General features: G+C 65.8%; 97 protein-coding genes (1 of these 97 running past the window's edge). 54 read left to right on the forward strand and 43 right to left on the reverse strand.

What is annotated here, in order from left to right; translation table 11 throughout:
* Positions 1–283 precede the first annotated feature (283 nt).
* From EJ903_RS05910 to EJ903_RS05930, 5 genes are all read left to right on the forward strand, one after another.
* Entirely contained in the window at positions 284–484 is a 201-nt protein-coding gene (locus EJ903_RS05910; RefSeq protein WP_126613083.1) for a hypothetical protein, read from the forward strand.
* A gap of 140 nt (positions 485–624) precedes the next feature.
* The gene (locus EJ903_RS05915; RefSeq protein ID WP_126613085.1) at positions 625–1896 is read left to right on the forward strand and encodes a YcaO-like family protein; all 1272 of its coding nucleotides are present in this window, start codon (positions 625–627) and stop codon (positions 1894–1896) included.
* The gene (locus tag EJ903_RS05920) at positions 1893–2639 is read left to right on the forward strand and encodes a TfuA-like protein (RefSeq protein WP_126613087.1); all 747 of its coding nucleotides are present in this window, start codon (positions 1893–1895) and stop codon (positions 2637–2639) included. The genes EJ903_RS05915 and EJ903_RS05920 overlap by 4 nt, the downstream gene beginning before the upstream one ends.
* A 114-nt stretch (positions 2640–2753) precedes the next feature.
* Positions 2754–3464 (forward strand): Crp/Fnr family transcriptional regulator, encoded by a 711-nt coding sequence (locus EJ903_RS05925; protein ID WP_126613089.1) that lies wholly within the window; start codon positions 2754–2756, stop codon positions 3462–3464.
* A gap of 105 nt (positions 3465–3569) precedes the next feature.
* Positions 3570–3968, forward strand: a complete 399-nt coding sequence (locus EJ903_RS05930) for a ribbon-helix-helix domain-containing protein (protein ID WP_126613091.1) — start codon at positions 3570–3572, stop codon at positions 3966–3968.
* 126 nt (positions 3969–4094) lie between these two features.
* Here the strand turns inward: EJ903_RS05930 and EJ903_RS05935 are convergent, their stop codons facing one another.
* Entirely contained in the window at positions 4095–4517 is a 423-nt protein-coding gene (locus EJ903_RS05935; protein WP_246015234.1) for a MarR family winged helix-turn-helix transcriptional regulator, read from the reverse strand.
* Between the two features lie 355 nt (positions 4518–4872).
* Here EJ903_RS05935 and rimO point away from each other — a divergent pair, with 355 nt between their 5' ends.
* The 4 genes from rimO to EJ903_RS05955 all read left to right on the forward strand — a co-directional run bounded on the left by rimO (position 4873) and on the right by EJ903_RS05955 (position 8243).
* A complete protein-coding gene (rimO, locus tag EJ903_RS05940) occupies positions 4873–6213 on the forward strand; it encodes a 30S ribosomal protein S12 methylthiotransferase RimO (protein WP_126613093.1) in 1341 nt (446 codons plus the stop codon).
* Between the two features lie 30 nt (positions 6214–6243).
* The gene (locus tag EJ903_RS05945; RefSeq protein ID WP_126613095.1) at positions 6244–6579 is read left to right on the forward strand and encodes an HNH endonuclease; all 336 of its coding nucleotides are present in this window, start codon (positions 6244–6246) and stop codon (positions 6577–6579) included.
* A gap of 119 nt (positions 6580–6698) precedes the next feature.
* The gene (locus EJ903_RS05950; protein ID WP_246015235.1) at positions 6699–7898 is read left to right on the forward strand and encodes an NAD(P)/FAD-dependent oxidoreductase; all 1200 of its coding nucleotides are present in this window, start codon (positions 6699–6701) and stop codon (positions 7896–7898) included.
* Positions 7899–7991: 93 nt separating this feature from the next.
* Positions 7992–8243 (forward strand): hypothetical protein, encoded by a 252-nt coding sequence (locus EJ903_RS05955; protein ID WP_126613097.1) that lies wholly within the window; start codon positions 7992–7994, stop codon positions 8241–8243.
* Between the two features lie 16 nt (positions 8244–8259).
* On the opposite strand, the gene cueR is transcribed toward EJ903_RS05955, so the two are convergent.
* Together cueR and EJ903_RS05965 are read right to left on the reverse strand one after the other, a co-directional pair.
* Entirely contained in the window at positions 8260–8700 is a 441-nt protein-coding gene (gene cueR, locus EJ903_RS05960) for a Cu(I)-responsive transcriptional regulator (RefSeq protein ID WP_126613099.1), read from the reverse strand.
* Positions 8700–11159 carry a heavy metal translocating P-type ATPase gene (locus tag EJ903_RS05965; protein ID WP_126613101.1) on the reverse strand — a complete coding sequence of 820 codons (2460 nt, stop codon included), beginning with the start codon at positions 11157–11159 and terminating at the stop codon, positions 8700–8702. Before EJ903_RS05965 ends, cueR begins: the two co-directional genes overlap by 1 nt.
* Before the next feature lie 266 nt (positions 11160–11425).
* Here EJ903_RS05965 and EJ903_RS05970 point away from each other — a divergent pair, with 266 nt between their 5' ends.
* Positions 11426–12802: a YcjX family GTP-binding protein gene (locus EJ903_RS05970; protein ID WP_126613103.1), complete on the forward strand. Its 1377-nt coding sequence runs from the start codon at positions 11426–11428 to the stop codon at positions 12800–12802.
* Positions 12799–13878: a TIGR01620 family protein gene (locus EJ903_RS05975; RefSeq protein ID WP_126613105.1), complete on the forward strand. Its 1080-nt coding sequence runs from the start codon at positions 12799–12801 to the stop codon at positions 13876–13878. Before EJ903_RS05970 ends, EJ903_RS05975 begins: the two co-directional genes overlap by 4 nt.
* A 9-nt stretch (positions 13879–13887) precedes the next feature.
* Here EJ903_RS05975 and EJ903_RS05980 read toward each other — a convergent pair whose 3' ends face one another.
* The 4 genes from EJ903_RS05980 to EJ903_RS05995 form a co-directional block, all read right to left on the reverse strand.
* Entirely contained in the window at positions 13888–14412 is a 525-nt protein-coding gene (locus tag EJ903_RS05980) for an arsenate reductase ArsC (RefSeq protein ID WP_126613107.1), read from the reverse strand.
* A gap of 131 nt (positions 14413–14543) precedes the next feature.
* A complete protein-coding gene (locus EJ903_RS05985; RefSeq protein WP_246015236.1) occupies positions 14544–15893 on the reverse strand; it encodes a hypothetical protein in 1350 nt (449 codons plus the stop codon).
* 18 nt (positions 15894–15911) lie between these two features.
* On the reverse strand, positions 15912–16505 hold the full coding sequence (locus tag EJ903_RS05990; RefSeq protein WP_246015237.1) for a BON domain-containing protein: 594 nt from the start codon (positions 16503–16505) through the stop codon (positions 15912–15914).
* A gap of 197 nt (positions 16506–16702) precedes the next feature.
* Positions 16703–17563: an N-acetylmuramoyl-L-alanine amidase family protein gene (locus tag EJ903_RS05995; protein WP_342772057.1), complete on the reverse strand. Its 861-nt coding sequence runs from the start codon at positions 17561–17563 to the stop codon at positions 16703–16705.
* A gap of 178 nt (positions 17564–17741) precedes the next feature.
* On the opposite strand from EJ903_RS05995, the gene EJ903_RS06000 reads away from it, so the two are divergent.
* Complete coding sequence (locus EJ903_RS06000; protein ID WP_126613113.1) at positions 17742–17963, forward strand: hypothetical protein; 222 nt, start codon at positions 17742–17744, stop codon at positions 17961–17963.
* 422 nt (positions 17964–18385) lie between these two features.
* Here EJ903_RS06000 and EJ903_RS06010 read toward each other — a convergent pair whose 3' ends face one another.
* Together EJ903_RS06010 and ilvD are read right to left on the reverse strand one after the other, a co-directional pair.
* Positions 18386–21778: an AAA family ATPase gene (locus EJ903_RS06010; protein ID WP_126613117.1), complete on the reverse strand. Its 3393-nt coding sequence runs from the start codon at positions 21776–21778 to the stop codon at positions 18386–18388.
* Positions 21741–23606, reverse strand: coding sequence for a dihydroxy-acid dehydratase (ilvD, locus tag EJ903_RS06015; RefSeq protein ID WP_126613119.1), 1866 nt, complete (start codon positions 23604–23606; stop codon positions 21741–21743). The genes EJ903_RS06010 and ilvD overlap by 38 nt, the downstream gene beginning before the upstream one ends.
* A gap of 236 nt (positions 23607–23842) precedes the next feature.
* Here ilvD and EJ903_RS06020 point away from each other — a divergent pair, with 236 nt between their 5' ends.
* On the forward strand, positions 23843–25453 hold the full coding sequence (locus tag EJ903_RS06020; RefSeq protein WP_126613121.1) for a glycosyltransferase family 39 protein: 1611 nt from the start codon (positions 23843–23845) through the stop codon (positions 25451–25453).
* 15 nt (positions 25454–25468) lie between these two features.
* On the opposite strand, the gene EJ903_RS06025 is transcribed toward EJ903_RS06020, so the two are convergent.
* From EJ903_RS06025 to EJ903_RS06035, 3 genes are all read right to left on the reverse strand, one after another.
* On the reverse strand, positions 25469–26416 hold the full coding sequence (locus tag EJ903_RS06025; protein ID WP_126613123.1) for a glycosyltransferase family 9 protein: 948 nt from the start codon (positions 26414–26416) through the stop codon (positions 25469–25471).
* Positions 26413–27657 (reverse strand): O-antigen ligase family protein, encoded by a 1245-nt coding sequence (locus EJ903_RS06030; protein WP_126613131.1) that lies wholly within the window; start codon positions 27655–27657, stop codon positions 26413–26415. Before EJ903_RS06030 ends, EJ903_RS06025 begins: the two co-directional genes overlap by 4 nt.
* Positions 27658–27734: 77 nt before the next feature.
* Positions 27735–28436 (reverse strand): RluA family pseudouridine synthase, encoded by a 702-nt coding sequence (locus EJ903_RS06035; protein WP_126613133.1) that lies wholly within the window; start codon positions 28434–28436, stop codon positions 27735–27737.
* 279 nt (positions 28437–28715) lie between these two features.
* Between EJ903_RS06035 and galU the strand changes: the two genes are divergently transcribed.
* The 3 genes from galU to pgmG all read left to right on the forward strand — a co-directional run bounded on the left by galU (position 28716) and on the right by pgmG (position 32502).
* The gene (gene galU, locus EJ903_RS06040; protein WP_126613135.1) at positions 28716–29585 is read left to right on the forward strand and encodes a UTP--glucose-1-phosphate uridylyltransferase GalU; all 870 of its coding nucleotides are present in this window, start codon (positions 28716–28718) and stop codon (positions 29583–29585) included.
* Between the two features lie 131 nt (positions 29586–29716).
* The gene (locus EJ903_RS06045) at positions 29717–31069 is read left to right on the forward strand and encodes a UDP-glucose dehydrogenase family protein (RefSeq protein ID WP_126613137.1); all 1353 of its coding nucleotides are present in this window, start codon (positions 29717–29719) and stop codon (positions 31067–31069) included.
* 29 nt (positions 31070–31098) lie between these two features.
* A complete protein-coding gene (gene pgmG / locus EJ903_RS06050; protein ID WP_126613139.1) occupies positions 31099–32502 on the forward strand; it encodes a phosphoglucomutase/phosphomannomutase PgmG in 1404 nt (467 codons plus the stop codon).
* Positions 32503–32618: 116 nt separating this feature from the next.
* Here pgmG and EJ903_RS06055 read toward each other — a convergent pair whose 3' ends face one another.
* The 10 genes from EJ903_RS06055 to fliF all read right to left on the reverse strand — a co-directional run bounded on the left by EJ903_RS06055 (position 32619) and on the right by fliF (position 44257).
* The gene (locus EJ903_RS06055; RefSeq protein ID WP_126613140.1) at positions 32619–32972 is read right to left on the reverse strand and encodes a hypothetical protein; all 354 of its coding nucleotides are present in this window, start codon (positions 32970–32972) and stop codon (positions 32619–32621) included.
* Complete coding sequence (locus EJ903_RS06060) at positions 32969–34756, reverse strand: hypothetical protein (protein ID WP_126613142.1); 1788 nt, start codon at positions 34754–34756, stop codon at positions 32969–32971. The genes EJ903_RS06055 and EJ903_RS06060 overlap by 4 nt, the downstream gene beginning before the upstream one ends.
* Before the next feature lie 8 nt (positions 34757–34764).
* Positions 34765–35571, reverse strand: coding sequence for a MinD/ParA family protein (locus EJ903_RS06065; RefSeq protein WP_126613144.1), 807 nt, complete (start codon positions 35569–35571; stop codon positions 34765–34767).
* Positions 35568–36659, reverse strand: a complete 1092-nt coding sequence (locus tag EJ903_RS06070; RefSeq protein WP_126613146.1) for a flagellar biosynthesis protein FlhF — start codon at positions 36657–36659, stop codon at positions 35568–35570. The genes EJ903_RS06065 and EJ903_RS06070 overlap by 4 nt, the downstream gene beginning before the upstream one ends.
* 45 nt (positions 36660–36704) lie before the next feature.
* Positions 36705–38888, reverse strand: coding sequence for a flagellar biosynthesis protein FlhA (gene flhA / locus EJ903_RS06075; RefSeq protein ID WP_174237255.1), 2184 nt, complete (start codon positions 38886–38888; stop codon positions 36705–36707).
* A 39-nt stretch (positions 38889–38927) separates the two neighbouring features.
* Entirely contained in the window at positions 38928–40457 is a 1530-nt protein-coding gene (locus EJ903_RS06080) for a sigma-54-dependent transcriptional regulator (RefSeq protein ID WP_126613150.1), read from the reverse strand.
* 4 nt (positions 40458–40461) lie between these two features.
* Positions 40462–41295 (reverse strand): motility protein A, encoded by an 834-nt coding sequence (locus EJ903_RS06085; protein ID WP_126613500.1) that lies wholly within the window; start codon positions 41293–41295, stop codon positions 40462–40464.
* 134 nt (positions 41296–41429) lie between these two features.
* Positions 41430–41744 (reverse strand): flagellar motor switch protein FliN, encoded by a 315-nt coding sequence (gene fliN, locus EJ903_RS06090; protein ID WP_126613152.1) that lies wholly within the window; start codon positions 41742–41744, stop codon positions 41430–41432.
* Positions 41745–41774: 30 nt separating this feature from the next.
* A complete protein-coding gene (locus EJ903_RS06095; RefSeq protein ID WP_126613154.1) occupies positions 41775–42554 on the reverse strand; it encodes a FliH/SctL family protein in 780 nt (259 codons plus the stop codon).
* A 41-nt stretch (positions 42555–42595) separates the two neighbouring features.
* Positions 42596–44257, reverse strand: coding sequence for a flagellar basal-body MS-ring/collar protein FliF (gene fliF, locus EJ903_RS06100; protein WP_126613156.1), 1662 nt, complete (start codon positions 44255–44257; stop codon positions 42596–42598).
* A gap of 497 nt (positions 44258–44754) precedes the next feature.
* On the opposite strand from fliF, the gene EJ903_RS06105 reads away from it, so the two are divergent.
* Positions 44755–45264, forward strand: coding sequence for a helix-turn-helix domain-containing protein (locus EJ903_RS06105; RefSeq protein WP_126613158.1), 510 nt, complete (start codon positions 44755–44757; stop codon positions 45262–45264).
* On the opposite strand, the gene EJ903_RS06110 is transcribed toward EJ903_RS06105, so the two are convergent.
* On the reverse strand, positions 45207–45848 hold the full coding sequence (locus EJ903_RS06110) for a hypothetical protein (RefSeq protein WP_210211387.1): 642 nt from the start codon (positions 45846–45848) through the stop codon (positions 45207–45209). The genes EJ903_RS06105 and EJ903_RS06110 overlap by 58 nt on opposite strands.
* 353 nt (positions 45849–46201) lie before the next feature.
* Here EJ903_RS06110 and EJ903_RS06115 point away from each other — a divergent pair, with 353 nt between their 5' ends.
* From EJ903_RS06115 to EJ903_RS06140, 6 genes are all read left to right on the forward strand, one after another.
* Positions 46202–46900 (forward strand): hypothetical protein, encoded by a 699-nt coding sequence (locus EJ903_RS06115; RefSeq protein ID WP_126613160.1) that lies wholly within the window; start codon positions 46202–46204, stop codon positions 46898–46900.
* A gap of 334 nt (positions 46901–47234) precedes the next feature.
* Positions 47235–47960 carry a nucleotidyltransferase family protein gene (locus EJ903_RS06120; protein WP_126613162.1) on the forward strand — a complete coding sequence of 242 codons (726 nt, stop codon included), beginning with the start codon at positions 47235–47237 and terminating at the stop codon, positions 47958–47960.
* Between the two features lie 176 nt (positions 47961–48136).
* Entirely contained in the window at positions 48137–49204 is a 1068-nt protein-coding gene (gene pseG / locus EJ903_RS06125) for a UDP-2,4-diacetamido-2,4,6-trideoxy-beta-L-altropyranose hydrolase (protein ID WP_126613164.1), read from the forward strand.
* Between the two features lie 156 nt (positions 49205–49360).
* Complete coding sequence (locus EJ903_RS06130; protein WP_126613166.1) at positions 49361–51001, forward strand: acyl-CoA synthetase; 1641 nt, start codon at positions 49361–49363, stop codon at positions 50999–51001.
* Positions 50998–51735 (forward strand): sulfite exporter TauE/SafE family protein, encoded by a 738-nt coding sequence (locus tag EJ903_RS06135; protein ID WP_126613168.1) that lies wholly within the window; start codon positions 50998–51000, stop codon positions 51733–51735. The genes EJ903_RS06130 and EJ903_RS06135 overlap by 4 nt, the downstream gene beginning before the upstream one ends.
* Positions 51736–51835: 100 nt before the next feature.
* Complete coding sequence (locus EJ903_RS06140; protein WP_126613170.1) at positions 51836–52540, forward strand: ABC transporter ATP-binding protein; 705 nt, start codon at positions 51836–51838, stop codon at positions 52538–52540.
* A gap of 48 nt (positions 52541–52588) precedes the next feature.
* On the opposite strand, the gene EJ903_RS06145 is transcribed toward EJ903_RS06140, so the two are convergent.
* Positions 52589–54382 carry a glycosyltransferase gene (locus EJ903_RS06145; RefSeq protein WP_126613172.1) on the reverse strand — a complete coding sequence of 598 codons (1794 nt, stop codon included), beginning with the start codon at positions 54380–54382 and terminating at the stop codon, positions 52589–52591.
* 222 nt (positions 54383–54604) lie between these two features.
* Between EJ903_RS06145 and EJ903_RS06150 the strand changes: the two genes are divergently transcribed.
* Entirely contained in the window at positions 54605–56635 is a 2031-nt protein-coding gene (locus EJ903_RS06150) for a tetratricopeptide repeat protein (RefSeq protein WP_126613174.1), read from the forward strand.
* 11 nt (positions 56636–56646) lie between these two features.
* Positions 56647–61392: a tetratricopeptide repeat protein gene (locus EJ903_RS27585; protein ID WP_246015293.1), complete on the forward strand. Its 4746-nt coding sequence runs from the start codon at positions 56647–56649 to the stop codon at positions 61390–61392.
* A gap of 15 nt (positions 61393–61407) precedes the next feature.
* Here EJ903_RS27585 and EJ903_RS06160 read toward each other — a convergent pair whose 3' ends face one another.
* The gene (locus EJ903_RS06160; protein ID WP_210211388.1) at positions 61408–63507 is read right to left on the reverse strand and encodes a 3-hydroxyacyl-CoA dehydrogenase NAD-binding domain-containing protein; all 2100 of its coding nucleotides are present in this window, start codon (positions 63505–63507) and stop codon (positions 61408–61410) included.
* A gap of 328 nt (positions 63508–63835) precedes the next feature.
* On the opposite strand from EJ903_RS06160, the gene EJ903_RS06165 reads away from it, so the two are divergent.
* From EJ903_RS06165 to EJ903_RS06175, 3 genes are read left to right on the forward strand one after another with little or no spacing between them, the layout of a single operon-like run.
* A complete protein-coding gene (locus EJ903_RS06165; protein ID WP_246015241.1) occupies positions 63836–64372 on the forward strand; it encodes a sigma-70 family RNA polymerase sigma factor in 537 nt (178 codons plus the stop codon).
* On the forward strand, positions 64369–64803 hold the full coding sequence (locus EJ903_RS06170) for a hypothetical protein (protein WP_246015242.1): 435 nt from the start codon (positions 64369–64371) through the stop codon (positions 64801–64803). Before EJ903_RS06165 ends, EJ903_RS06170 begins: the two co-directional genes overlap by 4 nt.
* On the forward strand, positions 64800–65237 hold the full coding sequence (locus EJ903_RS06175; protein ID WP_126613180.1) for a periplasmic heavy metal sensor: 438 nt from the start codon (positions 64800–64802) through the stop codon (positions 65235–65237). Before EJ903_RS06170 ends, EJ903_RS06175 begins: the two co-directional genes overlap by 4 nt.
* 80 nt (positions 65238–65317) lie before the next feature.
* Here EJ903_RS06175 and EJ903_RS06180 read toward each other — a convergent pair whose 3' ends face one another.
* From EJ903_RS06180 to hyfB, 6 genes are read right to left on the reverse strand one after another with little or no spacing between them, the layout of a single operon-like run.
* Positions 65318–65842 (reverse strand): NADH-quinone oxidoreductase subunit B family protein, encoded by a 525-nt coding sequence (locus EJ903_RS06180; protein ID WP_126613182.1) that lies wholly within the window; start codon positions 65840–65842, stop codon positions 65318–65320.
* Between the two features lie 12 nt (positions 65843–65854).
* Positions 65855–67447: a hydrogenase large subunit gene (locus tag EJ903_RS06185; protein ID WP_126613184.1), complete on the reverse strand. Its 1593-nt coding sequence runs from the start codon at positions 67445–67447 to the stop codon at positions 65855–65857.
* Positions 67448–67460: 13 nt separating this feature from the next.
* Complete coding sequence (locus EJ903_RS06190; RefSeq protein WP_281274746.1) at positions 67461–68894, reverse strand: hydrogenase 4 subunit F; 1434 nt, start codon at positions 68892–68894, stop codon at positions 67461–67463.
* Positions 68891–69553, reverse strand: a complete 663-nt coding sequence (locus EJ903_RS06195; RefSeq protein WP_126613186.1) for a hydrogenase-4 component E — start codon at positions 69551–69553, stop codon at positions 68891–68893. The genes EJ903_RS06190 and EJ903_RS06195 overlap by 4 nt, the downstream gene beginning before the upstream one ends.
* A complete protein-coding gene (locus tag EJ903_RS06200; protein WP_174237256.1) occupies positions 69554–70498 on the reverse strand; it encodes a respiratory chain complex I subunit 1 family protein in 945 nt (314 codons plus the stop codon).
* Complete coding sequence (gene hyfB / locus EJ903_RS06205; protein ID WP_126613188.1) at positions 70495–72549, reverse strand: hydrogenase 4 subunit B; 2055 nt, start codon at positions 72547–72549, stop codon at positions 70495–70497. The genes EJ903_RS06200 and hyfB overlap by 4 nt, the downstream gene beginning before the upstream one ends.
* A 258-nt stretch (positions 72550–72807) precedes the next feature.
* Between hyfB and EJ903_RS06210 the strand changes: the two genes are divergently transcribed.
* Positions 72808–75204, forward strand: coding sequence for a Tex family protein (locus tag EJ903_RS06210; protein ID WP_126613190.1), 2397 nt, complete (start codon positions 72808–72810; stop codon positions 75202–75204).
* A gap of 51 nt (positions 75205–75255) precedes the next feature.
* Here EJ903_RS06210 and EJ903_RS06215 read toward each other — a convergent pair whose 3' ends face one another.
* Positions 75256–75891 (reverse strand): LysE family translocator, encoded by a 636-nt coding sequence (locus tag EJ903_RS06215; protein ID WP_126613192.1) that lies wholly within the window; start codon positions 75889–75891, stop codon positions 75256–75258.
* Between the two features lie 152 nt (positions 75892–76043).
* On the opposite strand from EJ903_RS06215, the gene EJ903_RS06220 reads away from it, so the two are divergent.
* Positions 76044–76364: a heavy metal-binding domain-containing protein gene (locus tag EJ903_RS06220; RefSeq protein ID WP_126613194.1), complete on the forward strand. Its 321-nt coding sequence runs from the start codon at positions 76044–76046 to the stop codon at positions 76362–76364.
* Between the two features lie 63 nt (positions 76365–76427).
* Positions 76428–77702, forward strand: coding sequence for an E22 family MetX-like putative esterase (locus EJ903_RS06225; protein ID WP_246015244.1), 1275 nt, complete (start codon positions 76428–76430; stop codon positions 77700–77702).
* Positions 77703–77764: 62 nt separating this feature from the next.
* Here EJ903_RS06225 and EJ903_RS06230 read toward each other — a convergent pair whose 3' ends face one another.
* The 3 genes from EJ903_RS06230 to EJ903_RS06240 form a co-directional block, all read right to left on the reverse strand.
* Positions 77765–78274 carry a hypothetical protein gene (locus tag EJ903_RS06230; RefSeq protein ID WP_126613196.1) on the reverse strand — a complete coding sequence of 170 codons (510 nt, stop codon included), beginning with the start codon at positions 78272–78274 and terminating at the stop codon, positions 77765–77767.
* A gap of 110 nt (positions 78275–78384) precedes the next feature.
* Complete coding sequence (locus EJ903_RS06235; RefSeq protein WP_126613198.1) at positions 78385–79944, reverse strand: DHA2 family efflux MFS transporter permease subunit; 1560 nt, start codon at positions 79942–79944, stop codon at positions 78385–78387.
* 66 nt (positions 79945–80010) lie between these two features.
* The gene (locus EJ903_RS06240; RefSeq protein ID WP_126613200.1) at positions 80011–81120 is read right to left on the reverse strand and encodes an HlyD family secretion protein; all 1110 of its coding nucleotides are present in this window, start codon (positions 81118–81120) and stop codon (positions 80011–80013) included.
* Positions 81121–81335: 215 nt separating this feature from the next.
* Here EJ903_RS06240 and EJ903_RS06245 point away from each other — a divergent pair, with 215 nt between their 5' ends.
* From EJ903_RS06245 to rodA, 3 genes are all read left to right on the forward strand, one after another.
* Positions 81336–81965 (forward strand): TetR/AcrR family transcriptional regulator, encoded by a 630-nt coding sequence (locus tag EJ903_RS06245; RefSeq protein ID WP_126613202.1) that lies wholly within the window; start codon positions 81336–81338, stop codon positions 81963–81965.
* Positions 81966–82065: 100 nt separating this feature from the next.
* Entirely contained in the window at positions 82066–83265 is a 1200-nt protein-coding gene (locus EJ903_RS06250; protein WP_126613204.1) for a GGDEF domain-containing protein, read from the forward strand.
* A gap of 121 nt (positions 83266–83386) precedes the next feature.
* Positions 83387–84559, forward strand: a complete 1173-nt coding sequence (gene rodA, locus EJ903_RS06255; RefSeq protein ID WP_126613205.1) for a rod shape-determining protein RodA — start codon at positions 83387–83389, stop codon at positions 84557–84559.
* A 21-nt stretch (positions 84560–84580) separates the two neighbouring features.
* On the opposite strand, the gene EJ903_RS06260 is transcribed toward rodA, so the two are convergent.
* Genes EJ903_RS06260 through EJ903_RS06270 form a run of 3 tightly spaced genes read right to left on the reverse strand, consistent with a single transcriptional unit; the run spans position 84581 to position 87230 of the window.
* Entirely contained in the window at positions 84581–85309 is a 729-nt protein-coding gene (locus tag EJ903_RS06260) for an ABC transporter ATP-binding protein (protein ID WP_126613207.1), read from the reverse strand.
* Positions 85306–86364: a branched-chain amino acid ABC transporter permease gene (locus tag EJ903_RS06265; protein WP_126613209.1), complete on the reverse strand. Its 1059-nt coding sequence runs from the start codon at positions 86362–86364 to the stop codon at positions 85306–85308. Before EJ903_RS06265 ends, EJ903_RS06260 begins: the two co-directional genes overlap by 4 nt.
* Positions 86361–87230, reverse strand: a complete 870-nt coding sequence (locus EJ903_RS06270) for a branched-chain amino acid ABC transporter permease (protein WP_126613211.1) — start codon at positions 87228–87230, stop codon at positions 86361–86363. Before EJ903_RS06270 ends, EJ903_RS06265 begins: the two co-directional genes overlap by 4 nt.
* 804 nt (positions 87231–88034) lie before the next feature.
* On the opposite strand from EJ903_RS06270, the gene EJ903_RS06275 reads away from it, so the two are divergent.
* The 4 genes from EJ903_RS06275 to EJ903_RS06290 all read left to right on the forward strand — a co-directional run bounded on the left by EJ903_RS06275 (position 88035) and on the right by EJ903_RS06290 (position 90264).
* Entirely contained in the window at positions 88035–88964 is a 930-nt protein-coding gene (locus tag EJ903_RS06275; RefSeq protein ID WP_126613213.1) for a hypothetical protein, read from the forward strand.
* A gap of 107 nt (positions 88965–89071) precedes the next feature.
* A complete protein-coding gene (locus EJ903_RS06280) occupies positions 89072–89392 on the forward strand; it encodes a HigA family addiction module antitoxin (RefSeq protein WP_126613215.1) in 321 nt (106 codons plus the stop codon).
* A 243-nt stretch (positions 89393–89635) separates the two neighbouring features.
* A complete protein-coding gene (locus EJ903_RS06285) occupies positions 89636–89887 on the forward strand; it encodes a type II toxin-antitoxin system RelE family toxin (RefSeq protein ID WP_126613217.1) in 252 nt (83 codons plus the stop codon).
* Entirely contained in the window at positions 89884–90264 is a 381-nt protein-coding gene (locus EJ903_RS06290; protein ID WP_126613219.1) for a helix-turn-helix domain-containing protein, read from the forward strand. Before EJ903_RS06285 ends, EJ903_RS06290 begins: the two co-directional genes overlap by 4 nt.
* Before the next feature lie 125 nt (positions 90265–90389).
* On the opposite strand, the gene EJ903_RS06295 is transcribed toward EJ903_RS06290, so the two are convergent.
* Both EJ903_RS06295 and EJ903_RS06300 read right to left on the reverse strand, forming a co-directional pair.
* Complete coding sequence (locus tag EJ903_RS06295) at positions 90390–92705, reverse strand: NADP-dependent malic enzyme (protein WP_126613221.1); 2316 nt, start codon at positions 92703–92705, stop codon at positions 90390–90392.
* Between the two features lie 243 nt (positions 92706–92948).
* Entirely contained in the window at positions 92949–94259 is a 1311-nt protein-coding gene (locus EJ903_RS06300; RefSeq protein WP_126613223.1) for a dicarboxylate/amino acid:cation symporter, read from the reverse strand.
* 243 nt (positions 94260–94502) lie between these two features.
* Between EJ903_RS06300 and EJ903_RS06305 the strand changes: the two genes are divergently transcribed.
* Both EJ903_RS06305 and EJ903_RS06310 read left to right on the forward strand, forming a co-directional pair.
* Complete coding sequence (locus tag EJ903_RS06305) at positions 94503–96326, forward strand: sensor histidine kinase (protein ID WP_126613225.1); 1824 nt, start codon at positions 94503–94505, stop codon at positions 96324–96326.
* Between the two features lie 2 nt (positions 96327–96328).
* Entirely contained in the window at positions 96329–97699 is a 1371-nt protein-coding gene (locus EJ903_RS06310; RefSeq protein ID WP_126613513.1) for a sigma-54-dependent transcriptional regulator, read from the forward strand.
* A gap of 27 nt (positions 97700–97726) precedes the next feature.
* On the opposite strand, the gene EJ903_RS06315 is transcribed toward EJ903_RS06310, so the two are convergent.
* Positions 97727–98329: an ANTAR domain-containing response regulator gene (locus EJ903_RS06315; protein WP_158627883.1), complete on the reverse strand. Its 603-nt coding sequence runs from the start codon at positions 98327–98329 to the stop codon at positions 97727–97729.
* Positions 98330–98388: 59 nt separating this feature from the next.
* Positions 98389–100392, reverse strand: a complete 2004-nt coding sequence (locus EJ903_RS06320; protein WP_158627884.1) for a methyl-accepting chemotaxis protein — start codon at positions 100390–100392, stop codon at positions 98389–98391.
* Positions 100393–100856: 464 nt separating this feature from the next.
* Here EJ903_RS06320 and paaA point away from each other — a divergent pair, with 464 nt between their 5' ends.
* The 11 genes from paaA (at position 100857) to paaK (ending at position 111917) form a co-directional block, all read left to right on the forward strand.
* A complete protein-coding gene (gene paaA / locus EJ903_RS06325; RefSeq protein WP_126613231.1) occupies positions 100857–101858 on the forward strand; it encodes a 1,2-phenylacetyl-CoA epoxidase subunit PaaA in 1002 nt (333 codons plus the stop codon).
* A 22-nt stretch (positions 101859–101880) separates the two neighbouring features.
* Complete coding sequence (gene paaB / locus EJ903_RS06330; protein ID WP_126613233.1) at positions 101881–102183, forward strand: 1,2-phenylacetyl-CoA epoxidase subunit PaaB; 303 nt, start codon at positions 101881–101883, stop codon at positions 102181–102183.
* A gap of 17 nt (positions 102184–102200) precedes the next feature.
* Positions 102201–102965 carry a 1,2-phenylacetyl-CoA epoxidase subunit PaaC gene (gene paaC, locus EJ903_RS06335; RefSeq protein WP_126613235.1) on the forward strand — a complete coding sequence of 255 codons (765 nt, stop codon included), beginning with the start codon at positions 102201–102203 and terminating at the stop codon, positions 102963–102965.
* 14 nt (positions 102966–102979) lie between these two features.
* On the forward strand, positions 102980–103546 hold the full coding sequence (gene paaD, locus EJ903_RS06340) for a 1,2-phenylacetyl-CoA epoxidase subunit PaaD (protein ID WP_126613237.1): 567 nt from the start codon (positions 102980–102982) through the stop codon (positions 103544–103546).
* 74 nt (positions 103547–103620) lie between these two features.
* Positions 103621–104700, forward strand: a complete 1080-nt coding sequence (gene paaE, locus EJ903_RS06345; protein ID WP_126613239.1) for a 1,2-phenylacetyl-CoA epoxidase subunit PaaE — start codon at positions 103621–103623, stop codon at positions 104698–104700.
* An 80-nt stretch (positions 104701–104780) separates the two neighbouring features.
* Positions 104781–106457, forward strand: a complete 1677-nt coding sequence (gene paaN, locus EJ903_RS06350) for a phenylacetic acid degradation protein PaaN (protein ID WP_126613240.1) — start codon at positions 104781–104783, stop codon at positions 106455–106457.
* A gap of 29 nt (positions 106458–106486) precedes the next feature.
* Positions 106487–107281, forward strand: coding sequence for a 2-(1,2-epoxy-1,2-dihydrophenyl)acetyl-CoA isomerase PaaG (gene paaG, locus EJ903_RS06355; RefSeq protein ID WP_126613515.1), 795 nt, complete (start codon positions 106487–106489; stop codon positions 107279–107281).
* Positions 107282–107284: 3 nt separating this feature from the next.
* On the forward strand, positions 107285–108817 hold the full coding sequence (paaH, locus tag EJ903_RS06360) for a 3-hydroxyacyl-CoA dehydrogenase PaaH (protein WP_126613241.1): 1533 nt from the start codon (positions 107285–107287) through the stop codon (positions 108815–108817).
* Entirely contained in the window at positions 108810–109268 is a 459-nt protein-coding gene (gene paaI / locus EJ903_RS06365; RefSeq protein WP_126613242.1) for a hydroxyphenylacetyl-CoA thioesterase PaaI, read from the forward strand. The genes paaH and paaI overlap by 8 nt, the downstream gene beginning before the upstream one ends.
* 51 nt (positions 109269–109319) lie before the next feature.
* Positions 109320–110528, forward strand: coding sequence for a 3-oxoadipyl-CoA thiolase (pcaF, locus tag EJ903_RS06370; protein ID WP_126613243.1), 1209 nt, complete (start codon positions 109320–109322; stop codon positions 110526–110528).
* A gap of 78 nt (positions 110529–110606) precedes the next feature.
* The gene (gene paaK, locus EJ903_RS06375; RefSeq protein WP_126613244.1) at positions 110607–111917 is read left to right on the forward strand and encodes a phenylacetate--CoA ligase PaaK; all 1311 of its coding nucleotides are present in this window, start codon (positions 110607–110609) and stop codon (positions 111915–111917) included.
* Positions 111918–111949: 32 nt separating this feature from the next.
* Here the strand turns inward: paaK and EJ903_RS06380 are convergent, their stop codons facing one another.
* Entirely contained in the window at positions 111950–112603 is a 654-nt protein-coding gene (locus tag EJ903_RS06380) for a MarC family protein (protein ID WP_126613245.1), read from the reverse strand.
* A 324-nt stretch (positions 112604–112927) separates the two neighbouring features.
* Between EJ903_RS06380 and EJ903_RS06385 the strand changes: the two genes are divergently transcribed.
* The 3 genes from EJ903_RS06385 to EJ903_RS06395 all read left to right on the forward strand — a co-directional run.
* On the forward strand, positions 112928–113350 hold the full coding sequence (locus EJ903_RS06385) for a cupin domain-containing protein (protein ID WP_246015246.1): 423 nt from the start codon (positions 112928–112930) through the stop codon (positions 113348–113350).
* Between the two features lie 207 nt (positions 113351–113557).
* The gene (locus tag EJ903_RS06390; RefSeq protein WP_126613248.1) at positions 113558–114589 is read left to right on the forward strand and encodes an amino acid ABC transporter substrate-binding protein; all 1032 of its coding nucleotides are present in this window, start codon (positions 113558–113560) and stop codon (positions 114587–114589) included.
* Positions 114590–114733: 144 nt separating this feature from the next.
* On the forward strand, positions 114734–115343 hold the 5' portion of the coding sequence (locus EJ903_RS06395) for an amino acid ABC transporter permease (protein WP_126613249.1). The gene runs 548 nt beyond the window's last position; 610 of the gene's 1158 nt are visible here — the first part of the coding sequence; it begins with the start codon at positions 114734–114736; its stop codon lies beyond the right edge, outside the window.

Here is a 115343-nt window from a genome sequence, read left to right on the forward strand (position 1 = left end):
ATCAGCCGCTCCTGCAAGGTGGTTTCTTCAACGACCTCAGCTTGACACCATTCCCCGGTGAAAGGGCCGTCCACCACATCACCTCAGGGAATCCCTCAGAAAATACCCGATTCAACTGGGTCGAGAGCCGTTCTAAGAGACGGGCTGTATGTTCCGTTCTCCACATTTTCAGGGCAACTCCAATCCCGGTTCAGATCGCATAGACTGTGAAAAACCTCACAGATATCGATTGCTTCAGATGCGAAGCTTTCCTGGTCATTGCTCTGGACAAGGATGAACACGAATGACCACCCTCTCCGTTTCCAATCGCTCCACCATTCGTGGCGCTGACGGTCGCCTTTATTCCATTACCGCCAATGGCGTTTCTGAGGTTGTGGAAAATCAAACCGCAAGCGCGCGTTCCGTGATGCGTGCGGGCGAACGTGCGTCCTTTGACACGGCCGACCTGGAATCGGGCCGCATGGTCATCACCTCAGGTCTTTGATCTGGAACGCTGCGCTTGACCGCTGTCCAGGCGTCGTCGCGCCCATAAAGTCCGGATGCCCTCTCGACATCCTGTCTTGACGCGCAAAGACAACCTGGACCGGCAGCCTTCCTGGCACCCTCCTTCGACAGCGAGCGGCGATGCCTTTCGATTTTCTTCCCAATTTCGCAGCGACGGCGACGGATGCGGTGAAGGCCCACACGATGGGCACGCATCGCATTGTTGCACCGGAGCAGACTTTGGCCCGGGTTCGGCCCTTTCTGCCGATCATGGGCATCACGCGGATCGCCAACGTCACCGGCCTGGATACAGTGGGCATTCCGGTGGTCATGGTGACGCGGCCCAACTCCCGCTCCATTTCCGTGTCACAGGGAAAAGGGGTGACGTTGGCCGCTGCCAAGGCGTCCGGTGTGATGGAATCAATAGAAAGCTATCACGCGGAACGCATCACGCTTCCACTGAAGTTCGCGAGCTTTGAAGAGTTGCGCTGGACCCATCCGGTGGTTGATGTGGATCGGCTGCCACGTTTGTCCACCAGCACTTACAGCCCGCACAGCCCAATTCTATGGATTGAGGGCACGGATCTGCTGAGCGGTGGTCCGAAATGGGTGCCGTTCGAAACCGTGCATCTCAATCTCACCACGCCGATGGCTCCCGGCCATGGCAGTTTTCTAACCAGTTCCAATGGTTTGGCGTCTGGCAATCATCTGGTGGAGGCCACCAGCCACGCCATCACTGAATTGATCGAGCGGGATGCCGCCACCCTGTGGCGTCAAACGGGTGAAGCTCGGCAAAGCGCCACCCGGATTGATCTTGCGACGATCAACGATCCGGTCTGCCAGTCGCTGATCGACCGGTTCGATGCCGCTGGTGTTGGTGTTGGTGTTTGGGACATCAGCAGTGATGTCGGACTGCCAGCCTTCCTTTGCCGAATTACGGAGCGCGAGGACAGCCCACAGCACGCCATTCGCCCGGCATCGGGGATGGGCTGCCACACGGCGCGTGACATCGCTCTGTCGCGTGCATTGACCGAGGCTGCCCAAAGCCGTCTGACCTTTATTGCCGGTGCGCGCGACGACATGCCGCGCGCGGAATATGACCGTCACCTTGACATGAGTCAGTACCGCCGCTGGCAGGACCGGATTGTGTCGGGGAGTGGGAATAAGCCCTTTACCGACTGTCCAACTCACACCGCCACAACCATTGATGCGGATTTGGCGCACCAGTTGGAGCGTTTGCGCATGATCGGTGTTGATGAGGTGGTTGCGGTCGATCTGACCAAGCCGGAGTTTGGCATCCCGGTCGTTCGCGTTGTGATCCCTGGACTGGAATCTTTGGACGAATCACCGGATTATCTTTTGGGAGAGCGTGGTCAGCGCGCGCATTCTCTGGTTGAGGATAAGGTAGCATGAGCGATATCTATGTTTTCCTTGGCCCGACTCTCCCCCGTGAACAGGCCGAACGGGAGTTGGATGCAACGTTCCTGCCTCCGGTGGCTCAGGGAGATGTGATCCGTGTGTGCGCTGATCGGCCGAAAGCCATCGGAATCATTGATGGTTATTTTGAAAACATCCCGTCGGTCTGGCACAAAGAGATCCTCTTCGCGATCCAATCCGGGATACCGGTTTTTGGTGCCTCCAGCATGGGGGCGTTGAGGGCTGCGGAACTCCATCCATTTGGCATGATCGGGGTCGGCGCAATTTTCGAAGCGTATCGGGATGGGCGACTGGAGGACGACGACGAGGTGGCGGTGGTCCATGGCCCTGCTGAACTGGGCTATCCCAGCCTGTCGGAAGCAATGGTCAACATCCGCCGCACTTTGGCGGACGCAGTGGCCGCCGATGTCTTAAGCCAATTGACGAGCTTGAAGCTGGAATCCATTGCAAAGGAGCTGCCCTACCGCGAGCGTGGTTATGGCCGTGTGCTTCGGCTTGCCACAGATATCGGCCTGCCTGCCGATGAACTGGCTGTTTTCAAGAGTTGGCTGTCAATCGGTCGCTTCGATCAAAAGCGGGAGGACGCACGCTTGATGCTGGCAACGATGCGCCGCAGCTTGGGGCGTGCAGACGCTGCACCGCTGGCGCGTTTTCATTTCGAACGCACCTCCCTTTGGGATCGAGCCATGCAGGATGTTGCTGCCTCGTGCACCATGTGAGATCAATCTGGGGGGAATGATCTGGCTTGGTTGTTTTCAACCCTTGCAGCACGCCACAAAGTTTGAGAGCGTTTTGCGTGAGGCAAGGGTCAAAGCCCCAGGTTGGAGTGGTGCATGAACACATCAACGGACGTCGCGTTAATTTTGCGGCGCAACCGTCTGCTCGAAGAGCTTGACGCGATTCAAATGGCTGAGTTGCTGACCCTTGGCTATGTTGGTCGCTTTTCTCATGACCAGATGATTTTCGAAAAGGGCGATTCGGGAGACTGTCTTTACGCGGTGCTCAAAGGACAGATCGCAATCCGCACATCGTCGGCTGACGGCAAGACAATGCTGCTGAACATCCTGAACAGTGGTGATGTTCTGGGAGAGATTGGATTGCTTGATGGGCGCGAGCGCACCGCAAGCGCCGTTGCGATTGGCCCAACCGAGCTGTATCGGATTGATCGCAACGATTTCATCCCATTTCTTGAACGTCACCCACGTCTGTGCACACGCATGATGATTGTGCTGTGCGAGCGATTACGGTGGGTGTCTGAAAACATCGAAGACGCTGTGTTTCATGATGTGCCTCGGCGTTTGGCCCGTCGACTTCTTCATCTGGCGGACAGTTATGGCCAGGAAAGCCCTTTGGGGGTGCGAATCACACAACCCATGTCCCAGGAAGCTTTGGCCAACATGCTGGGCGTGACCCGTGAAATGGTGAACAAAAGCTTAGGTGCCCTGCGCAAATCCGGGATCGTGACCTACGCTAAAGGCTTCATTGTCATCAATAATCTTTCGCTGCTGAAGGATATGGCCGGAGACGCGGAACGAGTCCCCTGACCCAACCGTCACCTGCTTGCAGTTTTGTTCCCCAAATCTCGTTCAATCGGGCTATAGTTTTACCGTCGGGGGGCGAGCCAGCGGTCAGGAAGAGGACAAACGGTCATGTCAGGCAAAGATGGTGTAGAACAGCACAGAAAACAACCAAAGGACGTTGCGTCTTTGGTGTCCCGTACGTTGTCGGTGGATGGTCGCATCATCCATGTGCGGTTGGAACCTTCCTATTGGGAAGGGCTAGATGAGATATGTCACCGTGAAGATTTGAGCGTCGATGAGTTGTGCGCCGATGTTCAGGATCGGATGGAGCAGCAATCACGCCGTGTTGGCGGTCAAGGCAGTGTTTCCTTGGCCAATGCGCTGCGTGTTTTTGTCGTCGGCTATTATCGGCAAGCAGCGACCGAACGTGGGCACAACCGGGCTGGTCATGGTCAAGGGGATCCGTTTGCCAGCACTCCATTTGCCGACACGCCCTTTGACCGAAGGGCTTCTCACTACGACGTTTGACTTTCGTTCGTTGCGATCGCACCCGCACGAACGTGCAACGGGGACTCTGACACACAGACAATCCCCGTCATCAGCGTCCGCGATCATTTTGACCGCCGCATCGCTGAATTGTTTTGGTCGGTGCGTTCAGTTTCCCTGACGTTTGGTCAAAAGGCCACTCAGCAGATCGGACAGGGTTTCCCCCAAGCGGGTCTGGTCAGCAACAGAAAGCGTTGAAATCACGCTGGAAAACTCTTGAAGTGGATCAAAGCGCAGAAGATCACGCGCCTTTTCCGTGGGGTGAAGCTGCATGACCCGACGGTCTTCCGGCACCGGAACGCGGACCAACAGTTCTTTGTTCACAAGCACTTCCACCATTTGCGACGCCGCCCCACGCGTGGTTGCGTGAAAGTCGGCAAAGGCGGATACCGTGCGCTGCTGGCTGGCCGCTCCAGCAAAATACCGAAGCGCCGTCCATTGTGACGGCTTCAGCCCATGGGTGTAACCCAGGCTGTCCGCAAGGTGGGCGATGTGCATCACCGTTTCGGCAATGGCTTGGGGTGACGCCATGGCAACCGGCGCACCTGACGCACGCGGAGAGTCTGACGGGGCCAAACGGTCGCTTGCGGGTCTGCGCAATTCCACCACACTCATCATCATCGCTCTGCAAAGTCGAGACACTATACGATGTGGCGTGCGTCAGTCCCAAAGGACCGGGACCACACCCTCCATCGACGGTCCGCACTTTAGTGGGACCACGTCGAAAACAAAACTGTTCTTGTCATCATCCGATGGTTGCATATTGTCGCACCCAAAGCCCGCCCATCGCGAGCGGATGCCCGAGCCCGGCGCTCGGGATCGGCACCGACAAAAACGCATGGCGATTTGGCTGGCGTCCTCCCGCGTTCGCCTGTATACGCGCGAGATGACCGCATCATCCGTTTCCAAGTCCGCCCCGAAGGTCGGCATCGTCAGCCTTGGCTGCCCGAAAGCGCTCGTGGATTCCGAGCGCATCCTCACCCGTCTCCGCGCCGAAGGGTACGAGATTTCGCCGTCCTACGACGGGGCCGATGTCGTGCTCGTCAACACCTGCGGGTTCCTGGACAGCGCCAAGCAGGAATCGCTCGACGCGATTGGCGAGGCGATCAAGGAAAACGGCAAGGTCATCGTCACCGGTTGCCTGGGCGTGGAGCCTGACGTCATCCGCCAGACCCACCCGGACGTGCTCGCCGTCACCGGCCCGCACCAGTATGAACAGGTGGTCAGCGCGGTGCACGCGGCCCTGCCGCCCAAGCATGATCCCTTCACCGATCTGGTTCCGCCCGAAGGGCTGCGGCTGACCCCGCGCCACTACGCCTATCTGAAGATTTCCGAAGGCTGCAACAACCGCTGCACCTTCTGCATCATCCCGTCCATCCGTGGCGATCTGGTCAGCCGCCCGATCACGTCGGTTCTGCGCGAGGCGGAAAAGCTGGCCGTGGCCGGGGTCAAGGAGTTGCTGGTGATCTCGCAGGACACCAGCGCCTATGGCATCGACACAAAATTCAAGGAAGAGATGTGGTACGACCGGACGGTCCGCACCCGCTTCCTCGATCTGTGCACCGAGCTGGCCAATCTGGACCTGTGGGTGCGCCTGCATTACGTCTACCCCTATCCGCATGTGGACGAGGTCATTCCGCTGATGGCGGAGGGCAAGATCCTGCCCTACCTCGACATTCCGTTCCAGCACGCCTCGCCCACCGTCCTGAAGGCGATGCGCCGACCGGCCTCGCAGGAAAAGCAGCTCGACCGCATCCGCAAATGGCGGGAGGACTGCCCCCATCTGGCCCTGCGCTCCACCTTCATCACCGGCTTCCCCGGCGAGACGGAGGAGGATTTCCAATTCATGCTGGATTGGCTGAAGGAAGCCCAACTCGACCGCGTCGGCTGCTTCAAGTATGAGGCGGTGGACGGGGCCAAGGCGAACGAGCTGCCGGGGGCCGTGCCGGAAGAGGTCAAGCAGGAGCGTTGGGAACGCTTCATGGAGACCCAGAAGGCCATCAGCGCCGAACGGCTTCAGCAGAAGGTGGGTTGGACGCTGGGCGTGCTGATCGACGAGGTGGACGAGGATGGGGCGATTGGCCGCTCCTACGCCGAAGCCCCGGAAATCGACGGCAACGTCTTCCTGAACGGCGAAACCACGCTGAAGCCCGGCGATCTGGTCGATGTCACCATCGAACACGCCGATGAATATGACCTGTGGGGCAGCGTCGAACGGGTGATCTGACGCCCCCACCGCTTTTTCGGAGCGCTTGCGATGCCCGTCTCGCCGGACGACGCCAGACTGATGGACGTCCTGCAAGGCGGGCGTTGCTTTTATTGCGGGGAGATGGTCGGAGCCAAGGCCACCTTCGACCATCTGATCCCCCAGGCCTATGGCGGGATCGACGACCCGGCCAACGTGGTGTTGGCGCACCGCCGCTGCAACCAGCGCAAGGGCGACCGCCTGCCCACCATCGATGAGCTTGACCGGTTCTTCCAGGACCGCCGCACCAGCCGCCTGGGCGTCTGGCCGCCGTTGCGCGCCCTGCGCGACGCCGACGAGGGGCTGGAATGGATCGCCGTGGCGCGAGCCATATCGCAAGAAAAGTAAGTTATAATTTATTCGTTATACCAGATTAAATTCTATAATTTTCTCATATTTTCCAAGCCGACGTTCCGTGCATACTTCCCCCAGAGCAATCAGGGGCGGGACCGGACAAGGCCACCCCGATGCAGCCAGCAGGAGGCATGATGAGCGGTCGGTTCGACGTGGTGATCGTCGGTGGTGGCGTGATGGGATGTTCGGTGGCCTATTATTTGGCGTCCGACCCGGCCTTCGGCGGAACCGTGGCGGTGGTGGAGCGTGACCCGACCTACCGCACCGCCTCGTCGGCGCTGTCGGCCAGCTCGATCCGTCAGCAATTCTCCACCCCGGCCAACATCGCCATTTCGCAATACGGCATCGAGTTTCTGCGCACCATCACCGAGCATCTGGCCGTGGACGACGACCCGGTCGATCTGGGTCTGCGCGAGCCGGGCTATCTCTATCTGGCGACGGAGGCCGGGGCCGACATCCTGCGCCAGAACCACGCGATTCAAAAAGCCTGCGACGTCGATGTCGCCCTGCTGACGCCCGAGGAACTGACCGCGCGCTTCCCCTGGATGTCGGTCGATGGGTTGGTCGCCGGGTCGCTGGGTTTGAGCGGCGAGGGCTGGTTTGACGGTTACAGCCTGATGCAGGCCTTCCGCCGCAAGGCCAGGGCGCTGGGCGTCACCTTCATCACCGCCGATGTCGTCGGGCTGGACCGGGACGGCGACCGCATCACCGGCGTCCGCCTGGACAACGGCGACCGGCTGGGCTGCGGGACCGTGGTCAACGCCGCCGGTCCCAAGGCCCGCCGCGTGGCGGAATTCGCCGGGATCCCGCTGCCGGTGTCGGCGCGCAAGCGCTGCGTCTTCGTCTTCGACTGCCGGGAACCGCTGCCCGCCTGCCCGCTGGTCATCGACCCGTCGGGCGTCTGGTTCCGGCCGGAAGGCGCGCAGTTCATCTGCGGCGCGCCGCCGCCCGCCGACCGCGACCCGGACACCGACGATCTGACCGTCGAACACGACCTGTTCGACGACATGATGTGGCCCGCGCTCGCCACCCGCGTCCCGGCCTTCGAGGCGATCAAGGTGACGGCCTCCTGGGCGGGCTTCTACGAATACAACGACGTCGATCAGAACGCGATCCTCGGCCCGCACCCGGAGGTCGCCAACCTGCTGTTCTGCAACGGCTTCAGCGGCCACGGCCTGCAACAGGCCCCGGGCGTCGGCCGGGGGCTGGCCGAACACATCATCCATGGCGGCTACCGCAGCCTGGATCTGTCGCTGTTCGGCTATCAGCGCCTGCTCGACAACCGTCCGCTGCTGGAAACCTGCGTGATCTGACCGGCCGGAAGTCCACCAGGGTTGACGAGGGTTGACAGCGGGGCGTCCGGCCCATGATTTGAGCGGATCGGATCACCAGAGGACGCCCCGCACTTGGCCCCCGCGATGTTCAAGCGCTTCACGCTGCATTTCACCCGCCCGCTGCCGGGCCTGCGCCCGGGACGGCCCGAACGCGACGCCATGGTCGAGCGGGTGAAGCGCTTCGCCAGCGAAAACGGCATGGCGGGCGATCTGCACTCCATCGCCCCCAACGCCGGGTTCGGCATCCTCGACATCCGTTGCACCGACCGGCTGGCCCGCCGCCTGTCCGACCTGTCGGAGGTCGAAACCGTTCAGGAACGCTGACGAACCGACCGCCACCCTATCCGGCCAGATCGTGCAGGATCGGGCAATCCGGGCGGTCGTCGCCGTGGCAGGCTTCGGCCAGACGGCGCAGGCTGTCGCGCATCGCCGTCAGTTCGGCGATTTTCGCTTCCAACTCATCCATATGGGCCTGCGCCACCCGCTTCACCTCGGCGCTGGAGCGGTCCCGGTCGCGCCACAGCCCGACCAGGGTCTGGATTTGCTCGATGCTGAACCACAGCCCACGGGCGCGCCGGACAAAGCGCAGGACATGGACCTCCGCCGGGCTGTAAAGCCGATAGCCGGAGGCGGTGCGCCCGGCCTGCGGGATCAGGCCGATGGATTCGTAATAGCGGATCAGCTTGGCGTTGACGCCCGACGCCTTGGCGGCGTCACCGATGGTCACGCCCCCAGTTGCGGCCCCTCCGTTTCCCGCGCCCTCGTTTCCAGTCTTGTCCATCACGCCCCCTCCTTTGGCAGGGTCCAGCCGCGCAGACTGAGCGCGTTCACCATGACGCTGACCGAGCTGAGCGCCATCGCCGCCCCCGCCAACACCGGGCTGAGATGGCCCGAGGCCGCCAGCGGAATGCCGACCAGATTGTAGGCGAAGGCCCAGAACAGCCCTTGGCGGATTTTGCCGTGGGTCCGCCGGGCGATGTCGATGGCCCCGGCGACCAGACGCGGATCCCCGCGCATCAGCGTCACCCCGGCGCTGTGCATCGCCACGTCGCTGCCGGTCGCCATGGCGATGCCGACATCCGCCGCCGCCAGGGCAGGGGCGTCGTTGATGCCATCGCCCACCATGGCGACGCGCGCACCTTCCCCCTTCAGCGTGGCGATGACGGCGGCCTTGTCGCCCGGCAGAACCTCGGCGAACACGCGCTCGATCCCCAGGGTGGCGGCCACAGCGCGCGCGGCTCCCCAACCGTCGCCCGTCACCATCACCGCCGCCACTCCCTGTCCACGCAGCGCGGCGATGGCGGCGGCGGCGGTCGGCTTCACCGTGTCCCCGAAGGCGATCAGGCCCAGCACTGTCGCGGGTCCATCGGCCCCATCCCGCTCCACCAGCCAGGAGACCGTCCGCCCGGCGCTTTCCAGGGCGGCGGCCCGTGGCCCCAGGGCGTCGTCAGCGCCACCCCACTCCGCCACCGCGCGGGCGTTGCCCAACAGCAGGGCGCGCCCGGCCACCACCCCCGTCACCCCGCGCCCGGCCAGCGCGCGGAAGTCGGTCACCGGTTCCAGTGGAATGGCCTGGGCGGCGGCCTCGCGCACCGCCTGGCCCAACGGGTGCTCGCTGGTCGCCTGCAAGGCGGCGGCCCGCCGCAGCAGATCCGCCGCATTCCCTCCCGCCGCCGGAACCAGATCGGTCACGCGCGGCGTGCCTTCGGTCAGGGTCCCGGTTTTGTCAAACGCCACCAGGGTGACGGCGTGCGCCCGCTCCAACGCCTCGGCATCCTTGATGAGCACCCCCTGACGGGCCGCCGCCCCCATCCCCACCATCAGGGCGGTGGGTGTGGCCAACCCCAGCGCGCAGGGGCAGGCGATCACCAGCACCGACACAGCGGTGACGATGGCCTGTTCCGCGTCGCCGGTCGCCAGCCACCAGGCGACGAGCGTCGCCCCGGCCACCGCCAGGACCGCCGGAACGAACACCGCGCTGACCCGGTCGACCAATCGTTGAATCGGGGCCTTCGACGCCTGGGCGCTGTCCACCAGCCGAACGATGCGGGCCAGCGTGGTGTCGCCCCCCACCGCCGTGACCTCCACCGTCAACGCGCCGTCGCGATTGAGCGATCCGCCGGTGACGCGTGCGCCCGGCTCCTTGTCCACCGGCAGGCTTTCGCCGGTCAGCATGGACTCGTCCACGCCGCCACTGCCCTCCACCACCGTGCCGTCCAGCGGAATCCGCTCCCCCGGACGAACGCGGACGCGGTCGCCCACCCGCACCCGCTCCACCGGAACCTCGCGTTCGCTGCCGTCGCGCCACAGCCGGGCGGTGGCCGGGCGCAGATCCATCAAGGCGCGGATCGCCGCCACCGTCCGTCCCTTGGCCCGCGATTCCAACGCCTTGCCCAGCAGCACAAAGGCGATCAGCACGGCGGAGCTTTCAAAATACAGATGCGGGCTGTGGCCGGGATGGGCGGTGAGCAGGGCGTACAGGCTCAGGCCCCACGCGGCCGAGGTCCCAAGCGCCACCAACAGGTCCATGTTGCCCGCCCCAGCGCGCAGGGCCTTCCACCCCGCCCGGTAGAAACGCGCGCCAAGCCCGAACTGAACCACGCTGGCCAGCGCCAGTTGCGCCCAACCGGGCAGCATCCAGTCGGCCCCGAACAGGTCGCCGACCATGCCCAAGGCCAACGGGGCCGCCAACCCGGCGGCGGCCAGCGCGTGGAACGCCTCCCGCCGGGCGTGGGCGGCGCGCGGGTCGTCCGAACCGGTCCCGCCCGCATCGTCCATCGGCGTGGCGGTGAATCCGGCGCGCTCCACCGCCGCGATCAGCCGGTCGGCGCCGGTGGCGCTGCCGAACACGACGATCTGCGCGCGTTCGCTCGCCAGATTGACGTTGGCCTGCTCCACGCCCGGCACGCGCGCCAGCGCCTTTTCCACCCGACCAGCGCAGGAGGCACAGGTCATGCCGCCAATGGTCAGGGCAATGTCCCGCCGTTCCGCCTGGAACCCGGCCTTTTCGATGGCATCGGCCACCGCCCGGGCGTCGCCCGCACCGGAAAACACCACCCGTGCCCGCTCCGTCGCCAGATTGACGGCGGCCTCCGTCACGTCGGGCAGGCGCGCCAGCGCCTTTTCCACCCGCCGGGCGCAAGAGGCGCAGGTCATGCCCGACACGCCGATGTCGATCACCGCAGCAGGGGCGGGCGCGAGGGCTGGTGAGGGTGGGGTCGCTGTGGTGGCGCTGGTCATGGCCGGTCATCCTTCCGTGTTCACCCCCCGCCCGTTCGTCGCATCGGGTTTGCCGCAGGGGGGGCCGCGCACCGGAGCATCGTGCTTCCAGCGATTGGAAGGTCAAGGGGGAAAAATGCCGCTGGCGGACCGGCTTTCCGACGGGGGAGCGCTGGAGCGGGCGCGCCGCCGATCACGGGCATTGCCGGAGCCGGGCACCCTCTGGGATTGTTGGAAACCATCCCCATATAGGGGGGATTCCCTGTTCCGGCGATTGGGCGGTTTTCGTGCGCTTCCCTGACCTGACCGGCGTGTTCGACGTCGGCACCCTTCTGGAAACCAACGTCCGTCTTGGCGTGACCGGCCTGCGCCGGGCGGGCAAGACCGTGTTCGTCACCGCCCTGGTGGACAATCTGTTGAAGGCCGGGCGGCTGCCCTTCCTGGACGTGGTGTCCAGCGGGCGGTTCCAGGCGTCCCGCCTGCGGCCACAGCCCGATCCCGACGTGCCGCGCTTTGACGTGGAAGGCCATCTGGCCGCCCTGGCGGGACCGGAACCGCGTTGGCCCGACACCACCAAGGGCATCGGGCAGTTGCGCGTGTCGATCCGCTACCAACCCGGTTCGGCCCTGCTGCGCACGGTGCAGCCGGTGGCCACGCTCAACCTCGACATCGTCGATTATCCCGGCGAATGGCTGCTCGATCTGCCGCTGCTGCGCCTGAGCTTTGCCGAATGGAGCGGCCTGACGCTGGATCTCGCCCAGCAGGCTCCGCGCGACGGGCTGTCGGCCCTGTGGCGTCACTGGCTGGCCGACATCGACCCGACCGCCCCGGCGGAGGAAACGGCGGCGCGGCAGGGGGCGGCCCTCTACACCGACTATCTGCACGCCTGCCGCCGGGCCGACACGCTGTTGAGCCTGATCCAGCCGGGACGCTTCGTCGAACCCGGCGACATGAAGGACGCGCCGCTGTTGACCTTCTGCCCGCTGTCCGGCGGCCTCGGCGGGCGCGGCAGCCTGTGGGAGCTGATGGAGAACCGGTACGAGGCCTACAAGACCAACGTCGTCCGCCGGTTCTTCACCGATCATTTCGCCCGGCTCGACCGCCAGATCGTCTTGATCGACGTGCTGGGCGCGCTGAACGCCGGGCCGTACGGCATGGCCGACATGAAACGCGCCCTGGAACTGAGCCTGGAGCCGTTCCGTCATGGGGCCTCGGGCTGGTTCGATTGGCTGTTCGGCAGCAAGATCGACCGCGTGCTGTTCGCCGCGACCAAGGCCGACCACATCGCCGCCCACCAGCACGCCCATTTGCGCGGTTTGCTCGACCAATTGGTCGGCAACGCCCGCTCGGCCATCCGTTTTGACGGCGCGGCGGTGGAAACCATGGCGATCGCCGCCGTGAAATGCACCGAAAGCGTGACCACCGAGCATGAGGGGCGGCAACTGCGCTGCGTGCGCGGGACTCCGGTGGGGCGCGACCGCCCGACCGTGCTGTTTCCCGGCGAAATCCCGGACAACGCCGACGCCTTCCCGCCCGGCCGCGAGCATCCTTACAATTTTCTGCCCTTCCGCCCGCCCGCCGATCTGGGGCGCGACCCGCGCGGCCTGCCGCACATCCGGCTCGATCAGGCGCTGCAATTCCTGCTGGGGGATTATCTGGAATGACCGACCCGGCCCACGATTCCGCCCCCAGCGCCCCGGCCACCACCGTTGCGGCCCCCGCCGCCGCCTGGATTCCCCCCATGGAGTTCGCCGCCGAGGCCGCCCAGCCGCTGGCGGTGGCGGAGGAACAGGCGCTGCTGTCGGCGGGCGCGCTCGTCCCCGCCGCAAGCGAAACGGACACCGTCGCGGATGACCCGATCCACCCCGCGCCGCCGACGCCCCCGCCGCAGCGCCGGGCGCTGCGGTGGCTGGTGGGCGCGATGGCCGGGCTGTTGGTGGTGGGCGTCGGGTTGGACACCGCCGACACCCTGGCGCGCGCCTTCGCCGCCAGCGCGGCGCTGGGCCTTCTGGTCGCGCTGCTGCTGACGGGGGCCGGGCTGGCGTTGGTCGGGTTGCTGGTGGGGGAATGGCGCGCCCTGCGCCGCCTGCGCGCCATCGAATCCCTGCGGCGGGAGGCGGAACGGCTGACCCTCGGCCAACGGCACGGATCCGCCGGGTCCTTTGCCGGGGCGCTGACGGCGCTCTACGCCCCGCGCCCCGAATTGCAGGGGGCGTTGACCCGCCTGCGCGATCACGTCACCGACGCCCACGACGACGGCGAGATCGTGCGCCTGCTGGATCACGAGTTGCTGACCCCCATCGACCGGATGGCGCACCAGCGGGTGTTGCTGGCCGCGCGCGACACGGCGGTGACGACGGCTCTCAGCCCGTCGGCGCTGCTGGATCTGACCGTGGTGCTGTGGCGGAACCTGAAACTGGTCCGCGAGATCGCCGCCCTGTACGGCGCGCAGCCCGGCTACATCGGATCGGTGCGGCTGCTGCGGCGGATGCTGGCCAACCTTGCCGTCGCCGGTTTGACGGAAAGCGCCCATCATCTGGCGGTGGAGGCGCTGGGCGGGACCATCGCCGCCGCCATTTCGACCCGGATGGGGCAGGGTGTCATCAACGGGCTGCTGACGGCGCGCGTCGGGCTGACGGCGATGCATCTGTGCCGACCCATCGCCTTCGGCCCCGGCAACCGCCCCAGCCTGACCCGCATCCGCAAGGAGGTTCTGACCCTGCCCCAACAGCTGCTGTGACGCGCCGGTTCAGGCGCTGGCGGTTTCGCCCTGCGGGTTGCGCACGGTCCCGATCATGTGCAGGGAGCTTTGCAGGGTCAGCTTGTCCAACGCCTCCACCCGCAGGCTGGAGAAGATCTTGATGCGGCTTTCCAGCTCGACATAGGCGCGGCGGAAGGCACGGCGGATCTTCTCCTCCGACCCCTCGGCGGTGGACGGATCCTCAACCCCCCAATGGGCGGTCAGCGGCGCGCCGATGAAGGCCGGGCAGGTTTCGCCCGCTGCCTTGTCGCAGACGGTGAAGACGAAATCCAGCGGCGGGGAGCCGGGCATCGCGAACTCCTCCCAGCTTTTGGAGCGCAGGCCGTCGGTCTTGTAGTTGAACGCTTCGAGCGTGGCCAGCGTGTGCGGGTTGATCTGTCCCGCCGGGTTGCTGCCCGCCGAATGGGCGATGAAGCGCCCGGCCCCCCAGCGGCGCATCAGGCATTCCGCCATGATGCTGCGCGCCGAATTGTGGGTGCAGACGAACAGGACGTTGTAGATTTTGTCGGTCATGGCCCATCCCCAGGATCAGGCCCGCCGCAAGGCACAGGCGGGCGGCCGCATCCTGCCGCGCCCGGCCGTCCCGGCTCAAATCAAGCTTTTGTGTCAGTCGCCGCGCGTGGCCGTCACCGCGCCGCTTGGCCTCAATCCAGCATCGGATAGCCGGTTTCGATGCGGACCAGCGCGGCCAGCAGCGGCGCGCCGATGTCGCGGCGCACGAAGTTGCTGGATTTTTCCGCCGCCCCGACCGCCGCCTGGAAGCTGCGCCGCCACCGGTCATCGCCGTACAGGATCTTTTCCGCCTTGGCCTTTTGCGCCAGCAGACCGGGGCGGCGTCCGCCCGCGTCGTCGGTCAGCTTGCCCAACCGCTTCATCAGTTCGGTTGCCGTCGTGCTGTCGCCGCGTTTCAGCGCCGCTTCGATCAACTCGGCGTAGGCCTCGCCGCGCGTGTCGATGTCGGCCACCTGCTCGGCGTAGGACAGGGCCGGGCCGCCCTCTCCCCGCCGGGCCAGACGGCCCAACACGGTGGGGATGGTCCAGGGGTTTTCATCCTGCACCGTGCGCAGCAGCGACAGCGCCAGGGTGACGTCCCCCATTTCCGCCGCCGCCACCGCCAATTCGGGCGGGCAGCAGTCGCCGCGCGTGTCCTTGAATTTGGAAAACTGGGTTTCGACCGCGTTCAGAAACAGGGTGCGGGCCTGCGCCTCCTTCCCGGCGCGCAGCAGGGTTTGCGCGACCAGCCCCAATTCCCAGGCGCAGCCATGCCCGGTGGCGTAGCTCTTGGCCTCTTCCGCCAGGGCGTTGGTCAGGCCCAGATCGCCGCGCCAGGCGGCGGCCTTGGCGATGTCGGCCAGATTGTAGAGGCGGGTGGAGCAATCGGCGATCTGCCGGGTGATGTCCAACGCCAGTTGGGTTTGCCCCATCAGGGTCAGCGCGCGGGCCACGAACAGATCCTGCCCGGCGCTGTCGGTCACGCCGCCCCGGCGCACCGCGCTGACAAACGGAGCGACGATCTCCTTGGCCCGCCCGGAATCGCCGATCTGGTGGTAGGCGACGGCCAGCGACAGCCAATCCCAACGGGCGGCGGAAATCGGCGTTTCCACCGGTGGCAGCATTTCGCCGATCCGGTGCAGGAAACACAGGCTGGTCAGCGGCTCGTTGCAGACCATGGCGCGGATGCGGGCGCGGAAATCGTAAAAATCGAAATCGCCGACAAACTGATTGGTGACGAGCTGCACCGCCAGCGCGCTGTCCGGGTATTTGGCGACGATGTCGGCGAACAGCTTGTCCGCCTCTTTCAGCAGCCGAGCCTCTTCCGCCACATCCAGGCTGTTGTCCGCCTGCTTGATGAGTTGCAGCGCCTGGATGAACATCCGGTTGGCCGGGCCGGATTCCTGCGCCCACGCGCCACCGGTCGCCGTCAGAACCAGAAGGGCAACGGCGACCAGACAACGCCCCAAACACAGAGGCAGACGGGCAAAGGCTGAAGCCATGACAGTGTGGATTCGATCTTACAGGCTGGAGATGATGCGAACGTAATTGACCACACGTTGAACATTGGGAACAGAGCGTGCGTGTTGAATCACGCGATCCAATTCGGGCTGCCCCGTGGCTGTTCCCATCAGATACACCACGCCGTCAACCGTATCGATGCTGTAATTCTGGCTGCGAATGTCCAGATCTATGGTCAATTTTGTCCGCAGTTGCGTGGTGATCCAGGTGTCTTTGGCGCTGTCGACAACACCGCCACCGGAGTCAACCAACACCTCGTTGATCACCTCCTTGACCCCATCCGCCTGCCAGCACAAGCGGACGAGATCCTGGCGCGTCTGCTCGTTTGGCGACCGACCGGTCAGCAGCACGCGACCGTGGTCCACCGTCAACGTCACTCCAGAGGACAGATCCACCGAGTGCTGAAACCAAAGATGGTTGATGGTGGCGCGGATTTCCGTGTCGGTGGCGAACCCCTTCAGCCCGCGATGCTCCGAGGCGGCCACAGCGGCACCTCCGACCCCGCCGATCAGCAGCGGAGTGCAGGCGCTCGTGGTTCCGGCGCAGACCAGCGCGATTCCGAAAAGCGACACGAAACGGTTCAATCTCGCCACAGCCGACCTCCCCCTGCTCGGTCCATCGCCACCGGTTCCCGCGCTCTGGTTGCGAGGTCGGCGGCGGGAAAAGGTCATGGTGTGGGAGACTTGGCAATGGGGAATCGGAGATGATTTCCGAGACACTGTCGATTTCTCCTCAAGTGATGCACGGATGTTGCACTTGCCGCGCCTGCGAAAGGAACATGGTGGCGCATTCAGGCGAATTGACGGTGGGATAGGACGGCGGCGATTTCCCGCGCCAGCACGCGCGCCACCCGCCGACGGGCGTCGGGCGTGCGCAGCATCTCCTCATCCTGGGGGTTGGACAGGAAGCCGGTTTCCACCAACAGCGATGGCACATCCGGTGCCTTCAGCACCGCGAAGTTGGCTGCGCGCATGGGATTGTCCAGCAGGCGCAAATCCCTTCCCGCCCCCCGAACCAAGGTTTGCCGCGCGACCAACGATGCATTTCGGGTGTGCCTGGCCGTCAGGTCACGCAAAATATCCTTCACAATCTGCCGCCCCGCCTTGCTGTCGCGCCCGCCAAAACGATCCGCCTGGTTTTCCTGTTGGGCCAGACGGGACGCGAAGCTGTCGGATGCCTTGGTGGACAGGGTGTAGGCCGACAAGCCCCGTGCCCCCACATTGGGTGCGCTGTCGGCATGAATGGACACGAACAGATCGGCCTCTGCCTTGCGGGCAATCGCCACGCGATCATCCAACGCCAAAAAACGGTCATCACTGCGGGTCAGTCGGGTGACGACGCGATGCCGGTCGATCAGCAGGCGCGCCACCTCACGCGCGATGTCCAGCGTCACGTCTTTTTCCTGCGTGCCGTGCAACCCAATGGCACCGGGATCCGGACCACCATGGCCGGGATCCAGCATCACCAGTCGGGAACGGGGCGGTCGACCGGGGGAGCGGGGCAGTGGTTTGTTGCTCGATTGTGGGCCTGCCATGCGCTGTTCGGCGGATTGGGCCAACGAGGCGGGGCCCCACAACCGCAACGCCACAGGCACCCCTATGACCAACGCCAGCAGTCGTCTGCGGTCCATTCGTTGAACACCATCTTGCATCAGGTTTGCCGGAATTCCACACAAGCAACATCCATATTTTGTTAACCAATGGGGTTGCCGCAAACTCTTGTCAAGGCTTGCAGGATTGGAACGAGATTGTCGTGGGTGAATATTAACCCTTCATCTGCGACGGTGTTGAAAACACCCTGTTCATCTCCCGATCAGGGAAAACCATTGCTTGAAGGACGTTGCAAAAAAGACTAATATTTATCAATCAGCACAGGAGGTGCCGATGTTAAGGAAAGCCCTGTTCAACATCATCCGCCAGGAACAGCGCGAGGTTGAAGACGAACTCGAACGCGAGGAACGTCGCTCCGTTCCCGATTCCAGTCGTCTTGTCGGGTTGAGGCAAGAGATGACCAGCCTCCGACGCGAGTTGGAACATTATCAAGACGTGTGACGGTCCGCTTGATGATTGGTGGTTGAGAGCAGCGCGTGGTGTTTCATATTGAAAGCGCGCTGCTTTAACCAAATCATTGTGTCTATGCGTTCGGCTGTGGCCTCGCAGGACGCGGAAAAATGGCTGTGGCCTGCCAACCGGTTGTGATTCTCTTTGTTCGAAGAGAATGCGGTCGTTGAGGGGATGATGCGGGGCTCGAACGAACGCAGCGAAGGTCTTTTCAGCTATGTGAACTGCGAGGCTCGGGTGCAGGCTGATCATCGCTTGCTGCCGATTTCGAAGCGCGCTCCAGACGCCGCAGCGCCGACCCGTCGAAATCCTCCCGCAACCTGATCGGACGTCCGATTCTCACGTCCTCCCGAGGCAGGACGTCATCGATTCAGTCTTTCACCAGATTTGGAATCGATGGCGTTAAGTCAATATCACCGAAAACTGGCGTAACTTTCATGTTTTTGGGCTTTTTCTTGAAGTAATGCATTTGCTTTTCTAAGGCGACCCTTCATGTTCAATGAAGTGGCAATTTGGATTGCCTCTTCGATCAAAGCAGTAAAAACATTGGGTGCATCAACCGCGCTGTTGGAAACAGACGCTTGAAGAAGTTTGCAATCGACAACAAGGGCAAGCTGACTCGCTGGCAGTGCGTTTTTTTCTGCTTCGTCTATGAGATTGAGCGCATGATCGGGTTTCCCCATCTTTATGAGAGCTTCTGCATGCCATAATTGAACTTGCGGCAGGCTCAAACGTGGATGAATGGCGGATTTTGACCGACCATGACGAGTGAAACAACGATAGCTTTCCTCGAAAAACATCAGGCTTTCGCTTTCACGATACAGGAAAGCTGAACAATAACCCAAGCCAGCGTTTATCAATGGAAGCCAAAGGGGGGATCTGGCCAGTTTACAAAGCTCTTTTGATTCAAAAAAATATTTGTACGCATGATCATGTTTACCTTCTGACAGGAGTATCCATGCAAAATGCACATAAGAGAATATGCGCGAAAAAATATGTCCAGACTGATCGGCAATATTGATAGCGCACTCAGCGTGCTTCCGAGCCTCTTTGTAATGAACCATCTCACAAAATGAGCGGGAAAGGAGGCTGTTTGATGTTACGGCTGCCGAGGCGGCAAGTCCGAATCGATCAAACAAGTCAGAATCTCCAATGAGAATGTTTGCTTGTTCAAGAGTCTTGCAAGCTTGGTCGAAATGTCCTTTATCAATTAACACGCCACCCAGCCGCACCAAAAGTTGAATTTGTGTGTCTCGCTCTGCGCTGTTTGAAAGGGCGGATAACCCTTCACGACACAAACCAATCGCCTCTTCGAGTCTCCCATCCGCCCACACAAAGGATGCCAGCATAGAGGACGCTTGGGCGCATCCGCGACGGTTGATGTGTTTGTTTGAGAGGGATTTTGCGCGGTTGATGGCCTCCTGAACGTCCGTTGCACCCGATGGCAGCAGAACGCGCGGCAATGCAATGGACAATTGAATCATCCGCAAGACGTTGCGTTTGGTCTCTGGCAAACGCCGCAAGGCTTCTGTGCTGGCTTCGTAATTCTGTCGAGCGCTTTCAAATTTGGACTGTTCTTCCGCGTGCTGCCCGGCCCTGCGGCCATAGGCATAGGCCAACGGCCATTCCTCCGCCTTCAGGGCGTGGTGGGCCATCAGGACCAAGCGGTTGGGCAGATCATGGTCACGGCGCTGGCACAACGCCTGCAGGATCCGTCCGTGGAGTGCTTTCCGTTCGCTGATGGGCAGCGTGTTGTAGGCTGATTCCCGCATCAGAGCGTGATTGAAGCTGTATTCCAGATTGGGCAGCAGGCGGGTCCGGGTGATGAATCCGGCGCGCTCCAAATACCCCAATTGGTCATGCAGATCGGCGCGCGGTGTTGCCTCCATCATCCGCAGCAGCCCGACATCGAAGGTTGGCCCGATGACCGCCGCGTTCAACAGCAGGCGGCGGGGTTCGGGACCCATCAGATCCATGCGGGCGGTGAGAAGGCTTTGCAAAGAGGGCGGCAGGTTTAAGGCCGTGCTGGGATCGGCCAGACAATAGGAACCGGGGGAACCGCAGATGGCCCGCCTCGCCTCGAGAGTCCGCAGCATCTCCTCCAAATACAGCGGCACGCCCCCGCTGTGGTCGGCGACCTGCTGTTTCAGGGGGGCCAGGCTCCAATCGGTGCCAAGCCAATGATCGAGAAACTCCTGAACCTGTTGGCGGTTCAGAACCGTCAGGTCAAGGCTGCGCACCGAAGCGGGAGGGGTCCAGCCCAGCGGTGCCGTGTCCTCCAGGCGCAAGTCCGGCGGCCGGGTGGTGGCGATCAGCAGCAGGCGGCTGTGGCTGCCGGGCAAGGCGGTCAGGAGCGCGTCGAGCAGGCGAACCATGACGGGGCGGGTCCAATGCGCGTCCTCCACCAGAATCAGCATTGGCCGTTGGCTGACCGCTTGCGGCGAGGACAGGTCGAGCACAGCCCCAACCAAGCCGTCGATCGACCATTTCAACCGTTCCATCGGGTCAAGGCCAGCCCACAGGGGGGTGAGCGCCGGGGTGTCCAGCAGTTGCCGTATGGCGTCCCCGGCCAGGACCCCGGCCCGCCGCTCGGCGGCGGCGGCCAGTTCCGCAGCGGCGTTGACGGTTCCGCCAATCGCCTGAATGGCCAGGCTTTGCGCCACCGCTTCCAGATCATCGGGATCGCCCAGGCGGCGGATCGGCATCTGTGACCATTGCAGCACCGTCCATCCTCGGCTGCGCGGCGCGCGCAAAAACTCACCGACCAAGCGGGATTTGCCGATGCCTGCGTCGCCGCGCAGAATCAGGGAGGAGGGGATGCCCGCTTCCGCCCGATCCGCCAGCGCGAAGATGGTTGCCACCTCGTCGCGGCGTCCCAGGAACGGGGCATTGGTGGACCGGAGCAGATCGGTTGCGGTGCGGCGAATCGCCCGCGCGCCCTCCAGGGCAAAAACCGGCACGGGTTGCGCGCCCTTGGCCAGCGTCAGGCTGCCCATCGGTCGCGCCGCGACGCCGACCGGAACCAGATCAAGCGTGTCGCGGCTCAACTGGGCGCTGTTGGGTTCGGCGCGCTGTTGCAGCTTGGCGGCCAGATGCACGCATTCCCCAACCGCGCGGTAATCGGCCCAGACCCCGTTGGTCATGACGTGGGTGATGACATCGCCGGAACTGATGCCGATCCGCACCTGAAAATCGGGCAGGTCCAGCGCCTCGACCGTGGAGCGAACCATGTCCTGCGCGGCCAGACAGGCTCGCAACGCGTGGTCTTCCAACGCGTTCGGCGCGCCGAACACGGCCATGAAGCCATCCCCCAGAAGTTGCGACACCATGCCGTTGTAGCGTGGCACCGCTTCCACCAGACTGTTCAGGATGGTCAGCAGGGTGTGGTCGGCGTCCTCCGGATCCCTTCCGGCGACCAGGGCGGACGAACTGACGATGTCGACGAACACGGTGGTCAGGATCTTGCGCTCAGGAGTCTTGCCCCGCAGGGGGCGCGTTGCTGCAAGAGTTGCCTGATGCCCGATGCCGTCTGTTGTCTTGGTGTTCGCCGCCATGCCCGCCGCCATGTCCGCCCCCTGCGGAATTCGCGTTAACATATTAGAGCATGTATTTTTCGATTTGTGGATATTCCAGCGCCACAGCGCGGATTCTTTTTCACCTCTCGCGATTTCTGCATACCAGCGTATGCAATTCATATAAACAGAAAGCGCCGGAAATACTCCCGGCGCTTTCTGTCTTTGCAACATTGAGAATGTTGCGTGATGACTGTCAACGACGAATGGCAAGTCCTTCCACTTGCGAGACATCGCGCACCGCGCCTCGATCTGCACTGGTCGTCAAGGCTGCGTATGCGCGCAATGCAGGAGAAACAACGCGTTCGCGCGCAACCGGCTTCCAGGCGTCCACACCCTTGGCGTTCATCGCGTCGCGGCGGGTCTGCAAGACCTCGTCGCTCACCGCCAGACGGATGCTGCGGTTGGGGATGTCGATCTCGATCCGGTCGCCTTCCTCCACCAGGGCGATGGCCCCGCCGCTGGCCGCCTCGGGCGAGGCGTGGCCGATGGACAGGCCGGAGGTGCCGCCGGAGAACCGCCCGTCGGTCACGAGCGCGCAGGCCTTGCCCAGCCCCTTCGACTTCAGATAGCTGGTCGGGTACAGCATTTCCTGCATGCCGGGGCCGCCGCGCGGGCCTTCGTAGCGGATGATGACGACATCACCGGCCTTCACGGTGTCGCCGAGAATGCCCGCAACCGCGTCGTCCTGGCTTTCGAACACGCGGGCCGGGCCGGAGAAGACCAGGTTCGACTCATCCACGCCCGCCGTCTTCACGATGCAGCCTTGTTCGGCGATGTTGCCGTACAGCACGGCCAGACCGCCGTCCTTGCTGAAGGCCGACGCCACGCTGCGGATGACACCGGCGTTGCGGTCGAGGTCCAGTTCCGGCCAGCGGCGTTCCTGGCTGAATGGAACAACGGTCGGGATGCCGCCGGGCGCGGCCTTGTAGAGGGTGTGCACGGTCGCGTCGTCGGTGCGGACCACGTCCCATTGATCGATGGCCGCCCCCAGGCTGGGGGCGTGGACGGTCGGCGTGTCGCGGTTCAGCAGACCGGCGCGGTCCAGTTCGCCCAGAATGCCGAAGATACCGCCCGCGCGGTGCACGTCCTCGATGTGGACGTTTGACATGGCCGGGGCGACCTTGCACACGTTCGGCACGCGGCGCGACAGCCGGTCGATGTCGGCCATGGTGAAATCGACCTCGCCTTCCTGCGCGGCGGCCAGAATGTGCAGGACGGTGTTGGTGGACCCGCCCATGGCGATGTCCAGGGTCATTGCGTTTTCAAAGGCTTCCTTGGTGGCGATGCCGCGCGGCAGGGCGCGGGCGTCCTCCTCCTGGTACCAACGGCGGCAGAGATCGACGGCCAGACGGCCGGCCTTGAGGAACAACTCCTTGCGGTCGGCGTGGGTGGCGAGGATGGTCCCGTTGCCGGGCAGCGACAGGCCCAGCGCCTCGGTCAGGCAGTTCATCGAGTTGGCGGTGAACATGCCGGAGCAGGAACCGCAGGTCGGGCAGGAGCCGCGCTCCATCTCCGCCGCTTCCTCGTCCGAGACGGTGGGGTCGGCGGCGGCGACCATGGCGTCGATCAGATCGACCGCCTTCACCTTGCCGCGCCAATTGACCTTCCCGGCCTCCATCGGCCCGCCGGAGACGAAGACCGCCGGGATGTTCAGGCGCATGGCGGCCATCAGCATGCCGGGCGTGATCTTGTCGCAATTGGAAATGCAGACCAGCGCGTCGGCGCAATGGGCGTTGGCCATGTATTCCACGGCGTCGGCGATCAACTCGCGCGAGGGCAGGCTGTAGAGCATGCCGCCATGGCCCATGGCGATGCCGTCATCAACGGCGATGGTGTTGAACTCCTTGGCCACACCACCGGCCTTTTCGATTTCGCGGGCGACGAGCTGGCCCAGATCCTTCAGATGGACGTGGCCCGGAACGAATTGGGTGAAGGAGTTGGCAATCGCGATGATCGGCTTGCCGAAATCGCCGTCCTTCATGCCGGTGGCCCGCCACAATCCGCGTGCGCCCGCCATGTTGCGGCCGTGGGTGGAGGTGCGGGAACGGTAATGCGGCATGGGGTGTGTCCTCAACTGATCGCGTCGGTGCGGTTTCGCGAAAGGAATGGGATGAAACAGGTGGGCACCTTAGCAATCTCCTGTCTGTGATTCCAGAGCGGCAACGCCCTCGGCCCCACCCCGCCCGGCGTAGCCCAGCCATGCGCAAACCAAAAGGCCCATTCGGGCGGGGTTCCAACCGGGGCGGACTCGTGGCACAAGGCGGGAACCCGATCCTTTGCAGGCCGCTCCGCAACATGACACACGCTTCCGCCGTCTCCTCCGCCCTGGACCGGTTGGCGCGCGCGCCCTGGTGGACCCTGTGTCTGGGATTGGGCGTGCTCATGGCCGCGTCGGTTTTGACGGTTGGGTTCCGATTGCCCTACTGGGTTCATGCGGATCAGGATTTGGTGCTGGCCTACCATGGCCTGCTGTTTGCCGATGGTCTGCCGCAGGAGTATTTCGACCATCCCGGCTACGTCTATTTCCTGGTGATCGATGGCTGGTATCGGCTGTTGCACGCGCTTGGCCTGCTGCCGGTCGCCAACCTGTCGGCGTTGCCCCCCATCGCCGATGCGACGGCCAACGCAGCGGCATGGCAATCCTTGATCGAAGCCGGGCGGGCGCTGTCCATCGCGTTGACCGCCCTGTTCGCCGTGACCTACGCCAGTCTGGTGCGTGCGTTGGTCGGGGATCGGCGCATCGCCCTGTTGGCCGGGCTGCTCTTGGCCTTTGGCGTCGGGTTGACCGCGCAGGGACGGCAGATGCGCACCGATCTGCTGTCGGCGGGGTTTGTCGTCACCGCCCTGCTGCTGGTGCTGGTGGCGGTCCGTCAGCCGTCCAACCGCAGCGGGCGGGCGCTTCTTGGGTTGGGATTGGCCGGGCTGCTGGTCGGTTTGGCGATGGCGACCAAGGTGCAGGCGGTGTTTCTGGCGCTGGGGTTGCCGGTCGCGGCGCTGCTGTTTGGGCGTCGATCCGAGACGGCTTACGGAGGTGACGGGGGGTGGTCACGCACGGGGCTGTTGATGGCGGCGGCAGCGGTGGCGGCGGTCCCGGCCGTTCATCTGATCGCGCAGGGCATCGCCGATTGGGGACAGGCGGTTTACCCCTACAAACCGGTCGGCGCGGGGTTGAGCGGGCGCTATCAGGGGGTGGTCGCCGGGTGGGTGGCGTTGGGTGTCCTGCTGCATGGCTGGGTCTGGCGGGTGCCGCTGCGCCGGACGCTGGCAGCCCTGGCGGCGGTGGTTCTGGGGGTGGCGTTGGGGCTGCTGGTTCTGGAAATCCGTTATCACCAGCAGAACGCCATCGCCGTTGCGAATTTCATCGAGCACATGTTTGTCTTCACCTCCTGGCGGCACGCCAGTGCCTTGCAGGAGCAAGGGCAGGTGGTGGGCGAGGGGCTGCTGGCCCTGTTGGCCAACGGCATCGGGAGGACGCTGGCGATCCGTACGATTGTCCTGCACCCCGACAACATCCCGCAAACCATCGTGGTCGAGTGGTTCGCCCTGGTGGGGGCGGCGTTTCTCTGGCGGCGGGGCGAGCGGCTGGTGGCGATTCAGGCGCTGTTCCTGCTGCTGACCGCCTGGGGGTTGGAATCGCTGTTCTCGTTGCGGGGTTTCCAGCGGGCCTACGCCGCCTACACCGATCCCCTCGCGATCCTGTCCGCCGCCTGGGTGTTGGCGCGGATGCCCGGATTGCTGGACTCCCCACGGGCACGGCGCTGGATTCTCGGCACCGTGGCATTGGTCATCGTTGCCGGACACATCTGGCCAATCCGGGAAACGCGCAAGCTCCCCAATCCGACCAGCCACTGCGAATGGATTCCCACCTACATGCCGCGCGTTGAGCCTTTCCCCTTCTGCCGCTGAACCGGCGAGGGACCGTCAGGCGCGGGCCTGATTGATGGCGTCCATCACCCCGGCGCAATCCATGGCGTCGAACTCCGGGCGGTGATGAACGATGACGCGCGGACCAGAGCTGTGGATCGGGTTCGACGCGTCGGAAAAGACGGCGACGGTCGGACAACCGACGGCGGCGATCAGGTGGGTCGGGCCGGTGTCGTTGCCGACCGCTGCCCAGGCCCGCCGCGCCAAACCACCCAACTCCGGCACGCTGGTCTTGTCGGTCAGGTCAACGGTTTGCGGGCAGAGGTCGGCGATGGCGCGCGCGATGTCGGCCTCAATCGCCGTGCCGATCACGACCGGCGTCACCCCCCGCTGAACCAGCGCGTTGGCGACCTCGGCATAGCGCCGCATCGGCCACCGCTTGTCCGGCCGTCCGGAAGAGGAGCCGGGGACCAGCAGAGCGAAGGGGGTGGGGATGGCAAAACGCCCGATGTCGGCGTCCAGCCAACGCAAATCCGGGGCCTCCTCCAGCACGATGCCAAAAGGGGCGAGCTGCCGCGTGTAGCGTTGCAGCACAGACACCTTGCGCCGCCCATCGTAACGGTCGCTGTGTGAGGCACCTTTGGCCGTGCCCGACCATTCCGGCCAGGGACCGGGGAAAAACAGCCGATGGTAAAGGTCGGTGCGGGTTTGCGCCTGCAAATCATACACCCGGTCAAACCGCCCGGCCCGCAGCGTGCGGCGGATGGCCAGATAGGCCGACAGCGACCGTTCGCGAGGGTCCTCCAGAACCTCATCAAACAGGCCGCTCATCCGGGCCAGCGGTGCCAGCGATGGAATGGTCAGCAGGGTGAGGTGATCCCCGGCGTGATGGCGGCGGATCGCGGCGAAGCTGGTCTGGGCGAGGAAGAAGTCGCCAAACGCCCCGAGCTTGATGACGAGGATCCGTCGGGGCGCGACGGGATTGAAGGCAGGGGTGCCGTTCATCGGTTGTCCGCCGGAATCCGGGCCGCCAAACGCAGCGTCAACCCGGCGGCCAGAAAACTGGCCATCCACCAGGGTTGCCACACGCCATAGGCGGTGCTGATCATCGCCAGGCTGGTCGCGAACAGCGCCAGAGCAAAGGGTTGGTCGCCCGGCTCCATCCGCTTGACACCGTTGAGCAGCAATAGGGCCAACGCCAGCGCCAAACCGGCCCCTATGCCACCCAGTTCCAGCCAGACCTGGAGAAAGGCGTTGTGGGGGTGAAGCGGCAGCAAGCTGTCGGTGATGGGGGAGAAGCGCGACACCTCGCCATGCGGCGGCAACGCCCGTGACGCGTCGATGCCTTGGCCCAGCAGCGGCGTGTCGAGCGCACGGGTGGCGGCCATGCCCCAAATTTCGATGCGGTGCTGGGCCGACGTGAAGAGCCAGGGCGCTCGTGTCAGATCCAACCCACGGTCAAACAGCAGAACCAGCGGCAGCACAGCGACAAAGGCCACCACAAGCACGCCCCCCATCAGCCGCCGCGCGATCACCCCCGACCAACGGGCCAACCCGTAAACGGCTAACCCGATGCCAATTCCAAGCGTTGCCGAACGGCTGGTCAAGGGCAGGCAGAACGCGGCATACCCGACCGGCAGCGCCAGCGCCCAGTTGCCTCGGCTCAGCAGCCGGTCGATCACCAGAGCTGCGGGCCAGACCAGCAGGCAGAGCAGGGCGGAACTCCGCTTGGGAACGTTGGTGTAAAGGATGATCGCGGCCTCTTCCGCCGTGCTGCCGTTCCACCAGCGATAGATTGGAAAATTCAGCAGGATCTCGCTGCCGAACACCGCAACGCCCACCAGAAGGCCGATCAGGAACAGGCGGGCCAGCCGCAGCGCCTCGACACCGGGCAGTTGCGACACCCAAGCCCCACCAAGCAGCGCACCAAGGGCAATGTAACCCAGCTCGGCCACGGTGGGAACGGATCGGGGTGACGGACTCCACAAGGTGGACACCAGCGCCAGAACCAGAAAGGCCACGACCAGAACCGCTGGAACCGCAGCCCGCGCGACACGTCCCAACGCCTGCCGCCGGATCAAACCGGCCAACGCAACCACGGCGGTGAGAATGGCCCAGACCGGCAAACCACGCGGTGCCAAGGCGGCCAAGGGGCCAAGGGCCACCGCGATGAACCCGCTGGCCGCCCACAACAGGCGCTCGGGCACGCCATCGGGGGCGGTGTGACGCGACAAAGGGATGGCCATGGACACACGAGCGGGCTGTGGCGGCGGATCGGTCGCGACTTAACAGAACTCCTGCGGAGAAAGCAACCGGCCCAGAGTCATGGGGTTGGCGACCAACCGCAGGCGGTCAGGGCCGCGACCATATGCGCCGGTGGGGAAGCGACCACCGCGACCGCCGGGTGTTGATGGGCCAACTGGAACGCCAACGAGCGGGCGAGAAGGTGCAGATTGCCGAAGGGCAAACGCTCCGGTCCATAAAACGGCTCCCCCACCAATGGGCAACCGATGGCCGCGCAGTGCACGCGGAGCTGGTGGGTCCGACCGGTGCGCGGCGACAGTTCCAGCCATGACCGGCCATTCTGCGCGTCGACACCCAGCACGCGGTAGTCCGTTATGGCCGTTTGACCTTCCGGATCCGTCTGAATGGTCCAGCGGCCGGGTTCGATCACCTTGCGCAGCGGCAGGTCGATCACGCCCTCGGTGTGGTCCGGCACCCCATCGGCCACCGCCCAATAGGTCTTTCTCACATGGCCGGCGGCGAACATCGCGCCCAAGCGCTTCAGCGCCCACGGTGTCCTGCCCAGGATCAGGCAACCCGCCGTGTCGCGGTCCAGCCGGTGCGCGAGTTTTGGTGCGTCGCCGTTGGCGTCCGCCAAAGCGGGGAGATAAAGTTCCAGATGATCGACAATCTTTCCGGCCTTGTGCACCGCCAGCCCGGCGGGCTTGTCGATCACGCAGAGCCAAGCATCATCATACAGCACGCGGGCGCGCAGCGAGTCGGGGGTCAAGGTGGGCATCATCGCCGCACCATGGCGGCAGGCGGTCGTCCGCGCAACCCCACAGCCGATGAAACGCGTGCAATGACGAAGGGTGTCACGGTGTCGCGGCGTGACCGGACGCTGGAATAATCGCGCGTGACCTGTGTTTGTGGTGTCATGGTGGTGGTCACGCTGGTCTTTGGAAGGTTTGTTGCGCCTGATGCCAAGGCGTGGCAGAAAGCCGACAGAGCGGCGGCGCTGGCACCAAGCTGGTCGAAATCCGATCTGTGAAGAAACTGTTTCAACGATAAGAGAAGCTCAATGCGTAAACCCGTGCGCAAGGTGGTGTTTCCCGTCGCTGGTCTGGGCACGCGCTTCCTGCCCGCCACCAAGGCGATCCCTAAGGAAATGCTGCCTCTGGTGGACCGTCCGTTGTTGCAGCACGCCGTGGAAGAGGCGCGGGCGGCTGGCATCGAGGATTTCGTGTTCGTCACCGGCCGGTCCAAGCGCGCCATCGAAGACCATTTCGACGCCGACACCGAACTGAACCGCACCCTGGAAGAGCGTGGCAAGGCCGACGCCCTGGAAGAGGTGCGCGCCAGCGAAATCGCGCCGGGCCGCTGCTTTTACACCCGCCAGCAGGTTCCGTTGGGTCTTGGTCACGCCGTGTGGTGCGCCCGCGCGGTCATCGGCAATGATCCCTTCGCCATCGTGCTGCCCGACGATTTCGTCCAGGGCAACACCCCCTGCCTGAAGCAGATGGTCGAGGCCTATGACGAGGTCGGCGGCAACGTGGTCGCCGTGGTCGATGTTCCGCGCGAACACACCAGCCGCTACGGCATTCTCGATGTTGAGAGGGACGATGGTCGTCTGGCCACCGTGCGCGGCTTGGTCGAAAAACCCAAGCCCGAAGACGCGCCTTCCACCCTGTCGATCATTGGTCGCTACATTCTCCAGCCCGAGATTTTCGAGCATCTGGAGTTGCAGCAGCGTGGAGCGGGCAACGAAATCCAATTGACCGACGCCATGGCCAAGCTGATCGGCAACCAGCCCTTCCACGGGTTGCGGTTCGAAGGCACGCGCTTTGACTGCGGCGACAAGGTTGGCTTCATCGAGGCGACCGTTGCCTACGCGCTCAAGCGGCCCGACATGGCCGACAAGGTGCGCGAGATGCTGCGGAAATATTGCTGATCCTGCGAGAAGAGTGGACAGATGCACCCGCCGCCGTTTCTGAACCGAACGGCGGTGGGCGTCTGTGTTTGGGCGATGCTCCAAACCCGCCCTCAGGGCGACCGACTGATGGTTGAGACAAGAGGCACACGATGCGCATCGCAATGATCGGAACGGGTTATGTCGGCCTCGTGTCCGGCGCCTGTTTTTCGGAATTCGGCGTTCATGTCACCTGCGTCGACAAGGACGCCGACAAGATCGACCGTCTGAAGCGTGGCGAAATTCCGATCTATGAACCGGGCTTGGACGATCTGGTGGCGCGCAACGTCGCGGCGGGCCGCCTGTCCTTCACCCTGGATCTGAAGGAAGCGATGCAAGGCGTTGATGCTGTGTTCATCGCCGTGGGCACGCCGTCGCGCCGGGGCGATGGGCACGCCGATCTCTCTTATGTCTATGGCGCGGCGGAAGAGATCGCGCGCAACCTCGACCACTACACCGTGATCGTGACCAAATCGACCGTGCCGGTCGGCACCGGGCGCGAGGTTGAGGCGATCATCCGCAAAACCGCGCCGAAGGCTGAGTTCGACATCGCGTCCAACCCGGAGTTCCTGCGCGAAGGGTCGGCCATCGGCGATTTCATGCGGCCCGACCGTGTGGTGATCGGGGCCACCTCCGACCGCGCGGCGGACGTGATGCGGCGGCTCTACCGTCCGCTCTACCTGATCGAAACGCCCATCGTCGTCACCTCGCTGGAAACGGCGGAGTTGACGAAGTACGCGGCGAACACCTTCCTGGCCGCCAAGATCACCTTCATCAACGAAATCGCCGACCTGTGCGAAAAGGTCGGGGCCAACGTCCATGACGTGGCGCGCGGGATCGGGCTGGACGGGCGGATCGGCAAGAAGTTTCTCCACCCCGGCCCCGGCTATGGCGGGTCCTGCTTTCCCAAGGACACGCTGGCCCTGGTCCGCACCGCCCAACAGGTGGGCAGCCCGTTGCGCATCATCGAAACGGTCGTGGACATCAACGACAAGCGCAAGAAGCAGATGGCTCAGCGCATCATCGCCGCCTGCGGCGGGGATGTGACCGGCAAGACCATCGCCGTCCTGGGGGTGGCCTTCAAGCCCAACACCGACGACATGCGCGACAGCCCATCGCTCGACATCGTCCCGGCCCTTCTGGCCGCCGGGGCATCCGTGCGCGCCTACGATCCGGCGGCGATGCATGAGGCGGAAAAACTGCTGCCCGGAGTGGCCTGGGCGAAAGACGCCTACGCCGCCATCGACGGGGCCGACTGCGTGGCCATCCTGACGGAATGGAACGAGTTCCGCGCGCTGGACCTCCGCCGCATCAAGGCATTGCTCAAGTCTCCGGTCATGGTGGACCTGCGCAACATTTACAACCCCGCCGACATGGCTCAGGCTGGCTTCGTCTACAGCTCCATCGGTCGCCCCGATGGATCGGCCGAAAAGCCCACCGGCTCCTCGGCCCAGTCCACGCTTTGAACGACAGCGCCCTACGGAGGAAAAACAACATGAGCGCCGCCCATATTTTCCATCCCACCGTGCTGCGTGAATACGACATTCGCGGCATCGTCGGCTCGACCCTGAACCCCGCCGACGCGTTGGCCGTGGGCCGCTCTTTCGGCACCGTGGTCGTGCGCAAGGGTGGCAAGACCGTTTGCGTCGGTTACGACGGCCGTCTCTCCTCGCCCACGCTGGAAGAGGCGCTGGTTGAAGGATTGATGTCCACCGGCCTGCATGTGCTGCGCATCGGCCTCGGCCCGACGCCGATGCTGTATTTCGCCACCCGTGACCGCGAAGCGGCGGCCGGCATCATGATCACCGGCTCCCACAACCCGCCCGACTACAACGGCATCAAAATGATGCTGGGCAAGGGACCGGTCTATGGCCAGCAGATCCAGGAACTGGGCGCGCTCGCCGCCGCCGCCGATTGGGAGGTTGGGGAAGGCTCCTCCGAACAGATCGACGTGCAGGACGAGTATGTCGCCCGCCTGTTGAAGGATTACGACGGTCTGCGTGACCTGACCGTCGCCTGGGACGCGGGCAACGGGGCCAGCGGCGAGATCCTGCGCCGCATGACCGCCAAGCTGCCGGGCAAGCACATCCTGCTGTTCGATGACATCGACGGCACTTTCCCCAACCACCACCCCGATCCGACGGTGGAAAAGAACCTTGTCGATTTGAAAAAGGCGGTGGCGGAGCACGGTTGCGATCTGGGCATCGGCTTTGACGGTGATGGCGACCGCATCGGGGCCATCGATCATCTGGGCCGCGTGGTGTGGGGCGACCAGCTCGTCGCGCTCTACGCCGCCGAGGTGCTGAAGAGCCATCCGGGTGCCACCATCATCGCCGACGTCAAGGCCAGCCAGGCCCTGTTCGACGAGATCGCCAAGCATGGCGGCGTGCCGCTGATGTGGAAGACCGGCCATTCGCTGTTGAAGGCGAAGATGGCGGAAACAGGATCGCCGTTGGCCGGTGAGATGTCAGGCCACATCTTCTTTGCCGACAAATGGTATGGCTTTGACGACGCGCTCTATTGCGGCATCCGTCTGGTCGGGCTGGTCAGCAAGGGCGGCACCACGCTGGCCGCGCTGCGCGATGGCCTGCCCGACATGCTGAACACGCCGGAAACCCGCTTCCAGACCAGCGAAGAGCGCAAGTTCGCGGTGGTGGAGGAGGTCAAGGGCCGGTTGACGGCGGCAGGAGCCAACGTCAACGACATCGACGGCGTCCGCGTCACCACCCCCGATGGCTGGTGGTTGCTGCGCGCGTCCAACACCCAGGACGTGCTGGTCGCCCGCGCCGAAGCCTTCAGTGAAGAGGGCTTGGAACGTCTGAAGGCCGCGCTGATCGAACAGCTTCTGGCTTCGGGCATCGAAGCCCCGTCCTTCGATGGCGGCGGAACGGCGCACTGACGCGGCGTTGCGAACCGACGCTGATCCCGGTGCCTGCATGAAAAAAGCCCGCGTCCGCTTCGGACGCGGGTCTTTTGTTCGTGCGCGACGAGCGGGTCTTCGATCCCCCGGTGGCGTTACGGGCGATGCAGGCGGGCCAGCAGCGCCGGGTTGTCCCAGGTGGGTTGCCGGTCTTCGATCACCACGCGGTGGGGCATGGGATCGTCCCGCTCGACCGTCACCTCGACCCACCGCGGCACAAGCTCGTTGTTCAGATCGTCGAGGATGGCGACCGCCAAAGCCTCCGGGCTGGACAGGCCGTCGAATGGATGCCCCAGATAGGCGGCGAAGCCGGATGCCTCCAGGATCAGGCGATCCGGGACCATGCGGATGAGCAAGCGCGATCCGGGCAATGGCTCGCCGCGCAACTCCACCAGAAAATCATGACGGCTGTCCGGGGATGGGGCCGTCGCCAGCGCCTCCCGTCTCACGCCGACACCCCCAGCGCGCCGCGCCCGGCGCGCGTCAGCTTGACCCAGCTCTTCGCCCCGGATTGGAAGGACAGGCCGCCGGTGTAGCCCACGGCGCGGACGCTGTCGGCGAAGACCTGGATCAGTTGCACCTTGAGGTCTGGTTGCAGGGCGGTGTGGCTGCGCAGGATCAGATCGAAGTGGTTGGGGCGGACCAGCCCGTCCAACTGCATCGGCCCCAGGCGGCTCATCTCCAGATCTATGAGGAAACGGCTGCCCGGTTTGGTCTTGTCCTTGCCTTCGGCCTTCTCGTCATCGCCCTTGAGGGGGTGGACGTAGACCTGGATCGGCTTGACCCCAGAGCTGTCCAGCATCGGCAGGGTGAAGGGCCGCCAATCGCCGGGCAAAGGATCGGCGGCGTTCTGCTTCAGACTCTCAAACTCCTTGTCCAACTGGGCAAGAAGATCACGGCGGCCAGACCGCTCCAGCGCCTGTGCCGCGTCTTCCCCCAACCAAGCACGCGCGCCCCCGCCCTGGATCGCCGCCATGAAGAAGCTCAGCGCGGCGGTCAGCTTGCGGTTGGGCTGGGGCATCGTCGTCTGCAAGGAGCGGGCAAGCGCAGGGTCACTGTTCATCAGCGCGGCCATCACCTGACGCATGGCGGGCCAATCGCGCTCCGTCATCGGGGCCAAGGGATCACCACCCGGTGGGGCCAGCGCCTGACCGGCTTGAGCGCGGTCGGTCAAGGCGGCGGTGACGGTCGTGCCCTGCGGCAGGCTGGCCGGAACGTTCAGCGCCAGCATGCCCTGCTTGGTGGCGAGAATCGGTTGCCCTTGCGGCGTGGAACCGGCGACCGTCCCATGCAGGACCTGGGTGTCCGGGGCTGAATCACCAGGATCGGCCGTTCCCTGACCACCATGGAGCGAGGATTGACCGGACTGCCGCCCGTCAAACGGCGATTCCTGCGGGTTGGTTCCTTGTGAGTGGGGCAGGGTCACGGTCAGAATTTTCAGCGCCACGGTGGCACCGCGCGGCAGGTCTGGGGCTTCCGAACGGGACTCGGCAGGCGGTGGTTTCAACGTCGGTGTTTCCGCCCCCGGATGAGCGGCGTCACCGCCCAACTCGACCGGGGTGTCGAACAGGGGAGTGGATGACGTCGGCGATGAAGCCGATGCCGCTCCCCCTGGGGCTGCCGGAGCCGCGCCATTGGGGGGCGCCGAGGAGCCTCCGACCGTTGTGGCAGCGCTTCCTCCCGTCATGGCTGAGGTGGCTGTGGTTGGTGTGGTGGCTGCCGGGGCCGGGGTTGGCCTGGACGTTGCCGCCGCCAACACAAGCGCCGGAACCACCGTTCCCGCCGTCAACAGCGGCAGGGCCGGAACCGATACGGTCGCTGTCGGGGGTGGCACCAGCACAGCGGGCGTTGCACCGTTGCCGGTTGCCGCCGTTGCTGAGCCGCCGGTTGTGGCGGTTGTCGTGGTCGCTTGCAGAAGGATGAGGGCGGTGGGTTTGGCCGCTTGGCCGACCGCGCTGCCCGGAGTGATTTGCAGCGTGACGGGCTTGTCCACAGGCAGCGGTGTCGGGCTGTCAAGCACCACCTCTCCGGCAGCGGTGCGCACGCGGGTCAACCCGTCCGGGGTTTCTCCGGCCACAGTGCCGGTCAACACCACCGGGCGGGCGATGTCCTGCAGCCGCTCCGGCAGTTTGGCGACCGAAGCCTCGGCCACCGGCGTCTGCGCGGCGGTGGAGGAGGAGGTCCCCGCCGTGGCAGCCGCCGATGACGGCGACGATGGGATCGCCCCGCCCATCGCTCCGGTTACGTCGGTGAACTGGCGAGAAGCCGCTGAACGATGGCTTCCACATCGCGGGCGGCATCACTGCTCGGCGACCGGGTCAGCAGCGGTGTCTGGTTGCGGATGGCGTCGCGCACCTTCAGATCGCGGCGAATGATCCCGGCCAACGCCGGTTTGTATTTCAGGAAGTTTTGGCAGGCCTTCAGAATCGTCCCATAGGTCCGCTCCCCATCCTTCACGCTCTGCGCCATGTTGACGACGATGCGCAGATCCGCCGACGGATTGGTCGTGTGGGTCAGCTTGATGAAGGCGTAGGCATCGGTCAACGAGGTCGGCTCGTCGGTCGTCACCACCAGGGTGACACCGGCCGGACCGGACAGGGTGCGGACGGTGCGATCCACCCCAGCCCCCATATCCATCACCACGCGGTCGTAATCCTTGGCCAGTTCCAACAAATCGTTGCGCAGGCTGGACAGGCGCTGACTGGGCAACTGGGCCAAGGTGCCGGACCCGGATCGACCGGCGATGATGTCAAAACCGGTGTCGGCAAAGCGCTGCGCCGCCTTGGCCAGCGTGACCTCGCCGTTGATGACAGCGCCCAGATCATTCTTTGGCGAGAATCCAAGCTGGATGTCCACGTTGGCGAGACCAAGATCGCCGTCGAACAGCAACGTGTTGAGGCCCGCGCGGGTCAGGGCGTGGCTGAGCGTGATGGAAAACCACGTCTTGCCGACACCGCCCTTTCCACTGGCCACGGCGATGACGTTGACGCCGCGCAGGGGGCGAACGTTCTTGAGAGCGGCAGCGGCCGGGAACACCGGATCGTTCATGGCAGAGTCCTCGACGCAGGCGAACTGACAGCTTTGGCCTTGGTTGCGGGCTTGGTGGGGCGTACGGCGGGCTTGGTGCGGGAGACCGGTTGCGGCTCCCGCTCCTCCGCCTCCGCCGGTTCGGCGGGGGGAATGATCATGCGGGCGAGCGCCATCGGGTTGAGCGAGGTCAACCCCTCCGCCACCTTGGACGACACGCTGGCGTCGCAGAAGGACAAGCGCGCCCGATGGGCGATGGCCAGCAGGCTGCCCAAACGGCGGGCGATGTCCAGACGCGTCACCAGCAGACGGCGCACGCCCACTGATTTGAAGGCCAACGCCATGTCCGACGCTTCCAGCGCGTCCAGACCGGCGGGCAGGACCAGAACAGGCTCAACCTCGCCCGCCGACAGCAGCGCGCGCAGATCGTCCATGTCCTCTTCCGAAAACGGGTTGCGCCCGGCGGTGTCCACCAGAACGAGGTCGGTCTTGCTGTGAACGGCGTAGGCCCCGGTCAGCGCATCGGGATCCTCGACCGTCGCCAGCTTCAGCTTCATCAGGCGGGTGAAGGCGGCGAGCTGATCCACGCCACCGGCCCGCACCGTGTCGGTGGTGATGACGCCAACCGACCGCTTGCGGAACACCGCCCGGGCGGCGAGCTTCGCCGCCACCAGCGTCTTGCCGCTGCCGGGTGGCCCCACCAGAACCAAGGGCTTCACCGCCGTTCGGCCATCAGGCAAAGGGTTGAAGCTGTACATGGAATCGATGGCGGATCCCAGCGCCAGACAGGGATCGTCGGTGTCCAGGTTCGACGCGGCGTCGATCAACTGTTCGGCCAGGGCGGCGGGCACGCCGTGACGGTGCAGGGCGTCGGCAACCGCCTCGCCCACATCAATTTCGGGTTCAACCGGCTTGGCCGGTTTGCTGGGTTGGCGGCTTCGCGATTCCTGCGCAACCGGCAGATCGTCTTCCTCGACAGCGGCGGTCACGCGGACCCCGCCGCCTTCCTCCTCGCGCGTGGCCACGATGATGGCGTCGTCGCCCAGCGACTGGCGCACCATCCGCATGGCCTCGGACATGGTTTTCGCGTGGAAGGACTTCAGCCGCATCGGCGGAGCCTTCGATCAGGCGGAGGAAGAGCGGGTCGCACCATGTCAGATCTGCCCCAGGGTCTTGATCCGCGCCTTGGGGTGAATCTCGTTCTGCGACATGACCACGGTCGTCGGCCGGAACCGCTCGACGATCGAGCGGACGAAGGGCCGAATGAGCGGGCTGGTCAGAAGAACGGGGCTTTCGCCCATCATGGCGTGTCGCTCGAAAGTTTGACGGACGGAGGTGATGAACTGCTGCAGGCGGGAGGGAGCCATCGTCAACTGCCGGTCGTCGCCATCACCCACCAGCGACTCCGCGAACGCCTGCTCCCATTCGGGCGACAGGGTGACGAGGGGAATGAAACCCATCTCGTTCGTGTTCGTGTCGCAGATCTGCCGGGCCAGGCGCGAACGCACATGCTCCGTGATCTGGGTGATGCTGCGCGTCTGACTGGCCGCTTCGGACACTCCTTCCAGGATGGTGGGAAGATCCCGGATCGAGACGCGTTCGGCAAGGAGATTCTGCAACACCCGTTGCAATCCGCCCACAGTGATCTGATTCGGCACCACATCAGCGATCAGCTTCTGGTGTTCCTTGTCGGTTTCGTCCAGCAGCTTCTGCGTTTCGGTGAAGGACAACAGCTCCGGCATGTTGTCCTTGATGAGTTCGGTCAGGTGAGTCGTCACCACCGTGGAGGGATCGACGACGGTGTAGCCCTTGAACAGCGCCTCTTCGCGATAGCCGGGTTCGATCCAGATCGCGGGCAGGCCGAAGGTTGGCTCCACCGTGGTTTCGCCGGGCAGGCTCATCGCGTCGCCGCGCGGATCCATGACCAGCAGCATGGTCGGGCGGATGTCGCCGCGCCCGGCCTCGATCTCCTTGATGCGGATGACGTAGCTGTTGGGCGGCAATTGCAGATTGTCCTGAATGCGGACGGCCGGCATGACGAAACCGACCTCGCCCGCAATCTGCCGCCGCAAGCCCTTGATCTGATCGGTCAGCCGATGGCTGCCCGCTTGAGGCTGGTTGATGAGCGACAGCAAACCATAGCCCAACTCAAGCCGGATGAGGTCGATGGCCAGCGCGGTGGCGATCGGTTCGTCGGCCATCTGCGCGCCGCCCGGCCCCAAACCGCCGCTGGCCGAACTCGCCGCCGCCGCTTCCTCCGCCGCGCGCTCGGCCTCTTCCGCCTCCTTTTTGGCCCGCAGCTTGGGCAGGTAATACGCCGCACCGCCAACCAGGGCGATGATGGGCACGAAGGTCAGCATCGGCATGCCGGGCAGCAGCGCCAAAACCAGGATTGCGCCCGCCGACAGGGCGAGCGCGGAGCTGTGGCCGGTCAACTGGCCGACCACCGCCTTGTCGGTCGATCCGCCGGCACCGGCCTTCGACACCAGGAAGCCCGAGGAAATCGAGATGACCAGCGCCGGGATCTGCGAGACCAGACCGTCGCCGATGGTCAGCTTGGTGAAGGTGTCCAGCGCCTCCATCACCGGCATGCCGTGGCGGATGACCGCGATGGACACGCCGCCGATGATGTTGATGAACATGATCATCAAACCGGCGACGGCGTCGCCCTTCACGAACTTGGACGCGCCATCCATGGAGCCGAAGAAGGCGCTTTCGTCCTCCAACTCCTTGCGGCGGGCGCGGGCGGTGGCCTCGTCGATCATGCCCGCCGACAGATCGGCGTCGATGGCCATCTGCTTGCCGGGCATGGCGTCCAAGGTGAAACGCGCCGCCACTTCGGCGATGCGGCCCGAACCGGCGGTGATGACCTTGAAGTTCACAATCGTCAAAATGCCGTAGACGATCACACCGATGATGAAGTCGCCCGCCATCACGAAATTGGCGAACGCCTCGATCACATGCCCTGCTGCCGCCGTGCCCTCATGCCCATGCGTCAGGATGAGACGGGTCGACGCCATGTTCAGCGACAGCCGCAGCAGCGTCGTGATCAGCAGAATGGTGGGGTAGGAGGACAGATCCAGTGGCCGGGTGATGAACAGCGTCACCATCAGGATCAGGATCGACACGGTGACGCTGATTCCCAGCATCATGTCGAGCAGGATCGACGGCAACGGCATGATCAGGCCAATGACGATCATCATGATGCCCATGGCCATGATGACGTCGCCACGCTTCAACGAGGCCTTGGCAACCTGGAACATTTCGCCGAACGCAGCCATGTTCCCGGATCCACCGGGACCGCCGGATCCACCGGGGTTGTGTTCGGTCAAGGCCATGCTCTAACTCCGCCCTTCAGCCGGTGGACCAGGAACCGGTCACGCCGTCGCCCGCTCGTCGTTGCCCGGAGCCGGAACGGCGCGCCCTTCATCCCCATACTGCTTGAGCTTGTTGCGCAAGGTGCGGATGGAGATCCCCAGGATGTTGGCAGCGTGGGTGCGGTTGCCAAGACAATGGGTGAGCGTTTCCAGAATCAGATCGCGCTCGACATCGGCAACGGTCCGCCCGATCAACGCCTGAAGCGTGGAGTTTCCGTTGCCGTAGCCCGGTCCCTTTGCCCCTTTCGGCCCATAACTGGTTGGCAGCGCCGCCGGCGGAGCAACCACAAGCGGCTGCGTCGGTTGCGCCGGGGCGGCCGGAGCCGTTGGAGCGCTCGCGACCGGAACCGTACCACCCGGCCCGGCAAAGGGGTTGGCCACCGGCGAGTTGGCCGGGATCGACGCCTGTGCGCTGCCTTCCGGGGCCAGCATCTGGCTGGTCAGCATGATCGCTTCCGGTCCGACCTCCTCCCCGCGTGACAGCAGGACGGCGCGGTGCATGGTGTTTTCCAGCTCGCGCACGTTGCCACGCCAATGGTGGGCCTTCAGCATCAGCAGCGCGTCTTCGGTCAGGCGCTTGTCGCCCAGTCCATTGGCCTCGGCGTATTTCTTCAGGAAATGTTCGGCGATCAGAGGGATGTCGGCCGGGCGTTCGCGCAGCGACGGGATGGCGACCGAGAAGACGTTCAGGCGGAAATACAAATCCTCGCGGAAATTCCCGGCCCGGACCTCCGCTTCCAGATTGCGGTTGGAGGTGGCGATCAGGCGGACGTTGACCTTGACCGGCTGCGAGGAGCCGATGCGGTCGATTTCCTTTTCCTGGATGGCGCGCAGCAATTTGGCCTGGAGACGCGGGTGCATCTCCGACAATTCGTCGAGCAGCAGGGTCCCGCCGTTGGCTTCCTCGAATTTACCCAGACGCCGGGCGACGGCCCCGGTGAAGGCCCCCTTCTCGTGGCCGAACAGTTCCGATTCCAGCAGATTTTCCGGAATGGCGGCGCAATTGACCGCGACGAACGGCTCGTTCGACCGGCGGCTCTTGCGGTGGATGTAGCGGGCCATCAGCTCCTTGCCGGTCCCGCTTTCGCCCGTGACCATCACCGACGCGTCGCTGGGGGCGACCTGATCGGCCAGGCGCAGAGTCGCCATCATCGCCGGGTCGGAGCAGACGATGGAATGGCTTTCCTCGGCCACCGCCTCCAGCACCGCCGCGATCAGCTCGGCGTTGGGGGGGAGCGGCAGATACTCCTTGGCCCCGGCGCGGATCGCGCGCACGGCGGCGGCGGCGTCCGTGCCGATGCCGCAGGCCACCACCGGGATGGTGATCCGCTCGGCCTTCAGGCTGTCGATGAAGGCGGCGATGTCCAGCTTGACGTCGATCATCACCAGATCGGCACCGGTGGCCGACCGCAAGGCGTTCAACGCCCCTTCGATGCTGTCGGTGTGCGACACCTTGGCCCCGCGCTTCATGGCGATCTTGCCAGCGGCGGTGATGTAGCCTTCCAACGTTCCAACGATCAGCAGACGCATGGCGTTACGCTCCCACTCTCGGGGCTTCCCGGTCGAAATACTGGATCCGCTTTCCAGGCGGCAGGACGGCGTTCAGAAGCATTTCCAGACGCCGGGGGTTTTCCTGGCGCGCGATGGAAACGGCGCCGATGGTGTACAGGGTCTTGACCAGCGCGTCATCCTCCGCCGCGCGCTCGACCTTCGCGGCGAGCGGGGCGAGAACGACGTTGCCCAGAACCGCTCCGTAAAAGGTGGTCAGCAGCGCCAGCGCCATGGCCGGACCGATGGCCGAGGGGTCGTTCAGGCTTCCCAGCATCTGAACCAGACCGACCAGCGTGCCGATCAGGCCCATCGCCGGAGCGACTTCCGAGGCGCGGCGCAGCACACCGGCGCTTTTGCCAAACCCACCGGCGGAAGCGTCCACCTCGCCGGTCAGCATCCGTTCCATCACATCGGGAGGCAGCCCTTCTGTGATGAGAGTCACACTGCGATGAAGAAAGGGTTCGGCGCGCAGTTCCGGCAGCACATTCTTCAGGGTTTCCGGCCCGGCCCGCCGCGCGGCTTCCGCCAGCAACAGCACCTGCCGCGCCACCCCCTTGGGATCAAGCGTGTGATGGATCAGCACGGCGGCAGCGTTCTTCCACGCCACGGCCACGTCACCCAACGAAAAGGAGGCTGTCGTCACCGCCAGCGTTCCGCCCAGCACGATCATCAGGGAGGGGGGATCAACGAACGCCCGCAGAGAGCCGCCCGACATGATCGCCACCAGAATGACCGCCGCCGCCGCCGCCAAACCGACCAGGGTCGCCACGTCGAAACCGCCGCGCAAGCGGACGCTGCGGGCCGGAGCCGCTGGCATGGGAGCTGAAGCGACAGGAACCGCCCGCACGGGATCAGGCCGAACACTCTCGCGCGCCGTCTCCGGCGCGCGCGGTTCCGCCTTGGGCGGCGGCTTGGCGCGCGGGGTTGGGGCGGTGTCGGAACTGTTGGTCATCAGCCACGATCCGACTTGATGATTTCTGTCATGGTCACGCCCAACCGGTCTTCCACCACCACCACTTCGCCACGGGCAACGAGACGGTTGTTGACGTAGATGTCGATGGCCTCACCAACCTTGCGGTCCAGTTCCACCACCGCCCCACGCCCCAGCTTCAGCAACTGGGCCACCTGCATGGTCGATTTCCCCAGCACAGCCGAGATCTGAACCGGGATGTCGTAGACAGCCTCCAGATCCTTGGCTACGCCGGAGCCGTATTCCTCGGCATCGCCGCCGCCCATGTCATTCAGCGAAAAATTGTCGCTCGGCATGTCGTCCGACCTCCTTGTTCCCGATCCCCGTTAGACGGGGGCCGGTGCCTCCAGCAGGCGTTCGGCGCAGCGTTCGATCTCCGCCATCAGTTTGGCGGTGTCGCGCTCCACACCCCCTTCGGCCCATTCGATGCGGCAGCCGCCCGGGGCGACCGTTGGATCGCCGATCACCATCAGCTTGGCTCCGAACCCTCGCGCGCCCACCGTTTGGTCCAGATGGTCGCGGATCAGGTCAATGGTGTCCTCGGCCACACGGATGATGAGGCGCGGCTCGTCGATCAGGTCAGTGAGGCAGGCGCGTACCATGCCCTCCACCTCCACCATACCGCCACGCCGCGCCCATTCGGGCATCAGCTTGCGCACGATGGCGAATGTCAGATGCACCGGCTGGTCGGCTCGCGCGGCGTTGGTCCCATCGCGTTCGGCCAGCAGATGCGCCACACCGTTGCTCAACTGGTCGAGCGCGTTTGCGATGCGGGCGTTGACGGTGGCCTCGATCTCCGCCTTCCCGCGTTCGTAGCCTGCGGTCTGCCCGGCAACCATGCCTTCGCCAAACCCCTTGCCGTATCCGGCCGACGTGCCCTCCGACTTCCCTTCGGCGAATCCCTCCGCCTTGCCTTCGGCAAAGGCTTGATTGCGCACGGCCTCCAATTCGGCCTCGCTGAAGGTCGGTGCGGGTGGTGGTGGCGGTTCCTCCGGCGCGACGGACAATTCGGGTTCCGGTAGATACTCGTCGTCATCAACATGGGACATGCGGTGGACCGCATCCACGTCAAAGGACTCGTCGAAGAGGAACTTGCGAACGCTCATGTCCGCACCATTCCGATATCAGGATGAACGCGGGTCATCGCTCAGCTCTCCTGATACAGCCAGTTGCGCAGGATCGAGACGGCTTCTTCCGGATGTTTGTCAACGATCTCACCAACCTTGCGCAGCGAGGAGGCGCGGACGCGGCCTTCCACCCGGTTGATGTCGATCATCTGCTCCAGTTCTTCGTCGGCTTGGGCGGCCTCCAACGCCAGATCCTGAGCCAAGGCTCCGGTCGGAGCGGCCAGCGCCGCCGGCATGCCGGTCTGGTCGGACAGCAGGCGGTCCATCTCGTCGTCCTCCTGCATGTCGGCCCGTTCAAAGGCGCGGGAGATCAACGGACGGATGACCAACAGAATGATGAGCACAGCGACGATGCCCAACACCACCATCTCAGCGATGCGGAACACATCATCCTTGCCCAACCCCATGAAGAGGTCTTCCGGCTTCTGCATGTCGTCTTCCGGCGACCAGAAGCGCATGTTGATGACCTCCAGCGTGTCGCCGCGCACGGCGTCCAGGCCAACAGCCGACCGGACCAGCGCCTTGATGCTCTCAATCTCCTGCTCGCTGCGCGGCTGATAGGCGGGCGGGTTGTCCTTCGACAGCTGATAGGTGCCATCGACCAGGACCGCGACCGACAACCGGCGAACCTGGCCGCTCTCCCGAACATGGGACTTGGAGGTCTTGGAGATCTCGTAGTTGATGGTTTCTTCAGCGCGCCTGGATTTGTTCGACGAGAGCGGGCCGTTGGTGTTGCCCGATTGCGCTGTTGGCAAGTTCTGATCCACCGTGACCGGTGCCAACGGATCGCGGTCGCTGCTCTCGTTCGATTCATTGACCGTCTGGGTGGAGCGGACGACCTGACTTTCCGGATCGAAGATGTCCGACTGGGTGGTGATGCGGTCGAAATCCAAGTCCGCCGAGACCTCGGCACGAACCTTGCCATAGCCCAGCGTGCGGCCCAGCAAATCCTCGACCGTACGGGCCAACCGGTTTTCGTAAGCCTGCTTCTTCTCGTCCGCGTTCGCCATCATGGCGTCGGCGGTGTCGTTGCCGGTCCCGCGCGCCAGCAGTTTCCCCTTGTCGTCCACAATCGAGATGCGGCTGGGATCGAGATTGGGAACCGACGCGGCGATCAATTGCTGAATCGCCTGGATGTTCTCGCGCGACAACTGGGCACCGGGGCGCAGTTTCAAAAAGACACTGGCGGTGGCCGGGTTCTGCTGACGGGCAAACAGCTCACGTTTGGGCAGCACCAGATGAACGCGGGCCTGCTGGACGCCGTTCAAGGTCTGCACCGTGCGCGCCATCTCACCTTCCAGCGCGCGCAAGTGGTTGATGTTCTGCATGAAGCTGGTTGCGCCAAAGCCTTCGGACTTGTCGAACAGCTCATAGCCAACCGATCCACCCGACGGCAGCCCTTGCGCCGCCATTTTCATGCGCACCGGGCCAACCTGATCGGCCGGAACGGTGATGCGGGTCCCGGTTTTGTCCACCGTGAACGGAATCTTGGACGCTTCCAAGCTTTTCGCGATGGCCGCCGCCTCGTTGGGTTGAAGTTCGGCGTACAGCAACTCCATTTCCGGCGTGGAGAGGCGCGTCGTCAGGTAGACGAAGAAGCCGATCAGCAGCAAGCCAACGCCGCCGATCGCCGCAAGACGAGCCGGGCCAAGGTTGCGCAAGGTCTGGATCAGATTGTTCACGCGCCATCCCCACTTGGAGTCCGTCCGGGCATCCTCACTCCATCCATCTGTTTCGCGTTCGCAACAAGGATGTCTGCAAGTTCCGCGCCGATCCGAGGAATCACCTTAGCATGCTGGGGCGTCTTGATGAACAGAGGGTTAATGAGGCGGCATATTTTGCCGGGTGATCGGCAAAATATGCCTAGCGGTGTGGTGGCTTTTGCCGGATGCAGGGGCAGGGATACCACTCCGCCTGCTTCCTTCGGTTGATCAAAATTTGATAAAATAACCAATCAAGACGCGTATGCTTATTGGCTAAGTATTGGACCGATTGTCTCTGACTGACGGAGTAAATTCATCCGCTGAGGTTGACAATTGACCTTGATTGTCTTAGGTGGGTTAAAAATCATGCCCGTGATCCGACGAATCAATCTCCGGTATCAGTCGCTCTCGATCTGGACGCGGTTGGCTTGTCTTTTTCAGGATGGGCGTCTGTCAAATCATCCGAGGGGACTGCTATGAAAAGACGTGGACGCGAAAAAAAGGAAGGCCTGAACGACGTCGACGTTTTTGTCGGGCAGCGCTTGCGTGAGTTGAGAATGCTGGCGGGATTGAGCCAAAGTGACGTTGCGTCGGCCCTTGGCCTGACGTTCCAACAGCTTCAGAAGTATGAACGTGGCTTCAACCGGGTGTCGTCCAGCCGACTCTTCAAGCTTGGACAGTTCTTCAAGGTCCCTGTGTCGGTCTTTTTTGATGGCCTGGAAGGCCGCACGAACACCGGGGATGGCGAGGGCGGCGCGCAGCGCTCAACCGAGACCGAGACAACCTTGGGATCACGCGAAGCGCTGATGCTGGCGCGTTATTTCCAAAGCATCCCCGACCCGCTCATCCGTGCGGCAATCCTGGAGTTGGCGGAGCGGTGCTCCGGCCAAATCGGTGGCGATGCTTTGCCGACCGAATCGCTCGCGGATCAAACCGATGTCGGATTGCTCGGCGTTGGAGGAACCAACCCTGGCGGGGTTGTGTAACCGGTGCCTCGCCTGATCTGAGTCACGAGCCGCTCCAACTCCGCCAGAAACCTCTGGGCGGCCTGTTGGGGCGGCCATGGCTCCCACGCGGTGCAACCATATCGCGCGACCAGGGGGTCGACAGCACGCGGTTTGAACGGAATCTTCAAGGTCCTGCGCACTTCCTCCGGCGTCCAACCGACAACATGCACCGCTTCGCTGGCTGCAGCGATTCGATCCGCGCGCTTGTGTGCTTTTTTGTCCTCCACCGTCCAAGCTGGCAGGGCGTAACGACGAAAAACCGCTTCTTCGAGTCGCGCTGACAACGCCCTGAACCCTTCCCCCAGAAATGGTTTGAGGACGCTGATGCAGTCGAATCCCAGCAACCCTTCCTCGGCATCGTGCAGCAGTTCTCTCAACTCGCTGCGTGGGTCCAGGCCCGTGGGGGAGGCGTTGCGACGCAGCAACATCACAGTGATCGAGTGTTGGGCAACCGACAAGGGCAAGGGCCAGACAGAGTGACCGCCCCACCGGTATGTACGGGCAAGGCCCAAGGCAAGGTCGCCGTCATCCCAATCGAACGGCGTCGGGTTCAGCAGGTCCAAACGTCGCCCCGAAGGCATTCGAACCCAGGCGCGTGCCTTTGATGTCATCTGATTGGATCACTCCTCTGACCGTTCCGAATGATCTGCCAATCCCAAAGCCAATTACGGCAAACACGGACCGCTGCCAATCACCACAATCATGCCGCATGGCAGCCGACCGGACAGCGAACGACGTCTACGCAGAGGCGGGCGACATCCTGCGGAGGATGCACAGGCGGCTTTGAAAATTAATTGTCAATTAACAGGACTCCCACTACCTTGTAGGCGTCTGGGTTTGCCGTTTCGCGATTGCGTGCACAGTCCATGCGGTCTTAACAGAAATTTTTCACGGTTGTTGAGGGGAGGGCGGAATCATGTCGGACGGTTTGTCGAGCGTCAGCCAGATGGTTTCGGACCTCAACAAGTCTCTTAAGAACGCCATAGCCAGCGTCCAGTCCCAGCAATCGGCGCAAGTCCCGGCGTCTGAAGTTCAGAGTTATGAAAAGCAGGTTCGCAAATCGTCGTCGAACAGCCGCATGTTTGCAACGGATATTGGCATCCTGTCTAAGGGTGTGACCCGCCTGAACGTTGTCGGGACCTTGGGGGCCAATGATCCGGTCGACTTCTACAAGTTCCGCGTCACCAGCAAGGGTGAAGCGACGATGGGCCAGATCGGCGATCAGGGCGTCAATGTTCAGTTGCTGAACAAGACGGGGCAAGTTGTTGCTGACAGCAACAAAAGCGCTGGCAAAGCCTATGAGTCGTTCCGTAACCTTCAGCGCGGTGAATTGAGCCTGGATCAGGGGGATTACACGGTGCGCGTCACCCGAGAAAAGGGTGAAGCGGCAAAAGACGCTAAGAATTACGCGATTCAATTCAGCATGGGAACGTACAAACAGGACTACGACACTGTTGCAAAGGCTCCACGAAAGGGCGACAGCCCGTTTCAGATGAGTCAGGCTCAACAGCAGATGTTGGATGGTTTGAACTCAGCGATCAGTTCAATGAATTCAATTCCGACTGGGCAGACAGGGACCCAAAAGCTGATGGGAAGTTTCAGTCTGTTTGCATGACTTGTTGGCTTGGTCTGGTTGCTTTTTGGTCTCCAGAACCGCCTAACACGCGTGGGCATGAGGCAATCTTGGACCTTTCCCGTCTTTACGCTTGAGAGGTTGATTGCGGCAGAGCCGCCGATGGGTTGCTTGCTGCACTGAACCCCTGTGAACACGCGAAGCACAGCGCCTTTCTGAATTTCTGTGTTCAGTGACACACCGACCTATGCTGTCGAAGGTTGATTGGATGGCGGTTTGACGACGCTGCCATCCATCACATTCGATCAATGACCTGGATCGCGCTTCGTCGTAAACTGCGGAAGGAGGCGGACGTTTTGCAGGAAAGGACAGTCGGTTGAGGTCTGAGGACACGCTTGCCAACATTGACGTGGCCGTTCTGGCCGGTGGTTTGGGGACCCGGATCCGTGGTGTGTTGGGCGACACACCAAAGGTGCTGGCCCCGGTTGCTGGACGGGCGTTTTTGGGCCATCTCCTTGACTATCTTGGCGGCTTTGGTGCGAGGAGGGTGGTGCTCTGCCTTGGGCATTTGGCCGACCGCGTGACCGCCTGGTTGGCTCGGGGCGATTCCGCCGGATCCATGGATGTGGTTTGCCAGATTGAGCCGCGCCCGCTGGGAACGGCCGGTGCCCTTGGTTTCGTGCGTGGCGAATTGCGATCCGGCACCGTTCTGGTCGTGAACGGCGATACTTTTCTGGATGCCGACCTGCGTGCCTTCGTTGCTTCACATCGGTTGTCCGGAGCCGAAGCGTCGGTGTTGTGCGTGACCGTGGAGGATGCCGCCCGATATGGCCGGGTGGAGATCGGGCCTGACAGCCGCATCCGCCGCTTCGTGGAGAAGTCCCCGGGAAGCGGCACGATCAACGCCGGTGTCTACCTGTTCTCCACGGCATTCCTGGATCGCTTGATTGCGGAGGGGGCCGTGTCGCTGGAACGCGACGTGCTGGAAAAGGCACCGCCCGGCAGCCTGCACGCCCACATCGCCAAGGCGCGCTTCATCGACATTGGCACACCGGAAAGCCTGGCGGCGGCGGGCGGCGTGATAGTCGGGGGCGACGTTTGATCGTCAACACCCTCTGGCCGCGCATCGATGTGCGATGGCGATACCGCTCTGCCCCAAGGCCGTCCCATCCCGGCGCACCCATCTGGACACACGACCTGGAACACACCACAATCGCCCATCACGTGCAGTTCCAGGGTCCTTTCTGACCAAACGGCTGCGCAGACGGACAAACACCGATGGCCATCATCCTCGTCCGCGCCGATGCTTCTCCCGCCGTTGGTACGGGGCATGTGATGCGATGCCTTGCCGTTGCGGAAGCGCTGCGCGACGAGGGGCACGAGGTGTTGTTCGCCAGCGCGGAATCCACTCCGGCGATGGATCAACGCCTGGATCGTGACGGCTTTCGACGGATCGCCATCGCCGGGCCGGTGGGGGAAGCGGCGGATCTGGCCGCCACCCGTTCAGCCTTGCGGCGGGAGCATTGCACGGCGGTGATGCTGGACGGTTATCGCTTCGGCGAGGCGTACCGCGCGGGTTTGCAGGCCGCCCGCATCCGGGTGCTGGCCTGGGACGATCTGGGCGACGGCGGAGCGCTGTACGCCGATCTGGTCGTCAACGCTGCCCCGCAGGCCGACCGTCTTCCCTACGACCGCATGGCCCCTGGCGCGGCGCTGCTGCTTGGCCCCGGCTACGCCCCCCTGCGGCGCGAGGTGCGGTTGGCGGCGCGAGAGGCGCGGCGGGCCATCGCTGACCGACCTGTGTTGCTGCTGACCTTCGGCGGCTCCGACCCGTTGGGCCTGACCGGGCCGCTTCTGGAACGGCTGGCCGCGCGGCGGCCGGAGGGGTGCCGTTTGCTGGCGGTGGTGGGTGGCAGCAACCCGCGCGCGGCGGATGTGGCCGCCCTGGCCGAGCGATTGGGGCCGGGTGTGGCGGCGCAGATCGATTGCCCGCGCATGGGCGCGGTCATGGCCGAAACCGGGCTGGCGGTGTCGGCCGGTGGTGGCACGATGGGGGAATTGGCCGCCTTGGCGGTTCCGACTCTGCTGGTGGTGACGGCCGACAACCAGGCGATGGCCAGCTGGGACGCGGCGGCGCTGGGCTGGTGCGACGCGGTGGACGCGCGCGGCGGCGACGCGGTGGCGGCGATTTCCGACGCGGCGCTGGCGCTGTGGACCGACCCGACGCGGCGGTCTGCCATGGCGGCGGTGGCCGCAGGGCTGCCGTTAGACGGAGATGGCGCGATCCGCATCGCCCGTGCCCTGACCGCCCCGCGCGCCCGCAGCCAACCGCGCATCCGCGCCTGACGCCTCACCGTTTCCGGGATGCGCGCATGGCAGACCCGCCATCCGGTCGGCGGGCGTGACGCGATCCGTTGCTTACCCCTATGATCCGTTCAACGGCGCAACAGGTGCCGACCAAAAGCAATCCAGGGCAAAAAAACGACCAGGGGAGTCAACGCCATGCTGCCGGAGGGTGACAGCTATGAGGCGGTGCGCGATCGCTTTGTGTGGCGCGTGCCGGACCGTTACAACATTGCGGTGGATGTCTGCGACCGCTGGGCGGACGCCGATCCCCAGCGGTTGGCTCTGATCCACAAGCGCCGCGATGGCGGGGTGGAGGAGTACCGCTTCGCCGATCTGCGCGCGCGGTCGAACCGTTTCGCCAATGTCCTGGTCGGGCAGGGGGTGGCGCGCGGCGACCGGGTGGGCATCCTGCTGCCGCAAGCCCCGGAAACCGCGATCTCCCATCTGTCCGTCTGCAAGATGGGCGGTGTCGCCGTGCCGCTGTTCGCCCTGTTCGGGGTTGAGGCGCTGGAATACCGATTGGCCAATTGCGGGGCGCGCGCGGTGGTGACGGACGCGGTGGGAGCCGCCAAGATCGCCGCGATTCGCGACCGCCTGCCCGACCTGCGCGCCGTCTTCCGCATCGACATGGCCGACGGAGAGGATGGCCCCGCCCCTGAGGGGTGCCTGGACTGGCACGCCCTGACCGACGCCGCGTCCGACGTCTTCGCCCCGGTGGACACGGCGGCGGACGATCCGGCGATCATCATCTACACCTCCGGCACCACCGGCCAGCCCAAGGGGGCGCTGCACGCCCACCGCGTGTTGCTGGGCCATCTGCCGGGGGTGGAGATGTCGCACGACGGGTTCCCGCAAGCCGGGGACCGGATTTGGACGCCCGCCGATTGGGCGTGGATCGGCGGTCTGCTCGACGTTCTGTTGCCCGCCTGGCACCACGGCGTCACCGTCGTCTCGCACCGTTTCGAGAAGTTCGACGGCGAGGCGGCGTTCCGTCTGCTGGCGGACTTCCAGGTGCGCAACGCCTTCCTGCCGCCCACGGCGCTGAAGATGATGCGGGCGGTCAACGATCCGGCCTCCCGCCACGCCTACCGGATGCGGTCGGTGGCCAGCGGTGGCGAGACGTTGGGGGCGGAGTTGCTGGAATGGGGCCGCCAGACCTTCGGCCTGACCATCAACGAATTTTACGGCCAGACCGAATGCAACATGCTGGTGTCGTCCTCGGCCCGCTTCATGCCGCCCAAACCGGGGATCATGGGACGCCCAGCCCCCGGCCACGATGTCGCGGTGATCGACGGGCAGGGCAACCGCCTGCCGCCCTACAGCCTGGGTTTGATTGCGGTGCGGCGGCCCGATCCGGTGATGTTCCTGGGCTATTGGAACAACCCGACGGCCACGGCGGCCAAATTCATCGGTGACTGGCTCATCACCGGCGACCAGGGCGAGATGGACGAGGAGGGCTACATCCGTTTCGTCGGTCGGGACGACGACGTCATCACCTCGGCCGGCTACCGCATCGGTCCGGGTGAGATCGAGGATTGCCTGATCGGCCACCCCGCCGTGCGCATGGCCGCCGTGGTCGGCGTTCCCGACCCGCTGCGCACCGAAATCGTCAAGGCCTTCATCGTGCTTCAGGACGGGGTGGAGGTGGACGACGCGCTGGTCGCCTCGATCCAGGAGCATGTCAAAACCCGGCTGGCCGCGCATGAATACCCGCGCGCCATCGCGTTCCTCGACAGCCTGCCCATGACCACCACCGGCAAGATCATCCGCCGGGAACTGCGCGAACGGACCCAATGACCGAGCTGTTGCTGTTGACCGCCGCTTTTCTGGCGGGCGCGATGAACGCCGTCGCGGGCGGGGGAAGCTTTCTGACCCTGCCCGCGCTGATCTACGCCGGGGTCCCGCCGGTGGCCGCCAACGCGACGGGAACGGTGGCGCTGCTGCCGGGCTACGCCAGCGGCCTCTATGGCTATCGGCAGGATGTGACGCCGGTCGGCGACGTCGGCTTGCCGCTGCTGGCGCTGGTCAGTCTGGCCGGTGGGCTGGTGGGGGCGGCGCTGCTGCTGGTCACGCCCGACGCGGTGTTTCGCGGCATCGTGCCGTGGCTGCTGTTGGCGGCGACCGGCCTGTTCGCCTTTGGCGGTGCCCTGGCCGCCCGGTTGCGGTCGGTCGGCTTGCACGGGCGCGGCGCGCTGCTCGGCACCCTGTTCGCCGTGTCGGTCTATGGCGGCTATTTCAACGGCGGCTTGGGCATTCTGCTGCTGGCGCAGTTGAGCCTGTTCGGCATGACCAACCTGAACGCCATGAACGGGTTGAAGAACCTGTTTTCCACCGTGCTGACCGCGATTGCGGTGGCGACCTATGCGGTCGGTGGGGCGGTGGATTGGCCAAAGGCGGCGCTGATGGTGCTGGCGGCGGTGGCGGGCGGCTATGCCGGGGCGCGGGTTGGCCGCAAGATTCCGCAACCGATCCTGCGCGGCGGCATCATCGCCGTGGGGTTGACGATGAGCGCGCTGTTTTTCGCCAAGTGACGTTTCACCAACTGACCGGCGACAGACAAGGATGGGTGAAATCGGGTGGCGCGCGCGTTACAGTGCGCCTCCCCGTTCCGTCCTTTCCGGTGCGTCCGCCATGCTGTCCGTCTCCAATCTCGATCTGTTTTACGGCGACGCCCAGGCGCTCGACGGTGTGACGCTGGAGGTGGCGGAGGGATCGACGACCGCCATCGTGGGGGCGAACGGGGCGGGCAAGACCTCGCTGATCCGCACGGTGGCCGGGATCCTGAAGCCCGCGCGCGGCAGCATCCGCTTTCGCGGGCAGGAGATCGCCGGGCTGCCCAGCCACGCTGTGTGCAATCTTGGTGTCGGCCAAGTGGCCGAAGGGCGGCAGATTTTCCCCAGCCTGAGCGTGCGCGAGAATCTGGAGATGGGGGCGGTGATCCCGCGCGCGCGCGCGTCGGCCAAGCCGACGATGGAGCGGGTGCTGGCCCTGTTTCCCCGCCTGCTGGAACGGATGGATCAGGCGGCTGGCACGCTGTCGGGCGGCGAACAGCAGATGTTGGCGATCGGCCGCTGCCTGATGGGCAAGCCCGACCTCATCATGTTCGATGAACCCTCGCTCGGCCTGTCGCCCGCGCTGGTGCAGGAACTGTTCCGCATCATCCGCGCGCTGGCCGCCGACGGCATGACCATCATTCTGGTCGAGCAGAACGTTGCGGCCTCGCTGAAGATAGCCCAGCGCGCCTATGTGCTTGAAAATGGCCGGGTGGTGCTGTCGGGCAGCGGGGTGGCGTTGCTGGACGATCCGGCGGTCAGACAGGCGTATCTCGGTTTGTGAGATGCGACGAACCGGCGGGGCAACCGACTGCCCCGCCGTGGCAGGACATCAGAGTGTCTGCGCTTCCAGCGCATAGGCCATCAACCGTTCGACCGAACGGGCACGGTCGCCGGTTTCCGCGTAACGGCTGCGGGCGAGCGCGGCTTGCTCCGCGCGGAAGGTCGGGTTTTCGGCCAGCGCGACGGCGCGGTCCAGGAACGCCGCCTCATCCGCCACGATAAAGGCCGCCCCAACGACGCTTGCCACGTCACCACCGGCGGGCGTGACCACCGGCAAACCTTCGGCCAAGGCAAAGGCCGCGCTGCCGCCACCGCCAGAGCGGGCGGGATTCAGATAGGCCGTGACCACCCGGTACAGCGCGCGCACATCATCCACATGGCCCAGCACATCGACGCGAGCGGCGTTGCGCAGCGCGGCAACACGGGCGGGCAGACTCTCCACCGCGCCGGCAAAAGCCACCCTTGCGGTGGGCACGCGGTCGAGCAACGCGTCGATCTGGGTCAGGAAAGCGCTGTGGGCGTCGTGATCCAGCCGGTTGCCGACGGCAACATAGACCGGCCCTCCCTCGTCCAGTCCGAAATCGCCCCGGGTCAGCGGCGCGCCGCCATCGGGCAGCCGCCAGCCGAACGAGAAGGGACGAAAGCGATCGCGAACCTCGTCCGGCCAACCGTCCGCGCTGTCTTCCGGCCCCCATCCCAGAATGAGTCGGGCCAGAGACGGCGGCACGCCGGTCGAGGTCGGCAGACAGACCACCGGGCGGGTGCGGGCGAACAGGTCGGCGATGGTGTTGGCACCACCAAAGGACACGATCACATCGGGGTCGAACCCCTCCACCGCGTCAATGATGGCGTGCAGCTTGTCCTCGTCGAAATGTTTTTGCGGGAAGGAAATCATCCGCACCTGGGCACCAAAAGCGCTGATGGTCTGGTTGCCCGTGTAGTCTTCCGACACGTTGTAACTGTATTCAGGCACAAAACCATTTTCGCCCGCCACCGCCATGGCGTTGGGGTTGATGATGACGACCTCGCATCCCTGTTCGTTCTGCAAGCGGCGGGCGTAGTCAAAGGCGTCGACCGTCGGTTGGTGGCCCTGGCCCAACATCTGGTTGGTGATGACCGCCACCCGCTTGATGGTTGTGCGCGGCTGGGCACGGCGGACGCGAACGGCCAAGCCATAACGCCGGGAGGTTTCCGTGACCAGCAGGCGATAGAATTGCCGAAGCGGGCCGGTTGAAAAGGCGCCGAGATCGCCGGAACGCGCTTGCCCCTGAAACAACTGCATCGCCATACCCCAATAGGCGTAATGCAGCGAAGGCACGGAAAACCGCAGCGGATCGTCGAGAACCGCCTGAACCAATGCCTGGTAATGCGCGACGTCCCCCGACAGCAGGAACAGAAGAGAATTGCGGCGCATGACATCGCCCATTCCATACCCGGCATCAACCACCGCCGCCGCCGCACGGCGAGTGTCGTCGTCGTAACGGCGGATCAGGTTGGCCAACGCCCCAATGTTGTTCCACCCTTCGCCCTCGTTGGTCAGCAGGGTCAAGGCGCGGGCGAAGCTGAGCGCCGCATCGTGGGTCCGACCACAGGCGTGGAGGGCATGGCCGAGATTGGCGTGGAACAGGGGGGAACCAGCATCGCTCACCACCGCCTTGCCGATCAGATCCGCCGCATCGGCGGCCCGACCGCTTTGCAGGGCGATCACGCCCAGCAGATGCAGCGCATCGGGGTGGCCGGGCGATGCGTCGAGCACATCGCGATACAGCCGCTCGGCTTCTTCGGTGCGACCGGCGCGATGATGTCCGGTCGCAACGGCCAGCGTCTGTTCGATCATGTCCATGGTGGCGTTCCTGTTGCCGGGTCGCAAACCGACCCCTGGTACGGCGACGGGGAGGACCGTCGCCAGTCGATCCGGCAAATCTACCTTGTTTGGCGTTGATGCGGGAAAATTTCCGCATCGGCGTTGTCAGGCGTTGTGTCCTGCGCACTGCCCTGTGTTTCCTGCCGAAACATGCTATTGGCTTATGGTGGCCGATGGCTGGAAGCGGTGGGAAAGCGGGGCATGAACCGGAATCAACGCAGGGCGTCCAACGCCGGTGGAAGCGGACCCGTCGCGCTGGCAAAGGCAAACGCTCTGGTGGGGCAAGCCGTTCCATTGCATCAGGCCGGGCGGTTGACGGAGGCGGAAGCCCTGTACCGGCAGGCGCTGGCGCTTCAACCGCGCCATCCCGACGCGCTGCATCTTCTGGGAATGATCGCCTGCCAAACCGGACGCTTCACCGAGGCTGCCGACCGCATCGGTCAGGCGGTGGCGGCCAACCGCACGGTTCCCGATTACCACGCCAACCTTGCCTACGCCCTCCATGCCTTGGGTCGGGTGGGGGAGGCGGAAGCGGCGGCCCGCGCGGCCTTGCGTCTGCGCGCTCCGTTCCCGGAGGCCGCGAACACCCTGGGCAACGCCCTGACCGCGCAAGGTCGCTTCGACGAAGCGGCGGTGGCCTACACCGACGCCTTGCGCGCCCGTCCTGATTACGCCGACGCCATGGGCAATCTGGGGGCGGTGCTGCAACGGCTGAATCGCCCAACCGAGGCAGAACCACTGTTGCGGCAGGTTTTGGTTTGGTTTCCCCATCGCTCGGACGCGCGCACCGCCTTGGGGTTGGCATTGCTTGATCTCGATCGGGTCGAGGAGGGGGAGGCCGCCTTGCGCACCGCGCTGGAACTGCGACCGGACAACGGGGGGGCTGCCTTGGCTTTGGCGTTGGCCGTTCAGCGTCGGGGGGGGCGGGCCGACGCGTTGCACCGCCGCAGCGCCATCCTGACACCCGGCGAGGCGGTGGGATGGAACGGTTGGGGCCTGTCGCTGCACGCTCAGGACCGGTTGGCTGGGGCCGTCAACGCCTTCCATCGCGCCTTGCGGCTCGTGCCCGACCTGACCGAGGCGTGGACCAACCTTGGCAACACCCACCGCCTGCAAGGCCGGACCAGGGAGGCGATGGCGGCGCAACAACGGGCCTTGGCGCTGCGTCCCGATTACGCCGCCGCCCATTCCAATCTTGGGCAATCGCACCAGGATTATGGCAATGACAGGGAGGCGGAAAGCGGTTTCAGCCGCGCCTTGCTTTGTGATCCCGGCGAATCAACCGCCCGCTTCAACCGCGCCCTGCTGCGCCTGCGGCTGGGACGGATGACGGCGGGGTGGGCCGACTACGCAGACCGCTTCACCTCCGGACGGTTGGGAGCGCTGCCAGCGCGCTCCATGCCGGAATGGCAAGGACAGGATCTGCCTCGCGGTCGGCTGTTGGTGTGGGGAGAGCAGGGGCTGGGGGACGAACTGATGTTCGGTTCGATCCTGCCCGATCTGGTGGGCAGCGGGCGGATCGGGCAGGTGGTGATTGAATGCGATCCCCGTCTGGTCGGGCTGGTCCAGCGTTCCATTCCGACGGCGGTCGTGCGGGCCGCGCTGACTGGCCCGGTGGAGGCTGACGCGCATCTGCCCTTTGGCTCGCTCCCCCGGCTGTTGCGCGCCCGGTTGGCGGATTTCCCGGCGCGGAACGGTTGGCTGCGCCCCGACCCGGCGGAGGCCGCGCTGTGGCGCACTCGCCTGGACGCTCTCGGGCCGGGGCTTCGGGTCGGTATTGCCTGGACCAGTCGCCGTGTCACCGCCAGCCGCCGGACCGCCTACACCACGCTTGCCCAGTGGGAGGCGGTCTTGCGCCTGCCCAATCTGCACCTTGTCAGTCTGCAATACGACAAGCGCGAGGACGAGATTGCTGAGGTTGAGCGACGGTTCGGCGTGACCATCCACCGTTGGCCTGACCTGGACCAGACCGCCGATCTGGAGCGGACCGCCGCACTGATCGCCGGTTTGGATTTGGTGCTCACCGTGGCGTCGTCACCGGGTGAATTGGCGGGGGCGCTGGGAATTCCGGTTTGGCGGATTGGTGGGCCGGACTGGACGCATCTGGGGACTGGGACACGACCCTGGTTTCCCAGCATGCGCAGCCTGGCCCCGAAGACGGGAAGCGATCTGTCCACGGCTATAGAGCAAGCAAAACAAGATCTTGTTCGATTGAGTGGAGATTATCTGTGAAGATCGACGCTGTGTTCGCCGAGGCGTTGGCGCGGCATCAGGCCGGCGAACTGGATGCAGCGGAGGCTCTGTACCGAAAGCTTTTGCGGGCGCACCCCCACCACGCCGACGCGCTTCATCTGCTCGGCGTTCTCATGCATCAAGTGAATAAAAATGATCAATCAGTTGATTTAATTGATAAAGCGATCAAACTGGACGCTCGGCATGCCGATTTCCATGGCAATCGGGGATTGGTGCTTCAGGCGCTGGGGCGGTTGCCTGAAGCGGTGGCCGCGCAGGAACGCGCCCTGTCGATCAACCCCAACCACGCCGGAGCACACTTCAACCTTGCCTTGGCGCTGGCAGCCCTGGGGCAACGGGAGCGGGCGGCTCCGCATTACGCAGAGGCCGCCCGGCTCTCGCCGGGGTTGGCCGACGCCCATCTCAACCTGGGCGCTTTGCTGCATGACCTCGGGCGCTTTCCCGAAGCGATCGCAGCGCACCGGGCCGCCATCCAGCGCCTGCCGGGCGACCCCCGCCCCTGGACCAATCTGGCGGCCAGCCTGCGCGCGGTCGGCCAGATCGCGGACGCGCACGCGGCCTTGGAGCAAGCGATGGCGCTTGGGGGTGCCAATACCGCCAGCGCCATCGCCGCGCTCACCGGGTTGGCCGCCAGCCTGCACGCCGCCGGACGGTGGGAGGAAGCCGCCGCGCGTTACATCGAAGCTCTGAAGAGTGATCCAGATAATCCTATTATTCTCAATAATTTCGGCCTTCTCCTTCAAGCGATGAATCGATTGGATGATGCCGCCTACTGCTTCGACGCGGCGCGGCGCGGACAGCCTGATTTTGCCGAACCCTATGACAATCTGGGATCCATCCGCGCCGCACAGGGCCACCCGGCGGAGGCCGAAGCGCTGCATCGCGCCGCGTTGGATCGGAAAGTCGATCTGGCGGGTGCGTGGAACAATCTGGGCAACGCACGCATGGCGCAGGGCCGGGGGCTGGACGCGTTGCCCGCTTGGTGGAACGCCATCGCGCTCGACCCTGGTCGACCGGAAGCCCTGTCCAATTTGGGCAACGCCCTGCGCGACGCCGAACGCTTCACCGAGGCCGAGGCCAGCCACCGGCGGGCCTTGCAACTCGATCCCGGCGGTGCGGTGTTGTGGAATAACCACGGGCACGCCCTTCATGGGCGGCAAAACTTTGCCGAGGCGGTGCGCCGCTACCGCCGCGCCCTGGCACTGGAACCAAGTTACGGCGAGGCCTGGAACAACCAAGGGTTGGCCTTGCAACGGATGGGCGATCCGACGGCGGAGCGCAGCTATGACCGCGCCCTGTGCTTGCGTGGCGATCTGGCGCTGGCCCATTTCAACAAGGGGCTGTTGCGGCTGGAGCGCGGGGATCTGGCAAACGGCTGGGCCGGATACGCGTGGCGCTTTTCCTCCGGGCAGGTTGGGGCAGGGCGGCAACCGCGTGCGCAGGCGTGGCGAGGCGAGGACTTGACCGGTCGACGCCTGATGATCTGGGGCGAGCAGGGGGTGGGGGACAGCATCCTGTTCTCTGGCCTGTGTGCAGAGATCGCGGCCCGAACCCGCTCCACCATCATCGAGGTGGATCGTCGTCTGGTCCCGCTCTTCGCCCGTTCCTTTCCCGGCATCCTCGTTCGCGCCGAAGAGATCGACGGGCGGGGACGGGAAACGCTGATGATCGCCGATTACGACCGCCACGTGCCGATGGGGTCCTTGGCGCGGGTTGTCCGCCCCAACCTCAGCGCCTTTCCACCCCGGCTTGGCGGCGGGTGGTTGGTTCCCGACCCCACCCAGTTGAGCCACTGGCGCGAGCGTTTGGCGGGTTTGGGGCCGGGGTTGACCGTCGGCATCGGTTGGCGCAGCCAGCATCTCACGACGGAACGCCGCCACGCTTATCTAGACCTCGATCACTGGGGGCCGCTGTTCGCCATCCCGAATGTCCATTGGGTGGTTCTGCAGTACGGCGATTGCGAGGCGGAGGTTGCGGCGGCGGAGCGCCGATTCGGTCTGCGCCTGCACCGGTGGAGCGATCTGAACCTGAAGGATGATTTTGACGGGGTCGCCGCCCTGATCGCGAACCTGGATCTGGTGATCTCTCCAGCGATGTCGGTGGGGGAACTGGCCGGAGCGGTCGGGGCACCGGTCTGGCGCTTTGGTACGCCGGATTGGACCCAGCTTGGTGCCCGGGTCCGCCCCTGGTTTCCCACCATGCGCCTGATACAACCCCGTCCGGGAACCGCTCTGATCGACACGCTCGACCAGATGGCGGGGCTGCTGCGCGCGTTGGCCCCCGCCCCGTCATCGCCTTCACCGGTTGCGTCGCCCGTTCCCCTCTCCCCCGTTCCGCCGCAACCTGATCCGGCGCTGATGGCGGCAGCGTTGACGGAGGGGCTGCGGCATCATCAGGCCGGGCGCTTGGAGCAAGCCGACGTCTGCTACCGCCGCGTCCTGGATGCGGACATGCATCATCCGGACGCGCTCCACCTCGCCGGGGTGGTGGCGCATCAGCAGGGACGGAACAGTCAGGCGGTGGAACTCATCGGGCGGGCCATCGACCGGCGGGGCGACGTTGCCGACTATCATGGCAATCTCGGCTCGGCTCTCCAAGCGCTGGGCCGCTTGCCCGAGGCTGCCGCCGCCTATGAGCGTGCGTTGCGGCTGCGTCCTGTCTTTCCCGACGCGCTGAACAATCTGGGCAGCGCGCTCCAGGAGTTGGGCCGTTTGCCGGAGGCAGAGGCGCGTTACCGTGCGGCCTTGGCCCAGCGCGCGGACTACCCCCAGGCGCTTGCCAATCTTGGCACCGTGCTCCACGCCATGGGGCGGCGGTCGGAAGCGTTGGCCTGCCTGACCAACGCGGTCGCGCGCGACCCTCAGGCCCCCGACGCCCGGCTCGGGTTGGGGGCTCTGCTCAATGATCTGGGCCGGGCGGCGGAGGCGGCGGACCAGTATCTTGCGGCGTTGGCCCAGGACAATCAGGACGCCGAGGCCCATGCCGGGTTGGGCGTGGCCCTGTTCCATCTTGGTCGTCGCGACGAGGCGGCGAATCATCTGGACCGGGCTGTGGCCTTGGGGGTGGAACGGTCGGCGACGTTGGATTTGCTGGGGGCGATCCGGCGCGGGCAGGGTGATCCGCTGCGGGCCGAAGCCCTGCACCGCCGCGCCCTGGCTCGGGAACCGGAACGCGCGGCCAGCCACAGCAATCTGGGACTTGCCCTGTCGTCGCTGGGTCGGCTGGGGGAGGCCACCGACCAGCAGCGTCGGGCGCTCGCCCTGTTTCCCGCCTTCGTCGAGGCGCTGAACAATCTGGGCGTTTTGCGGCAAGGTCAGGGGGAACGCGATGCCACGGCGGTCACACACGCCATCGCCTGCCACCGCCGCGCGGCACGCCTGCGCCCAAACTCGGCGGAAAGTTGGGGAAATCTGGGGGCTGCGCTGCTGACCGCCAAGCAGCACGCGGCGGCGGCGGCGGCCTGCCGCGTCGCCGTAGCGCTGTCGCCCACGCTGGCCGGGGCCTGGACCACCGGCGGGGCGGGGTTGAAGGCACTGGGGCGCTTTGCCGAGGCGGCGGTGCAGCATCGCCGGGCCTTGCTCCTTTCCCCAACCCACGCACGGGCCTGGTCCAATCTGGGAACCGCGCTTGCGGGGTTGGCACGCTGGGATCATGCGCAAGCGGCGCAACGGCGGGCCTTGGCGCTCAACCCCGCCCTGGCCGACGCGCAGCTCAACCATGGCCATGCCGCGCAGGTCTGCGGCGATTGGGCGACGGCAAGGCGTGGCGCGGAGCGCGCCTTGCGCCTGAATCCGGCGCGCGTGGACGCGCGGATGAATCGGGCGTTGCTGCGGTTGGCGGCGGGTGATCTGACCGGGGGCTGGGCCGATTACACCGCCCGCTTTGCCAGTGGGGAGGCCCAGCCCCGCCGCTTCTCCCTGCCCGCCTGGGAGGGGGAGGAACTGGCGGACCGGACGATTCTGGTGTGGGGTGAGCAGGGGGTGGGCGACGAAATCCTGTTCGCGACAACCCTGCCCGATCTGTTGACGCGGGCGGGACGGGTGATCGTCGAATGCGATCCGCGCCTGCACCGTCTGTTCGCGCGCGCCCTGCCCGGTGCCGTGATCCGCGCCCCGACCGACGACCCGCGCGACGCCGATTGCCAAGCCCCGATGGGCGATGTCGCCGCAAGGATGCGGCCCGATCTGGCCTCCTTCCCGGTGGGCGCGGCCTTTCTGACCCCGTTGAACGAGGATGTTCGGCGCTGGGGTGAGCGGCTGGCGGCATTGGGGCCGGGGGTGACGGTCGGGCTGTGCTGGCGCAGCAGCCGGATCACGGCGGACCGTGCCGGCTCCTACAGCCGGTTGACCGATTGGGGGCCGTTGCTGACGCTTCCGGGCCTGCGCCTGATCAACCTGCAATACGACGACTGCACGGCGGAACTGGAGGAGGTAAAGCGGCGTTTCGGCGCAACGATCCAGGTCTGGCCCGATCTGGACCTGCGCAACGACCTGGATCAGGTGGCCGCCCTGATGGCCGGGCTGGATCTGGTCATCACGGCCCCGACCGCCGTTGGAGAGTTGGCGGCGGCGGTCGGAACGCCGGTCTGGCGGATGAGCGGTGGTGGGGATTGGTCACGGTTGGGAACGGCGGTCCGTCCATGGTTCCCGTCCATGACCACCCACGAGCATCGGGAGGGCCATGCCCAGACGATTCAGGTCCTCGCCGACCGTCTGTTGCGGTTGGCGAGGACCTGAGATCGGGCGTCACGGTCACAGGTCACAAAAACCCCGCCCTTCGTCAGCCAAACGGCGGAGCAAGGGCGACAGCGCCCAATGCGCGCCGCCCAGGGTGGTGTGATACCCCTCGATGGCCTTGGCGATCACCGGCAAACCAACTTGGTCGGCCCAGAACAGCAGACCGCCACGGTGGGCGGGAAAGCCGTAGCCGTGCAACCAGATCGCATCAATGTCCACCGGACGGGCGGCGATGCCCTCCTCCAGGATCTTGGCGGCTTCGTTGACCATCGCGTACAGGCAGCGGTCGCGGATCTCGTCATCGGACACCGGGCGCGGGGTCAGACCGCGTTGCGCGCGATCCTCGGCGATCAGCGCCTCCACCGCCGGATCGGGCAGTGGGTTGCGGCTGCCCGGCTCGTAGCGGTAGACACCGGCTCCGGTCTTTTGCCCGAACCGCCCCTGTTCGGCCAGGCGATCCAGCCAATTGACCGCTTGAGCCTCCGGGTCACCGGACGCCCGCCGTTGTTCACGGATGCGCCAACCCACATCAACGCCCGCAAGATCGGTCATGGCGAAATGGCCGAGCGGAAAGCCGAACGCCGTCAGCACCCGGTCGGCCTGCTCCGGCGTTGCCCCTTCGTCGACCAAAGTCATCACCTCGCGCCCACGCTGATGCAGGATGCGGTTGCCGACGAAGCCATAGCAGACGCCGACCAGCACGCCCACCTTGCCAATCCGCCGCGCCAGATCCATCACGGTGGCGACGACATCCTCGGCCGTCCGCTCCCCCCGGACATTCTCCAACAGCTTCATGACGTTGGCCGGACTGAAGAAATGCATCCCCACCACGTCCTGCGGGCGACGGGTGGCGTCGGCAATGGCGTTGATGTCCAGGGTCGAGGTGTTTGTCGCCAGAATTGCCCCGGCTTTGCAGACCCGATCCAGTTCCGCGAAGATGCGGCGCTTGACCTCCATGTTCTCAAACGCGGCTTCGATCACCAAATCCGCGTCGCACAGATCATCGTAGGACAGGGTAGGGTGGATCAGCGCCATGCGGGCGTCGACCTGCTCTGCGGTCAACTTGCCCTTTTGGGCTGAAGCCTCATAGATCCTCCCGATCGCCTGAACTCCCCGGTCGAGGGCGCCGGCCCCAGTGTCCAGCAACCGCACCGGAAACCCGGCGTTGGCAAAGCACATGGCAATGCCGCCGCCCATGGTCCCGGCCCCGATCACCGCCACCGTCCGCACGTCGCGCTTTGGCGTGTTGGCGGGCAGGCCGGGAACCTTGGCCACCTCCCGCTCGGCAAAGAAGGCGTGGATCAGCCCGGCGCGTTGGGGCGATTCCATGCAGGCCAGGAACAGAGCGCGCTCCCGCGCCACACCCTCGGCAAAGGGCAGGGTGACGGCGGCCTCCACCGCATCAACGCATCGCTGCGGCGAAAACAGGTGCGGGGCGCGCTTGTCCAGCGCCGTCCTTTGGGCGGTGAACAGCGCCGGGTCGATGCCGGTGATGCGATCGGTGCGGCCGCTGGTTGGATGGGCAGGCCAATCTTCCGCACAGGCGCGTTCGGCCACCCGCAACCCGACCGCCAGCGCCGCCTCCCCATCGTCCACCGCGTCGATCAAGCCATCGGCCAGCGCCTGGGCCGCCGACACCGGATCACCCGACAGGATCATGTCGAGCGCCCGGGTTGGGCCGATGAGGCGGGGCAGGCGCTGGGTCCCACCCGATCCGGGCATCAGGCCCAGCTTCACCTCCGGCATCCCCAACTTGGCGCTGCGCAGTGCTACGCGGTAATGACAGGCCATGGCAATTTCCAACCCCCCGCCCAGCGCGGTGCCGTGGATGGACGCAACGATGGTTTTGGGGCAGGCGTCGAACGCGGCGATCACCTCTGGCAGGATCGGCGGCTGATGCGGCTTGCCAAATTCCCGGATGTCGGCTCCGGCCATGAAGGTGCGTCCAGCGGCGACCAACAGCAACACGGCGGCATCCGCATCCTCAACCCCTTGAGCCAGCGCCGCCACCAATCCGGCGCGCACGGCAAGCCCCACCGCGTTGACCGGTGGGTAATCAACGGTGATGACACCGACACGACCAACGCGCCGATAGGACACAACGCTGTTCACCATGATTCTCTTGAACTCCCATCGAGCGCGGAGGTGAAAGAAGGCAAGCCATGAAGCCGCAACGAATTCAGGACCATCAGTGTAGCAGACGATTGAGGTTTGGCAAGTTTTTGGAATTTAATTCCATATGACGAAATAATGAGAAAATCCATAATTTTAGTTATGGAAAATATGATCCGCATCCCGATCCGGGATTTCCCTATGCAAAAACTGCGTCTTCTGCGCGCAGGACTCCCGCCGTCACCCCGTATAATCTTCCGAAAGCAACCTGGAGCGAACGGACACGGGCGTGCAGCCTAGGGAAGATGAAACGATATCCGACGAAGCGTTGATGGCGGACGCCGCTGCCGGAGATCGCAAAGCGTTCGGACTTCTGACGCGCCGACATCTGCGCCGCAGCATTGCCTTGGCCCAACGGGTTGTCGGCAACGCCAGCGACGCCGAGGAGGTGGCGCAGGATGTGTTTCTCCAGATTTGGGCCAACGCCGACCGGTGGCGGGGCGATGGGACCCGATTCACGACGTGGCTTTACCGGATCGTCGTGAATCGTGCCATTGATTACCGGCGGCGGCGAACCTTCGCCCCGCTGGACGCCGCCGAGGAGATGGCCGATCCGGCGTGGAGCGCGGAAACCCTGGTGGACGGTCGCAAGATCGGGGCTGAGGTGGACGCCGCCATCGCCGCTTTGCCGGACCGGCAGCGCGCCGCGCTCAGTCTTTGCTATCATGAGGAGATGAGTTGCGCGGAAGCGTCCGAGGTTTTGCAGGTTTCGGTCTCCGCCATGGAAAGTCTGCTGGTGCGGGCGCGCAAAACAGTACGCGCCCGGCTTCAACCCCTGATCCGTCAGAAGGACGGCGCACGGCCATGATGACGCTCAAACAGTTCACCCGTTACGCTTCGCTCCATGGGGCCGATCTTGACCGCTGGCCCGCCAACGCCGCACACGCGGCGCAGGAGCTGCTTGGCCACAGCGACGAGGCGCGCGCCATCCTGGCCGACGCGGCCTTGACCGACGCGTTGCTGGACGAAGCCACCAACCCGGCCGTGTCGTTGGAGCGGGAGCAGCGGGTGTTCGAACGCATCGCCGCGCGCATTGAGGAACAAGGCGTTCCGGACGCTGTGCCCTGGTTCATCGCCAAGCCACCCTTGCGCATCGTCCCGACGGTGGGGTTTCTCGCCATGATGGGATTTCTGGGGTTCATGACATATCATCAGGGCATCATCACTCTGCCGGGGGCTGCGCGCGCGCCTGACCTGTCGGGGGTGATGATCGTCAGTTCTTTGGGAGGCATACGATGACGCCGACCGCCCGGCGCCGTTGGCCCTGGTATCTTTTGATTGGGTCCTTGGCTGTCAATATGCTCGCCGGTGGATTCGTCGTGGCCCACGCCTTGCGCCCACCGCCGCCGAGCCCGGAACAGGCGATTGTCCGTTTTATTGACGATGTGACGCAGCGTTTGTCACCGGAAGACGCGGCGATTTTGCGCCGCGCCTTGGACGATGCTCGCCCGTTGTTTGTGCGGATGCACGCGGCACGCACGGACTTCGGAGCGCGGCTGCGCACCGAATTGATCGCCAGTCCGTTCGATCCCGAGCGGATTCGCGCCCTGTTTGACAGCAGCCGGGCCGCAGACGATGCCGTGCGCGCCGAGATCGAATCCCGCGTTGTGGAAACGATCAAGCGCCTGTCGCCGCAGGGTCGACTTGGGTTGGCCGAGGGCCACGGTCATTGAACAACAGTCATTGAACTCAGGAGGGGGGGCCGCAAGGCGCGGCCGCTCTCTTGCGCTCGCCATCCGAAGGCGCGTGATTCCTACTCTTTTGCGGCGCTGTGTTCCAGCAGGCTCAACAACCCGGCCAGCAGTTCGGCCGGGCGCGGCGGGCAACCGGGGATGCGCAGGTCAACCGGGATGACCGCCTCAACCGGGCCGACGCAGGCGTAGGAACCGGCGAACACCCCGCCATCGATGGCGCAGGCCCCGCAGGCAACGACCCATTTCGGATCGGGCGTGGCGTCCCAACTGCGGCGCAGCGCCTCCGCCATGTTTTTCGTCACCGGCCCCGTGACCAGCAGCACATCGGCGTGACGCGGCGACGCGACAAAGCGCAGGCCGAAGCGTTCCAGGTCATAGATCGGGTTGTTCAGCGCGTGGAGTTCCAGCTCGCACCCGTTGCAGGACCCGGCGTCCACCGCGCGGATCGACAGGCTGCGGCCCAGCCGCGCGCGGGAGACCGCATCGACCCGTCCGGCCAGTTCGGCCAGACCGTCGGTTGACGGGGATGGGGCCGGTTCCGTCACCGGGCCTTTGGTCAGCGCGCGCAGGATGTGGTTGAACACGCGGCGCTCTCCTTACAGATCATGGCCGGAATAGGAACCGTTGACCGACTTGTTGCACAGCGGGAAGTCGGCGACGATGTTGCCCTCGATCGCCGCTTCCAGCAGCGGCCATTGGAGCCAGGACGGATCGCGCGGGTGGCAGCGCGCCACCGTGCCATCGGCGGCGATCCGCACCCAGGTCAGAATCTCGCCCCGGAAGGATTCGACCAGCGCCATCCCTTCCCGCTCCTCCCCCACGGATGGAAGCCTCAACAACGGCGGCGGGGTGATGCCATCGGGGCCGCGCGGCACGCCGGGCATGCGCCGGATGATCTGTTCGATCAGCGACAGCGATTGCTCCACCTCGCGGATGCGGATCCAGACGCGGGCGTTGACGTCGCCCTCGGTCAAGACCGGAACCTCGAATTCCAGATCGGTGTAGGGGGCGTAGCCGGGGGATTTCCGCGCGTCCCCGCCCCGTCCCGACGCCCGCCCGACAAAGCCGCCCGCCGCAAAGCGGTTGGCAAGGCCGCGATGGATGATCCCGGTCGTCAGCGTGCGGTCCTGCAACGAGGCTTTGCCGTCATACACAGCGACCAGCGGGGCGAAACGGCGGCGCAGGTCGGCGACCAACTCCAGCAGCCGTTGCGGGCCGGTGGCGGCGATGTCGGGGGCAACACCGCCCGGAACCACGCAATCCATCATCAGACGATGACCGAAACAGGCGTCGGCGCTGCGCGCCACCGCTTCGCGCAGCGGGCTGAGATGGGCGAGCAGGAAGGCGAAGGCGGCGTCGTTGGCGATGGCACCGATGTCGCCCAGATGGTTGGCCAGCCGTTCCAGCTCCGCCATCAGCGCGCGCAGCCACACCGCGCGCGGCGGGATCGTGAGGCCCAGCGCGGCTTCCACCGCCTGGGCGAAGGCGATGGAATGGGCAACCGTGCTGTCGCCCGACAGCCGGGCGATGATCCGTGCGGCCCGCGCCACCGGTTGGCCGCGCATCAGGGCTTCCACACCCTTGTGGACATAGCCCAGCCGTTCTTCCAGCCGCACCACGGTTTCGCCGTTGGCGGTGAAGCGGAAATGGCCGGGTTCGATGATCCCGGCGTGGACCGGGCCGACCGGAATCTGGTGCAGCCCCTCCCCCTCGCACGGCAGGACCGGATAGGGCGGTGGGGCGGCGGAGTCGTCGGTGGGGGAAGGGCTGTCCGCCAGCGGATGGCGCAGGCCCCAGCGGCCATGATCCAGCCAGGGGCGCGGGTCGGTCAACCCCTCGGCCGTCACGCCGAACAGGTCCTGGATCGCGCGTTCCAACCGGATCGCCGACGGGCGGACGGCGGACAGGCTGGGAAAGCGCCCGTCCGGGCAGGGCAGCGTGACCACGGCCACCGCACCGGTTCCCGCCGTCTCGTCGCGCAGGGCGGCGTGGACGTTGACGCCCCCGGCGTCCGCATCGGCCCACAGCCCGATCAGGGCAAGGCCGCCATCCTTGTCCAAGTCGTCGATCAGCGTCCGCCAGCCCGTGCGGTCGGTGACGTGGCGCGGCCATGGCCGGTGCGCGGCGGCGCGCGGGCCGAGCGTGTTGAGCCGATCAAACAGGCGTGTGGTGTCAGTCTGGTCGGTCATGCGGCCCCCTCCCCTAACCCAGCAGCGCGGCGACCGCCTGGAACCAGGCGACCAGCGGGGCGGGCAACCACACACCGGCCACCAGGACCACGGCGAGATGGGCGTAGAGCGGCAGCAGCGTGCCATGGATCGGCGCGCCGCCTGTGGGCGCGCCGAAGCAGAGACGCTGCACCCGCAGGACCAGCGCGCCAAAGGCCACCGCGATGCCCAACACCAGCAGCACCCCCAACCAGGGCTGGCGGGCAAAGGTGCTGGTGATGAGCAGGAACTCGCTCATGAACACACCGAAGGGCGGCAGCCCGGCGATGGCGACCACCCCGGCCAGCAGGCCCCAGCCCAAGGCGGGGTGGCTGACGGTCAGCCCCCGGATGCCGTCGATCCGCTGGGTTCCGCTGGCCTGCACCGCGTGGCCGACGGCGAAGAAGATCGCCGACTTGGCCAGGCTGTGCATCGCCATGTGCAGCAGCCCGGCGAAATTGGCCAGCGGCCCGCCGATGCCGAAGGCAAAGGCGATGATGCCCATATGCTCGATGGAGCTGTAGGCGAAAAAGCGTTTGATGTCGCGCCGCCGGTACAGCATCAGCGCGGCCAGCAGCAGCGACGACAGCCCCATCACCATCAGCAGCGGCCCCGGTGCCAGTGCGGCCCCGTTGGCCGCCAACAGCATCTTGAAGCGCAGCACGGCGTACAGCGCGACGTTGAGCAGCAACCCCGACAGCACGGCGGAAATCGGCGTCGGTCCTTCGGCGTGGGCGTCGGGCAACCAGGCGTGGAGCGGGGCCAGCCCCACCTTGGTCCCATAGCCGATCAGCAGGAAGACGAAGGCGAGGTTGAGGATGTTCGGTTCGATCCGCGCGGCGTCGGCCAGCAGCCGGGTCCAGGTCATCGCCGCCAGCCCCGGCCCCATCACCGGCTGGGCGGCCAGATAGATCAGGATCGTGCCGAACAGGGCCAGCGCGATGCCCACGCCGCAGAGGATGAAGTATTTCCACGCCGCCTCGATGCTGGCCGCCGTGCGGTACAGGCTGACCATCAGCACCGTGGTCAGCGTCGCCCCTTCAATCGCCACCCACAGCACGCCCAGATTGTTGGCCGACAGCGCCAGCAGCAGGGTGAAGAGAAAGGCCTGGAACATCGCGTGGTAAAAGCGCAGGCGCAGCGGGTTGAGCGTGCCACTCGCCACCTCGTGCCCGATGTACCCGGCGGAAAAGACGGCGGTGGTCAGGCCGACGAAGGCGGTCAGCGCGATCAGGGCGACGTTGAAGGCGTCGAGCACCAGCATGGCGGTGGCCGCCGGTTTGGCGGTGAACAGGGCCAGCGACGCCGCGAACGTCACCGCGCAGGCCCCGACGTTCAGCCAGGAGGCCAGACGCCAGTTCGGGACCAGCGCCAGCAGCGCCGCCATCACCAGCGGCGCGATCAACACGATGGGCAGGGCCGGGGTCAATCGCTTTCCCCCCGAAAGCTCTCGATCTTGCGCATGTCCAGCGTTTCGAACCGCTCGCGGATCTGGAACAGGAAGATGCCGAAGATGATGAAGGCGACCATGACGGAAAAGGCGATGGACATCTCCACCACCAGCGGCATCCCCGCCACCCCGACCGCCGCCAGGATCAGGCCGTTTTCAATCGACATGAAGCCGACGACCTGGCTGACCGCGTTGCGCCGGGAAATCATCATCAACAGCCCCAGCAGCACCACCGACAGCGACAGCGCCAGATCCTCGCGCGTCAGGGCGGTGGCGTTCTCCGTCACCGGCAGCACCAGCAGGATCGACAGCGTGACCAGCGACACCCCCGCCACCATGGTCAGGCCGATCCCCAGCGCCGGTTCCACCGTGCGTTCGATGTGCAGCCGCTGGATGATCCGGTGCAGGGCCACCGGGATGGCGATGGCCTTCAGGGTCAGGGTCAGCAGCGCGGTGATGTAGAGGTGCGGCTCGTCGTGGGCGTAGGCCTGCCAGGCCGCCGCCCCGCTCAGGGCCAGGGCCTGGACGGTGAAGACGTTCAGCAGCGAGAACAGCCGCCGTTGATAGAGCAGCGCAAAGCTGGTCATCAGAACCAGCGCGCCGAGCAGATGGGCCGCGTCGTAACCGATGTCGATCACTCACACCCCCCGCGAGACGTAAAGGAAGATGGCCCCCAGCAGGCTGAGCAGCAGCGCCCCGCCCAGGAACTCGCCCACCCGGAACACGCGCATCTTGGCGATGCTGGTTTCGAACAGCGCCAACGCGGCCCCTGCCGTCGCCAGCTTGGCCAGGAAGCTCAGCAAACCGATCCACAGGCTGCCCTGCGTCGGCGTGGCCATGCCCCAGGGGGCGAAAACGCAGGCGATCACGGCGGCGTAGAGCAGCAGCTTGAGCATCGCCGCCCCCTCGATCAGGGCCAGATGGCGGCCGGAATATTCCAGCACCATCGCCTCGTGCACCATGGTCAGCTCCAGATGCGTGGCCGGGTTGTCGATGGGGATGCGGGCGTTTTCGGCGATCGCCACCATCACCAGCGCGATCAGCGCCAGCGCCAGCGACACCCGCAGGCCCACGGTCCCGCCCATCATGTAGACGGCGATTTCGGCCAGCGAGGTGGTGCGCACCAGCACGGCGACGGAAAACACCACCATCAGCATCGCCGGTTCGGCCAGCGCCGCGATCATCATCTCGCGCGAGGAGCCGATGCCGCCAAAGCTGGTTCCGGTGTCCATCCCCGCCAGCGCCAGGAAAAAGCGCGCGGTCCCCAGCAGGGCGATCAGCGCGATGAGGTCGCCGGTGGGGGCCAGCGCCAGATCGGTGGTGAAGACCGGGACCAGCCCGGCGGCCAGCCAGATGGCGGTGAACATCACATAGGGAACGGACCGGAACAGCCAGGACGCGTTGTCCGCCAACACCACCTCTTTCCGCAGCAGGCGGGCAAGGTCGCGGTAGGGCTGAAGCACCGACGCCCCCCGCCGTCCGACCAGCCGGGATTTGACCAGCCGGATCCAGCCGGTCAACAGCGGGGCCAGCGCCAGCACCAACACCATGTGCAGAACCTGATGGATCACCGCCGCGATCATGACCGCACCACCGCAACCAGGGCCAACACCACAACCAGCGCCGCGAACATCAGGGTCAGATAGCTGCGGATGGTCAGGAATTGCAGGGCATCGACATGGTCGGCCAGCCAGTTCACCGCGCGGCGCACCGGGGTGAACAGAAAGGCCCAGGCCGGATCGGTCCAGCGCACGGTCAGGCGGGCGGGGCGGGTGTCGCCCGGTTCGGGCATGTCCACCCGGTCGCGCGCGTTGAACACGGTGCCGCCAAAGGCGCGGCGGATCGGTTGGGCAAAGCTCGACGCGCTGTATTGTGACAGTGCGGCCGGATCCGCCCCGTCATGGCCGCAGCCCCAGGCGATGGAGCGCCGGACCCGGTCGGAGGCCCAGCGGTGGATCGCCAGCACCAGCGCGACCGACAGCGCGGCGATCATTGCCAGCAGGATCAAGCCGTTGTAGGAGTTGCCAATCGCCGAGGTCGGGGCCAGCCAGATCCAGGGCTGATAGCTGCGGTCGTCGAACGGCCCGGCCTGCACCATCGCGCGGACGGCGGGTTCGAACAGCCGGATCACCAGGGTGGGCAGCACGCCCAGCGCCACGCACAGCGCCGCCGGAATGGCCATCCCGGCCAGCATCGCCCGTCCGACCTCCCCCGCCCGCCCCGCCTCGGCGGAGCGGGGCCGCCCGAGAAAGGCGATGCCGTAGAGCCGGACAAAGCAGGCCGCCGCCAGCGCGGCCGCCAGCGCCACCGCCGCCCCCACCACGGCGATGCCGATTTTCAGCGACCATTCCGGCAGCGCCGGGGCGTTCAGGATCGCCTGGAACAGCAGCCATTCGCCGACGAAACCGTTCAGGGGCGGCAGGGCGGAAATCGCCGCCGCCCCGATCAGTGCCAGCACCGCCGTGGTCGGCATCCGGTGGATCAGGCCGCCCAGCCGGTTCAGATCGCGCGTGCCGGTGGCGGTCAGGATCGCCCCGGCGACGAAGAACAGCAGGCTTTTGAACAAGGAATGGTTGACGACGTGCAGCAGCGCCGCGCTGAGCGCCAGGGCGGCGATCACCGGGGTGTGGCTGGCCTTGAACACCAGGGCAAGCCCCAGCGCGATGACGATCACGCCAATGTTCTCGATGGTCGAGCAGGCCAGCAGCCGTTTCACGTCGTCCTGCATCAGGGCGTAGAGCACCCCCATCACCGCCGTGACCGCGCCCGCCGCCATCAACGCCCCGCCCCACCACCACATCGGCTCGCCCAGCAGGTCGAACAGGACGCGGACCAGGGCGTAGACCGCCACCTTGGTCATCACCCCCGACATCAGCGCCGACACATGGCTGGGGGCCGCCGGGTGGGCCAGGGGCAACCAGACGTGCAGAGGAACCAGCCCGGCTTTCGACCCGGCCCCCAGCACCACCAGCAGAACCGTCAGCGCCGCCGCCCCGGCCTCGGGCGGGTGCTGGCGGATGGCGTCGAAACGGTAATCGCCGCCCGTCCCCACCAGCAGGCCGAAGGCCAGCAGCAGGCAGGCGGTGCCGAGAACCGCCATCACCAGATAGAGCCGGGCGGCGTCGGGCGTGTCGGGTTCGCGGTGGGTGGACAGCACCAGCAACCAGGAGGTCAGCGACATGAACTCCCACGACACCAGAAAGCTGAAGGCGTCGTTGGCCAGCAGAACCAGACTCATGCCCGCCAGGAACAGCGGGAAAAAGGGCAGAACCGGCCCGCTTTCCCCGTGGGTGTGATCGGCCGCGTGGTGGGCAAGGGCGCGCGCATGCGCCCGCTCATACCCCCAACCGAACAGGCTGGCGGTGACACCCCCCAGCGCGACGACCAGCAGGAAAAAGGCGCTCACCCCATCGGCCCGCAGATGGACGCCGATCCAGGGCAAACCAATCGGCAATACCGCCGCTGCTACCCCGCCCCGCCCGACCAGCGCCTCAACAGCCCACAGCCCGATCAGGCCGCAGGCCGCCGCCGTACCGCCATACACGGCGGTTCCGACCCAGGGCGACCGGCGCGCCGCCACCCCGACCACCGCCAGGGCGAACAGCGCAAGAAGGGCGACGAACAGAAGCGTCACGGGATCAGACCTGTTATGGACCAAACCCACTGTTTGGATGGGGTCATAGTGTAAGGATATTGCCCATCGGTTTGGCAAGGGAAAACGACACCAGAAATTTTGTCCAATGGTCGCGATTGCCGTGATGATTTTGTGGCAACCGGCGGGGGAGCGGGGCCCCTCGACCGCGCTGTCATCACGGCGCTGGCCGGGTCCGCCCAATCGCGCTATAGGAGCCGCCGTCTTTGTCTCCAACAGCCAGCGCGGATTCCCCTGCCAATGCTGTCCATCAGCCAGCGCATCGCCGACGAACTGTCGGTTCGTGAAGCCCAAGTCGCCGCCGCCGTCGGCCTGCTTGATGAGGGATCGACCGTTCCCTTCATCGCCCGCTACCGCAAGGAAGCCACCGGCGGGCTGGACGACACGCAGCTCCGCACCCTGGAGGAGCGGTTGGGCTATCTGCGCGAGTTGGAAGACCGCCGAGCCACCATCCTGTCCACCATCCAGGAACAGGGCAAGCTGACGCCGGAGCTGGACCGCCAGATCCGGCAGGCCGACACCAAGACCCGGCTGGAGGATCTCTACCTCCCCTACAAGCAGAAGCGCCGGACCAAGGCGCAGATCGCGCGCGAAGCCGGGTTGGAGCCGCTGGCCGACGCGTTGCTGGCCGACCCGACCCGGACGCCGGAGGCCGAGGCCGCTGCCTTCGTCAACGCCGAACGGCAGGTCGCCGACGTTAAGGCGGCGCTGGACGGCGCGCGCCACATCCTGGTTGAACGCTTTGGCGAGGACGCCGAACTGGTCGGCCGTCTGCGCACCGCCATGGCCGAAAAGGGCGTCGTCACCTCCAAGCTGGTGGAGGAGAAGAAGGCCGAAGCGGCGAAATTCGCCGATTACTTCGATTTCTCCGAACAATGGGCCAAGATGCCCTCCCACCGCGCGCTCGCCCTGTTCCGGGGGCGTGCGCAAGGCGTGCTGACCATCGGCCTGGATCTGGTGGTGGAGGACGGGCAACCGCACCCGGCGGAGCGCAGCATCGCCGCCCACACCGGCATCCGCGACCAGGGCCGCCCCGCCGACAAATGGCTGTCGGACGTCGTGCGCTGGACCTGGAAGCTGAAGATCGGCCCGCATGTGGAAACCGATCTGATGGGCGCGCTGCGCGAGCGGGCGGAGGATGAGGCCATCCGCGTCTTCGCCCGCAACCTGCACGATCTGTTGCTCGCCGCCCCCGCCGGGCCGCGCGTGACCATCGGCTTGGATCCGGGCATCCGCACCGGGGTGAAGGTCGCCGTCGTCGATTCCACCGGCAAGCTGGTGGACACCGTCACCATCTACCCGCACGCTCCGCGCAACGATTGGGACGGCTCCATCGCCGTGCTGGCGGCGTTGGCCCATCGCCACAAGGCGGAGCTGATCGCCATCGGCAACGGCACCGCGTCGCGCGAGACGGACAAGCTCGCCGCCGACCTGATGAAGCGCCATCCCGAACTGACCCTCAGCAAGCTGGTGGTCAGCGAGGCCGGGGCGTCGGTCTATTCCGCCTCCGAAACCGCCGCGCTGGAGTTCCCCGGCCTGGACGTGTCGCTGCGTGGCGCGGTGTCCATCGCCCGGCGTCTTCAGGATCCCTTGGCCGAACTGGTGAAGATCGAGCCGAAATCCATCGGCGTCGGCCAGTATCAGCACGATGTCGCGGGCGGCAAGCTGGCCCGCTCGCTCGACGCTGTGGTCGAGGATTGCGTGAACGCGGTGGGCGTCGATCTCAACACCGCGTCGGTTCCGCTGCTGACCCGCGTGTCGGGCCTGAACGAGACCATCGCCCGCAACATTGTGGAGCACCGCGACCGCAACGGGGCCTTCCGCTCGCGCAGGCAATTGCTCGACGTCGCCCGGCTGGGGCCGAAGACCTTCGAACAGGCGGCGGGCTTCCTGCGCATCCGCGCCGGAGACAACCCGCTCGACGGCTCGGCGGTCCACCCGGAAGCCTATCCGGTGGTGGAACGCATCCTGAAGACGACCGGCAAGGATCTGGGCAGCGTCATCGGCGACGCCCGTTTCCTGCGTGGCCTGAACGCGGAGGAGTTCACCGACGCGCGGTTCGGCGTGCCGACGGTCGAGGACATCATCAAGGAATTGGAGAAGCCCGGTCGCGATCCCCGCCCGGAGTTCAAGACTGCCACCTTCCAGGAGGGGGTCGAGGAGCTGAAGGATCTGAAGGTCGGCATGATCCTGGAAGGGGTGGCGACCAACATCACCGCCTTCGGGGCCTTTGTCGACATCGGTGTGCACCAGGATGGTCTGGTCCACATCTCCCAACTGTCCACGACCTTCGTCAAGGACCCGCACAGCGTGGTGAAGGCGGGCGACGTGGTGAAGGTGAAGGTGCTGGAGGTGGACATCCCGCGCAAGCGCATCGCCCTGACCATGCGCCTGAGCGACGCCCCGCCCCGCCCCGCCCCTGGCGAGCGTAGCGGGACGGAGCGCACCGGTACGGGCAACCGTCCGCAAGGCAACCGTCCGCCGGGACAATCTGACCGCCAGCCTGACCGCCGCCCGGCCCCGCCGCCGCCCGCCGCCGCCAAGGCTCCCGCCAAACCGGCGGCCAAACCGGCCCCGGAGCCGCTCAACAACGCCTTTGCCGAAGCCTTCGCCCGGGCGCAGACGAAGAAGCGCTGACGGGTCGCTGAGAACACCGCCCGGCCCCCTGCGGGCCGGGCGGTGCGTCCGTCACCCTTGCGGTGCGGCGTCGGCCACCAGACGCAGGCCAAGCCCGCCCATGGCCAGCGCGGCCAGCCGGTCCACCCGGCTTTTGGAACGCAGATAGGCCGCGCGCGGCTGTTCGGCGGAAAAGGCCAGGGCAACGACGCTGTACCACCCGGTTTCGATGAGTAGGACCGAGGGCGGGATCGCCAACAGCAGCCAGCTTGCCGGATCGGCGGGCAGCAGGGCGGCGAAAATGCTGCCATAAACCACGGCGGTTTTCGGGTTGCTGACCTGGGTGACGAATCCCAGCGCGCAGGCGCGCGCCAACCCCTTGGGCGTGGTTGGCCCCTCCACACTCATCGGCAAGGGATCCGCCGCCCCGCGCCACAGCCGGTAGGCCATCCACAGCAGATACAGCCCGCCCGCCGTCTTCAGGGCCGCGTACAGCCAACCCACCTGCGTCAGCAGGCTGTGCAGCCCCAGCAGCGCCAGGGTGGCGAACAGCACGCCGCCCATCCCCATGCCGACCGCCGCCGCCAGACCGGCGCGGCGCGACACCGACACCGAACTGCGCGCGACCATCAGAAAGCTCGGTCCCGGGCTGGCCGCCCCGATCGCCAACGCCCCGACGATGCCCGCATACGCCACCAACGGATCCATGCCGCACTCCCTTTTGTTGGTTGTGGCGATGGTTCGGCCACGCCGCATCATGCTAGCGGCGCGGCGGCGCGTCCCCCTCCCCCTTGGCAAGGCGGCCATGCGCGGCCATCTGTGAGGCGCAAGTCGCAACCACAACGCAGGACGCGCGCATCATGATCGTCACCAGCACCGATTCGGTCGAAGGCCGCCGGATCACCCAGTATCTCGGCATGGTCGCGGGCGAGGCCATCGTCGGGGTGAACGTGTTCCGCGATCTCTTTGCCGCCGTGCGCGACATCGTCGGCGGACGCGCCGGGGGCTATCAGGACGCGTTGCGGGAGGCGCGGGAGGCCGCCTTCGCCGATCTGACCGAGTCAGCCCGCGCGTTGGGAGCGGACGCCGTGGTGGGTGTCGATGTGGATTACGAGGTTCTCGGCAAGGAAAACGGCATGCTGATGGTGTCGATCAACGGCACGGCGGTGCGCCTGTTGTAACCCATTGGTCACGCAACGCCGCTGGACAGCGCCGATGGCTTCCGTAAACTCCCGGTCCACAACATGAATCGGGAGGACGGGGCGATGCGGCAGGGGGCAACGGGGGCGTTGGGGCAAATCAAGCGGACTGGCGGCGGGCTGGGCAGCCGCCTGGCGCGCTGCGTCAGCGCGGCGGCGCTGGCGATGGGAATGCTGGCGGCGTCGCCGGTGTTTGCCTTGGACGGCATTGTCGAAAAGAAGACGTTCGAGATGCCGTCCCTCACCACCACCGGCGGGGCGACGATCAAGAACGTCCGCGTCGGCTGGGAAAGCTATGGCAAGCTGAACGACGCCAAGGACAACGTCATCCTGCTGACCCATTTCTTCAGCGGCAGCAGCCACGCCGCCGGGAAATACAAGGCGGAGGACGCGGCCCCCGGCTATTGGGACAGCATCGTCGGCCCCGGCAAGCCGCTGGACACCGACAAATACTTCATCATCAGCTCGGACACGCTGGTCAATCTGTCGGCCAAGGATCCCACCGTCATCACCACCGGTCCGGCCAGCATCAACCCGGACACCGGCAAGCCCTATGGCCTGACCTTCCCCGTCGTCACCATCCGCGACTTCGTCAACGTGCAAAAGGGCTTGCTCGACAGCCTGGGCGTCACCGGCGTGCAGGCGGTGATGGGCGGGTCGATGGGGTCGCTTCAGGCGCTGGAATGGGGCGTGGCCTATCCCGAGATGGTCAAGCGCGTCATCGCCGTGATCGGCGGGGCGGAGGCCGACCCCTTCCTGATCGGCTGGCTCAATCTGTGGGCGGCCCCGATCAAGCTCGATCCCAACTGGAACAACGGTGATTACTACGGCAAGACCGAGCCGAAAGCCGGTCTGACCGAAGCGCTGAAGCTGGTGACGCTGCACGCCCGCCATTGGAAATGGGCCGACGCCGCCTTTGGCCGCAAATGGGCGGAAGAGGGCAAGGATCCGCGCGCGGCGCTGGGCAACCAATACGCCATCGAAGCGTGGCTGGACAAGGCCGCCGCCGGGCGCGCCGCCGTCAGCGACGCCAACCATTTCCTGTATCTGGTCAAGGCCAGCCAGACCTATGTCATGGGCAACGGCGCGTCGCTGGAAGAGGGGCTGGCCAAGCTGAAGGCCCCCACCCTGCTCATCCCGTCGGCGGACGACATGGTGTTCCCGCCCGAACGCGGCATGCGCCCGTTGAAGGACCGTTTGGAAAAGCAGGGTGTGGCGGTGGAGTACACCGACGCCATCACCTCCACGCTTGGCCATCTGGACGGGGTTGCCAACATCGCCAAGGCGGGCGACAGCATCGCCAAATTCCTGGCAAAGTGACTTTGGCCGACTGACCAGGGCAGCGGGGGCGGTTCACGCCTCCGCTCCCTCGGGTCATGGCATCAGCCGTTGAAGCTCAACAGGCTGGGAGCCTTGTCGATGATCTCTTCCAGAATCATCGACGCGGTTTCCAGGTCGCGTTCCAGTTCCGGCCCCAGCTTGCCCGCGTAGGCCGGGTTGTTCAGCTTCTGGCTGGCGTCGTGCAGACTGCGCAACTCCGACACGAAAATCTCGCGCGCGCCCATTGGCAAAACCGAATTGGCGGACAGAACGAAGAAGAATCGCATGCTCGCGCGCACCAACAACGCCAGCATCACCATGTCCAGCCGTTCGAACTGATCGCGCAAGTCATCAGACCGCGAATCCACCAGATTGCGAAGGCGTTGCTCAATCAAAATAACAAGCGCCTGAAACTCCCCAACCTTGTCGCGAAACTCCCGATACGCGCTGAAGCTGTGTTTGCTCGCCTCACGTTCAGCCAACGCCGCGAGTTTGGAAGCATCGCGACACTGACGCTCCAACGCACCCAGCAATTCTTTGACTTCGGCGCGTGTGTATTGACGCTTGCTCATGGCACTCGAACAGACAAGGGACGGAAACAGATCTCAGGACTTATAGCACAACCCGCGAAGGCCAGCCTATCGCCCTCTCAACCCGTCTGCGACTCTTGTCTGCCGTCACTTCAGTGATCGGCGGCCACAGGCGCACCGGGACGACGGACCAGGGGCATGAACAGCAGAGCCGAAAAGAACACCCCGGCCATCAGCAGCAGGCAATCGTTGAAGGTGAGGACCAGCGCCTCCCGCTGCATCATCCCGACCAGCTTGGCCATGGCGGCGGCGTTGGCGTCGGCCACCAGACCGTCAAAGCTCGCGGCCAGACCGTCCAGCGTTTGTTGAACCTCGGCCCGTGCCAGATTGAGGTTGTCGCCCAGGCGGTTGGTGTGCAGCGCCAGCCGGTCGGTCAGCACCGTGTTGATCGCCGCCAGACCGATGGCCCCGCCCAAATTGCGCATCAGGTTGTACAGGCCCGAGGCATTCTTCAGCTTGTCCGGCGACAGGGTCCCCAGCGCAATGCTGTTGATCGGGATGAAGCACAGCATCAGCGACAGGCCGCGCACCGCCTGCGGCACAAACAACTCCCAAAAGCTGCTCTGGTTGGTCAGATGGCTGTTCAGCCAGACGCCGGTCCCGAACAGAACCAGACCAATGCCCAGCATTGCCCGCAGATCGAGCTTTTTCGACAGCGCCCCGGCGATGGGGGCGGACAGGAATTGGAACACGCCGGTCACGAACATGATCGTGCCGATTTGCAGGCTGTTGTAGCCGCGCACCCGCGCCAGAAACAGCGGCTGGAGATAGACCGATCCATACAGCCCCACCCCGATGATGAAGCTGTAGAGCGAGCCGATGGCGAAATTCCGGTCGGCGAAGGCCCGCAATTCGACGATCGGGTTGCGGTAGCTCAGAACCCGCCAGAAGAAGCCGACGCCGCCGACCGCCGCCACCACGGCCAGCATCGCCACCGCCTCATCCTCGAACCAATCGTTGCGCGGTCCCTCCTCCACCACATATTCCAGGCTTCCGAGAAAGGCCGCCATCAGGGCAAGACCCAGGAAATCGAACCCCTTGCGCAGCTCCGGATTGGGGCGGTCCACATCGACCAGGACCCACACCAGGGTGGTGACGATGATGCCCGGCACCACGTTGGCCAGGAACAGCCAGTGCCAGGACAGGCTTTGCGTCAGCCATCCGCCCAGCGTCGGGCCGATGGTGGGGGCCATCGTCGCCACCAGCCCGATCATCACCGACACGCCCGCCCGCTTTTCCGGCGGGAAAATGGCGAAGCTGGTGGCGAAAACGGTGGGGATCATTGCGCCACCGATGAAGCCCTGCAACGCCCGCCACACGATCATCGAGCCGATGCCGCTGGAAAAGGCGCAAGCCACGCTGGTCAGGGTGAAACCGGCGGCGGCGATGGTGAACAGAACGCGGGTGGACAGGATGCGCGAGAGGATCCCGGACAGCGGGATCATCACCACCTCGGCGATCAGATAGGAGGTCTGCACCCACGAGATTTCATCGGACGACGCCGCCAACCCCGCCTGAATTTCCGACAGGGAGCTGGACACGATCTGAATGTCGAGAATCGCCATGAACATGCCGACCACCATGGCGAAGAAGCCGATGCGGTCGCGCGCGGTCAGGGCGCGCGGCCCGGCGGAGTGGGGCGAAGCGGTCATGGAGAAGGATCCCTTGGGGGTGTTCCTTGGGGGGCGTTCTGGAACCGGTGCTGCTTGAACAGCGGGTTATTTGGCGGCAACCGCCTGCTTGCTGACCAACGCGCCAAAGACGCCGCCGTTCAGGGCGTGGGCGCTGTGGTCGCCGCTGCGGGTGTCCACCTCCGCCACCACCGACAGCCCGGGGCGCAGCAGGCCCGACAGGGCGTTGTCGCGCGGCAGGGCGATCCGCACCGGAACCCGCTGAACGATCTTGGTGAAATTGCCGGTCGCGTTTTCCGGCGGCAGCAGCGAGAATTTCGATCCGGAGGCCGGGGCGAAGCTTTCCACCGTGCCGTCCAGCTTTTGGCCGGGGAAGGCATCGACCGACACCGCCACGCTTTGCCCGGGCCGCATGTGGGCAAGCTGGGTTTCCTTGAAATTGGCGACGATGTAGACGTCCGGCAGCGGGACCAGCGCCAGCATCTGCACGCCGGGCCGGGCGTATTGGCCGACCTGCACGCCCCGGTTTCCAACCACCCCATCCACCGCCGCGCGGATGACGGTGTTGTTCAGGTCGCTGCGGGCGCTGTCCAGCGCCGCCTCGGCCTGGGCCAAGCGCGCTTCGGTTTCTGTGCGGGTGGCGCGTAGAACGTTGACCTGATCGTGTTCGGCGGCCAGGGCGGCGCGGGCCTTGGCCACCTGGGCCACCGCCTTGCGCAGATCCGCGTCGGAGGTCTCCAGCTTTTGCCGGCTGGTCCAACTGTCGCTGGCCAGCGACCGGTTCCGGTCAAAATCCTGCTGGGCGCGGCGCTGCTCGGCCTCCGCGCTCGCCAGGGTGGCGGCGGCCTGATCGATGATGGCGCGTTGCAGTTCCAGCTTGCTGTCCAGCGTCCCGAGCGCTGCCTTTTGCGCGGCCACCGCTGCTTCGGATTCCAGCAGCTTGGACCGGAAATCACGGTCGTCCAGCACCGCCAGCACGTCACCCGCACGCACCAACTGGTTTTCGGCGACCCGGACCTCGCGGACATAGGCCGAGACCTTCGGGCTGACGATGGTGATGTCGCTTTGCACATACGCGTTGTCGGTCGATTCCAGGAACCGCCCGGTGGTCCACCACCCATAGCCGCTGTACCCGGCACCGCTCAACGCCGCGATCCCGACCGCCGACAGAATGAGTTTCCGAACGCCCGTCGCCATCACCATCCATCCTTCGCACCCGGATCGGTTCGGCCCTGGTGCCTGCGGTCTGTCGCCGCACCACAAACTGAACCGTTCAGTTTAGTCTTGCCGGAGGATGGAGCGTCGACTACATCTTGTCAAGACCGAACTGAACGGTTTAGTTCTTAGAAGAGGGTTGTCGTCCGATGCGGAACGCGGTAGGGGCGATGCGGATTGCAACAGACGAGGCGTGCATGACCATTCTGGTGGCTCCTAAGCCCGAAGCGGGTTCCAAACCGGCCCAAATCCTGGAGGCCGCCGGAAGACTGTTTCTTGAAAACGGCTATGGCGCGGTCAGCATGGACGCGGTCTCGAAAAAGGCCAACGTGTCCAAGGCGACCTTGTACGCCCATTTCGGCAGCAAGGATGAGCTGTTCCGGGCGATGGTGGCCTGCGAATGCGCCAGTTCCACCCTGGAAGGCATCTGGGACCGGGCGATGGCGATGCCCGCCGCCGATGGGTTGCGCCTGATCGGCATCACCTTCGTCACATTCGTGCTGTCGCCCAAGGCGCTGGCCGTGCACCGCGTGGTGCTGGGCGAGGCGCACCGCTTTCCCGAACTGGCCCGCGCCTTTTACGAAGCGGGACCGGCGCTGATGGTGGCGCGGGTCAGCGCTTATCTGGAGGCGTTGAACGGCCGGGGGGAATTGGCGATTCCCGACATTGACCTCGCCACCCAGCAGTTTTTCGGCCTCATCAAGGCCAACCTGCACATGAAGCTGTTGTTGTGCCTGACCGAACGCCCCAGCGAGGCCACCATTCAGCGCTTCGTCGACGCCGCCGTCGATCTGTTCGTTCGGGGCTATGCCCCATCGGCAATCTGAGGGAACCCATTGCCCTAAGGGGTAGGCCACCTTGTCATCGGGAGTTGCATCGGCTAGCGTCCTCGCCATACAGGCGTAATCAGCTCGGCTGGAAAGGCGCATGAACGTCGATACGATTGTCATCGCGCTGGTGATCGCGGTGGTGGGGCTGGCCATCGGGGTGTCGGTGCTGCTGGCGTCCCTGAACTACCCGCGTCACATCCGTCACGCGCTGCAATCCTATGGCTACAGCAAGCTGTTGCTGGCGGTGGCGTTCATGATCGGGGCGTTCCGCGCCAATCTGCCAGCGGACGTTTTTGTGCCGCTGGCCAACGGGCTGGGCGGTGCATCGGTAACGCTGAATTACGTGTCCATTCGTCGTCTTCAGGAAAAACACGCGCCGCGCCGCTTCGCCCTTTGGGTCGGGGCGCTGTTGACGCTGGCGTGTTGCGCGGCGCTGCAAGTCAGCCCGAACGACCTGAATCTGGTGCGGACGATCAGCAGCGCCCTGCTGTGTGTGCTTTTGTTGCTCATCACCGTTGAGTTGCTGGTGTTGTACCAGGGGCGCGGCGTGGCGCATGTCATGTCCGGGGCGATCCTGCTGATGAATTTCGTCGCCCTGTCGGTGCGGGTGTGGATGAACGTCCGCTACATCGGCCCGGCCGACGACGCCGCGCTGAGCGAAACGGTGGAGCGCGTGGTCTATGCGGCCGTGTTCATCACCAACGTCATCGGGCCAGTGGTGTTTCTGCTGATGGCCAGCGATTCTTTCAACCGCGAACTGCAAGTGCTGGCCAACACCGATGGCCTGACCGGCGTGCTGACCCGCCGACGCTTTTTGGAGTTGGCGGAGATCGAGTTCGTCCGGGCCAAACGCTATGGCCGCCCGCTGACCCTGCTGATCCTCGACATCGACCGCTTCAAGAGCATCAACGACCGCGCCGGGCACCCGTTTGGCGACCGGGTCATCAAGGCGGTGGCGCAATGCTGCACCACCCATCTGCGGCCTGAGGATGCCATCGGCCGCCTGGGTGGGGAGGAGTTCGCCGTTCTGCTGCCGGAAAGTGGGCAGGAGGCGGGGGAACGCATCGCCGAGCGGCTGCGGGCCACCATCGAAGAGAGCGTTGGCGCGCTGGGGGCCGAACAAGGGGTGGCGGTGACGTGCAGCGTCGGCGGTGTGGCGCTGAGTTCCCATCACGGCGGCCTGTCCACCCTGATCGAGCTGGCCGACGCGGCGCTGTACGAGGCCAAGGACCGGGGGCGCAACCGGGTCTGCTTCGCCAACGCCCCCATCACCCGCAGCCTGTCCATGCAAGCCTGACGGCGGGCTTGTGAGAAAGACGGGTCTGCGCCAAGCCCGGCTTTACGCCCGCCCCGGCTTGCCCCATTATCCGCGCCACCCGCCCGGACGGCGATGCCGGGCCTTTTGACGAACAGAGCAGATGGTCGCGGTTCTTTCCAATCTCGGGTCCGGCGGGCTGGAGCCTCAGCGCGCGCAACTCACCCTCGGCACCAAATTCCGGCTCATCAATTGGGGGCTGGTTCTGCTGGTGGCCGTCATCACCTCGGTCGGGGTGGCGTTGCTCTATTCGGCGGCGGGCGGGCATTGGAAGCCCTGGGCGCAGCCGCAGTTGGTGCGCGCGGTTCCCGGCTTCGTGCTGATGCTGACCATCGCCCTGATCGACGTCCGCCACCTGATGAAATCGGCCTACATCATCTTTTTCCTGGTGCTGTGCCTGCTGGTGGCGGTGGAGATGATGGGCCGCATCGGCATGGGGGCGCAGCGCTGGATCGATCTGGGATTCTTCCAGCTTCAGCCGTCGGAACTGATGAAACCGGCGCTGACGCTGGCGCTGGCCCGCTATTTCCACGGCATCACGCTGGACCAGATCGGGCGGCCGTTGCTGCTGATTCCGCCCCTGCTGCTGGTCTTCACACCGGTGGCCTTTGTGCTGATGCAGCCCAATCTCGGCACCTCGCTGTTGCTGATCATGGGCAGCGGGGCGGTGTTCTTCGCCGCCGGGGTGCGGATTTGGAAGTTCCTGGTGGTGATCGGCGGCGGCGTGGGCGCGATCCCGGTGGCGTGGGAGTTCCTGCACGATTACCAGAAGCAGCGCGTCTACACCTTCCTCGATCCCGAAACCGATCCGCTCGGGGCCGGTTACAACATCCTGCAATCGAAGATCGCGCTGGGATCGGGCGGTCTGTTCGGCAAAGGATTCATGTCCGGCTCGCAAAGCCAGTTGATGTTTTTGCCGGAAAAGCACACCGACTTCATCTTCGTCGTGCTGGCCGAAGAGTTCGGCATGGCCGGGGCGGTGGCGCTGCTGGCGCTCTACCTCATCCTGTTGATTTACGGCTGGGTGATCGCGCTGAGCTGCCGCAGCCAGTTCGCCCGGCTGGTGGCGGTGGGGATGACGACTCAGTTCTTCCTGTACGTCATCGTCAACGTGTCGATGGTGATGGGGCTGATTCCGGTGGTGGGGATTCCGTTGCCGCTGGTGTCCTATGGCGGGTCGGCGATGATGACCCTGATGATCGGCGTCGGTTTGTTGTTGAGCATGTCCGTCCACCGCGAGATCCGCATTCCCAAGAGCGGCGTCACCGAAATGTGAGGGCGACGGTGGGGAGGCGGATCACGCCTCCTCCGCCCCCAGATAGGATTCGATCACGCGGGGATCGGAGACAACCTCGGGTGGTGTTCCGTCGGCGATCTTTTCGCCGTGGTCGAGAACGACGACGTGATCGGACAGCGCCATCACCGCGCGCATCACATGCTCGATCATCAGGATGGTGATGCCCTCGCGCCGGTTCAGGTCGCGCAGCACCGCCACCATGCGGTCCACCTCGGTGGGGCGCAGCCCGGCCAGCACCTCGTCCAGCAGCAGCAGGGTCGGCCGGGTGGCGAGCGCGCGGGCGACCTCCAGCCGCTTGCGGTCGGGCAAGGTCAGGCTGCGGGCCGGGCGCTGCGCCGCGTCGGCCATCTCCAGCCTTTCCAGCAGGGCGCGGGCCTGCCGACGCGCCACCTCGACCGAGCGTTCGCGGGCGAGCGCCCCGACCATCACATTCTCTTCCACCGTCAAGTGCCCAAAGGGCTTGACGATCTGGAAGGTGCGGCCGATCCCGGCGGCGCAGACCTGGTTGGGCTTCAGCCCGGTCAGCCGGGTTCCCTTCAGGGTGACGCTGCCCTCGTCGGGCGGAAACACCCCGGCGATCAGGTTGAAGCTGGTGGTCTTGCCCGCCCCGTTCGGGCCGATCAGCGCCAGGATGCGCCCCTCCGGCACGGTGAAGGACAGGTTCGACACCGCCTTCAGCCCGCGAAACCGCTTGGACAGGGACTCGACGGTCAGCAGGGCGGTGCTCATCGCGCGTCCTCCCCCTCGGCGTTGGCGCGGACCAGACCCAGGCGGCGGGCCAGCCACGGCCACACCCCATCGGGGCGGAACACGACGATCACCACCAGGGCGACGCCGTAGAAGAGTTGCTTCAGCCCCGGCAGCTCCAGCCCGCTCACCTCCAGCAGGAAGGTCAGCCCCTCCCCCATCGGGGTCAGGATGAAGGCCCCCAGGATCGGGCCGATCAGCGTGCCGATGCCGCCGACGATGGCGGGCAGGATGATCTCGATGGACCGGCCCATCGAAAACACCTGCTCCGGGAACAGGTTGTTGAAGTAGAAGGCCTGGAACACCCCGCCCAGCGCGGTCAGGGCGGAGGACACCGCCACGGCGGTCATCCGCGCGGTGAACAGATCGACGCCGACGGCCTCCGCCGCCTCCGCGTCCTCGCGCACCGCCAGCCATTGATAGCCCAAACGGCTGTGCAGCAGCGCCCGCGCCAGCAGCAACGCCGCCCCGGTCAAGGCGAGGATGACGTAATAGAACAGCAGCGGCGAGCCGCGCAGGTTCAGCGGGTCGCTGACCCCGGCCTCCACCGGCAGGAAGAAGCCGCCCGACCCGCCCAGCCATTGGATGTGGTCGAAGCCGACGCGCGCCACCTCGGCAAAGGCGATGGTCAGCAGGGCGAAATGGACGCCCTTGACGCCAAAGCGGAAGCCCAGAAAGCCGATGCCGCAGCCCGCCGCCACCGCGACCAGCATGGCCAGCAGCGCCCCAGCCCAGGGGCCGACGCCGAAATGGACGAACAGCGCGGCGCTGGCGTAGGCCCCCAACCCGACATAGAGCGCGTGGCCCAGCGACAGCAGGCCGGAAAAGCCCATCATCACGTTCCACGCCTGCCCGACATAGGCGAACCACAGCACGGTCGTCAGCACCGACAGCAGATAGCGGTCGGCCACCAGCGGGGCCAGCAGCAGCGCCACCCCGCCCAGCGCCAGCAACGCCGCGCCGCGCCCGGTGGCCGCCCCGGCGTTGGCCCCGCCCAACAGCGCGATGCCGACAGGAGAAGCGCCCCGATTCGTCATGACCGTTTCCCCAGCAGCCCTTGCGGCCGCAGCAGCAGCACCAGGATCAACACGCCATAGCTGAACAGCGATTTCAGCGACGGCGACAGCAGAAAGCCCGCCAGCGTTTCCGACACGCCGATCAGCACCCCGCCCAGCAGCGCGCCGGGCAGGCTGCCCAGCCCGCCGACGATGACGATGATGAAGCTCAACAGCGTGTATTCCGGGGCCAGTTGCGGCCGGGCATCGACCAGCAGCGTCATCAACGCCCCCGCCGCCCCCACCACCGCCGCGCCGATGCCAAAGGTCAGCGCGTACAGCCCATCCAGGTTCAGCCCGACGACGCGCGCGCCCAGCGGGTTGTCGGCGCAGGCGCGGATGGCCTTGCCGGTGCGGGTGAAGCGGAAAAAGGCGAACAGCGCCACGGCGATGCCGATGGCCGCCACCCCGGCGCGCACCCGCACGGCGTCGAGCAGCATCGGCCCGATCTCCAGCGTGTCGAAGCCATAGGGAACCATGACGTTGCGCGAATCCGGCCCGAACAGCATCAGCATGCCGTTGACCAGAATGGTGGCGATGCCCAGCAGCAGGATGAACTGCATGTGCTCCGGCCGCTCGACAAAGCGGTTGACCAGCCCGCGTTGCAGGCCCCAGCCGCAGACGAACAGCAGCGCGGCGACGATGGGGGCCGACAGCAGCGGGTCCAACCCGGCGTAGCCCGCCAGCAGCACCGCGCCATACATCCCCGCCACCATCATTTCGCCATGGGCGAAATTGACGACGCGAACCACGCCAAAAATCACCGACAGCCCCAACGCCGCCAGCCCATAGACCAGCCCGGCGAGCAACCCCGACGCGGCGATGTTCAGGTAATAGTCAATGGGCATACCGGACCGCATGGACAGCACAGGGGAACCAGCGGCGTACCAGCCCCACCCGTTCCAGGCAAGAGAAGATCGCGGCGACGGCGCGGGGGCCGGGTGAATGGACCCTATGAAACATGGTGCAACAGGTTTCGGGCGCGTGTTTCACGGTTCCACGGGGGGGCAGGGGCGGCGTTTGGGCGGGCGAGTGGAACGTTTGAAACACCGTGAAACAGGTTTCCAGCCTGTGTTCCAGTGTTCCACCGTCGCGCAGGGGCTGGGCGGGCGTGGGGGGATGGGCGGGGTGATGGGGGAACGGCATGGCGGCCTCGCGAATAATAGGCTGAAAATCCTATCAGAAGCGCGTGGAGGGAGCCATGGGGCGGTGCAATCGGTCAGAGTCGGGCGGACGATGCCAAGGGAACTCGGGTGATTGGATGGACGCGGATGACCGGGGCGCATTCAATCTCTGAGGATATGTCAAAGTTGGCCCTGCCGATGCCCAGAAAATGACGAAGACCGCTCGCTGAATGTCGACGGCCTCGCTGTCGCGAATAAGTAAATAGGCGGGTTAGTTGGGCCGAAGGGGCCTTGGGTCACAGTTGAAGTGCGGCTTGGCAGCTCATGATTGGTGCTCAAGTACGCCACCAACTTTTCATCGGTTCGATCTACCCCAGGGCGAACGCCGACAGGCATAACCGATGCGATCAACCGCAACCCGTTGAATCCATCACTCCTGCCTGACCTGAACCTTAGTGACGGCACATCAGTCGTTCCCCCAGTTGTATCAGCTTGACGAATGTAATGATGCATGTTACATGAATCCTCATGAACATCGAACGCCGCTTCACTTCTCGGGGGAACCCGTACGCAAAGGTCGCAAAAAGCGCGAATTTTTTTCGCGGCTGCACACCTGCATTGAGCTTTTCTGACGCCGATGACGCCTCAGCCGCTCTGATTTCTGCAGTTTGTTCAAGTGCATTCAAAGATGTTCCTGCCCTTGTAGAAGCAATTGTCGCATGGTCTCTCAATGATAGTCGGTTAATTCGCCAAGCCTTTATTGATCTTTCCAATCTAATCCCAACAAAATACATAGCTGAGTTAGGATTTAATCCTGAACAAGCAGCCCAGCTTACCAAAAAGCAAAGGGCAAATTTTTGGCATAATTTTGCAATTGAACTAACATCAGGTCAAATTGACAACGACACTGAGAGCGAGGAAAGCGAACCAGTTTATGCCGGTGGTGAGGCGCTATTCTCTCTGCCACCCATGGATTTTCGTACAGCAAGCTGGATATGGGGGCTCGACGGCAACGGATTTCGTGCTGACGACAACTTTGTATACGCAATTTATGCCTTTGGGCGCACAGCGTTTTCTCGCGTCGTAGGATGCATCAACCAATCGCGAAAGAGGCAGATCCCCTATCCCGCAAGCCGACCGCCGCTGACGCGTTGGCAGGTTATGACATTCTCATTACAAACTGGGCATCCCCCGCCGCTCTCCACGATAGACAATACCCACCCGAACCAAAAAGGTGAGTTACGGGTGGATTATTCTACTTTTCGTGGAGAAAAAGATGTCCATCGTCAGTTTTGCCGATCAGCAACTCGAAGACCTGTATCGGACAGGTACGTGCCGCAATCGCGGCCCGGACCTTATCGACCGTATTCTAATGGCCCTCGACCGCATGAACGCGGTCACTCGCCTGCAGGATCTGCACTTCCCGCGCTCTCTGCGCCTCACAAAAGATGTGCGTGAGCCCGACCGCTTCCGCATCCACGTCAAGGACTCGACATGGATTACATTCCATTGGCACCACCCGCACTGCATGGATGTGCGGCTCGAATGAACCATTGGAGGGGCGCATGAGCGTCGACCGTCGTCCTCTTGAACGGCGGCCGACGCCGCCCGGCCGATTCATCCAGAACGATATTCTGGAAGAGCATGGTCTCACTCAAGACCAACTCGCTCAGCGGCTACGCGTTTCCCGCTTGACCATCAACGAGCTGGTAAACGGCAAGCGAGCGCTTACCGCTGCAATGGCATTGCGCTTAAGTCAGCTGACTGGCCAATCAATAGAGTATTGGTTAAATCTTCAACAGGCAGTTGATATTTGGGATGCCCGCAGTGCATCAGGTGGCGAAGCCGTGAAGGAAATCGAGCCACTCACCACCTCTTCCAGCTAGATCCGCCGTCATATTGGGGGCACTACTCGAAAGTGATCGGATGGTCCGGAATTGGGAACACTGCGACGAAAACAGCCATTTTTGCGACACTCTGACGTGGACAGCGGCATGAAGGGTTGCATGGTTAGAGGGCATATTCCTGATGCGACGGATGGTGTAAGAGCGCAGTGAGGTGAAAGAGGAAAGTTCGCTTTTAGCGAATATCGCCTTGACGGACAATTCTCCAACAGCGATCATATCTGCATGAAGCTCGTGATCGAAGCCGCTGCGCTGAAGGTTCTGCTCCGCATGCCGAAGGGCGATGCGGCTGGGCTGCGGGACAAGCTGAAGATTTTTGCCGCCGCTCCGTATGACCCGCATCCTTGGGCGAAGGCGTTTGGCGGCGGGCAAGGCCGTATTCGGCATGGCGATTGGCGGGCCGTCTACCAGATCGACGGCGATGCCTTGTTGGTCACGGTGCTGAAGGTTGGGAACCGCAAGGAGGTCTATCGATGAATGCCCTGCCGATCACGCCGATTGCCGAGACGGCGGACAGCGTCACCCTCAGCCGGGCTGATTTCGAGGCTCTGGCCGATCTGGTGGCGGACGCCCAGGATCTCGCCGACGCCGAAGCCGTCAAGGCGCGGTTGGCGGCGGGGGAGACGGAGGCGTTTCCGTTTGAGGTCGCGGACCGCATCCTGGATGGGGAGCATCCGGTTGCGGTGTTCCGCGCGCATCGCGGATTGACCGCGCGCGGGCTGGCGGACGCCGCTGGCGTGGCTCCGTCCTATCTGTCTGAGATTGAGAACGGGAAAAAGCCCGGCAGCTTTGACGCGATGGCCCGCATCGCCGAGGCGCTTCGGGTGCCGCTGGATCTGCTGGCGCGTCCCTGAACGGGGTGGGATTGGGGTTGGTTGGGGTGGCTCCGCGACCAAAAGGACAGGTCTCGCGGCTTACCGGCGTTTCCCCCTCACCCAACCCTCTCCCCGGTGGGGAGAGGGCTTTTTGGTGGAGCGGGTTATTCGTCGTCGGACAGGACCGGCGGGCGGGGGGCGGCGTTGACCGGGGTGGAGAGTTGGGCGTCCACCACGGCGACGGCGGTCATGTTGACCAGACCGCGCGTCGTCACCGATGGGGTGACGATGTGGACTGGGCGTTCCACGCCCAGCAGGATCGGGCCGACATTCTGCGCCTCGCCCAGGATTTTCATCATGTTGAAGGCGATGTTGGCGGCGTCCAGCGTCGGCATGACCAGCAGGTTGGCTTCGCCCTTCAGACGGCTGTCGGGCAGGACCTCCTTGCGGATGGCTTCGGCCAGGGCGGCGTCGGCGTGCATTTCGCCGTCGATCTGCAGATCGGGCATGGCATCCGACGCCAGTTCATAGGCGCGGCGCATCTTGCGGGCCGACGGCGTGTCGGCGCTGCCGAAGTTGGAATGGGAGAGCAAGGCGACCTTCGGTTCGATGCCGAAGCGCTTGACCTCGTCCGCCGCCAGACGGGCGATTTCCGCCACCTCCTCGGCGCTGGGGTCGGCGTTGACGTAGGTGTCGGTGATGAAGTGAACGCCCTTTTGGGAAATCAGCGCGTTCATCGTCGCCGCGACCTTGACGCCCTTGCGCAGGCCGATCAGCCCGGCGATGTGGGCGAAATGCTCGTTGAAGCGGCCCGACGCGCCGCAGACCATCGCGTCGGCCTCGCCCCGGCGGACCATCAGCGCGCCGAAGACGGTCGGCTGGGTGCGCACGACGTTGGCGGCGTGGGCGGGTGCCACACCGCGACGGCCCATCAGCTTGCGGTAGGCTTCGGCGTAGCTGTGATAGCGCAGGTCGCGGATGATCTCGATCACCTCGACGTCGCGGCCGATCTTCAGGCGCAGGCCCATTTCGCTGATGATCCGCTCCACCACCTCGCGGCGGCCGATCAGGATCGGTTGGGCGATGCCGTCATCGACCACCACCTGGGCGCAGCGCACGACGCGCGGATCCTCGCCCTCGGCGTAGACCACGCGCTTGGGCGCGGTCTTGGCCTTGGTGATGACCGGCTTCATGAACAGGCCGGAGCGGATGACGTACTGGTTCAACTGCTCGCGGTAGGCGCGGAAATCGGCAATCGGGCGGGTGGCGACGCCGGATTCCATCGCCGCCTTGGCCACCGCCGACGACACCTCCACGATCAGGCGCGGGTCGAACGGCTTGGGCAGGATGTATTCGGGGCCGAAGCGCAGCGATTCACCGACATAGGCCGCCGCCACCACGTCCGACGGTTCGGCGCGGGCGAGGTTGGCGACCGCGTGGGTCGCGGCGATCTTCATCTCTTCGTTGACGGTGGTCGCCCCAACGTCGAGCGCGCCCCGGAAGATGAAGGGGAAGCACAGGACGTTGTTGACCTGATTGGGGAAATCCGAACGCCCGGTGGCGATGATCGCGTCGGCGCGGGCCTCGCGCGCCAGATCGGGCATGATTTCCGGCGTCGGGTTCGCCAGCGCCAGAATCAGCGGCTTGTCGGCCATGCGGCCCAGCAATACCGGCTTCAGCACGTTCGGGCCGGACAGACCGAGGAAGATGTCGGCCCCGTCGATCACGTCCGACAGGGTGCGGGCGTCGGTGTCCTGCGCGTAGGCGTCCTTGTACTCGTTCATCTCCTCGTTCCGGCCCTTGTGGACCAGACCGATGCGGTCCACCAGCCAGACATTTTCCCGCTTCACGCCCAGGCTGACCATCAGGTCCAGGCAGGCGATGCCCGCCGCGCCGCCGCCGGTGGACACCACCTTGACCGAGCCGATGTCCTTGCCGACCAGCGCCAGACCGTTCAGCACGGCGGCCCCGACGACGATGGCGGTCCCGTGCTGGTCGTCGTGGAAGACCGGAATCTTCATCCGCTCGCGGCAACGGCGTTCGACCTCGAAGCAGGCCGGGGCGGCGATGTCTTCCAGATTGATCGCGCCGAAGGTCGGTTCCAGACGGACGATGGTGTCGACCAGCGCGTCCACGTCCAGCTCGTTCAGCTCCAGATCGAAGCAGTCGATGCCGGCGAATTTCTTGAAGAGGACGGCCTTGCCCTCCATCACCGGCTTGGCGGCGAGCGGGCCGATGTTGCCCAGACCCAGAACGGCGGTTCCGTTGGTGACGACGGCGACCAGATTGGCGCGCGCGGTCAGCTCCGCCGCCTGGGCCGGATCGTTGGCGATGGCGGTGCTGGCAACGGCCACACCCGGCGAATAGGCAAGCGCAAGGTCGCGCTGGTTGGCCATGGGCTTGGTCGCGACCACCGCCAGCTTACCGGGGCGGGGGTTGCGGTGATACTCAAGCGCCATTGCGTCAAAATCGCCGGACATGGGGTCTCTTCCTCCGATTAACGTGAATTCGGTTAATTTCTTGAGGGGGTGTTATCCTGGTTGTCGGTTATAACGCAGGACCACCTCTTGTTCAAAACGGAAAGGGGGTGTTGTGGGAGGGTTGCAAAAAGCAAGGGGACGATTCGAACGCTGCCGAACCGCCCCTCGCACCTTACATGACCTTGCCGTTGGGGGCGCGGATCATTTGTGATCTTGCGCGCGCTTGCCCCTCCCCCTCCCGGATCAGATGCGGGCCAGCGCCGGTTCCTTGAAGTGTTCCTGATACTCGGCGACCGCCTTGCTCTCGTCGAACTCGCCTTCCATCTTGGCGACGACGACGGTGGCGACCCCGTTGCCGATCAGGTTGGTCAGGGCGCGGGCCTCCGACATGAAGCGGTCCACGCCCAGCAGCAGGGCCAGCCCCTCGATCGGCAGCACGCCGGTGGCCGACAGGGTGGCGGCGAGCGTCACAAAGCCGCCGCCCGTCACCGCCGCCGCGCCCTTCGAGGTCAGCATCAGGATGACGAGGATGTAAAGCTGCTGCCAGATCGTCAGATCGACGTTGAAGGCCTGGGCGATGAAGATGGCGGCCATCGACAGATAGATCGAGGTGCCATCGAGGTTGAAGGAGTAACCGGTGGGGATGACCAAACCGACGACGTGCTTGGAGCAGCCGAACTTCTGCATCTTCTCCATCATGCGCGGCAGGACGGATTCCGACGAGGAGGTGCCGAGCACGATCAGCAGTTCCTGACGGATGTAGCGGATGAAGCTCCAGATGCTGAAGCCGTACATCTTGGCGATGCCGCCCAGCACGACGAAGATGAACAACGCCATCGTGATGTAGACCGACGCCATCAGCTGGCCCAGCGCGGTCAGCGACGACACGCCGTATTTGCCGATGGTGAAGGACATCGCGCCAAAGGCACCGACCGGGGCGACGCGCATCAGGATGCCGATCACACCGAACAGCGCGTGGCCGACCTTGTCAAAGATGTCCTCGACGACCTTGCCCTTCTGCCCCATCGCGGCGAGTGCCACGCCGAAGACCACGGCGAAGAACAGGATTTGCAGCATGTCGCCCTGAACGAAGGCCCCGACGACGTTGTCGGGCACGATGCCGACGATGAAGTCGATGAAGCCGTGCTCCTTGGCCGAGGAGGCGTATTTCTGCACCGAATCGGCCTTCAACTGGCCGGGGACGATGTTCATCCCCGCCCCCGGACGGACGAGGTTGACGACCAGCAGCCCGATGCCGAGCGCGAAGGTGGTCACGACCTCGAAATACAGCAGGGCCTTGCCGCCGACCTTGCCGACCTTCTTCAGATTGCCGATGGAGGAAATGCCGGTGACGACGGTCAGGAACACGATGGGGCCGATCACCATCTTGACCATCTTGATGAACAGATCGCCCAGCGGCTTCATCTCCACCGCCAGCGACGGATAGAAATGGCCGAGCAGGATGCCGAAGGTGATCGCGGTCAGAACCTGGAAGGTCAGGTTGGTGTAGAAGGGCTTCTTTGTCGGCCCGTGGGCGGCGGTCGCGGCGCTCATGGTCATCTCCTCGTGGCGTTCCGGGTGGGGCGTCCGCTCTCTGGCGGGCTGCTCCCGACTTGGTTGCCTATGAAAGCAAGCGGTGGGCCAATTGCTGAATCCAGCAACATCAAGGATTTGATGGAAAGGCGTGGGCGAAATTCCGCACGACAAGCCGTTTCCCGATGTGCGAAAATCCGCACACGCAGGGCCGTTGCGACGGTTTGTTGCGGTGCAGCATAGGCTTTGGCAGCGTTCGACCCCATGTTCGACCGAAACGGGACATTTTCCGTCACCGCGCGGCTGGCGGCCCTGCTGACAGGGACGGTGCTGGCGCGGCCCCGGCGTCTGCTGCTGGCCTTGCTGCTGCTGGGCGTGCCGGTGGCGGCGGCGCTGGCGGCGGGCTGGTCCGCCGGGCTGGCGGAAGCCGACCTGCGCGAGCGGGTGGCGGCGCAACTGGCGCTGTTCGACGCCAATCTGCGGGCGGAGTTGGAACGCCACGCCGCCGTGCCGCTGGCCCTGGCCCGCGATGGCGAGGTCGCCGCCCTGCTGACCGACCCGACGCCGGAGCGGATCGCGCGGATGAACGACAAGCTGTCGGGCATCGCCCAGGCGCTCGACGCGTCGGCGCTCTACATCATGAACAGCGCCGGTTTGACCCTGACCGCCAGCAATTGGGACAGCCCCAACGGCTTCGTCGGCCAGAATTTCGCCTACCGGCCCTATTTCCAACGGGCGATGGACCAGGGCGAAGGGCATCATTTCGCGCTGGGAACCACCTCCTTCGTGCCGGGCTATTACACCGCGCACCGGGTGGTGGCGGAAAACCGCACAGTGGGCGTGGTGGTGCTGAAGGTCGCCTTCGACCGGCTGGAACGGGCCTGGGCACCGGGACAGGAAAAGCTGCTGGTGAGCGACCGCGACGGCGTGGTGTTCATCACCAACGTGCCGGAATGGCGTTACCGCGCCCTGCCCCGCCAACTGCCCATCGCCCTGCCCGTCCGTCCCGACGGCAGCAGCGAGGGGATGGACGTGCTGCCCTGGGCCTTTGCCGGGGCCGCCGACCGCATCGCGCTGGCCGACCCGGCGGGGGGCGAGCGGCGCTTCCTGCTGGCGTCGATCGCCATGCCGGGGGGCGATTGGACCTTGCACAGCCTGACCAGCCTGGACCCGGTGACGGCGCGGGCGCAGGGGGCCGGGCTGCTCGCCGCCGCCCTGACCGCGCTGGCGGCGATGGCGGTGCACGCGCTGGCCCTGCGCCGCGCCGCCCTGGCCGAACGGCTGGCGTTGGAGGAGGCGACCCGGCTGGAGCTGGAACGCCGCGTGGCCGAAGCCACCGCCGAGCTGCGCGCGACCGAAAACGAACTGACCCAGGCGGCCAAGCTGGCGGCCCTCGGCCAGATGTCGGCGGGGATCGCGCACGAGATCAACCAACCGCTCGCCGCCCTGCGCAGCTTCGCCGACAACGCCGTCGTGCTGCTGGACCGGGGGCGGCTGGACGCCGTGCGCGGCAATCTGGCCGAGATCGCCGAACTGACCGACCGCATGGCGGCGATCACCCGCCAGTTGAAGGGCTTCGCCCGCCGCGCCTCGGGCACTCTGGGGCCGGTGTCGATCCAGGGATCCGTCGCCCAGGCGCTGGCGCTGTTCGAAGCGCGGCTGCGGCGGGAGGAAGTCGAGGTTGTCTTGGACCTGCCCGACAGCCCGCTGTGGGTGGTGGGGGAGGATGTGCGGCTGCAACAGGTGCTGGTCAATCTGATCGGCAACGCCGCCGACGCCATGCGCGGCCGCCCGCTGCGCCGCCTGACCATCGCCGCGCGGGTGGACGCGTCCCCCACAACCGCGACCGGTGGGCCGGATCTGTGGTTGAGCGTGGCCGACAGCGGGACCGGCATCGCCGCCGCCGATCTGCCCCGGCTGTTCGTGCCCTTCTTCACCACGAAGGAGGCGGGCGACGGGCTGGGGTTGGGGCTGTCGATCAGCCACGGCATTGTCGAGGATCTGGGCGGCAGTCTGACCGCCGCCAACCAACCCGACGGCGGGGCCGTCTTCACCTTGCGTCTCAAACTGGTGGATCAACCGTTATGACCATGACCGACACGGCAAACGGGTGCGTTGTGTTCGTGGACGACGAACGCGCGGTGCGGCTGGCCGGTCAACAAACCCTGGAGCTGGCCGATTTCTCCGTCATCGCCTGCGACGGGGCCGAACGCGCCCTGCGCCATCTGGGGCGCGACTGGCCGGGCTGCCTCGTCACCGATCTGCGGATGCCGCAGATGGACGGGCTGACGCTGATGGCGCGGGTCCAGGCCATCGACCCGGAACTGCCGGTCATCCTCATCACCGGCCATGGCGACGTGCCGATGGCGGTGGAGGCGATGCGCAACGGGGCCTATGACTTCCTGGAAAAGCCCTTCCCCGCCGACCGGCTGACCGACACCGTGCGCCGCGCGGTGGAGAAACGCCGTCTGGTGCTGGAAAACCGCCGCCTGCGCGCCGCCCTGTCCGGTGGGGAAACCGCCGGCGTCGGCATCGTCGGGCGCACACCGGGGATCGAGCGGTTGCGCGCCACCATCGCGGCGGTGGCCGACACCGACGCCGATGTGCTGGTGCTGGGCGAAACCGGATCGGGCAAGGAGATGGTCGCCCGCGCCCTGCACGACGCCAGCGCCCGGCGCAAACACCCCTTCGTCGCCCTGAATTGCGGGGCGATGCCGGAATCGATCTTTGAAAGCGAATTGTTCGGGCACGAGGCCGGGGCCTTCACCGGCGCGGCCAAACGGCGGGTTGGCCGGATCGAGCATTCCAGCGGCGGGACCCTGTTCCTCGACGAAATCGAAAGCATGCCGCTGTCGCTTCAGGTCAAGCTGTTGCGGGTGATTCAGGAACGGGTGGTCGAACCGCTGGGGTCGAACGAGCTGGTTCCGGTCAATCTGCGCATCGTCGCCGCCACCAAGGTCGATCTGAAGCAGGCCGCCGCCGCCGGAACCTTCCGCGCCGATCTTTATTACCGGTTGAACGTCGTCGTCGTCACCATCCCGCCCCTGCGCGAGCGGCGCGAGGACATTCCGCTGCTGTTCCAGCATTTCGTCTTGCAGGCCGCCAACCGCTACAACCGCGACCCGCGCGCCCTGTCCCCGGCGCAGGCCCAACGGCTGATGGCGCAGGACTGGCCGGGCAACGTCCGCGAGCTGCGCAACGCCGCCGACCGCTTCGTGTTGGGGCTGGAGGATGGGGCGGCGGAGCCAACGCCGCGCCCACCGGTGTCGGGCGACGAGGGCGGCGGCGGTCTGTCGCTGGCCGAACAGGTGGACAGCTTTGAGAAAAGCCTGATCCAAGCCGAACTGGCGCGCCACAAGGGCAGCGTCAAAGCGGCGGTGGAAGCCCTGTCGATCCCGCGCAAGACCTTTTACGACAAGCTGAAGAAGTACGGGCTGAGCCGCGACGATTTCATCGAGTGATCGGGGCGCGGTCGAAGGATCGGCCCCCTACCGCTTCAGCAGATCGGCGAGGTCGAGGACCGCCCCGGCGACCTCGACCAGCCGCTTGTTCTGGTCCATCGCCATCTTGCGCAACGCCTTGTAGGCTTGATCTTCGGTCAGGTCGCGGTGGGCCATCAGCAGGCCCTTGGCCCGTTCGATCACCTTGCGGTCGTTCAGGGCGGCGCGCGACCGCTCCAGCTCCTCGTTCACCGCGCGGTAGCGGTCGAAATGGCCCGTCACCGTGTTGATGATCGAGCGGATCAGCTTGGCGCTCAACCCGTCCACGGCGTAGAGGCTCACCCCGGCGCGGATGGCGCGGGCCATCAGCGGGCGATCCTCCTCCCCGATCAGCAGGGCGACCGGGCGCGGGGTTTCCTGGTTGATCGTCATCAGATCTTCCAGATAATCGCGGTCGGGTGCCGCCAGATCGACGACGATCACATCGGGCCGGTGCTGGTGCAGGGCGGCGCGCAGATCGGTGTCCACCCCGATGACGGCGGCCACGGTCGCCCCGCTGTCGCGCAGGCTGCGTTCGACCAGGGCCGCCCGATCCGCGTCGTCATCCACCACCAGAACCCGCACCGTGTCCCCTTTCCCTTGGTTCACCATCGCCAGCATCGTTCAAACAGCAAAAGCCGGGCCAATCCGCCCAGCCCCACCCCACCGCCTCACGCCGCGCGGACCTTGTGGATGAAGCCGGTCAGGTCGCCGCGCAGGGCCTGGGTCAGCCGGTCCAGGTCGCGGGCGGCGGTCAGGACCTGTTCGGCCATGCCGCCGGTGTCGTCGGCGGTGTGCGCCACCCCCTCCACGCTGGTCGACACGGTGTGCGCGCCGTCGGCCACATCCTGGATGGTGGCGGCGATGCGGTCGGTCGCGGCCTCCTGCTGGGCCAGGGCGGCGGCGACGCGGGTGATGACGCCGTCCATGCGGGACACGGCGTCGCGGATGCCGCCGATGGTGTCCACCGCCGCCAGCGCCGCGTCCTGGATCATCCGCACCTGCTGGCCGATGTCGTCGGTGGCGCGCGCGGTCTGGGTGGCCAGACTTTTCACCTCTCCGGCCACCACGGCGAAGCCCTTGCCCGCTTCGCCCGCCCTTGCGGCTTCGATGGTGGCGTTGAGCGCCAGCAGGTTGGTTTGACCGGCGATCTCGTGGATCAGGCCGACCACCGCGCCGATCCGGTTGGCGGCGTCGTGCAGGCCGCCGACCGTGCCGTTGGTGCGCTCCACCTCCGACACGGCCGAAGCGGTGATGCGCAGGGACTCCTCGGTCTGGCGGTTGATGTCGTGGATGGCGGCGCTCAACTCCTCCGCCGCCTTGGCGACCGTGCGCACCCCGTCCAGCGATTGGCGCGAGGCCGAGGCCATGTTGAGCGAGCGCTCGCTGTTCTGCCCGGCCATCTCGGCCATCCGCTGGGCGCTGTCGCGCATCCGCGCGGCGGTGTCGGCCAGCACGGTCAGGGCGGATTCGCTGGCGTTGCCGAAATCATGCACGGCGTCCTCCACCGTCTGCTGCCGCAGATCGACGCGGGCGCGCTCGCGCTGCTGCTGCGCGGCCAGCGTGCTGGCCCCGCCCATCCCGTTGCGGTGCAGGCGCACCGCCTCCGCCAGCCAATCGGGGGCGGCGCTGTCGGGTGGGGTGGCGGCGCTGGCGCTGGCATTTGAGGCGCTCTCGCGCATGGCGCTGGCCACCCCCTCGGTCCAGCGGGCCTGCGCGGTCAGGCGGCGGCGGGTCCACCAGCCCGACAGGCGCAACAACGGCCCGGCACCGGCCAGCGGGGCGGCGAAGGCTTGGCGAGCCTGGGCGAGCGCGGCGGCGCAGGCGGCCCCCAGATCGTCGATCAGCCGGTCTTCCACCGTCTTGAGCGCGTCGATGCGCCGGGTGGCGGCGGCGAACCAGGCCGGGCCTTCGATCCCGGCCAAGGCCCCGGTCAGGCCGCCCTCCTGCACCACCCGCCGCATCCGCTCGACCTCCGGCTGGTCGGCGAGCGCGGCGCGCAGCGTGGCCGCGCGCTCCGGGCCGGTGTTTTCGACCACGATGTCGAAGGAGCGGTTCTGCGCGACGACCAGCGCGGCGAACCGGCGGTGCTGGGCGGCGTCGAACCGCCCGGCGGAAAAACCGGCGGCCCCGGTCGCCCGCTCCTGCCCCGCCTGCTCCTTGCCCTGCATCAGGTTGAAGGCGGCGATCAGGGCGCGTGAGACGGTCGGATCCGCCGACACGTCCGTCGCCGCCGAGACGATGCCGAGCAACGCGCCGATCAGACGGCAGAAACAGGCGAAGCTGTCCGCCGGTTCCACCGCCAGCCGCCCGGCGCGTTCCCGCAGCGCGGGCAGCGCGTCGAGATCGGCCAGGGCGGCGCGAATCCCGGCGAACAGGGCGGCCCCATGCGCCATGCGGTCGAGATCGTCGAAACAGGCGCGCAAGTCCTGCTCCCTTTTTTGGCATATCGCCGTTTGTGGGGCGATCTGCTCAGAAAACAGGCGTCCACCGCTGCCCAGATGGATGTTCCACACCCCCCGTTCCTTTTGCAGTTCGTGAATCAGGGCGGCGATGGCCGACACCACGGCGCACACCGCCGACACCTGTTCCAAATCCCGCACCGCCCGAAACCGGGCCGTCAGAACGAAGCGGGCGGCGGCGTGCCGATCGTTGCGCAGGACGGTGTGTTTCATGGGCGTCATCCTTTCCGGTCGGTTGTCCAGCGGGAGAATTTGGCTCTTCCGATGGAGGTCGGTGGCTTTTTGCGACGCAAAATGCGGGCCGTTTGGCGGAATGGGGACGACCAAAGGCGTTGGTCTTGGACTCTGCTGATTCTTTGGGCTGGTCGCCGTGTCGTTGGGCAGGGAATGGGCGGCGGCGGGCCGGGGCGGTGGGGAAGGGCTTTTGCAGCGCAAAAATGATGCGAGAACGCGCTGTGTTGTGTCGGTTTTCGTGAAAAGCCACACGCCGATCATGGGCATGACGAGGGCAAAACGCCCATTGTCTGCGCTGAAAAACCGTTGGGAAAGGCCGATTTTCATGGATGCGCCGCAGGGCGACGAAATGACACATGAAACGTCTTTACAGTTTGAGTTTTGTATCATATTTTTCCCGCACAGACAGTTTGCTGGACGCGCAAGCAATCGCGGGGACGCCGATGTACACGCAGGGTTTGGACAGCAAGGCCGATCAGGGCGCGCAACCGTCGCCCCGGCTGGTGACGGACAACGACATCCGTTTTCAGGAACGCATCGACGCTGAAGAAAAGATCGAGCCGCGCGACTGGATGCCCGACGGCTACCGCCGCACCCTGGTCCGCCAGATCGCCCAGCACGCCCATTCCGAAATCGTCGGCATGCTGCCGGAGGGCAACTGGATCACCCGCGCGCCCAGCCTGCGCCGCAAGGTGGCCCTGCTGGCCAAGGTGCAGGACGAGGGCGGGCACGGCCTGTACCTCTACAGCGCGGCGGAGACGCTGGGCGTGTCGCGCGACGAGCTGGTCGAACAGCTTCTGGCGGGCAAGGCCAAATATTCCAGCATCTTCAATTACCCGACCCTGACCTGGGCCGACATCGGGGCCATCGGCTGGCTGGTGGACGGGGCCGCGATCATGAATCAGGTGCCGCTCTGCCGCTGCTCCTACGGTCCCTACGCCCGCGCCATGATCCGGGTGTGCCGCGAGGAAAGCTTTCACCAGCGCCAGGGCTATGAACTGATGCTGGCGCTGGCCAACGGCACGGCGGAGCAGAAGCGGATGGCGCAGGACGCCTTGAACCGCTGGTGGTGGCCGTCGCTGATGATGTTCGGCCCGTCGGACGACCAGTCCGCCCACTCCGCCCAGAACATGGCCTGGAAGATCAAGCGCTTCTCCAACGACGAGCTGCGCCAGCGTTTCGTCGACGCCACCGTGCCTCAGGCGGAGTTCCTGGGCCTGACCATCCCCGATCCCGATCTGCGGCTGAACGCCGAGACCGGCCATTACGAGTTCGGGGCCATCGACTGGTCCGAATTCAACGAGATCCTGAAGGGCAACGGCCCGTGCAACCGCGAACGCCTGGAAGCCCGCCGCAAGGCCTGGGACGAGGGTGCCTGGGTGCGCGAGGCCGCCACCGCCCACGCCGCCAAGCGCGCCCAGCGCCACTTGAAAAACGTCGGCTGACGCAGCCGGGAGGGTTAGAGCCATGAACCACACCGCGAGCGACCGCAAAGACTGGCCGCTGTTCGAGATCTTCATCCGCCCGAAAAACGGCCTGAGCCACAAGCATGTCGGCAGCCTGCACGCCGCCGACGCCAAGATGGCGCTGGGCAACGCGCGCGACGTCTACACCCGCCGGGGCGAAGGGGTGAGCATCTGGGCGGTCCCCGCCGCCGCCATCGCCGCGTCCGATCCGGCGGACAAGGCCAGCCTGTTCGAACCGGCGGACGACAAGGTTTACCGTCATCCGACCTTCTACGAGATCCCCGCCGACGTGAAGAACATCTGACCGCAAGGGAATCCGGGATGACCATCGACACCCAACAGGCCCTGTTCGGCTTCGCGCTGCGGCTGGGCGACACCAGTCTGGTGCTGGGGCACCGGCTGTCCGAATGGTGCGGCCACGCGCCGGAACTGGAAGAAGACATCGCGCTGACCAACATCGCGTTGGATCTGGTCGGCCACGCCCGCCTGTGGCTCAGCCTTGCGGGCGAGGCCGAGGGCCAGGGCCGCGACGAAGACCGGCTGGCCTACCGCCGCGACGTGTTCGATTACCGCAACCATCTGCTCGTCGAGCAGCCCAACCGCGATTTCGGCCACACCATCGTCCGCCAGTTCCTGCACGACGCCTGGGCGGTGGAGCTGTACGAGCGCCTCGCCACCTCCCCCGACGCCGGGGTCGCGGGCATCGCCGCCAAGGCGCTGAAGGAGGTGCGCTACCACGTCCAGCACAGCGCGGAATGGGTGATCCGGCTGGGCGACGGGACCGCCGTCAGCCACGCCAAGACGCAGGAAGCGCTTGATCGCCTGTGGCCCTACACCGGCGAGATGTTCGAGGCTGACGCGGCGTCGTCGGCGCTGGCCGCCGCCGGGATCGCGCCCGCTCTGGCGGACCTGCGCGCCACCTGGGCCGCGCGCGTGGCCGACACGGTGGCCGAGGCGACCTTGACCCGCCCGGCCGACGGCTGGATGCACAAGGGCGGCCTGCGCGGCGAACACAGCGAGCATCTGGGCTATCTGCTGGCCGAGATGCAGTTCCTGCCGCGCGCCTATCCCGACGCGGTGTGGTGAGGGGGAGCGGGGCCATGGCGCAAGCGGAGCAGGCCGGGCGCGCGGACGCGGGCTGTTGGGGGCCGGAACCGGGGGCCGATCCCCTGGTGCTGACCGCCTGGACCGCGCTGGCCGGGGTGATGGATCCGGAGATCCCGGTGTTGAGCGTCGTCGATCTCGGCATCGTCCGGTCGGTGGAGCGTCTTGACGATGGGGCCGGGGATGGACGTTGCGATGGGCGGCTGGCGGTGACGGTGACGCCGACCTATTCCGGCTGCCCGGCCACCGGCGTGATCGTGCTGGAGGTGGAAACCGCGCTGGCGCGCGCCGGGCTGGACGCCACCGTCCGCGTGGTCATCGCCCCGCCCTGGACCACCGACTGGATCAGCGACACGGGCCGGGCCAAGCTGGCCGAGGTCGGCATCGTGCCGCCGCCCGCCGCTGGCAAGCGGGCGTTGACCGCGCCGCTGGAGGCCATCGCCTGCCCGCTCTGCGGATCGACCGACACCGCGCAGATCAGCCGTTTCGGCTCCACCGCCTGCAAGGCCCTGCACCGCTGCAACGCCTGCCTCGAACCGTTCGACGTGTTCAAATGCCATTGAGAAATGCCATTGAGTCAAGCGCCATCGAGCCAAACGCCAGTGAGCGGCTGCGCGACCGACAAGGAAGTCCACCCATGAGCACTCCCAGCTTTCACGCCCTGACCATCGGCGAATGCCGCCGGGAAACCGCCGACACCGTGTCGCTGCGGTTCGACGTGCCGCCCGAACTGGCCGACCGCTACCGCTTCGCCCATGGCCAGCATCTGACCTTGAAGACCAGCATCGGCGGGGAGGAGGTGCGCCGCTCCTACTCCATCTGCTCCGGCGTGGATGAGGGGGAATTGCGCGTCGCCATCAAGCGGGTGGAGGGTGGGGTCTTCTCCAACCACGCCAACGACGCCTTGGCGGCGGGGATGAGTCTGGAGGTGATGACGCCGATGGGCCGCTTCACCACCCCGCTCGACCCGGCGGCGGCCAAGACCTATGTCGCCTTTGCGGCGGGCAGCGGCATCACGCCGATCCTGTCGATCCTCAAGACCGTGCTGGCGCGCGAGCCGCGCAGCCAATTCCTGCTGATCTATGGCAACCGCACCGTCTCCTCCATCATCTTCCGCGAGGAGTTGGAGGATCTGAAGAACCGTTATATTGGGCGGCTGGCGATCCATCATCTGTTGAGCCGCGAACCGGAAGAGGCCGGGCTGTTGTCGGGCCGCATCGGGGCCGATCTGGTGCGGGAGTTGTGCTCTGGGCCGATCGACGCCGCCAGCGTGGACGCCGTGTTCCTGTGCGGCCCGCAGGCGATGGTGGAGGAGGTGCGCGACACCCTGACCGCTGCCGGAACCCCGGCGGAACGCATCCATCTGGAGCTGTTCGGCACCAGCGCGCCGCGCCGCGCCAGCGCCGCCCCGGCGAGCGTGGATGACCCCGTGGAGGGGGCGACCATCGCCATCCTTCAGGACGGCAAGCGCCGTGAATTCACCCTGGCCTATGACGGCGACACCATTCTGGACGCCGCCCACCGCCACGGGGCCGACCTGCCTTACTCCTGCAAATCCGGCGTCTGCTGCACCTGCCGGGCGAAGGTCCGGGAGGGCAAGGTGGCGATGGCCGAAAACTACTCCCTGGAGCCGTGGGAGGTGGAGGCCGGCTACGTCCTGACCTGCCAGTCCCGCCCGCTGACCGACCGGGTGGTGATCGACTTCGACGCCGCCTGAGCGGCCTGGAACGACCATAACGGACCAGCCAAAAACGCCCGCCCGCGCAACGACAACCAAGCACAATGGGAAACGCCCGCATGACCACGACCCCGCAGAGCCTGTTCGCCACCCACGAAGCCACGCTGCGCCAGGCGGTGGAGGCCTGCCGCAGCCGGGCCTATTGGTCGGCCTACCCGGAAATGCCCAGCCCGCGCGCCTATGGCGAGACGGCGGCGGCGGATGGCGAAGCGGCGTTGGCGGCCTACCGCGACCGGCTGTTTCCGCTCGACCAGCCGGGTATCACCGGAACGGCGGGGGGCGAACGGTCGCCCTTCGGCTTTGATCTGGGCGTCACCTACCCGGTGTCGGACCTGGACGCGCTGCTGGCGGCGGCCAAGGCGGCGATGCCGGGCTGGCGCAAGGCCGGTCCCGATGGCCGGGCGGGCGTGTGCCTGGAGATCCTGAAGCGGCTGAACGCCCGCAGCTTTGACATCGCCAACGCGGTCATGCACACCACCGGGCAAGCCTTCATGATGGCGTTCCAGGCCGGTGGCCCGCACGCGCAGGATCGCGGGCTGGAAGCGGTCGCCTATGGCTGGAAGGCGATGACCGATCAGGCTCCGACCGCGCGCTGGGAAAAGCCGCAGGGCAAGAACCCGCCGCTGGTGATGGACAAGCGGTTCGAGGTGGTCGGGCGTGGCGTCGGGCTGGTGATCGGCTGCGCCACCTTCCCGACCTGGAACGGCTATCCCGGCCTGTTCGCCAGCCTCGTCACCGGCAACGCGGTCATCGTCAAGCCGGGGCCGACGGCGATCCTGCCGCTGGCCATCACCGTCAAGATCGCCCGCGAGGTGCTGGCCGAGGCCGGGCTTGACCCCAACCTCGTCACGCTGGCGGTTGGCGACACCATCGCCAAGGATCTGGCCCTGCGGCCCGAGGTGGCGGTCATCGACTACACCGGCTCCACCGGCTTTGGCGATTGGCTGGAACAGAACGCCCGTCAGGCCCAGGTCTACACCGAAAAGGCGGGCGTCAACACCGTCACCATCGACAGCACCGACGACCCCAAGGGCATGGTCCGCAACCTCGCCTTCACCCTCAGCCTCTATTCCGGCCAGATGTGCACGACGACGCAGGTCTTCTTCGTGCCCAAGGACGGCATCCAGGCCGGGGCGGAGCGGATGAGCTTCGATCAGGTCGCCGCCGCGCTGGCTGGCGGGGTGGACAAGTTCCTGTCCGATCCCGAACGCGCGGTGGAGGTGCTGGGGGCCATCCAGTCGCCCGCCACGCTGGCCCGGATCGACCACGCGGCGACGCTGGGCACGGTGGTGTTGCCGTCGCGCGCCATCGCCCACCCGAAATTCCCCGACGCCCAGGTGCGCACCCCGCTGATCCTGACCATGGACGCCAGCGAGGAGGAGAAGTATGGCGAGGAGCTGTTCGGCCCCATCGCCATCGTCGTCAAGACCGAGTCCACCGCCGACAGCCTGGAGCGCGCCGCCCGCCTGACCCGGACCAAGGGCGCGCTGACCGCCGGTCTCTATTCCAGCGATCCGGCGGTGATCGAACAGGCGACTGAGGCGTTCGTCGAGGCCGGGGTCGCCCTGTCGGTCAATCTGACCGGCGGCGTCTTCGTCAACCAATCGGCGGCCTTCAGCGATTTCCACGGCACCGGGGCCAACCCGGCGGCCAACGCCGCCCTGTGCGATCTGGCCTTTGTCGCCAACCGCTTCCGCGTGGTGCAGAGCCGCGTTCCGGCGGCGACGGCCGCGTGAGGGGGGATCAGGCGATGAGCGAGGCCATGATGAGCGCCGAAACCCCGATCCTGCTGACCATCGCCGACGGCGTGGCCACCATCACCCTGAACCGGCCCGACCGGCTGAACAGCTTCACCGCCGCCATGCACGCCGATCTGCGCGCGGCGCTGGACCGGGTGGAGGGCGACGCCACCGTGCGCTGCCTGCTGCTGACCGGGGCCGGGCGCGGCTTCTGCGCCGGTCAGGATTTGTCCGACCGGGCGGTGGCCCCGGGGGCGGCCCCGCCGGATTTGGGGGAGTCGATCGAGACCAACTACAACCCGCTGGTGCGCCGCCTGCGCGCCCTGCCGATGCCGGTGGTTTGCGCCGTGAACGGTGTCGCCGCCGGGGCCGGGGCCAATCTGGCCTTGGCCTGCGACATCGTGCTGGCGGCCAGATCGGCCAGCTTCATCCAGGCCTTTTGCAAGATCGGGCTGCTGCCGGATTCGGGCGGCACCTGGACCCTGCCCCGTCTGGTCGGCCACGCCCGCGCCATGGGGCTGGCCATGCTGGGCGACAAGGTGACGGCCACGCAGGCCGAAGCCTGGGGCATGATCTGGAAGGCGGTGGACGACGACGCGCTGGCCGGGGAGGCGCTGGCGCTGGCCCGCCATCTGGCGACCCAGCCGACCAAGGGGCTGGCGCTGATCAAGCGGGCGCTCAACGCGTCCTCCACCAACGATCTCGACGCGCAACTGGATTTGGAACGCGATCTTCAGCGCGAAGCCGGGCGGAGCGAGGATTACCGCGAGGGTGTCGCCGCCTTCGTTGGCAAGCGCGCCCCCAGTTTTCAGGGACGGTGAGCGATGCTTCCCCTTCCCCCCACCACCATCGTCGGCGTCGTCGGCAGCGGCGCGATGGGCCAGGGCATCGCCCAGGTCGCCGCGCAGGCCGGGCACCCGGTGTTGCTGGTCGATGCCCGTCCGGGCGCGGCGGCGGCGGCCATCGCCGCCATCGCCACGGCGCTGAACGGGCTGGTCGACAAGGGCAAGTGCACGGCGGCGGAGCGTGACGCCACGCTGGCCCGCCTGACCGCCGTCGATGCTCTGGCCGATCTGGCCCCCGCCGGTCTGGTGATCGAAGCGGTGGTCGAGGATCTGGAGGTCAAGCGCCGCCTGTTCGCGGAGCTGGAGGGCATCGTCGGACCCGACGCCATCCTGACCACCAACACCTCCTCCATCTCCGTCACCGCCATCGCGGCGGGGGTGGCGCGGCCCGAACGGCTGGCCGGTCTGCATTTCTTCAACCCGGCCCCGCTGATGGCGCTGGTGGAGATCGTCAGCGGTCTGGCGACCGATCCGGCCATCGCCACCACCCTGTTCGACACCGCGCGCGCCTGGGGCAAAAGCCCGGTGCGCTGCCGCTCGACCCCCGGCTTCATCGTCAACCGGGTGGCCCGTCCCTTCTACGCCGAAGGGCTGCGGCTGGTGCAGGAACAGGCGGCCGACCCCGCCGGGATCGACGCCATCCTGCGCGAGTCCGGCGGGTTCCGCATGGGGCCGTTCGAGCTGATGGACCTGATCGGGCACGACGTGAATTTCGCCGTCACCCGCTCCGTCCACGCCGCCTATTTCGGCGACCCGCGCTTTCAACCCTCGCTGATCCAGCAGGAGTTGGTGGAGGCCGGGCGGTTGGGCCGCAAGAGCGGGCGCGGGTTTTACGATTACCGGCCCGGTGCCGAACGCCCGCCGGTCCCGGCCTTCACCACCGGGGCGCAGCCGGACCGGGTGGTGGTGCGCGGCGATCTCGGCCCGGCGGCGGCCCTGCCGGGGCTGTTGCGTGCCGCCGGGGTGGCGGTGGAGGAGGAGGCCGAGGGCCAGGCGGATGGGCCGGGCGTGCTGGTCGTCGATGGCGTCACCGTGGCGCTGACCGACGGGCGCAGCGCCGGGCAGCGCGCGGCGGAGGACGGGATCGCGGCGCTGGTGCTGTTCGATCTGGCGCTGGATTACGCCAAGGCCACCCGCATCGCCATCACCACGCGCAACGGCGCGCCCTATGACCATCTGACCACCGCCGCCAGCCTGTTCACCGCGCTGGGCAAGGCGGTGACGGTGATCGACGACGCGCCGGGCATGGCGGTGCTGCGCACCGTGGCGATGCTGGCGAACGAGGCGGCGGACGCGGTGATGCAGGGGGTGGCCTGTGCCGCCGATGTCGATACGGCGATGACCAAGGGGGTGAATTACCCGCTGGGGCCGCTGGCCTGGGCCGAACGGATCGGGCTGGCGCGGGTGTGCCGCGCGCTCGACGCCTTGGCCCATGTCTATGGCGAGGACCGTTACCGCGCCTCGGCCCTGTTGCGCCGGAAAATCTGGGAAGGAACCCGTTTCCATGACTGACCACACGACCGAGCCGGGCGTGACCCCGCAGGCCATCGCCGAGGCGGTGGGGCGCGGCATGTACGAGCGCGATTACTGCGCGCAGTCCCACGGCATCGCACTGGCCGCCATCGCGCCGGGCTTTTCCCGGATGACGATGACCGTGCGCAAGGACATGGTGAACGGCCACGACATCGGCCATGGCGGCATGACCTTCACGCTGGCCGACACGGCCTTTGCCTACGCCTGCAACGCCGACAATCAGGTGACGGTGGCGTCGGGCTGCTCCATCAGCTTTCCCGCCCCCGCCCGGCTGGGGGATGTGCTGACAGCGGAATGCCGGGTGGTGCATCAGGGCGGGCGGTCGGGCGTGTACGACACCGTCGTGACCAACCAGGATGGCGTGATCGTTGGCCTGTTCCGTGGCCAATCCGCCCGTTTGAAGGGGCAGCGGGTGGTGGATGTCGGCTGACCGACGGTGCCCGCCTCTCCCCTCCGGTTTGATTTTCAGGAGCCGTGTGTCATGACCGACGCCTTTCTCTGCGACGCCGTCCGCACCCCCTTTGGCCGTTACGGCGGCGGGCTGGCCCCGGTGCGCCCGGACGATCTGGCCGCCGTGCCGCTGAAAGCGCTGATGGAGCGCAACCCCGGCGTCGATTGGGCGGCGGTGGATGATGTGATCCTGGGCTGCGCCAACCAGGCCGGGGAGGACAACCGCAACGTCGCCCGCATGGCCGCCCTGCTGGCCGGTTTGCCGGAAGCGGTGCCGGGAACCACCGTCAACCGGCTGTGCGGGTCGGGGATGGACAGCGTCGGCATGGCCGCCCGCGCCATCAAGGCCGGTGAGGCGGAGCTGATGATCGCCGGGGGCGTGGAAAGCATGACCCGCGCGCCCTTCGTGATGGGCAAGGCCGACAGCGCCTTTTCCCGCTCCGCCGAGATCTTTGACACGACGATCGGCTGGCGCTTCGTCAACCCGCTGATGAAGGCGCGTTTCGGCATCGACAGCATGCCGGAGACCGCCGAGAACGTCGCCGCCGACTTCGCCATCAGCCGCGCCGACCAGGACGCGTTTGCCCTGCGCAGCCAGCAGCGCGCCGCCCGTGCGCAACGTTCCGGGCGCTTCGCCCGCGAAATTGTGCCGGTGGCGATCCCCCGTCGCAAGGGCGAGCCGGTGATCGTGGCCGAGGATGAGCATCTGCGCCCCGACACGACGCTGGAGGCGCTGGCCAAGCTCGGCACCCCCTTCCGCAAGGAGGGGGGCAGCGTCACGGCGGGCAACGCGTCGGGCGTGAACGACGGGGCGGCGGCGGTGATCGTGGCGTCGGCGGACGCGGTGCGCCGCTATGGCCTGACGCCGCGCGCCCGCATCGTCGGCACCGGGGTGGCGGGCGTGCCGCCGCGCATCATGGGCATCGGCCCGGCCCCGGCGACGCAAAAGCTGCTGGCCCGGCTGGGCCTGACCATCGCCGACATCGACGTGATCGAGTTGAACGAGGCGTTCGCCGCCCAAGGCTTGGCGGTGATGCGCCAATTGGGGCTGGCCGACGATGCCGACCATGTGAACCCCAACGGCGGGGCCATCGCGCTGGGCCACCCGCTGGGGGCCAGCGGGACCCGGCTGATCGCCACCGCCGTGGCGGAACTGGAAGACCGCAAGGCCGCCCGCGCGCTCTGCACCATGTGCATCGGCGTCGGCCAGGGCATCGCCATGGTTCTGGAACGGGTCTGATCCCGCCCCAGCCACAACCGGCCAGCAAGCGCCGGACGCGCAAGACCGACCGCGCCAGGATGAAGGGAGAAACGCACCATGACCACCCACACCGCCGCCCCCACGAGCGCGCTTGACCGGTACGAAACCGCCAGCCGCGACGAGATCGCGGCGATGCAGACGGAGCGGCTGGCCTGGTCGCTGCGCCACAGCTACGACAACGTCCCGGCCTTTCGCGCCAAATGCGAGGCCAAGGGCGTCCACCCCGACGACTTCAAGGAGTTGAGGGATCTGGCGCTGTTCCCCTTCACCGTGAAGGACGATCTGCGCCAGAACTACCCGTTCGGCATGTTCGCCGTGCCGATGGAGGACATCGTCCGCGTCCACGCCTCCAGCGGGACCACCGGGCGGCCCACCGTGGTCGGCTACACCCAGCACGACATCGACGTGTGGGCGGAGGTGGTCGCCCGCTCCATCCGCGCGGCGGGCGGCTCGCGCGGCGACCGCGTGCACATCGCCTATGGTTATGGCCTGTTCACCGGCGGTCTGGGCGCGCATTACGGGGCGGAGCGGCTGGGCTGCACCGTGATCCCGATGTCGGGCGGGCAGACGGAAAAGCAGGTCCAGCTCATCATGGACTTCAAGCCGACCATCATCATGGTCACGCCGTCCTACATGCTGAACATCGCCGAGGAGATGGTGCGCCAGGGCATCAACCCGCGCGAAACCAGCCTGCGCGTCGGCATCTTCGGGGCCGAACCCTGGACCGGGGCGATGCGGGGCGAGATCGAAAAGACCTTCAACATCCACGCCGTGGACATCTATGGCCTGTCGGAGGTGATGGGGCCGGGTGTGGCGTCGGAATGCGTGGAGACCAAGGACGGGCCGGTCATCTGGGAGGATCATTTCTATCCTGAGATCATCGACCCCGACACCGGCGAGGTGCTGCCCGATGGCTCCTATGGCGAACTGGTCTTCACCACCCTGACCAAGCAGGGCATGCCGGTCATCCGCTACCGCACCCGCGACCTGACCCGTCTGCTGCCGCCGACCGCGCGCAGCATGCGCCGGATCGACAAGATCACCGGACGGTCGGACGACATGCTCATCATTCGCGGCGTCAACGTCTTCCCGACCCAGATCGAGGAACTGATCTGCAAGGACCCGGCGCTGGCCCCGCATTACGAACTGGTGGTCAGCCGCGACGGCCATCTCGACAGCCTCGCCGTGCGGGTGGAGGTGAACCCCGAAACCCACCCGTCGGAATGGGACCGCCACTCCAAGATGCTGCAACACTCGATCAAGTCGCGCGTGGGCATCAGCACCAGCGTCGAGGTGGTCGAGCAGGGCGGCGTCGCCCGCTCCATCGGCAAGGCCAAGCGCGTGCGGGATCTGCGGCCCAAGGCGTGAGAGGAAGGGGCTGCGGCCCCTTCTCTTCTCCCCTATTTCCGGCCAGCCAGCATCGGCCCCAGCGCGTCGGTGACGCCGTTCAGCAGGATTTGCACGCCGACGCAGAACAGCAGGAAAGCGAACAGGCGGGTCAGCACGCGGGCGCGGGTGTGGCCCAGCAGCGCGACCAGACGGTCGGCGGAGCGGTAGGACAGCCAGATCAGGGCGGAAATCGCCAGGGCCGCCGCCGACATGCCCAGGAAGAAGGAGCCGAGCGCGGCGCTGTCGGTCGGGCGGGTCGATCCCAGCGCGATGGCGACCGAAATCGTCCCCGGGCCGGTTGTGAATGGAATGGTCAGCGGGAAGAAGGCCGACTCCTCGGCGGTTTCGGCCGGGGCGGCCTGCTCCTGCTTTTTGGCCTCGTGCGCTTCGGGGGCCGAGAGCAAGGCCCACGCCCGTTCGGCGACGACGAAGCCACCGGCGATCCGCAGCGCGGCCAGCGAGATGCCGAAGAAATTCAGCACATAGGCCCCGGCCCACAGCGCCGTCAGCATGACCAGCGCCGAATAGGCGCTGACCAGTCCGGCCAGACGGGCGCGGTCGCGCGCGCTGCGCCCGGCGGTCACTTGGCTGAAGATCAACGCCATGGCGATCGGGTTGACGATCGAGAACAGGGCGGTGAAGGCGAGAAGAAAACTGTCGAACATCGCGGGCCAAACTCAATCTTTCGGACCACCGACTATAGACCATTCAAGCCATTGGAAAAACCATGCTGCTGTGCGGAATCGCACAGTCGCCAAACGCAACCACCTATGCGATTGTATGTTGTCGTGTTTTTGATGGAGATGGTTGTGTTTTTTTCGAAAACTTTAAACGACTTCGCTCCTTCCCGCTCGATCGCTTCGGGCGCGGCGCGGCATCTGGGCGGATTGGCCCTGGCACTGGTACTTGCTTGCGGCGTTGTGGGTGGCGCGCGCGCGCATGGTACCCATGACGACGATCATCATCAGGATGGTCCACTGGCCGCGCAGGTGGCCCAGAGCGCCGGGGCGGTGACGTCCACCCTGCTGCTGGAAACCTCCACCCATGGCGACGGCGTTCCCATCGTCTACCCCAAGGGCACGCCGCTGATCACCGCGCGGATCACCCAGATTCCGCCTGGGGCGGTCATCCCCAAACACCGCCACCCAATCCCGCTGTTCGTCTACATGCTGGAAGGTGAACTGACCCTGCACGTCGACAACGGGACCATCCGCGTCGCCAAGGAGGGGGAAGCCTTCATGGAGGCGTCGAACTGGCATTACGGCCAGAACGCCGGGACCAAGACCGTGCGGCTGCTGGCCGTGTATCCCGGCGAGGTCGGTGCGCCGTTGTCGGTGCGGGCACCCGATCCCGCTTCCGCCACCGCTCCAGGCCCCGCCGCCGCGATGGAACCGGCCAAACCGGCCCAATAACGCGGGCAAACCACCGGACCGTGTGTGGAGCGTTGACCGCAACCCGTGCACAACGCTCCACATCCTGTTCACATCCGCAGGCAAAGTTGTTCAACGCGTCACCCGATTGTCTCTTTTCGAACGGTTCGGCGGTCGGATCGTTCATGCCCTTGCTCAACGGGTCGCAAGACCGGTTGGGCGGGCGGGTTTCAGGCAAGGAGACATCCGGTGATCAGCAAACTCCAGGCGGCGGCTCTCGCGGCTGTTGTGACTCTTCCCCTCGCTCTGACCGGCACCGCGCAGGCGGGGGCGACGTTCGACGGGGTGAAGCAGAAGGGCTACGTCCAGTGCGGCGTCAACCTGGGCCTGTATGGGTTCTCGGCACCGGATGACAAGGGCAAGTGGACCGGCCTGGACGTGGACGTTTGCCGCGCCGTCGCCGCCGCCGTGTTCGGCGATTCGGAAAAGGTGAAGTACACCCCGCTGTCGGCTCAACAGCGCCTGCCCGCCCTGCAATCGGGTGAAATCGACCTGCTGGCCCGCAACACCACCCGCACCCTGTCGCGCGACACCGCCAACGGCCTGAACTTCGCGCCGACCAACTATTACGACGGCCAGGGCTTCATGGTGTCGGCGAAGCTGGGGCTGAAGAGCGCCAAGCAGCTGAACGGGGCCACCGTCTGCGTTCTGCCCGGGACCACCACCGAACAGAACGTCGCGGACTTCTTCCGCGCCAACAAGATGAACTTCAAGCCGGTCGTGATCGAGAAGAACGAGGAGCTGCACAAGGCTTTCTTCTCCGGCCGGTGCGACGCCCTGACCTCCGACGCCTCGCAGCTGGCCGCGATTCGCGCCGCCGAGACGCAGAACCCCAACGACTACCTGATCCTGCCGGAGCTGATCTCCAAGGAGCCGCTGTCCCCCGCCATCCGCCAGGGTGACGATGAATGGGCCAACGTCGTGACCTGGGCCTTCTTCGCCATGGTCCAGGCCGAGGAAAAGGGCATCACGTCTGAAAACGTCGACGCGTCGATGACCTCGCCCGATCCCGACGTCAAGCGCCTGCTGGGCGTGACCGCCGGCAACGGCAAGGCGCTGGGGGTCGAGGAAAACTGGGCCTACACCATCATCAAGCAGGTCGGCAACTACGGCCAGAGCTTTGAGCGCAACGTCGGTGCCGGGTCGAAGCTGAAGATGCCGCGCGGCCAGAACGCGCTCTACACCGAAGGCGGCCTGATGTACGCCCCGCCCCTGAAGTAACGGGACCGCCCACGGCGCGCGGCGGCCCGGTTCCTTCCACGCGGAATCGGGGTGTCGCGGGGCGCGGGCATCCGGCGCGGCGCTGGCGGTTTGGTTCCAGCCTTTCCGGCAGCGCCGCTTCCTCTCCCCCGTACGGAGCGTGAGATGTCAAAACTGGTTCAAGCGCTGAACTCCGCGCGCGTGCGGGGCTGGCTGTATCAGGCGCTGTTCGTGTCCGGCACGCTGGCGGTCGGCTGGTATCTGGTCTCGAACACCCTGACCAACCTGTCCAAACGCGGCGTGGCCACCGGTTTCGGGTTTCTGAACCGCGAGGCTGGCTTTGAAATCGGCGAAAGTCTGCTGACCTACGCCGCGTCCGACACCTATCTGAAGGCGATGGTCGTCGGGCTGCTGAACACCCTGACGGTGTCGGCGGTGGCGATCGTTCTCGCCTCGATCCTGGGCATCGTCATCGGCGTGGCCCGGTTGTCGTCGAACTGGATGGTCGGGCGTTTCGCCGCCGTCTTCGTCGAGACCGTGCGCAACGTGCCGCTGCTGCTGCAACTGGTGGTCTGGTACACGATCATGAACCGTCTGCCCAGCCCGCGCGAGGCGCTGGAGGTGGTTCCGCACGTCTTCCTGAGCAACCGTGGTCTGAAATTCCCGACCTTTGTCGAGCACGCCGGGCATGGCTGGGCCTTTCTGGCGCTGGTGCTTGGCATCGTCGGCGCGGTGCTGGTCGTGCGGTATGGCCGCAAGCACCGGGAAACCACGG

The sequence above is a fragment of the Azospirillum griseum genome, assembly GCF_003966125.1.
GTDB classification, from domain to species: Bacteria; Pseudomonadota; Alphaproteobacteria; order Azospirillales; family Azospirillaceae; genus Azospirillum; species Azospirillum griseum.

What these genes read in the sequence shown, in the direction of transcription:
- EJ903_RS05910 (WP_126613083.1), top strand. Translation starts at nt 284, where the DNA reads ATGACCACCCTCTCCGTTTCCAATCGCTCCACCATTCGTGGCGCTGAC.
- EJ903_RS05915 (WP_126613085.1), top strand. Translation starts at nt 625, where the DNA reads ATGCCTTTCGATTTTCTTCCCAATTTCGCAGCGACGGCGACGGATGCG.
- EJ903_RS05920 (WP_126613087.1), top strand. Translation starts at nt 1,893, where the DNA reads ATGAGCGATATCTATGTTTTCCTTGGCCCGACTCTCCCCCGTGAACAG.
- EJ903_RS05925 (WP_126613089.1), top strand. Translation starts at nt 2,754, where the DNA reads ATGAACACATCAACGGACGTCGCGTTAATTTTGCGGCGCAACCGTCTG.
- EJ903_RS05930 (WP_126613091.1), top strand. Translation starts at nt 3,570, where the DNA reads ATGTCAGGCAAAGATGGTGTAGAACAGCACAGAAAACAACCAAAGGAC.
- EJ903_RS05935 (WP_246015234.1), bottom strand. Translation starts at nt 4,517, where the DNA reads ATGGCGTCACCCCAAGCCATTGCCGAAACGGTGATGCACATCGCCCAC.
- rimO (WP_126613093.1), top strand. Translation starts at nt 4,873, where the DNA reads ATGACCGCATCATCCGTTTCCAAGTCCGCCCCGAAGGTCGGCATCGTC.
- EJ903_RS05945 (WP_126613095.1), top strand. Translation starts at nt 6,244, where the DNA reads ATGCCCGTCTCGCCGGACGACGCCAGACTGATGGACGTCCTGCAAGGC.
- EJ903_RS05950 (WP_246015235.1), top strand. Translation starts at nt 6,699, where the DNA reads ATGCAGCCAGCAGGAGGCATGATGAGCGGTCGGTTCGACGTGGTGATC.
- cueR (WP_126613099.1), bottom strand. Translation starts at nt 8,700, where the DNA reads ATGGACAAGACTGGAAACGAGGGCGCGGGAAACGGAGGGGCCGCAACT.
- EJ903_RS05965 (WP_126613101.1), bottom strand. Translation starts at nt 11,159, where the DNA reads ATGACCAGCGCCACCACAGCGACCCCACCCTCACCAGCCCTCGCGCCC.
- EJ903_RS05975 (WP_126613105.1), top strand. Translation starts at nt 12,799, where the DNA reads ATGACCGACCCGGCCCACGATTCCGCCCCCAGCGCCCCGGCCACCACC.
- EJ903_RS05980 (WP_126613107.1), bottom strand. Translation starts at nt 14,412, where the DNA reads ATGACCGACAAAATCTACAACGTCCTGTTCGTCTGCACCCACAATTCG.
- EJ903_RS05985 (WP_246015236.1), bottom strand. Translation starts at nt 15,893, where the DNA reads ATGGCTTCAGCCTTTGCCCGTCTGCCTCTGTGTTTGGGGCGTTGTCTG.
- EJ903_RS05995 (WP_342772057.1), bottom strand. Translation starts at nt 17,563, where the DNA reads ATGCAAGATGGTGTTCAACGAATGGACCGCAGACGACTGCTGGCGTTG.
- EJ903_RS06010 (WP_126613117.1), bottom strand. Translation starts at nt 21,778, where the DNA reads ATGTCTCGCAAGTGGAAGGACTTGCCATTCGTCGTTGACAGTCATCAC.
- ilvD (WP_126613119.1), bottom strand. Translation starts at nt 23,606, where the DNA reads ATGCCGCATTACCGTTCCCGCACCTCCACCCACGGCCGCAACATGGCG.
- EJ903_RS06020 (WP_126613121.1), top strand. Translation starts at nt 23,843, where the DNA reads ATGACACACGCTTCCGCCGTCTCCTCCGCCCTGGACCGGTTGGCGCGC.
- EJ903_RS06025 (WP_126613123.1), bottom strand. Translation starts at nt 26,416, where the DNA reads ATGAACGGCACCCCTGCCTTCAATCCCGTCGCGCCCCGACGGATCCTC.
- EJ903_RS06030 (WP_126613131.1), bottom strand. Translation starts at nt 27,657, where the DNA reads ATGGCCATCCCTTTGTCGCGTCACACCGCCCCCGATGGCGTGCCCGAG.
- EJ903_RS06035 (WP_126613133.1), bottom strand. Translation starts at nt 28,436, where the DNA reads ATGATGCCCACCTTGACCCCCGACTCGCTGCGCGCCCGCGTGCTGTAT.
- galU (WP_126613135.1), top strand. Translation starts at nt 28,716, where the DNA reads ATGCGTAAACCCGTGCGCAAGGTGGTGTTTCCCGTCGCTGGTCTGGGC.
- EJ903_RS06045 (WP_126613137.1), top strand. Translation starts at nt 29,717, where the DNA reads ATGCGCATCGCAATGATCGGAACGGGTTATGTCGGCCTCGTGTCCGGC.
- pgmG (WP_126613139.1), top strand. Translation starts at nt 31,099, where the DNA reads ATGAGCGCCGCCCATATTTTCCATCCCACCGTGCTGCGTGAATACGAC.
- EJ903_RS06060 (WP_126613142.1), bottom strand. Translation starts at nt 34,756, where the DNA reads ATGGGCGGGGCGATCCCATCGTCGCCGTCATCGGCGGCTGCCACGGCG.
- EJ903_RS06065 (WP_126613144.1), bottom strand. Translation starts at nt 35,571, where the DNA reads ATGAACGATCCGGTGTTCCCGGCCGCTGCCGCTCTCAAGAACGTTCGC.
- EJ903_RS06070 (WP_126613146.1), bottom strand. Translation starts at nt 36,659, where the DNA reads ATGCGGCTGAAGTCCTTCCACGCGAAAACCATGTCCGAGGCCATGCGG.
- flhA (WP_174237255.1), bottom strand. Translation starts at nt 38,888, where the DNA reads ATGGCCTTGACCGAACACAACCCCGGTGGATCCGGCGGTCCCGGTGGA.
- EJ903_RS06080 (WP_126613150.1), bottom strand. Translation starts at nt 40,457, where the DNA reads ATGCGTCTGCTGATCGTTGGAACGTTGGAAGGCTACATCACCGCCGCT.
- EJ903_RS06085 (WP_126613500.1), bottom strand. Translation starts at nt 41,295, where the DNA reads ATGCCAGCGGCTCCGGCCCGCAGCGTCCGCTTGCGCGGCGGTTTCGAC.
- fliN (WP_126613152.1), bottom strand. Translation starts at nt 41,744, where the DNA reads ATGCCGAGCGACAATTTTTCGCTGAATGACATGGGCGGCGGCGATGCC.
- EJ903_RS06095 (WP_126613154.1), bottom strand. Translation starts at nt 42,554, where the DNA reads ATGAGCGTTCGCAAGTTCCTCTTCGACGAGTCCTTTGACGTGGATGCG.
- EJ903_RS06105 (WP_126613158.1), top strand. Translation starts at nt 44,755, where the DNA reads ATGAAAAGACGTGGACGCGAAAAAAAGGAAGGCCTGAACGACGTCGAC.
- EJ903_RS06115 (WP_126613160.1), top strand. Translation starts at nt 46,202, where the DNA reads ATGTCGGACGGTTTGTCGAGCGTCAGCCAGATGGTTTCGGACCTCAAC.
- pseG (WP_126613164.1), top strand. Translation starts at nt 48,137, where the DNA reads ATGGCCATCATCCTCGTCCGCGCCGATGCTTCTCCCGCCGTTGGTACG.
- EJ903_RS06130 (WP_126613166.1), top strand. Translation starts at nt 49,361, where the DNA reads ATGCTGCCGGAGGGTGACAGCTATGAGGCGGTGCGCGATCGCTTTGTG.
- EJ903_RS06135 (WP_126613168.1), top strand. Translation starts at nt 50,998, where the DNA reads ATGACCGAGCTGTTGCTGTTGACCGCCGCTTTTCTGGCGGGCGCGATG.
- EJ903_RS06140 (WP_126613170.1), top strand. Translation starts at nt 51,836, where the DNA reads ATGCTGTCCGTCTCCAATCTCGATCTGTTTTACGGCGACGCCCAGGCG.
- EJ903_RS06145 (WP_126613172.1), bottom strand. Translation starts at nt 54,382, where the DNA reads ATGGACATGATCGAACAGACGCTGGCCGTTGCGACCGGACATCATCGC.
- EJ903_RS06150 (WP_126613174.1), top strand. Translation starts at nt 54,605, where the DNA reads ATGAACCGGAATCAACGCAGGGCGTCCAACGCCGGTGGAAGCGGACCC.
- EJ903_RS06160 (WP_210211388.1), bottom strand. Translation starts at nt 63,507, where the DNA reads ATGGTGAACAGCGTTGTGTCCTATCGGCGCGTTGGTCGTGTCGGTGTC.
- EJ903_RS06165 (WP_246015241.1), top strand. Translation starts at nt 63,836, where the DNA reads ATGGCGGACGCCGCTGCCGGAGATCGCAAAGCGTTCGGACTTCTGACG.
- EJ903_RS06170 (WP_246015242.1), top strand. Translation starts at nt 64,369, where the DNA reads ATGATGACGCTCAAACAGTTCACCCGTTACGCTTCGCTCCATGGGGCC.
- EJ903_RS06175 (WP_126613180.1), top strand. Translation starts at nt 64,800, where the DNA reads ATGACGCCGACCGCCCGGCGCCGTTGGCCCTGGTATCTTTTGATTGGG.
- EJ903_RS06185 (WP_126613184.1), bottom strand. Translation starts at nt 67,447, where the DNA reads ATGACCGACCAGACTGACACCACACGCCTGTTTGATCGGCTCAACACG.
- EJ903_RS06200 (WP_174237256.1), bottom strand. Translation starts at nt 70,498, where the DNA reads ATGATCGCGGCGGTGATCCATCAGGTTCTGCACATGGTGTTGGTGCTG.
- EJ903_RS06210 (WP_126613190.1), top strand. Translation starts at nt 72,808, where the DNA reads ATGCTGTCCATCAGCCAGCGCATCGCCGACGAACTGTCGGTTCGTGAA.
- EJ903_RS06215 (WP_126613192.1), bottom strand. Translation starts at nt 75,891, where the DNA reads ATGGATCCGTTGGTGGCGTATGCGGGCATCGTCGGGGCGTTGGCGATC.
- EJ903_RS06220 (WP_126613194.1), top strand. Translation starts at nt 76,044, where the DNA reads ATGATCGTCACCAGCACCGATTCGGTCGAAGGCCGCCGGATCACCCAG.
- EJ903_RS06225 (WP_246015244.1), top strand. Translation starts at nt 76,428, where the DNA reads ATGAATCGGGAGGACGGGGCGATGCGGCAGGGGGCAACGGGGGCGTTG.
- EJ903_RS06230 (WP_126613196.1), bottom strand. Translation starts at nt 78,274, where the DNA reads ATGAGCAAGCGTCAATACACACGCGCCGAAGTCAAAGAATTGCTGGGT.
- EJ903_RS06235 (WP_126613198.1), bottom strand. Translation starts at nt 79,944, where the DNA reads ATGACCGCTTCGCCCCACTCCGCCGGGCCGCGCGCCCTGACCGCGCGC.
- EJ903_RS06240 (WP_126613200.1), bottom strand. Translation starts at nt 81,120, where the DNA reads ATGGCGACGGGCGTTCGGAAACTCATTCTGTCGGCGGTCGGGATCGCG.
- EJ903_RS06245 (WP_126613202.1), top strand. Translation starts at nt 81,336, where the DNA reads ATGACCATTCTGGTGGCTCCTAAGCCCGAAGCGGGTTCCAAACCGGCC.
- EJ903_RS06250 (WP_126613204.1), top strand. Translation starts at nt 82,066, where the DNA reads ATGAACGTCGATACGATTGTCATCGCGCTGGTGATCGCGGTGGTGGGG.
- rodA (WP_126613205.1), top strand. Translation starts at nt 83,387, where the DNA reads ATGGTCGCGGTTCTTTCCAATCTCGGGTCCGGCGGGCTGGAGCCTCAG.
- EJ903_RS06260 (WP_126613207.1), bottom strand. Translation starts at nt 85,309, where the DNA reads ATGAGCACCGCCCTGCTGACCGTCGAGTCCCTGTCCAAGCGGTTTCGC.
- EJ903_RS06265 (WP_126613209.1), bottom strand. Translation starts at nt 86,364, where the DNA reads ATGACGAATCGGGGCGCTTCTCCTGTCGGCATCGCGCTGTTGGGCGGG.
- EJ903_RS06270 (WP_126613211.1), bottom strand. Translation starts at nt 87,230, where the DNA reads ATGCCCATTGACTATTACCTGAACATCGCCGCGTCGGGGTTGCTCGCC.
- EJ903_RS06275 (WP_126613213.1), top strand. Translation starts at nt 88,035, where the DNA reads ATGAACATCGAACGCCGCTTCACTTCTCGGGGGAACCCGTACGCAAAG.
- EJ903_RS06280 (WP_126613215.1), top strand. Translation starts at nt 89,072, where the DNA reads ATGAGCGTCGACCGTCGTCCTCTTGAACGGCGGCCGACGCCGCCCGGC.
- EJ903_RS06285 (WP_126613217.1), top strand. Translation starts at nt 89,636, where the DNA reads ATGAAGCTCGTGATCGAAGCCGCTGCGCTGAAGGTTCTGCTCCGCATG.
- EJ903_RS06290 (WP_126613219.1), top strand. Translation starts at nt 89,884, where the DNA reads ATGAATGCCCTGCCGATCACGCCGATTGCCGAGACGGCGGACAGCGTC.
- EJ903_RS06295 (WP_126613221.1), bottom strand. Translation starts at nt 92,705, where the DNA reads ATGTCCGGCGATTTTGACGCAATGGCGCTTGAGTATCACCGCAACCCC.
- EJ903_RS06300 (WP_126613223.1), bottom strand. Translation starts at nt 94,259, where the DNA reads ATGAGCGCCGCGACCGCCGCCCACGGGCCGACAAAGAAGCCCTTCTAC.
- EJ903_RS06305 (WP_126613225.1), top strand. Translation starts at nt 94,503, where the DNA reads ATGTTCGACCGAAACGGGACATTTTCCGTCACCGCGCGGCTGGCGGCC.
- EJ903_RS06310 (WP_126613513.1), top strand. Translation starts at nt 96,329, where the DNA reads ATGACCGACACGGCAAACGGGTGCGTTGTGTTCGTGGACGACGAACGC.
- EJ903_RS06315 (WP_158627883.1), bottom strand. Translation starts at nt 98,329, where the DNA reads ATGGTGAACCAAGGGAAAGGGGACACGGTGCGGGTTCTGGTGGTGGAT.
- EJ903_RS06320 (WP_158627884.1), bottom strand. Translation starts at nt 100,392, where the DNA reads ATGAAACACACCGTCCTGCGCAACGATCGGCACGCCGCCGCCCGCTTC.
- paaA (WP_126613231.1), top strand. Translation starts at nt 100,857, where the DNA reads ATGTACACGCAGGGTTTGGACAGCAAGGCCGATCAGGGCGCGCAACCG.
- paaB (WP_126613233.1), top strand. Translation starts at nt 101,881, where the DNA reads ATGAACCACACCGCGAGCGACCGCAAAGACTGGCCGCTGTTCGAGATC.
- paaC (WP_126613235.1), top strand. Translation starts at nt 102,201, where the DNA reads ATGACCATCGACACCCAACAGGCCCTGTTCGGCTTCGCGCTGCGGCTG.
- paaD (WP_126613237.1), top strand. Translation starts at nt 102,980, where the DNA reads ATGGCGCAAGCGGAGCAGGCCGGGCGCGCGGACGCGGGCTGTTGGGGG.
- paaE (WP_126613239.1), top strand. Translation starts at nt 103,621, where the DNA reads ATGAGCACTCCCAGCTTTCACGCCCTGACCATCGGCGAATGCCGCCGG.
- paaN (WP_126613240.1), top strand. Translation starts at nt 104,781, where the DNA reads ATGACCACGACCCCGCAGAGCCTGTTCGCCACCCACGAAGCCACGCTG.
- paaG (WP_126613515.1), top strand. Translation starts at nt 106,487, where the DNA reads ATGAGCGCCGAAACCCCGATCCTGCTGACCATCGCCGACGGCGTGGCC.
- paaH (WP_126613241.1), top strand. Translation starts at nt 107,285, where the DNA reads ATGCTTCCCCTTCCCCCCACCACCATCGTCGGCGTCGTCGGCAGCGGC.
- paaI (WP_126613242.1), top strand. Translation starts at nt 108,810, where the DNA reads ATGACTGACCACACGACCGAGCCGGGCGTGACCCCGCAGGCCATCGCC.
- pcaF (WP_126613243.1), top strand. Translation starts at nt 109,320, where the DNA reads ATGACCGACGCCTTTCTCTGCGACGCCGTCCGCACCCCCTTTGGCCGT.
- paaK (WP_126613244.1), top strand. Translation starts at nt 110,607, where the DNA reads ATGACCACCCACACCGCCGCCCCCACGAGCGCGCTTGACCGGTACGAA.
- EJ903_RS06380 (WP_126613245.1), bottom strand. Translation starts at nt 112,603, where the DNA reads ATGTTCGACAGTTTTCTTCTCGCCTTCACCGCCCTGTTCTCGATCGTC.